Source organism: Gilliamella sp. ESL1225 (assembly GCF_058502635.1).
Window position 1 is genome coordinate 1384115 of record NZ_CP196358.1, and the last position, 115343, is coordinate 1499457.

Consider the following 115343-nt stretch of genomic DNA (forward strand, 5'->3'; position numbering starts at 1 on the left):
TTAAAGCGCTGCCGAAAAAAACACGCGATATTTTAGACAAACGTTATAGCTCACTTGTCACTCATCCGGAAGATTTTAAATTTATCGACCGCTTAGTAGCAGATAGCCGAGCGGTTGCTTTAAATCATACTGCCGGTCTTTCAACTGTTCAACAAGTACAAATGGTGTTATTTGCACTTTGTGAATTAATTGATGCGCAACAATCTTATAAAGCAACGTTAAAAACACTGATTAGACGTCGTGATGCGGCGCTTTATGAACATATTGGTCTTCCATTTAAAATTAATGAAGAAAGCGTCGATTATTATACATTATTAGATATTGAGGATATATGTACACAACTTTACGATAGTAAATTTACCGATTGGATGCTTAAAACTAAAAATCCAACCGAAATTTTATTTAAAATAGCCGATGAAGCCAGCGTAGTTGTTTTACCAGGTAAAGGTTTTGCTGTGCAACATCCTTCAGTACGTGTTTCATTAGCTAATTTAAATGAATATGAATATTCTCTTATCGGTAAAGCTGTGCGTAAGTTGATAGATGAATATTATATTGAATATAGTAAAAAACCGAAAAGTAAATAAATTCCTTTGTTTGCATTAATCCTATCTAACAAAAAAGACTGAAAGGCGTATTTTTCTTTCAGTCTTTTTTATTTTTTGTTTATTTTGTTTCTATTATTTCTTAATATGATTGTAATTTTACGTTTTATTTATTTTATATCATTAAAAAATAAATAATTAAGTAATCAATACCCTGTTATTTTCGTTAATTATTGAATTAATCAAAAAAGGAGGTGTTAGATTTGTTTGTTAACACAATTATAGGATTTAGTTATCCATAATATAACGCAAATTATTTGCTAAGATTATGATAAATGAATAGAAACATAACGAAATTAATATTCAGTTTATTATATTTTCTAATTAGTTTAGTGCTAATTGTAATTTTATGTTGATTAATTAAATAGACTGCTATATTGTACACGCCTTATGATTATATCCGTCGGTTAATAAGCTTTCATAGTAATAACCCTCAAAGGAAAACAAATATAATCATATTTTAGATAACTGTTAAATTTATTTAATTTAACGCGTTTTTTTGGGCTATTGAAAAGGGCTTGGAAAATGATTGAACAACATGCTTTTCAAATGAAAAGAGCACTTACAGTGCCAGCATTAATTTTTTTTGGTTTAGCATATATGATGCCTTTAGGCATTTTTACTACTTATGGTGAAGTTACCGTACAAAGCGAAGGTCACCTTTCTATCGCATATATGCTTACCTTAGCAACCATGCTATTTACCGGCTTAAGCTATTCTCGAATGTCTCAAAAATTGCCATTATCGGGCTCAGCTTATTCGTATGTACAAAAAACATTTGGCGGTAATGTGGGTTTCCTTGTTGGCTGGGCGTTGTTACTCGACTACCTTTTCTTACCGATCCTGAATTATTTAGCTTTTGGCATTTATGCCCATCAATTGCTTCCTATGATCCCTGAATGGGCACTCATTATTCCTATTATTATTTTAGTTTCAAGCTTGAATATATTAGGTATTCGATTAGTTAGCTCAATGAATATCTTGATAACAAGCTTACAATTGATTTTTTTAGCGGTATTTTTATTCTTTTGTTTTAATACGATTGAATCATTTAGTGCCGAAAAATTACTTGCCCCTTTTCTTTATCATGACAATCAATTGTCAAAAATTTTTAGTGGGGCATCTATTTTATGTTTAGCTTTTTTAGGATTTGATGCTATTTCAACAATGGCAGAAGAAACGCATAATGCGACAAAAAGTATTCCAAAAGCTATCATCTTAACAGTATTAATCGCCGGTACTTTATTTATCGTGATTTCATATGTTGCTGAACTTGCTTATCCAACTTGGCAGAATTTTATTAGTGATACAGATACGGCAAGTATAGTGGTTATGAACTATGTCGGTGAAAAGAATTTACCTTTCCCTTCTTTAGCGCGTGTTTTTTCATCAATATTTATTGCCATTTTTGTTACGGGTGTCTTTGCCTCTGCCATGACGTCGCAAGCAAGCATTGCTCGCATTTTATATGCCATGGGGCGTGAAGGGGTATTATCAAAAAGTATTTTCGCTAAATTACATAGCCGTTTTGGCACACCTTATTTAGCTATTTTATTTGTGGCCTTTTTTTCATTAATAACACTAATAATGTCGTTAAATTTAGTCGCGTCAATGATTAGTTTTGGTGCTTTAATTAGTTTTACCTTTGTTAATCTTTCGGTGATAAAACTCTATATTATCAATGGCAAAGCGCGTGATCTAAAAACAGTATTTAATTGCTTATTATTACCTTTTATTGGTGTATTATTAACGCTTTGGCTATGGACAAATCTTGACTCAACAGCATTGATTATTGGTCTGTCTTGGCTTGCAATTGGTACTGTTTATTTGCTTTATATGACACGATTTTTTAGCCGTTTATTACCCACCATTTCAGAACAAGAAATGTATGACATCATCAATCAGTAATTTTTATTCATCAATTTTATCATCGAGTCAATAAAGATTGACTCGATGATAAATATTTTATTAGGATTTTGAATAATGACACAACCTATCGCAGATTATCTTTATAGTAATGGCTATATTTATACCGCCGATAAAAATAATCGTATCGTTGATTCTATTGCGATTGCTAACGGATTTATTATTGGCGTTGGCACAAAAGACGAATTAGGTATTTATTGTAACGAAAAAACGCAGCATATTGATTTACAAGGCAAAATGATGATGCCAGGTATTATAGATGGTCATATGCACCCATTTTGGGGAGGTAATCAATTAAAAGGTTGTTCACTTAATTATGAATCGTTAACAGTCGAGCAAATTTTAACGCATGTCCAACGTTATTTAGATCAAGATCCTATAAAGGGTGAAAATGATTGGCTACGTGTAACGGCTTGGTTACGTCAAGGAATGCTGCCAGAAGGTGCTGATATGACGCGCTATGATTTAGATAAATTAAACACCAAGCGACCCGTTTTTCTTTTCTCGAACGATTGCCATACTTTAGTTGCAAATAGCCGTGCGCTTGAGTTATTTGGTATTGACGAAAATACTGCTGAACCAAAAGATGGCAAAATCGGTAAAGATAAACAAGGCAGACTAACGGGAATATTAGAAGATGCACCTGCAATGCGTGCCTCAGATAGCTTACCCGAACCAAGCGACGCGCAAAATGATCATGTTGCTGAATTGGTGCAACAAAAGCTAAATTCTCAAGGTGTAACAACCGTTATGGATGCGCGTGTTGGTGCTGTGCAACTTAATACTTTTAAACGTTTACAGCAACGTCAAATGCTACATTTACGCGTTTTAGGCAGTCATGAAATTACTCCCGCCGACGTACCTACACCACAAGATGCAAAAGCCGCCGTTGCGAATGTTGTTGCCTTTGCAAAAGCGCATAATCAAGTCGAGTGGACACCTAAGCCCGGTATTGCTGTTCACTCAGTGAAATTATTTATTGATGGCGTTTTGCAGCCCCCTATTCGTACAGCATTTTTATTAGAGCCATATCGTGAAAATAAAGGCTCGAACGAACACCCCAATTGGCAACCAGTCGATAGATTAGGTGATTTGTATTTTCCCCCTGAAGTGATTGATGCTTTGATGATTGAAATCGCAGCGAATGATTTAGATCCTCATTTGCATACCGTCGGTGAGGGTGCAATCTCTTTGTCGCTTGATGCTATTGAAAAAATGCGCCAAGCTTTTCCTAATAAAGATATTCGTCCGGGTTTAGCTCATAATGAATTAGTTGCAGCAAAAGATTTTGCTCGCTTTGCGAAGTTAAATGTATTACCTTTTTTATCTTTCCAATGGGCAGCCCCTTCGCCCGAGATCGCCGAAATTGAAAAAAATATGCTCGGAGAAGAACGTTTTCAAAATTTAGAACCGATTGCTAAATTTATCGATGCTGGCGCTAAAGTCGTTTTTGGTAGTGATTGGCCTATCGACAGTTTAGATGAGTGGTTTGCTCTTAAAGTCGCAACAACACGACGAGGGCGTGATATAAATGGCAAACCTCACCCACGCTTAGATAATGATCGCGATCTAACCGTTATAGAAGCACTACGAGCAATGACTATCGATTCAGCTTATGGTCAAAAATGTGAACACTATATTGGCTCACTTGAAGTGGGTAAATTTGCGGATTTTATTACCTTAGATCGTAATCTTTTCCAAATTCCGACTGATGAATTGGATCAAGTACAAGTACTTATGACAGTAATCGGTGGTAAAATAGTTTATAAACAGTAATGCCATCTCGTTATTTCTCCATTTAAAAACCCGTTAGTTATCAACTAACGGGTTTTATTATTTAGAATTAGTTAAAATCCTAATTTGACATACTTATTACTTTTTATGACTTGCGCCATGTGAATCATCTAATAATTTATAATGTTCACCTGGTTTTGATGTCGGTGGAAGATGTTCATCTTTTTTGATGGATTTTTCTTGTCCGGTGTAAGTTCCATTCGCATCATAAACTCCATATTTACCAGTTTTAGGAGCTTTATCTCCTGGTTTAAGTTTATCGGTCATTTTATCCTCCAATTACAGTTAAGTTAATTAATAACTCGTTAAATAAGTATAGTCAAATCAGATTGCATGTGACTACATGATTATTAATACTCTTGTCTTATCAATTTGTCAAAAATATTAATAAAAACAATTATTTCACAATTAAACATAATCTGTATTGAAGCGGAAAGTCCAGCAAAAGCTAGTTATAGAAATCATTAATTTCATCTAAAAAAAGATCACCATATTTGGCTAATTTTCTTTGACCAACGCCCGAAATAGATAATAATGCATTTTTATTTTCTGGTCTAAATTCGACCATTTCGAGCAACGTTGCATCACTAAATATAATATAAGGTGGTACATCTTCATCATCTGCCAGTTCTTTTCGTAATTGTTTTAACTTATTGAATAGCATTTTTTCTTCAAATGACAATATACCGGTTAAATTACTCGCTCGCGCATAGCGATTTAATTTATTCTTTTTGCCAAGTTCTAAACGAGGTTTTGCCAATTGTAATTTGATTTCTCCTTTTAAAATTTGCCTTGCCGATGGCGTTAAACTTAGCGTTACATAAGTCTGAATCGTTTGCTGAATATAACCTAGGTGGATTAATTGCTTTATGATGCTTAGCCAATATTCTGTTGATTGGTTTTTACCAATTCCAAAAACAGATAATTTGTGATGATCGTTTTCTTTTATTTGAATACGGCTCGACCCTCTCAGTACATCAACAATATAATGCGCTCCATAACGCTGCCCTACCCTGTAAATACATGATAAGACTTTTTGAGCTTCGATTAATCCATCATAATGCTCAGGTGGATATAAACAAATATCACAATTATTACAAGGCTCATGACGTTGCTCACCAAAATAATTCAATAAAACGATTCGTCGACAAGTTTGTGCCTCAGCAAACGATTCCATCTCTTTTAATTTATGTAACTCAATATCACGGCGTTCACTTGAAATATTTTCGTCAATCTTCTTTCTATACCAATTCATGTCATTACTTTGATAAAGTAATATCGCCTCGGCAGCAATGCCATCACGTCCAGCTCGCCCCGTTTCTTGATAATAGGATTCTATTGTCCTTGGTACATCTGCATGAATAACAAAACGCACATTAGGCTTATTAATTCCCATACCAAATGCTACTGTTGCAACAATAATTTGAATATCATCTTTTAAAAATCCTTCTTGCGCTTTATTACGTGCTTCATGACTTAATCCAGCATGATACGCAGCAACAGAATAATGCTTTGCCATAAGCCTTGTTGTGATGTCTTCTACCTTAGAACGGCTAGAACAATAAATAATGCCACTGTTACCCTTTTGATTATCAATAAAGGTGAGTAATTGATCAGTAAGGTTATATTTATCTACAACGGTATAACGAATGTTTGGGCGATCAAAACTTTGCACGACGATCATCGGATCATGTAAATGCAATTGATTTAAAATATCGTTTTGCGTAATTTTATCTGCCGTTGCCGTTAATGCAACAATTGAAACATGAGGAAAATAAGACGAAAACTGACCTAATTGACGATAATCCGGTCGAAAATCATGCCCCCACTGCGAAATACAATGCGCCTCATCAATCGCAATTAACGATGGCGGATATTGTCGAATAAGTGTAATAAAAGAAGCTATCGCTAAACGTTCTGGAGCGATATAGAGCAATTTAATTGATTGTGCCTGATATTGATTTAAAACGGCATGTTGCTCTTCACTCGATTGATTACCGTTAAGAAAAGCGGCTGTTATACCAATCGCAGTTAACTGATCGACTTGATCTTTCATTAATGAAATAAGAGGTGAAATAACCAAAGCTACCCCAGACATTAAAACTGCCGGGATTTGATAACAAAGTGATTTACCTCCTCCTGTTGGAATGATAGTTAAAATATCACGACCGTCAATGATGGATTCTATAATTTCTTTTTGCTGATTACGAAAATTTTTATAACCAAAAACGTTATGCAATACATCGTCTATTTGATCTTTAATTAACATGTCAGCAATATGACCTCATCTAAAATTAGCGACTAAGTATACCAAAATAAGTAAAATAAACTACCGTTAAACTCACATTAACAAGAATCTAATTTTTACTTTTCGACGCAGATCGCATTTAATCTATATGCTAAATAGAAATTTAATCAACTCTTGTCTAAGTTATGTGCAAAAAAAACTGAAAGCTTAAAAAATCAGCTATTTTAAATTTTTTTACTTGCGATAAATGAAATAGACAGCTAATATTTGCGTGTTTCAACAATACGCCCGTAGCTCAGTTGGTTAGAGCATCACCTTGACATGGTGGGGGTCAGTGGTTCGAGTCCACCCGGGCGTACCATTCTAAAGCCTTATATATCAATACATTACGCGAATTATAACCCTATCAATTTTAATCCTAGGGGTAGAACTGGGGTAAAATAGGGGTAAAACCAACAACATTTCGTAAAAATTATTCCGTTAAGCAGTAAGACCTCGTTGTTCAGAATGAGGAGAATATTAAGGTTTAACGGATAAGATAGTTACGGCTTAATTGGCAACTCAATTTCTAACTGATTTGAATCGATTCTGGATAACAATATCCTGTATTTCTTCCATGCTTTTAATTTTTCAGTATCACCTTCTTCTGACATATCTAAATCTATCGCATCTTGAAGTGTTGAGATCAGTTGATTGGCTTCTTGTATTAACTCTGCAATTTTGGAACGATTACTTTCTCGAATATAGTTTTCTTTTTCATCAGTATCTTCAATCCATTTTGACCCATTCCATTTATGAAATTTTGACGGTTTTGGCTCCGAATATGCTAAATCATCAAATATAATACAACCCGCATTTATGGCTTTATATAACTCATTGTGTAATTCCTGGGTAATTTCAGTAGCAGTGGCTGGGATTTGCTCATTTACAACATTAATAAAAAATGATTGTGTTTTTTTATCATAAAAATATTTCATAGTTATACTCCAATCGCTATATAGCCAAGTATGGTATCGGTATAACTGTTTCCATTATATTTACCCCAGAATTTAAATTGTGATTGACTTATAGGAAGTGCCCCGCAAGAATTAGCCCCTGCTCCACGGTCAGTACAAATAATAGATAAACATCCGTGTGGGAATGACGTATAAAATGACCCTATCCCTCCTTCATTCCCCCAACTCCCTTTGTAGTCAACACTTCCCCATTGAATTAATACGCCAATAGGCAATTTCACAAATCCCGCATAATCATTCCAGCCTTGTTGGAATAAATTATTAACACCTTGAGTAAAGTTTTTAATGTTATTAACATCAATCATCCCGTTAGTGAAGTTTTCATTAAGAAATGACCAAATCGCCTTCTCTGGATTAGTAGAGTAGACGCCCACTAATCCATCATTTCTAACGATAAATTGATATTTTTTATTAGGTGACATCATAACGGATTGTTGATTTTCATCAGACCATGAAAATTTATCAGTCAAATGATTAATCCTATTGTGTGCTTCATTTGCATTATCATTCGTTTTCTTTATAGCAATTGGTGTCGCGGCTTCGTTTTCAGACGTGCTATTAATATCGGAGCTAAGTTTTACAATCCCTTTTTGCGTCGTTGACGCATCGCTAATATGAACAATACTCGTTACATCTTCCGCGATAGTTTTTATTTCTTCAAGTGATTTTACGGCACGCGCTTCAGCTTGCTTGGCGTTAGTTTCTGATAACTTAGCATCATTCGCATTTTTTTCAGATTTTATTGCCTCTTGCTGCGCTGATTCTGCCAGGGTTTTGGCTTCCTCGGCGCTCTTTTTAGCCTGCTCTGTATTTTGCTTAGCGGATTGAGCCGACTTTTCAGCAATAGCCGCGTTAGATTGGGCGCTTTCGGCACTTTTTTGTGCCTCTTCTTTATTTTTAATCGCGGTGTCTGCTTCTTCTATCGCAATATTGGCATTCATTTCCGCTTCGTTGGCACAGTGGATAGCAACTGAAGCGGAATTTTCGGCATCGTTTCGGGCATCAATCACTTGTTGCACGATAGCCGGCATTAGTTCACTTTCGGTTGGATTCAGTAAAAAATCGTTTAGGCTACCCTCTTGTGAATTCGCAAAAACTTGAATCGTACCTAATCTTTTTCGTGGGAAACCATCAATAAGTAAACTTACTTCGTAATCACAAGGTAACACAACCATGTCATAGTGACCGTTTTCCGTAACATTAAATGATTGGGTTTGTGTGAGTACTGAGCGGGTTGTTTTCTTGGCGTGTAATTCGATAGTACAGTTATTAATTATTTTTCCTGTACCATCAGTTAAAGTGCCGATTATTCTTGTCATATCATACCTTTACATAGTCGTCTTCTATAAATCCAGAAGCGTTATTCATCAATAACATGAGGCTATTAAATCCAAAATGATATTTCACTGTTCCTGAACTTGGTTTATTGACAGTTAGTGTAATATCAATGCGTTCACCTTCTCTAAATGGCGGAATTTTTAAAATCATTTGCTGGATTAAATTCTTGTCTCTCCTTAAATCATTTACCCTTATTGGATAGTCGTTATTAAATAAAAACCGTAAATCACCGCGGATCAGTGTTGTCTGGTTAGTACTGTTAGAATCACCGCTACCAATATGACCGTTGTTAGAGCGAGTAAAGGTAACGTCATTGACAAATAATAAGGATTGCCATGCTCCACTTGCGATAACACTCATAACATAGACTGTTTGATTAGGATTCGTTTCTTCAATAACGATCGTTTTATTTATCACGGCTGCCGATAAAATATTTCCTTTGATTTGATTAACGTTTAACTTGCCTTTAATAAGACAATTTTCATTAATAGTGACATTTTCAAGCTCACCAGAGTTAGCCCGAATATTGCCAGTAATATTTGCTTTTCGTGCATTGACAGTACCATCGGGGTGTAATTCAAACGCCGGCGGATTGCCATCACTCATAACACTACCCGCAACAAGTTTGCCACCTGTGATTAAAGGCGCTTTGATTTCGCTTCCTGCAATTAATCTATCGCCACGAAGAGTACCTGTTGCGATTAAATCACCATCTAAAAACATCGCCGGCGACGTCCATTTTGTGCCGTTATACATTTTTGGCTCTGAATGGGCGATTTGTCCATTCAGAGCTAAGGAATAAATAATGAGCGTGGTATCCCGAGCTGGATAAAAACCAAATTCACGATAAAATAATTGAGTCGCGCTATCGCTATCAGGAAATACCCCGTCATTTGTTTGAATACGAAAAACTCCCCCTGCGCCGTTTTCTGCTATCAAGGTTTTTGTTTGCGCGATAGTCAGCTCAGATCGCCCCACTGAATTTACCGCATTTACCCCATACCAATAAATTGTATCTGGCTGGCAATCTACATCCGTTAACATCATCGATCGCCCTAAATAATTTGTTTTGGCTTCGACGTCTTGTTTAGTCAGACCTTTATAAAATTCATATTGGGTGCCGAGACTGGTAACCGATGCCATAACAGGGCGAATCGCAACGTTAAAGCTGCTTGGCGTTAATATTAATGTTTGGGGTTTTGCCGGGGGTAAAATTGAAAAGCTAATCATCGTTTCATCACCTAGCTTTTCATCTTCCGTAACGCCGCGCACTTTTGCGCTATATTTGCCTTGCTTCATATCACTAAGGTAGTATTCTGTATCGCTTAGCACATCACGATTAATTAATTTGTCATCCCGATAAATTTTTATTTCAAATTTTAAATTTTTTATCGTGCGTGGTGTCGACCATGACAACCTTGCTTGATATAAATCAGATTCGGGGATTAATTCGATTTGTAACTGTTCAACCGGGGGAATAGCTAAACTAAAAATCGGTTTATCGTCTTGTTCAAAAACAGCTCCGTTATCAACAATGGCTTCTTTATTTGGCTCATGTTGTAAGGCGGTTATAGAATAAGTACCCTCATCATTTTCACTGATTGTGATCGCTTTAAATAGCCTTGGTTTGACGTGATTATCATAAAGTCCCCATACGGAATAATAATCCAGATCAACCGATTGCATTAAAACCAGTTGATTTGGCGCGGATTGGGATTGTATTTTAATTTTAATTTTAATTAATGTCATCGTGGTATCGGTCACACTAATGTAAGCATCTTTGTAATTTTTTAGATCAACTTCCCGGTCTAATGTGATGATGTTATTCTTGGCATCAATCACGCGACCACCAACGACAACGCCGGCATAATCATTATCGGCGATGCCAATAATATCGCCGGGCAAATGACGGATCCCGTCACGTCCGACTGAAAAAGTGACGGTTTGCGTTTCTAATTTTTCAGTCTGAATTAACCATTTGCCAACACGGTGGGCTTGTCCCCGAGAGGTACAACCAAACGCGTCAATTTTAGCGACATTCAATCCAAAGCGTTTAATCAGTTCATCATCTGCAACATATTCGGTGGTTGTTTCCCAGTTATTATTTGGATCGACATAGCGAACATGTACGGCTGTATGACGTGTTTTTTGCGCGGATGAGGTATAACTAAATTGACCATTTACGACATTAGCATTGGTATAGATGGCAACCATATCACTCGGTCTATCCATAATCGCCGTGTATTGGCCGCCATCCCAAATTGGCATTGCACGAAAAACAGAGCATAAATCTTGAATAACATCATAAGCTTGACGTTGTTCCGTGATATAACTGTTAAACGTAAAACGAGGCTCTAGCTCACCATAACCATCGTCAACAAGCTGATCACAATATTGTGCAATGCTATATAACATAAACTTATTAATACCAAATTGTTTTAACCTGTTTCCTAATCCGTATCTTGTATTCGTTAATAGATCGTAAAAAATCCACGCGGGATTATTTGTCCAAGCTAATTTAAAATTCCCTGACCAAAATCCGTCATATATTCGCCGTTCGGGATCATAATTATCAGGTACTTTAACAATAATCCCTTTAATTAAATAATTGCGACGTGGCACGCCATTAAATTGTGATGAATCAAATTTAAGCCCGACAATTGCTGTATTCGGATAGGCGAGTTTAATATCATAAATTTCAGTGTATGAACTCCATAATGTCGAATTAACCAACGTGGATTGTGTACTGTCGTCTGTATGTCTAATGACGCGAATATTAAAAGGACGGGGCGGCAAATCGCTCAAGATAGTTGAGGTTAAATATTGGCTACGTGTTTTTCCTTCGATAGTAAAAGTATGGTAAGTTTTCCAGGAATTACCGCCGCCAATTTGTAATTCTAAAATCACGGAAGTGTTATTGATATTGCCGTTTTTATCTTGGGAATATAATGATGAGGTACCGACAGTCACGCGGACCCTATCTACATTCGGGTCAGTTATCGTCCTAACAATCGGTGTTGTTTTTTTAACTTCAAGATTGACCGGAATTTCATTTTCAGTTGCCGCAAATCCATCTAAAGGGGTTTGCGCTTGCGTGCCGGCTGTCCATTCTGCCTCAACCCCTGTAAAATTATAAGAGCCATCTTGCGCTTGTATCGGTGTGTCATTTAAAAAGATACTTTTAAGTCCCCCAATGGGTCCGTCTATTTGCCCCTCGCTGACTAAATCAATGATAGTTAATTGCTGATGTGATTTAAGATTGTCGGCAACCTCTTTAGGTGTCTTTGCTTTACCCGAACTTTTACCCATTTAATGTCTCCAATCCTTGCGATAGCACCTTAGAGCCCGTTTTCATTAATCCATAACAAAGTGGAACCGGTGCCCCTTGTGCTATCGTATTATCTAAACTCGAAAACGCTGTATTATTGTTTGTATCGCCACTCGATGATTTATCGGTCTTTGGTAATTTTGTTAGCATCTGCGCAACCCCACCAACCATCAGACCGATCCCTGCGCCGACAAGTGCCGCACCACCGGCCCATGATGTGTATAACCCGACAACGACCATGACAGCGCCAGCCACAAATTGTAATATCCCGCCATTTTTAGCCCCGGCTACTTTCGGGATGATATGAATAACCGCATTTTGTGGCAGTTTACTATGCAGCCCAAACTGTAAATTCTCTTCCGTCATATCTTGACCGTTAATACGAACGCGAAAATAACCGTCCATAATATTTTTTTTAAAGCCGGACAGTTGATAATATAAAGCACTTAAAGCCTCGGCTGCCGTACTAGCATTTAACTTATATTTATCGCCAAATTGTTTAAGATTGCCGTAAAATTTGATTGTTGCCATTTGTTATGTCTCCAAATTGAATGCGTGTATTTAAGCCAATACCCATCGTATAAATCGCGTTTTGATAAACGATCGGGGCAGTGATGTAAAATAAATTGATTACCGATATAAATCGCCGCATGATTAGGCACAGTCGCCCCAAGGCAGGTTAAAATAATATCGCCTTCTTGCAGGTCGTGTACTTCTTTAAACCCATTTTTAGGGAGTAAATCAAGGTACAGATTTTCACCGTTATGCCACCAGTCATTAGCGCGTGTATAATTTGGTAGTGTGATCCCAGCTAACATATAAGAATCAAGCACCAGTGATAAGCAATCCGTTTTGCCATGTTTAAATTCTCGCCCCAGTAATGGTGCAATATGCCTAAATTTATAAATCTCGTCATCGCAAACCAGCCACCAATCAACGCCGCTATGATATTGATAGATCTGATCTGCTTCGCTTAATATCGGTAAACCATTAGGATGAGAGTGAACAACGGCGGTTATCGTGCCGCAACTTTCCGCTTTTATTAAGTCTTCTGGGGCTATTTCAAATTGATTTTTAGGATCACTTGCGATGTTTTGACAAGGTAAATAAAAAGTATTATCAATAACAAAACCGCAGCACTCATTCTCACCGCAAGAAATCGCATGATGAAGTATCTTTTTTTTCATAATTAAGAACGTTAAGAAAGTTTTGAAGAAGACGGGAAACCGCCAAACGGCAAAATACTATTTTTACCAAATCGTAATTTACAGCCAGCTAAACAGCGACTGCATTTATCTTTAATCAGATCATCGGTTGGATTATCAAACTCATCAGCGACAGCTCCGCCCGTAAATCCACATTCCGACGAGCGATAAATCCATGTACAGGTCGCGGCAATAATTGTTCTTGCAGGTATTAAAGCGCCATCACTTTCACACGGTAAAGCAAGCTCAAACGTTGCCGTTGTCGCATCTAAAGATTTTAATTGCTCAATGACATAATTAGAGATAATTTCACAAAACGGATCGGCATGGTTATTGCCCTGTTCAAAATTAGTCGCATCAAGATATTTAACGAGCACCTCGTGCCGTGTGACAATCGCACCCAGTAAATCATCATAATTTTTTGCAAGCTCAGTAATAATCCCCGCGGCATTCATTACCGATAAAGTCGGGCGATTACTGGTACCTTGACCGCTTTTTTCAAAACCTTGCGCTTTAATAGGATGAGGCTCATAAATATTACCTTGCCAAACGACTGGGCGCCTTAATTCATTTAACCCGTTATGAAAACGAAATAGAGTTTTGCTGCCAACGATATGGGTTAAATCCACGTCATAGAGATTGATTATCGTGTCTTGCTCTATTTTGGTGATATCAAGTTGCATTTTTAAGGGGATCATGATTATCCTTAAGCAATGACTTGTTCAAATGTTGCATTTAATGTTTTTGACAAACCGTCTTGAGATATCGACCAAGATCGGCATACCACTTTGATGATATGGCTTGAATCAGGATCCCGCCATAAAAAGGCATGTAAAGCTCCTTGTTTTGTTAAGAAAGTATCGATTTGTTGAATTTCATCTATTGACCCGATAAACGTCAAACTATATTGTCTTAAATCATTATTTATATTTTTTTTAAACCGCTGTTCATAACCATCACCAAATTTAATAACGTTAATTTTAGGCTCGGCGGTAATCGATTTATTTTTCTGTGCGTTCCAATGAAATGTTTCCATTAATTTATTCCTCGTTTTCAGGCAATAAAATGCCCTCAATAGTTAAATTGCTAAGAAAAAAGGGCATTAAGCCCTTTAAATTGATTTGTCTATCTTTGTGTTATGCGTGTATTTTGAAAGTTAATCGTTTATATATTTTTTAGGCGTGAACTAATAGCAAAGGCTTAACATCTGATTTATGATGCTGTTTATATTCCCACAAGTCATAATCTAACTGTAAGGATAACCATAATCGAGCTGAACTTATCCCCGCATCTTCTAACCTATGAGCTAAATTTGCGGTAATTGGTTGTTTGCAATGAAGTACGCGTGATATAGTCTCTCGAGAAAAACCTAAATGTTCGGCAAAATCTTTTATGGATATATTAGTATCAGATAACATATCTGATAAAACTTCACCGGGGTGGGTCGGTTTTCTGTTTATCTTCATAAAATATCTCCATTAATGATAGTCTTCATAATTAACAATATAGACATCACCATCATCAAATTCAAAAGTAATTCTCCAGTTACCTGTTACCGTTATAGAAAAGAGATGTTTTTTATCACCTTTCAGTTGATGACAATTTAAATTTGGCGGTAATTCTGATACCTCTTTCATTCTATTCAATAAGTCTAATCTGATTAGCAATTTTTTAGTTTGGACAGTTGGAATGCCCTTAGACGTGCCATTAATAAATAATTGTTCAAGTCCTTTATGTTTGAAACTTTTAATCATATTATAATGCTAACGTCATTTTTTTGTGATGTAATTATATCACGGCACTAATCTCAGTCAATATTAAAAAAGGGCTGTTAAGCCCTTTAGATTAAGTTGTTACTTTTTATCGCGAATATAAGGGAGCACATAGCACCATGTGTTATTAAATTTTGGTGGATTAATGTGATTCGTTCCTTTCTCTATAATTTTTCGTGCAATTTCAAGTGTAAATTTATATTCTCGTGACATGGAGTGAAACGAACCTTTAAAACTTGAATCAATGATTCGTAATGCCGGCTCTATTAATTCAATTTGATTCCGCATTATATCTGCAGCTTTATACAGCCATGCCAAATCGTACCATTCTTCCTCGCTTAATCCTTGTTGTAAATGTATGCCACCTAAAAATTTAATGGCTTCCTCAAATTTATTTGAGGGTAAATCTTGATAGCGGGGGATTTTGAATTGCTGATGTAGTTTTACATAAATAGCTTGATGCTTTTCACCTACTCTAAAGGCTCGCTGATTCACTGCTTGTTGGATTTGCTGTTGTTGTTCTGTATTAATCGTTAGTGATGATTTATAACCGAGCATTTCATCATAAGCGCGAATAACTTTAAGCATAAAAGACGCACTTATCCACATTGCATAAGAATAAACGATCTCTTTGCAAGCAAATGTTCCTTGAAAATCTCCCCCACGCTTTGTAATAACAGCGTTCTGCATATTTGTAGATCGCTCTATTTCAGATATTAAATCTCTTGTTTGAGAATTTCTTAAAAATAAAGCTGGCTGATGTTTTTTATCTCCACCTGATGCCTGATGAAGATCATTTAATGAATAAAGATTATTAACTTGACGTACATTAGTTGAAGCGATTAATAGTTGATTTGACATAATTTTATACCTAGTTGTAATTTTCTAAGTTACCCACTATTAAAAATAATGGTGGTCGAGAGGTTAGAAAACCCACAACAAGGGTCGGATTTATTCCCATAAAGGTATTTTATTCATCGCCCTCTCGACCATAGTCGAAAATTAGGTATAAAAAAATCACGCTAACGGGGTGAATTTATCCGTGTTGTTAAGGTTTCTACGCCTCTTTTTAGAATCTAACTTAAAATCAGTTTACAGTCAAGTAGGTTGTATTAGTAGCTGTATTCTTTGGCGTTTTTGTTTTAACTGGATGTACCACTCACAAACAGGAAGTTTATTATATATTAACTCAAGAAGAAATTGATAATTCTCATCCTAAAGAATTGCCATCAAATTATAAATCACTAATACTCAATTATTTTGCTATCTCATTAAAAGATCCAGATTCAGCAAAATATATTTTTTATAAACCAGTAAGAGCATATAGAGCATCAACAAAAACTGTCTTTTGGATGGTTCAGGTTGACGTGAACGCTAAAAATTCTTATGGTGGATATAATGGATATAGACCTTTTATATTTGCAGAAAAAAGTGATGGTGGCATTATGGAAATAACATCTCTTTTTTCAATGACTAAAATTGTTGTTGTGGATAAATTTGTACTAGATAAATAAATTAAGCCCTCTTTAGGGCTTATTTCTATCAAATCAACATCTATTCAAATAATATTAAGTTGATTAAATGAGTAAGAGTAATGTATTTCATCAACTTTTAAATCGATTACAATGAGCAATGACTTTTTGTCTACTATTATTTTCGGTGCCATTGCTATCTACCGTTTCAAAAATAGTAATTATTTTGAACTCATTATTTGATATATATTCGATATTATTATGTTCTGTTTGTGTTTTGGTTCCATGTGAGGTAACTACTTCTATGGGATCGCCAGTAAACATTTTCGGATCAACTGGATTTAGCGTATCACCAACTTCCGAAAAAAGTTTACCATCTTTATTTACAAAGTTAATTACGACTTTCTCATCCTTAAAAAAAACAGAATCTTGAGATGCTTCTATGTCTTTAAAATCTTGAAAAGCACCATTTTCCCATTCTGCATATTGATTATGTATTACGCATGACCACTTACCAATAAGCATTTCTTCGGTTATTTTTTTGCCGCAACCGATTAAAGTTAATCCAATTAAACTAAGTAATATTAATTTTTTCATACCATTCTCTTTCGTATTTTTATCTTAGAAAGATAATAGTATGAAATTTCAGCTATCAAATCAACGTCTATTTAACAAACCACCTACACGTTGCTCTTTTTGAATTTGAAGTCTAACCGCTTGCTCGATATTTTTCATTAGCTGTTGCCCGTCTTGTTCCGATAAATTATCCTCCCCTAACTGAATCGAAGTGTTAAAGGTCATATTAACGCCCGAGCCACTCCCACCTTTTGCTGAAATTTCGCGATTACTTAATACTCGTCCATTTTCACCTGGAATTAAAAATTGCCGACCACCCTGCATTAATATTTCAGGTTTCCCACCTTCACCAACTCGATACATCGAATTACCATTAACGGGACCACCATGTTCACGTGCCCCGGCTATTAATGCGGCGCTCATCGTACCGATAGCATTAACGTAAGACTCCGCCCCAAGCGTAGCTGCGGCTCCTTCAGTTGCGATTGATGCCTGCATAGCTGCTGGTTGATAAGCTGCCGCTAAAGCCGTAGCTTGAGTTATTTGCGCTGCCGTTGTTGCTGCTGAAGTTGATTGTTCAATTATCGCATTTTTCGCGTATTGCAACCCCATTTGTACTAATGAACCAATGGCTTCATTTAAAATCACATTAGCGAAATTTTGAATGGCTTGTGTTGCTGTCATCGTACCAGAGGCTAAACCTGATATCGTACTTGTCGCGCTACTGGCTAAACCATCTAATGAGCTGGCTAAAAAATTATTTGCGTCGTTTTGATTCCGCCAAATCTCCCATTGGGCATTGATTCGATTTTGTTCATATTGATAATTAGCTGCTTCTCGAAGTGCTAGTGCGTTTTCCTCGGTTAACCCTTTTTGTGTTTCAAACTCTTTAATTAGGGCGAGTTTTCTATCATTTTCATTTTTAAGGGCTTGAATTGGATCAACCTGTGCAACGGCATTATCAATATCAGAAACTACCCCATCTGATTTAATTTTTGCCATCGCAAGCTGATGTTTAACTTCTAAATTTTGAAGTTTCGCGTAGTATTTTTCTTGATTCGCTATATCTTCTTTGCTTAATTGTTCAAGGGCTTTTTTTGACTCATTATAAGATTCATCTTCAAGCTCATTAGGATTTTTTAAGGATGCCAAATTTTTATAAGCTTGTGTTGTTTCTATTAATTTCTTCAATTCTGCATTTTGAGAGGACGTTGCTTTTGTCCCCATCTGTTGAGAGAGTGCTAATAATTCAGAATCAGTAGTTAACCCTTGTGCTTCAAGTTTAGCGATTTCTAACTTATCTTTAAGATTTTTAATTTCATCAGCATAATTTTTTGTTGATGATTCACCTTCTTTCTGCCCATTTGTTAATTTTTTATTATTTTCATACAACTTACTATAAGTATCAATTAGTGGTTGTAATTTTTGAATCGCATCTTCAGATAAATCGGCAAATTCAGCAGATCCCGTTATTAATCCTTTTAAAGCTGTTTTATATTTGTCCGAACCTTCACCTAAAGTGTTTAAAACATTTTCATAGATATAAGCTTCTTTATTGAGTTTATTTAATTTTAATTCTGAAATTTCTATTTCTTGTGAAAGTTTAGACATTTTTTTTGTGACATTGTCTATAGCTTCTTTTGAAAGACTAGCATTAAGTTTATTATTAGTATCAGCGAGGTTATTTGTCGCATCACTATCACTTTTGGTTAATTTAGTTTGAGTTTCTAATAATAGATTTTTGTTTTTTTGTAGTTTTTGTAGATCTAATTCTGCTTTTAAATATTTTTCCCTTTTTTCATTTAATCCTTCTTGTGAAGTAAGAAGACTAGAAATCCAACCTTCTGCTCTCCTTTTATAATCTTCATATTCTTTTTTTGCCACTTTTAGCTCAAGTGTTTGTCTTCTTATTGCTTTATTTTGATCATCTATATTAACCGCCAATTTTGAAAGCTCGTACTCTTTTTGTTGTTGATTTAATCCTGCAAATTTTTCTGTTAAATTTTTGATATCATCTTCTAAATTTAAAGCTTTTTCTTTTGCTGTTTCCATACTAGATGACCAACTTAAAAATGCTCCTGCAACCATTATCATGATTCCAGCAGGTCCACCTAGCATATTCATTACTGATTTTAAACCAGTGGTTGCCAAAGATGAGGCTTTCATTGCTGTTGTTAGTCTTGCCTGCGCCGCTGCTTCGGCATTGGTTGCGGTTGTTAAGGCAACGGTGTTAGCTTTAAGCTGCGTACGAATAGCTATTCTTGTTTGTTCTGTTTGCGCTAATTTTAATTGTGATACTAATGATTGCTGCGCCATTTTTGTGTTGGCAACTTCTGCCTGCGCTTGTGCTAATGCTGATTGGGCAGCTCTTGTTTCAGCCTGTGCTAATTTAATGTCGTTTATGGTTTTTTCGGCAGTTGTTTTTGTTGCAGCAGCGAGCGAAGTAATATATTTACCCGCGTAAATAGCCGCTAAAACACCTATCCCCGTGACTAACACATCAACATGCTCTGACATTAATATTAATGAGTCGACTAGAATTTTCGTCGCACCTGTCGAATTATTTAATTCGCCAAAATATTTTTTTAGATTGTTTGTAACGCGGTTAATTCCATCATTGACGTTATTACGCATATTATCAGCAAGGGATGCCGTTTCATTTTGTGCCGCTATCACGGCATCAATAAAATCTTGCATTGATAATTTACCATCGGCAGCATATTTACGCACATCCATTTCTGTAAAGGTTTTGCCGGTTTTACTTAATTGTGTTGCTAATGTTTTTAAAATACTCGGCATCGCATTAAATACCGTTAACGCTTCAAGACTGGATAATTTACCTTTCATCTGTGCTTTTGTTAACGCATTAGTCGCAGATTCAGCGCTCAGTGCGTTTGTTTTATTGATAGTAAACAAATTAGATAACGTATCAATATATGATAACGTATTTTGCGTGTTATAGCCCATCTCTTGCATAGAATTCGATAGGCGGATATACAATTCTGCTGATTCATCGATGGCTCGACCATTACGGTTTGAGGTGATTAATAATTCGTCTAAAATAGCCTTTGTTTGTAAAGCAGTTGCTCCCGTATTATTGATACGGTCTTCTAGCTCGTTCCAACTTTCCGCGTATGAAATAACTTTATTTCCGACTAATACAGCCGATACAGCTTTAGCAATTGTGGTTAACTTACCCATCGATTGACTTACTTTATCAACCGACATTTCCATTTTCTGGAATTCTTTATCGGCTTTTTCGGCATTCTTAACTAATTTTAATAGTTCACCTTGCACTTTTCCGCTATTCTCAAGTAAATTTTTTGTTTCTAATGAAACTTCATAAACAATATTACCTTCAGTAAAAGACGCCATTTAATCTTTCCTTTTCTAATCGTTTTTGCTTGCGCTTTTTATAATCATCCATCACATTTTGATATTCTTGAGCTGTCATGCTTTCATTATCGGGATATTTAGCACTCATTAAAAAAATATACTCAGTCATCGTTAACTTTTTCGCTTCGTCCAAAGTTAAGCCTAAATGAATTCTTGCGTGGTTTATATAGGTGTTAATGTCAAATTTAGATTCGTATTGTTTTACCTCATTCCTTTGTGAGATGCGAACCTTCGCATTACCACGAACGCCATAAATTAATAATGTTATTGCTACGTTAATAATCGTATCGCTGTCTTGTTTAATTTTGCTTATATCGTAATCACAACAACTTTGCAAAACTAACTCAGCCATTTGTATTTTATCTTTTAATTGTTGCTTAATTCTTTTAATTGTTACCTTAGCGCTCTCTACGTTTAACAATCCAAGTTGGTTTATATGATCGGCATTCAATAAAGATGTATAGATATTAATAATTTTTTCAGCATCCCCAATTTTGGCAATATTTTCAAAAGAAGGTGTTAATTTAAAAATCGTTGTTTTTTTATTAAATAATCCTTTTTTTTTGTACTTTATTAAAATCTCGCCAATTTCATGCCGTATCATGATTTGCTCACTATAAATAAGCCCTTAAATAAGGGCTTTATGTTAATAAAAATTTATTTTGCCACTTTAGTATTTCCATTTTCATTATCAGTAGAATTTAACAATTCAATTGATACTGTTTTACCTGCAGCAACTTTAAATTCAGATGAACACGTGTATAAATCTCGCGTGCCACCATCCGAGCTAAAAGAGGTAATAACCATATAAGCCGTTAATAAACTTCCCCCTTGATTTAATCTTACCCATAAAGTCGGTTGCCTTAATGCTTGCAATTCGTCATGAATGTATTTTAACGTTCGATGGAAACCCATTTCAGAATCAATATCAGATTTTCTAATTTCCCCATCGAATGAAATGGTTAAATCTGCGTTTGTCACAATATTTTCAGAATAAGAGCCCGAATCATCCGCATCACTCGTAACGGTGTTTAAACTTAAATCCATTCCTTTAGATGTTCCCGGCATGAATAATCGCCATTCTGATTCCTGTGGTTTTTTATCTGGGCAACCATTTGCTAATTCAAGCACAACCGCGCCGCCAAATAATTTACTGTTGTTTGTTTTACATTGAGCCATGTTTCCCCTCTGTTTCAAGCATAAAAAAACCGCAATTAAGCGGTTAATGATTAATTCCCATGTTTTATTGATATTTGTAACCGATAAACCAGCCGTCTATCTTCGGTCATAATGGGCGGTGGAATACCATTAATTACTTGAATTAAACCTAAGCAATCATCAAGTTGATGATTTGTTATATACATAACCAGATTTGAGACTAAGGTCTCGATTTTTTCAATTGCGTTATCAGGTGCGATAATATCAAGTAAAATAAAGTAATCATTAGATAATGTGTCACTTAAAGATGAACCACCATTAGGTCTAAATACTAAATACGTATTCTCCTTTCCATTGTCATTCCAAAATAAATACTGAATTATTTCCGAACCAATTAATCCTGATTTAGCAATATATTCTTGAAATAACTTATACATTTTCATAATTTCAATTCTCGTCTTACTACCTCATCTCGTAACGAAGCAGTATCTTTAAATCCTTTATTTAAAAAATCTTTTTGAGCTGTTGAGCGTCTAAACCTCATTTTTATATTAGGATCAGCTACGTATGTGGCATAATTTGCGGTATAACCTACACGCCCCGTTAATCGTGAGCCATTAATTACGACTTCCCTAAATTGACTATTAATAAGTGTCGACGTATCAATAGGTGTATACAAAGCAGCTTGTGTTGAGCCAATTAACATAGACGCCTGTATGGCTCTGACCGCTTTACGAGATTGAATGTCATTTACTCTTTTATTTAGATTAGTGATACATTTTTTAACACCTTTTACTTTAATTCCCATTTATACCGCCGTAATTAATACAAAATCATCTGCTAATCTTTCAAAGGTATCTGCATACTGTATTACATTAACAATCATATCAGCCCCCACCAAAACAGGATTAGGTTCAGAAAATTGCCCAATTACAATATAGTCCCCTTTATTGGCATTGGTATATTCTGTCCAAAACGTATTTTTTATTTTTATTCCTTGACCCATACCGCTTATTCCTGCAGTGGTTAAGCCCATTTTTTTAGAATCTAAACCATAATCGCAAAAGAGATATTCAGGAGGATGAAACGTTTTTGTACCATATTCATTTTCACCTAAAACGCGCCAAATTGTTGCTATTGCTGTATAGGACCAGTTAGCTACGTTACTCATTATGACCTCCTACAACTAAAAATAACGGCTTATTAGAACGAGAAATACCCAGACAATCAGTACAGCCGTGGACATCAAGGTTTTTTAGCAATGAATACATGGATTTAAAACCCTCATCATCATACTTAAAGGATCTTGATGCACCACTAGGGGCAGATTGTGACGCTATTTTTCTCGCACCTTGCATTTGAGCCAATAGGCAAGCAGAGTAAATTAATATTAAAAGCTGGTCTGCGTCTGAATAATCATGCGCTACCAAACAATCACTAATTGCATTTACTTTTTTAAGAATTGCGTCAATAACTAAGCTAGGTACAGAATAACCAAGCTCTGATAACATTTGATTAACATTTTCCGCTGATATCTGTACCGTCATAATTATTTCCCTTTTTTCTTTTTATCTTCTTCAGCTTCAACAGATTGTTGCTCTAAAATAATTACACGCCCAACAAAAGCAGGCGGAATATCTTTTGCAACAAATTCATGATCGACCGGTAGCTCTGCAACCTCACCATCAATGCGACCGTAACAGCCACGCTGTGTAACTCTTAATTTCATCATTACCCCCTTGCGTTAAAGACTTTGCTCTTGCCATTAAAATCTCGTTTGATTTGCAAACCAAACGCAGACCAAACAAGAGTTTGATAGTTATCATGAGGATTGACCCGTTGTTTCATGAATGAGCCAATTGGTGCAGCAATACGAGTTTTGATGTACTGAGCATTGCGAACATAGCTAATGAAATGGTTACCTTTTAATTCAAACGTTTTGGTAAATGAATCAATGTAAACGCAATAACGTAAGATGTAGTCTTTCAGTGTTCCTTCTTTGAATCCTTGTGAGTTTGAATAAGGCACATTCAATCGACGTTCAATTTCAGGAGAAATATAGAATTTTAATTTCTCGGAAACCAGGTTGGCATCTAGAACAACACTAAAATCCTTTGTGAAGAAATTGATAATATTGTCATTGCTGGTTGCCATAGAAGTTAAATCAATATTGAAACTTGATGCGCTTAAGTCAACTTGATTTGTATGAGGGTGGTTAGTAATCCCTTTGCCTTCATAGTTTTGAACCTTGATTTTGTCGTCACCAGTTAAAATATACTGCGCCATATCTCGGCGGAGAGCTGCAGTTGCCGCTTCTTGGTCATCTGACATAGCGTCAATATTCTCAGTTTGTAGCCCTAACCACTCACGCCATTCACGACTATAACCAGTTTTAAAGATTGGAACTGGATCACCGTAATGGTCATAAACAACTTTATCTAATGTTTCTGGCTCTTGTCCTGACATAGAGCGATTAACATAGCCTGCATCACTTGAAACACGATATAACGCTGCCGTCTTTCCAATTGAAATTGGTGTACCCAATGATAATAAATCATCAAGTAACGGAGCGCCTTCATCATCACGAATAACACGGGTAGTCACGTTATCTACTTCACGCCAGTAATCTTGAGTTAAAATTGCAGCTTGATTAACTTCAATAGCATTGCCATGCATTTCACTCATTTGTTTTTGGGCGTTGTTAAAAATTTGACGACTTGCTTTTAACTGATCCCAAGCCTGAGCAACTTGAGCTGAATTGGTGATCAGTTTCTTGTTAAATATAATTTTTTCGTTCTTCATTATTACTCCTTAAGCTTTACGAACTCGGACTTGTTCAGCGGTTGTACCAACGGTATAGGTTTCAAATGCATAGAACAGCACAGCATCAGTACCGCTTGCTTTTTTTAATGTGCCGTCACCGTTAGAAGCTAATTTATCGCCAACCTTTAAAGCCTCGCCAGCTTTTACTAAAACATGGTAAGTAACATCATCTTCACAAATAATTGCGATGCCTGATGTGTCACTAGGTACGTTGACACGGATATCATGCCCGCCTAGATAATCGTTTGTGATGACTAGGGCTTGGGTTTGCTCACCTGCTGTTGGATGTTTCATTAACTTATTGTTAACCACAGCAACCAAAGAGCACGGCGTAATCGCTTCACCGGTTTTTAAGTCAATTGTTTGCGGGTCGTTTTTGCGTGCAGGACCGCCAATCACAGTTTTAAATCTAAGCATTACTCTGGTGCCTCCATGTTTAATAGTGAATTATCTGAATTATTGGCGAAACCACCACTAATAGGCGCTGCTTTAACACACTGTGCATATAAAGCATCTAGTGGCTCACCAGATAGCGCATTTACTGCGGTCTGTGTCATGTTGAACTTAGCTTTTACTGCTTCTCGTTTAACTGATAGCTCTTTTTCTGTGCTTGCATTCACTGCCAATTCTAGATTGGCAACCTTGCTCATTAATGACTTTGCCCACGCTGGTGCATCTTCGACATTCGTTGCGTTTTTCTTCTCCTCTTCGTCTTTTTTCTTTTCTTCTACCTTGGAAGCTTTCTGTTTTTCAATCGCTTCCTTGGTTGTTTGCTCGTTATAAACCTTTAATAGTTGCTCATCTGATAAGCCATCGGTTTTAATACCTGCAGCATTTAGAGCCAGTAAGATTTTTTCTTTCATTAAGTCTTGTTCCTCTTTTTGATTAAATTTAAATAACTTTAATGATTCTTGAATGGTTTTTTTAATGACATCGCCGAGTGAATCTTGATGACTATCAAAAAGACTTACATTTTCAATTGGCGATTTTCCACCATCCGAGTTAACAAAAATACCAACGCCATCATCTGGTGTGGCTGCGCCTCTTTTATCGGGTAATATAGCGACATGGTCGAATTTCATATTTCGTGCAATTGACTTGTAGCGTTTGCCTTTTGATGTGCCTGATTGATTGTCGGGAGTGTAAGTTAGTCCTGTTGACACATGAATTGGTGTGGTGTTTTTACCGCTCATCATGTCATCAAGACGATTTACAAGCATTCGCCCTTTTTCGGTGCTTTCTGCAAATTTCCTATCGATATACGCATCCATAAGCACCCTGCCATTAGATTTGCGAACATTTCTACCCCATGCACCAATATAAAAGTTATTAATAGCTTGTGGGTTTAATGCAGAAACATGCTCGTTATTTATTCGTGGGTGGTCTAATGGCATTAAATTGTCATTCAGTGTCATGTAAGATTTATTAATTTCATCTGCCGGATAGAAAATTCCATTCATGACAATATCATCCACGATCGGAACCACATCATTGATAACAATGTGCTCTTTACCATCGATGAGTTGTGTTGATATTTTGGATTTACTATTAACGACAGATAAAACATTCACACTTTTAAGTGTCATGCTTTACCTCGTGTGGATTTTAGATATAAAAAAACCGCAGAAGCGGTTTAAAAGATTTGATTATGAATGTCTTTTAATAAAAAGCGACTCTGCATAGCGAGCTAACATAAATTTTTCAGTTTCATTATCCGCCTGCTTAATTATCGTTTCTAACTGCTCCTCAGCGTCATCGGGGAGCGGTACGGAATTAACAAGTTTTGACGCTTTATCAATTAGTATTTTTATTTTTTCCATTTGACGCCCTTATCTAATGACTCAAGAAATTTAAATAATTCTGGATATAGTCGCTTTTTAGCTTCCATGCGATTTTCAATGTAAAGCGAAAAGGACTCTGCAAGAAATTCACTTTTGCTATCCTGACCGTATTTACTAATAGCATATTGCCAACCCTGTTTCCAACCTGTAGAGATAATGTTATCAATCTCTACACGATGCTGATTATGTAATGCGTGACCCATCTCATGAGCAAAAACACCTCTAGGCGTTGGTACAGCGTTCCACGTAACATAATCCATTTCATTAATTATATTAGTTAATTGCTGATTCTTAAGCTTAATAACAGAATTTAACGACTCGTTCTTGAATCCTAATGTTTTACTATATAAATCAGCCAACAGCAATTCTTTTTTATCCACACTACCTGTTGTAATAATCAGGGCATTTGTGTTTGGAGCAAATGCTGCAAGCATGTTTTTATTTGGCTCGCCATAGTAATGAACATCCCCATTTATTGACCCTGCATATCTAAACTGGGGTAAATCGAACCGTTCCTGTATTTCTGATACCAATTTTAAGCATGGCGTCAGTTCTTTAGCGTCAATATCATTAGGTATATTAGAAATTTCAGTAATATTCTTTCTTGACCAGTCATTAAGCTCTTCTACTTCCGTTAATGCCTGCTGTTTCCGGTTATATTGATCTTCCCATTCGTCGGCTTCTTTTAATAATCTGTCGATGCTAGATTGGTTATACGGCTCGCCCTTTTCATTAAGTAATACCGCTATTTGAGCACAATAACAATTGAACCGGTTGCCATTTTCTTCATACCATTCCTCAACCTGCTCAACAGTATAGATTTTCCCGTGTCTAGCAACATGCGAGGCTCTAGAATTAGGCTTTAATGCAGACATATGTAATAAGCCTGTTTTTAGCCCTAAATCTTCTTGAGTGCGTTTAGTTTCATCCCTTGTAGCTTGGCGAAGCGCGCCTACTTGCTCAGTTTGCGCTATAGATTTAGCTCTACTTTGTGAGATATCAATGCGCTTACTAATAATATCAGCGGTTTCTCGTGGGTTAATTCCTCGTGCCACAGCGCTACTTAAAACGGAGCCCAAATCGCTCTTTAGATTATCCGCAAGTCCTTTCCAGTCGTTGAATGTTGCTGTATAGGCAAGTCCTATTCGACGAATGTAAACATCACTAAATAACAATGATTCCAGTGATGTGGCTTGCGAATACAACTGTGATTGTGTAGATAAGTTTTGAAATGTCCGATTAGTACCCATTTGATACATATCAGCAACATACTTGCCCGCCCAAAACTTCTCGATACCGCCATTAATCAGGTTTTCATCAACAATTTCTTGAATACGAGTCAATACCCTAGCAAGCTGGTTGCCATCAACCGTGTAATTAACACTGGCGTTTGTGACATAGAGTGTATTTTCAATAAATATCGCTGTTTTAGTCGACTCTTTAGCATAGTAGCCTAAACTTAATTCGATATACTCAATAACTGATTGCTTGATAGTTTTGTAGCGTTTTTGTATTTCGCTACGCATCTGAAGAATTTGTTTATTGGTGAGGGTTGGATTATTCTTGCTTCTCGGTAGAATTGGATTCTTCGGAATCGGTTTTATTATCTTCGGTTTCTTCAATATCGATGTCCTCTAAATCAGGATCGGGTTCATAACCGCCAGCTTCTCGTATTTCATTGGGAGTAAATACAGGAACCCCTATAGATTGTTGCGCTTTGACATTAACATCTGACATCTTAATCATGATATCGATTCGCTCGGCTTGGCTTGGCGCTAATAAATCTGACCATTTTAGAGTAAGCGTTTTGTTAACTAATGGTTTAATAACTTTCAACCGAATTAATTGATTAACAAACTCTTTTATTAATGTACTTAAAAATCCATTACGGCGTGACATTCCACGTTTTGCATAATCCGCCTTATCTTCATCTGATGCTAAACGCCCTGTTTGTTGACCAAAAATAATTGTAAATGGCATTCTGACAGATGCTGCTAAACTGTTTGCAGACACTGACCATCCAGCGCTTGGATCGGCAGGAGCAACCGATAAGATATTAGCTGTCGCACCTGCTGTAATTAATGCGCTGTCGGTACCTGAATTTAACAACGCAATTTGTCGGTTTAATGCATCAGCAGGCTTTTCAAATCCTCTATTTCTTAATTCTCGCTCAAGCTCCTCCATGTCAGTGTCAGTATCATAATTTAAGTGAACCTGTCTACTGGCATTTTTAAGAAAACCTTCTGCACTACCACCTGAATATTTCATCATATCGATTAGATCGTTATAGCCAACCTCAAGCTGTGACTCGCCATCATCTATGGAGTTAATAACGGATGTTTCATTGAGTATGACCACTCTATCTGGATTTATTTTTCGAGAAATATTTGGCTTACCTGATTTGTCACCTACCGCCATTTCATTAAATTGGTACATTGTGACTTGACCATAGTTTTCATCTGCTTCGTCACTATTCCATTCGCACGCGGTTAATTGAGCTTCCCATGCAGGAATTAACTTAACAATGGCGTCCTGTGGATTTAGTCGATTCAATACTGCGGTATCAACAGGCTCATCCCACCGCCTGCCGTCTCGAAGTTGGATAATGAGCCCTGCATATTTACCGACGATGCCGCGCTTATCAGCTTCGATGATCACCGGCCACAATTTATCGTTAAATAAATCAGTAACTATTTGCTCCCACGTTGTCAGCTTTGAATCTTGCTTCCGAATGTCGCCATCAATAAATTTAGGATAATCTAACCAACAAATATCACTTAATCGCTCAACAAAACCACGTGCCGCACCATTACGCTTATATAGCTTATAAAAATCTGTGAAAGTAAGGTTTTCTGGATAACCGAACTCGCGATCGATGTAAGCCCTTTTAGTGTTATTAACCAAGCCTTGTGACGCATACGCTAATCGTTGCCTGTTTATATCCTGATTACTATTAATTGCTATTTGAGCAGTATTTAATAACTGTTCATCAGTTAATTTTGAATAACTCATTGTTACCTCATAAATAATCCTGCCGAGCGTTTATGTTTAATATAACCATCCAGCGAGTAACGCACCGCATCCCAACAATGATTGTTTTTGTCTTCAATAATTGGTAAAACCTCATTTGTAACGCGGTCTGTTTTGTAGCTATATAATCGGGCTTCTTTAGCCGTATTTTTACATCGTGGGTGAATGATAATTTGTTTAAATCCGCGTAAGAATGCAATCCCATCTTCAACACTACCTTGCCATTTTTTAGCGGCTGAGATATTAATTCCTTTGCGTCTAAGGTGGCTAATAGTTTCAGGTCTTGAGCAGTCAGCTTTTATTGGCCATTTAAGAGCTTCAGGGATTGAATTGTAGAATTCAGGCATTTCATCCAGTTCGACATTAACACCGTATGCTTCATATTCGACATATAAACAATCATTAAGTATGAATGAGCGAATAAGAGTATTAGGATCGTTGGCAAACCCAAAGTCACCACCAAATAATAGCCTTTCTGCTTGTAAATACAGAGCATCATCAAATGGTTGAATAACGTATTTATCATGAAGGACTTGTTTTTCTGAATTTTCAAGATACTCTCCATCCCAAACCCATGAATAAGTTGCAAAATCTAATCGTGCTAAATCATTTTGTCTTTCTTGCTCTAACACTTCTGGAAAAAAAGGGTTGTCATTATAATTAAGTTGGACAATAGCTGAATTATTAGGAGGTTCTTTCCGGAATCTCTTATCTGTAGGGCTTCCTTCTTTTTCTGGGTTCCAAGTTAACCATATTTCAGAATTCGTCTCTCGAACCGTTGGGGTTAGTTTTTGCCATGCAATCTCTGAAACATTTTCAGCTTCATCTACCCATGCGAGTAATATTCTTGCTTTCGATTTAATGCTGTCTAGGTTATGCCTGAGTCCACAAAATACATAACTAATTAACTTATTTTTAGTTCTGATATAATTTTCACCGACATCATAATAATCTGAAAGCCAGTTAACTGACGTAATAGCTTGTTTAACTTCTTCCATGCTTGAATCAGCTAAGGAGTTCATAAACTCACGAGCACAAAGAATTACCCCACTTGTTCCAGCTTCTGCAAGTTGATAACCTTTTATAGCCGTCATTAATGCAAAGGATCTTGTTTTTCCGCTACCTCGTCCACCGTAAGCGCCTCTATATCTCTTATTTTCAGCAGTAAATACAGGCACCAACTTTTTAGGAATCTTTATTTCTGCTGTTGTCATACTACGTGCCTACTAATAATATTGTTGTTGGTTTTGGTGTCATAGTCCCACCTGATGATTGATGATCTATCTCTTGCTTTTCACTATAACCATGGTTAGCAAGCATTAGCTTTGTAATTATGGCGTTGAAAGAATTCGTTAACCCACCATTTACTAGTTTATTTTCTTGTAACGTTTTTATTGCTTCTAACGTGTCGGAAAATTCTTTACTTTGCTTTGAATATTCATACATTGATGACTTATGCTTACCAAGATAACAAGCTAATCCTGCAACACTAGGAACTACATCGCCAAATGTTTCGTAACCCCCAAGTAGATATTCCTTAGCTTTACTTAAACTTTCAGCTAATTCACTTGGGCGACCTACTTTTTTCTTTTCCCTTTTTGCCATATTCATTCCTTATGTTGGTAACTGATTAACGCGTAGTCCTGTACTAATCAATTCGTAATTAAATTTAAGTTGATATTTATCTTCCCACGCTTGAATGCGTGACTTGATATTCTTTTTAGCTGCTTTCCTTATATTCATTACTTTTCCTTTTAGAGATGAACCCTAGTCGCAAAGAAAATAGCCCACAACAGGAAAGTAATAACCTAACTATTTCCTATAGGGTTCATTTCTAACTGGGTTGTGTTTGTTAAAATTGCCTTGCGACAGGCATAAAAAAACCGCACTAGGCGGCTATACTGTTAATTGTAATTGTGATTTATTCATGAGTGAGTCGAGCTTATTCTCAATATTTGGTTTTATACGTTTCCAGTTAGATAGGATCCGACCTGCTTGGCTAGCTCCCTCTTTTTCATATTGAAACTCAAAAAGTAGTTTGTTTATTTCTTTCATGAAGTCAAATCGCTCTTTTGTCCAATATTGGTACAAAACGTTATAACATTCTCGTTTGTATTTAATTAGCTTGTCTTTTAATTCTGGTTTTATTTTCTTGGTACTAACACCAAACAGCCAACCATTTAGCATTGATAACGGTAAATAAACAACTTCACGTTTTTGTATATCACCATCTAGCTGCGTCTTCATTATGAAGACGGAGGTTTTAATTACTTCATCTCGCATGATAGGCAGCTTTTCACTTTCACACCGTCGTGCTATTCATGTGAGTTGGAATGTCTTTAAAAATACTGGACCACTTCTTGTTAATAAGTGACTTGCAATAGGCATAAAAAAACCGCAATTAAGCGGTTCGAGGATAAATATGCAGTTATTTTTTATATAACCGCGGAAAAATTTAGACTTTATGCAATCAAAACGATTAAATATTCATTTCATACACATGAACTCACTGCCATTTTTTGGCGCAATCACATCACAATAATAATGTTGCCATCCTTCAATCATGGCTTTGTTGTAAGTGATGGCGTCTGAGAGACGGTAATAATCTTGTTCAGAAGATTTTGCAAGTCGTAAGGCTCTGTTAGCAATAGTGCTGGTGGTGGTGTTATCTCGCATGACTGAATCGACTTTGACGCGCAATTCGACAAGACCATTATTAACAGCATCGCGTAAATTATTCGTTTTAGCTTGCCCATCTTTTAATGCCTCAATAATATTTTTCTCTAAATTCTTAACAAGGTGATTGTCTTCTTTGTAGCGATTGAATTCGTTTTCTACCTTACTTACTGCCGCTAATGCCTGCTGTTCACCTTTATAGCATTGGTACGCTAAATAAAAAGCAAACAAAGTCAGAAAGAGGCAAAAGACTGGTGAAATCTTGTAAAGCGTTTTTAATTTTTCAATCATGATTACTTAACACCTTCATGCTCAAGCGAAAAATGATTACCATCAGGTTTAGTAAAACGACCGCCCCATGTTCCACCTAAGCTTTCCCAATATTCGCCAAGGGTTCGATAAGCCTCGGTTGAGGTTTGATAAACACCTTTAATAAATAAATTAAAATCGACTGCTAGCCGCAGAGTGTGCAAACTGTTTTTAATTCCTTTTCCTGTTTTAGCGTTTAACTCCGCTTGTTCAGGTGTCCTGTAAGCTTCGCCATACGTTAATTGATATCCTTTCGAATCTGCAAATACGATTAATTTTGCCGTCATTACCGTAAATAGTGCTTGTTTTTCGGAGAGTTTCATTTTAGTCATTGTCCTTATTGTTACAATTACCTGTTTTTTTGTTAATGATTGAGTTAGATATTTGCCTTAATTTGTCAACACCAATAAAGCCAATCACACCGCCAAGAAAAGGGTTAAAACTCACCGGCAAACCAAAGTAATCAAGTCCACTACTTGCCGCTAGCGAAAGCGCACCACAAAGTAATGCTTCGACCCATTTACGGCGGCCACCCACACCGTCATACGTTAAACGACCATAGGCGATTAGGAAAGACAGGATAACCCCATAAATTAACGGGGCATTATCCTGTAACCAATTTAAAATTGTTGTTTTGTACATTTTGATAGTCTTCTTTTGAAAAAAATTAACATTTTTGTTTATTTTAATGTAGACAAAGTAAACATTTTTGTTTATTATTATCTTATCTTAAAACAACACGGATAAATAATGAAACAAAGTGAGTTTTTAAGATGGTTAGTTGCTCAAGGCGTTGAAGTAAAACAAGGAAGTAATCACTTGAAACTTTATTACAACGGAAAACAATCAACCATGCCAAGACATCCAAGTAAGGAGTTAAAAAACGGCACAATGATTGCAATCAAAAAGCAACTAAATCTCTAATTAAAGCCCTCGTAAGGGGGCTTGTTTTGAATGAGGTTAATATGTTTTATCCAGCAAAATTAGATAAAGAAGATAACGGTTATACCGTAACATTTAGAGATATTCCTGAAGCAATTACTTGTGGTGATGACTTGCAAGATGCATTAAAAATGGCTCAGGATGCATTAATAACAAGTATGGATTTTTATTTTGAAGATCATCGTAAAGTACCATTACCAAGCAAAGCCAAACGTGGTGAACATTTAATTGAATTACCAACAAGTATTTTTGCTAAAGTGTTACTACTTAATGAAATGATCGAACAAAATATGTCAAATGTTGAACTTGCAAAACGTATTAATGTAAAACCACAAGAGTTACAGCGTATTGTTAATTTAAATCATACAACAAAAATCGATACAATTAGTAAAGCGTTATCTGCTTTAGGTAAACATCTTGAATTAAGTATTGCCTAAAGTTTCAACCTAACTCTATTGACATCCTTGGCGGCCATTATGTTTTTTACTCTTGGAATTGAATCCCCGAAAAATGATAATGAAGCTTATGGAATTATTATTCCAGCTTTATGCAATAACGAATATAGCTGTTTTTCTGCTGCTGATAGCGAAGAAGATATCCCATCAATGGCAACAGAAGCTATTTTATTAACTATTCAAGATATGATTGAATCCGGTAAATACGACATTAGGGATATTCATAATCATCATATTTCATACCAAAATAACAAAGAATATGATCACTGTGATATATGGCTCATTATTGATGATAAAGATAGAAGTAATTTTTTAGCAGAAGCTGCGATTAATGAGTTATCTTCAATCAATAGAGCCTCTTAACTGAGGCTTTATTTTGCCAATAAAAAAGCCCGCATTTGCGAGCTTCTATATTTTATGCGTTAAAACCGCATCTTAGGCACATTATCCGTATAAACGTTTATACAGTCAAGTGTTTTTAAACTATTACGTGAATTAATTGCGTTATCTTTTTTTGTTCCGATTGATGTTCCACTTGCCACAAATCGTATTTAGATTGTAAGGCAAGCCATAATCTTGCCGTACTAATTCCTGATTGCTCTAATCGCCACGCTAACGTTGCTGATATTGGTGCTTTGCCATGTAATATTCGAGACATGGTCTCTCTTGCAAAACCTAAGTGAGTTGCGAAATCCTTAATTGTCATATTTAGCTCAGGCAATACCTCATCTAATAATATTTCACCGGGATGCGGTGGGTTGAACATTCTCATAACTCCCCCCTTTTAATGATAATCTTCATAGTCAAGTATATAAGCATTACCATTTTCAAATTCAAATGTCATTCGCCAATTACCCGAAACGTTTAGCGACCATGTATTCACTCGGTCGCCTTTCAATTTATGGCACTTCCAACGAAACTGTAGTTCCTCAATGTCGGTAATTTCATCTATCACAGCTAACATGTTTCTAAGTTTCTTTGCATGCTCAGCTCTAATACCACGAACCGATCCAGTTTCAAAAAATATTTGTAATCCTTTGTGGTTGAAACTTTTTATCATGTTAACCTCTTTGGTTTGTGACTAATTACATCACATTTATTTGATTATGTCAATAAGAGTATTAAAAAGGGCGGTTAGGCCCTTTAGGTGAGATTGTTAGTGATGTCTAATAATAGGCAATACATGATGCCATTTATCTGCGATGGTTTTCGTTGTAATATGCGCGGTTTCTCGCTCAATGATTAACTTAGCATTATTTAACGTTCGTTTGTATTCAAGTGCCATTGAGTAGAATGCCCCTTTAAAACCTGAGTCGATGATTCGTAATGCTGGCTCTATTAATTCAATTTGATTCCGCATTATATCTGCAGCTTTATACAGCCATGCCAAATCGTACCATTCTTCCTCGCTTAATCCTTGTTTTAAATTTATTCCACCTAAAAATTTAATGGCTTCCTCAAATTTACTTGCGGGTAAATCTTGATAGCGGGGGATTTTAAAATGTTCGTATAATTTGTGGTATACAGATTGATAGTGTTCGCCAGTTCTATATGCTCGCTCATTAACCGCTTGTTTGATTTGCTGTTGTTGTTCAAGTGATATTGTTTCTGTAATTCCAATTTCTTTATCTGCTAAATCAAGTAACCATTTTCTTACTTCTCTTGCTATTTCTGTATTAGCAAACATTGCAATTAAATGAGCACCACGGAGGGAAAAAATACGGACTGTTTTTTCCCGTAAACTATTGTTTATGCCATTGGTGGTCATTTTGACTACCATTGTCATTTTATTAGTAAATTCATCGGAATTACGATTATAAAGTCTTGTAACTGATTTAGAATCTGCATACTGTAATAAATTAGATAAATCGTTTGAAGTAATCCAAATTTGATTATTTTGTTTAATTGATTGAATGGTAGTGTTATGAAAAGATAATTGATTAGTCATTATTTGTACCTCCAGTGTAATTTAAAATTATCACCACCAACACGCCAATATTGGGCGGTGAACTAAGCAAGGTTGGCGTACTGGTCACTAAAGGCAAACCCAGCGAGCTTTTCAGCTCCCTTACCCAGTCCACCATAGACTAGGTACAAAAAAACCGCTTTCGCAGTTCATCTGCCAATAATGAAATCAGGACGCCAATCCCGACGCTAGATTTTGCTAACGTCTTTTCACTATACAATTTAATCATACTCATTGTCAACTAAGCTACTTTTGAAAACAATTCAATAATATGACCCCGAATAAAACACTCAGCAGCCAGTAATACTTTCGTTAACTCCGAGGTTTGTTTCCCGACATTTCTTGCCTGTTTGCTACAAGACATATTTTCTAAATAAAAAGAAGTTAAAACTATCCAATATTCCATATTATCAGCCTTTAGTTTTAGTACTGCTTTATCAACAATTTCCGCCTCTTCTTCGGTCAAATATTGTCTAAAATCAAAATCACGAAAAGCACCATTAATGCCAGCTGACTTAGATGGATATTCTGTTCCAATTCGTTTTAATATCCTTGTGTTTTTCCACGCCGTTAAAATGTCTTTAGTCTCTCTCATTACTCCCTCCATCTAACTCACTAATCAAAATATCAATCTTTCCACCCTTGATCACGTCTTTACGCTCACTATGGATGATATCTATCTGATCATCATCCAACATCACACCACCGTGCACTAGCGCGTCAAAAAGAGCTTTATTAATATTGTCTAAATCGCGTTTTCGTCTATCAGGCATATAGGCACTAATATCTACTTTAAGTCGACTCGTTAGCTTTTTATTTGCTTTATTCGCCAAAATGATGGCTATAACATTTTGCCGAAATAATTCACCAGCTGGTTTAATGAATCGCCGTTTGCCAGACGTACCCCAATAATGATTTACCGTTGGCGGATAAGGTAACGTGAGCTTAATCATGCAATAACCTTATACATGCGACTAAGCGTTTCATTAAGTAAATCAAGCTCTGTCTTTTTTAGGATTTTTAAATAGGTTTTATCGCCATGGATACCCAACGCGCCTTGATGGCAATCGAAACAAAGTGGAATAGTTAAATAATCACCCGCACGCTGCGCGAGTCCTTGACCTTCTCTAATATGGTGGAGACAAGTGCGTCCACTTTGTCTTTGTCCAAGCAACTCACAACAAATACACGGCATTGCTGCTAATATTTCCGCATGTTTTTTATTCATCTTTTATTGCCTTACCCGTTAATTCCAACCATGTTTAAATTTAATTCCATTCGCGTAAAACTTACCGCATGAGCCTTTAACTTCGCCATTTACGCCGACTAATGGACGGTCACACACAAATAAATCTTTATCAAGGTTATATAAACAGCTACCGCCACATTCAGGACATTTAAAAGTTGACTTTTTAAATTTGTGTTTTTTTGACATCATGCCGCCTTTGATAATTGGTCTTTGTATTGCTCGGCTAATTTAATGGTTTCTTGTGCTTCATAGCTAAAAATAACTTTATTTTCAGCGCCGAACTGCTCAGCGCAAGTGATTATGTCCGCGAACTCACGTTTATTCATTTTGCGGGTAGATAACCCCATAAACACAAGCCCACCCTGCAAACCCTTTACGCATTTCTGTCCGTGTAAATTAGCGGTTATTAGATGTTTCCATTCTTCAGCAGTCAGCTTTTCACCATCCCATTTAACTTGCTTAGCAATATCATTTAAAACGCTCCACATCATTCGATTTTGCGCTAAAGAGCGTTTGTCTTCATCAATAACAATTCGTAACGGATGAGTGTTATCAATCGGCAATTGTCTAATAAAATTAATTGCGTTATTACGTACTGATTCGTGAACTAATCGATATTCTTTAATCATTGCTCACCCTATTAATTAACTTCTACACATTCAAAATCACTTAGCTTTATGGGGTAATCTTTATGACCCCAACTATCTTTTTTTCTGCCACTTAGCTTTAATAAACACTGCTCAAGTGTTAATGCCTGCTTACAAAAATGAGTCCAACTAATGGGGGGGTGTCCGACTTTATTGATGCTTGCTGTTATTTTATACATTGTTTATGGTTTCCTTGTGCTTGCTCTGTTATTTAGGTACCGATTTATTTATTCACACTCGGTTAACATGTGAGCCTTGTCATACCCCTACAACAAGAACTGAGTTATAATTTAATCACCCCTACAATTTAAGGAATGATTATGAAACAAACTATTACGATTAAAATTACATGCCCCCATTGTGACGCCCCATTGCCTAATAAAATTGGTGATGTCAAAATCAAAAACACAGAGGAGTTGGTTGGCTTCATTTGTGAAAGATGTAGTCACAAAATCACGAATGAAGATATCGCTATTATTGACAGTAGAATCAAAAGTGCGACTAAATCTTTCGCGGAATCTCTCATCAAAGATGCTCTCAAAAACACTAATTTTAAATTCAAATAATAGTTTTAATTTTTCTTCTAGCGGTGTTGTATCAACCATAAATACCGCTTCAAGATTTTTACTTCCGTTTTTCGTGTTTAGCTTCATCACTCAATCCCTTTGCTTTTTGCTATTCTGTTTTTCTTACGACATTTCAGCATTCTATTTATTTCTTGCCTTACTTCTGCTTCATCACTTCTTAAGGCTATTTCCGCCTCTAATTCTGCGCGATTATCGCGGGTTAAACGTCTAACAACGCTTTGCGCATAACCATGCGTACTGGCATTAAGATGTGGTAATATTTTATTGTGACGCATATTTGCGCTCCTTACGTGGTGGCTCAGGGGTAGCTTTTATATGAGCTTCATTCTGATTTACCTCATAAATACGCCCATTTTTAATACCTGCATAAACTTTAAAATTAGCCGCGCCATGACGATTTAACGCGATATTAATTTCCATTAAATGTTTATCTGCATTTTCGTTATAAACCGCATCACGATAGAGACCTATCCAGTAATCACAATCTTGTTCAATTTGACCTGTATCTCGACTATCACTCGGTACGGGGCGTTTATCGGCTCTAGATTCAAGATTACGGTTTAATTGCGTTAACATTACAACAACACAATTAAGCTCTTTAGCGAGCGCTTTGAGCCCTTTCGTTATCGCGCCATAAACTAAATCATTACGCTGCTCATCTCCGCTTTTTTCTTTGCTCATTAGCGTTAAATAATCAACCATAATCATGCCAATTTGCCCTTTCTCTCTAGCCATTCGCCGAGATTCCGCTTGCACATGAGAAAGCGTAATTGCTGGAGTATCATCAATAAAAATATTATTCGAATCGATTAACCTTCCTAAGTGCGTCATTACAATCGATAATTGGTCATCTGAATTAAACCCACCATAAAAAACATCACTACTGACCAGGGATTCTTGTGCTAAAATATTCTCGAGCATTTGCTCATCTTGCATTTCTAACGAAAACATTAAGACAGGTAATTTTTCCTGTAATGCACAATGACGAGCCATATTAATTTCGAAAGTGGTTTTACCCATTTTAGGACGCGCACCTACCACAAATAACGCCCCCCTAACCAATCCTTTAGGCGATAATCTTTTATCTAACTCCTCAATTCCCGTTGATAATCCTCTTACGCTATCTGCTTGCGTAATTCGCTTCTCAAACGTATCAGTCCATTTTTCAGCAATATTCTGCAATGACTTCAACCCAACGATTTTTCCCGTTTTGTTATAATCATCAATATGAGTAAAAAGCGCTTGAATCGCCGATAATTTATCACTTGTTGATAACGATGATTTTTCAATAATCATCGCGCTACAATCTTGTAATTTTTTTAATGCATAACGTTCAATTGCTTTATCACGAACTATATTTGCATAAGCCCTAACATTAAGTGCAGAGGGTGTATTTTTTGCTAACTCTGCGACATAAGCTAATCCTCCGCAATTGCCTAACTCTCCTCGCGCTTCTAACCCGTCTGAGACAGTAAGTAAATCAATTGGTTGATTTTTACGATTTAATTCAACCATTTCTGTAAAAATCATCTGATGATGACGAGTGTAAAAGGAATTGCCAGATAAGAAATTCAGTACGTTTTGACAGCTTTCCGATTGTGAATTAATTAAAATTGAGCCTAGTACGGCTTGCTCTGCATTCAAATCTTGTGGTGGCAAATTCATAGCGAATCCTCCAAAACTTTTACGTATGTCGCAGGTCGCACGATGTAATCAAAATCTGCTTTCCACCCTCTGTCGTTTTCGCCAAAATAGAATGGTTTCGCTTTATCAACAAAATCATAAAAATAATTTGCCAAGGCTTGAAATGTTGGTACTTCAAACTCGTTGAGTAATTTTTTAACTGCGTTTTTTCGTGCGGTGGTCATTTTTTGAATTTGTGGCAATCTGTTTTCTACAGCATCGTTGAATGCATCCATGACCAAATTAAAATCAATTGAGTTTTTTTGGTTCAGATTGGTCATCATCAGATGACATATTATTTTTATTATTTAATGTATTGTTCTGTGTGACTTTAGGTGTGTCGCAAGATGTACTTTCAAGTGTGATTTTAGGTGTGTCAAAAAATCGCTCTGATATTGCACTTAATTTGTGATAGTAATAACAATCGAATTTCCTTGTCTAGCCTTGCTTAACATGCCTTTTTCACAAAATAAATTGATGATTCTGCGAACAGTCGCTTTGTCTGTATCTACACCATTCACTTTGGTCATTTTTCCTAAAATTGCATAGGTGCTAACTAATTGCCCTGTTTTAAGATCCCACAATCTACCGTCAAACAAATGAGTACGATTTTTGTAAGAAGCGATGCAAAGTAACTTAGCCCATAAAGTAAACGATACAGCATCGCTTGCTCAATCGGCGTTATTTACGCTTCTATGCAAAACAATACCTTGCCTTGTGTTGCTAATACGCTTGGTCTCACAGTCTAATTGAATTATTTTTGCTGTTGACATAAATTTTCCTTAGCTTTCATATAAGATTTTTTGAATTTCTTAAATCCCTCTTTTGTAAACCCATATTTGATAACTTCGTCAAGCTCTGTCTTGCTTAATAATTCATATCTTGATATTAATTTCATATGCTATTCCTAAATTATTATGCTCATTAGTTCGCACCTAATAAGCTGACTTGATCGACTTATTTGCATGAATATTTACGACATTTAAACAATCATCAAATATTTTTCCGTTTTGTGATGTGCAAGGTCGTCGTTTATATTCAATAACGGCTTTTTCTACCGAAATTGACACAACCTGTTCACTTAAACCATCTTGAATTAATAATTGATTTATATTTTTAAAAATAAATTCTGTAGGATTCATATTAATCAACCCTCTTGCTGTTATTTTGGATTAAGTCATTGCATGATTGCCTCACTAATTAGTGGCTTTTTTTCTCCTAATTTCATCAGCTATAAAGTATTTTGCAGCTTGAGTTTTTAGTGTTTGTATTTCGTCTTGTGATACTTCAACTGAGTCATCAGGTACTATCTTTAATCCTAGAACAGCTATAAAATCGCAAGCAAAAGCCAATTTATCTGATTTAAATTTTGAAATTACGTCTTCTCTAACTCCAAGTTCAATAACTACAGAAACTTGAGATACACGGGCAAGTCGTTGCAAGATAATTGATTGAATCTTGTTTGAACTTGCTTCTAACTCTTTCGATAATACGGTCATTGAGTTATCCCTATTGATATTCAGGAAACAGCTCACTTTTAGGTAAGCCTGTTTTAGTTGACCATTCATCAGCAGAAACTTTGCAAGTAGGTATACCCCCCTCCCGCTTTTTTATAATGCTAATATTCTTAGGTTTAACTCCTAATAGTTTTGCTAATTCTGATGTTCCACCAGCTGCAGCAATTGCTTTATACCATTCTTCTGCAACGGCGGCGAATAGGGTAAGCATGTCAGAATTGACATTTTGATTTTTAAGAGAGGTTGGATCTTTACATTGAGCCTGTAGGGATTTAGCCGAATTCCTTTTTTCTTGAGCATTTGCTAGCGAAATATAAGGATACTTTCCGAAGCTTAAAGTCTTACGTTTGCCGTTAAAGGCGTAATCAAAACGCCAAGATACTACCTGAGGTATAAAAGATATATAGCCCCGCGCCGTCGATGAGCTTATTCGGCTTATTTAAAGGTTTAGCGAAATCACTTATTTTACAGATAGCATTTTCAATAATCATCATTTAACAGTAAGGTAAATATACCGTAAGTAAACGAGGATTTTAGAGGGTTGGGGAAGGTCTGTAAAAAACTGTATAGACCAAAAAACTCTTTATTTCAAGGACTTTAAGGCTCTAATAAGCGCTAGACGGAAGGCGATTTATCATTAGGTATCCAAGTGTCTCTGAATCAATCAGTTTTTCTTGTAATACTTCATTAGATTCTTTAAACATTAATAGTTTAGGTAATGTTCTAGTTCTATCTGAAGATAATAATTCGATTGTTACTTTCTTTTTCTGTCATAGTGTTAATTCTCATAAATTAAAAAAATTAAACTAAAAATATATAAAAAATTCATGGAGAAAAAATTATAAATATATTGAAATATATATAAAAAATAATTTTAATTTTCAATGCTATATTAGAAAATGAGTTTAATATAGGTATCAACAAAACAAAAAAACGGTGAATATTTCACCGTTTTTTGTTTTGAAAGCATATTAGAAAAAGATTATTGACCTTTAACTTCTTTAATACCTCTAAAAGGAGCTTTAGAGCCAAGCGCTTCTTCAATACGGATTAATTGGTTATATTTTGCAATACGATCAGAACGGCTCATTGAACCTGTTTTAATTTGACCTGCAGCTAAACCAACCGCTAAATCAGCAATTGTTGAATCTTCGGTTTCGCCACTTCGATGAGAAATAACGGTTGTATAACCAGCTTCTTTGGCCATCTTCACAGCTGCAATTGATTCCGATAATGTACCAATTTGATTTACTTTAACTAAAATAGAGTTAGCGATACCCTTTTCAATACCTTCTTTAAAGATTTTAGTATTAGTAACAAATAAATCATCACCAACTAATTGAATTTTATTACCTAATTCTTTAGTTAAATATTCCCAACCTGCCCAATCGCTTTCATCTAAGCCATCTTCGATTGAAATGATTGGATATTCTTTGGTTAAACCTTCTAAATAATGAGTAAATTCTACTGCTGTGAATTCTTTACCGCCTTCACCTTTAAGAATATATTTACCTGTTTCTTTGTTGTAGAATTCAGATGCCGCACAGTCCATCGCTAATGTAATATCTTTACCTAAAACATACCCCGCTTTTTCAACCGCTTCTTTAATACACGCTAAAGCTTCGGCATTAGATGATAGATTAGGAGCAAAACCACCTTCATCACCCACTGCGGTATTCATTCCTTTTTCATGTAAAACTTTGGCTAAACTATGGAAAACTTCTGAGCCCATACGAATAGCTTCACGTTCAGTTTTTGCACCAACTGGTTGAATCATGAATTCTTGTAAATCAATATTATTATCGGCATGTTCACCACCATTAATGATGTTCATCATTGGTAATGGCATAGAATATTGACCTGGAGTACCATTTAAATCAGCAATATGATGATAAAGTGGAACACCTTTTGCCGCTGCAGCTGCTTTAGCATTAGCTAAAGATACTGCAAGAATTGAATTTGCACCTAAATTAGATTTAAAATCAGTACCATCTAAATCGATCATGATTTGGTCAATATTAGCTTGATCTAATGCATCTTTACCTAAAATTGCTTTCGCAATTGGACCATTTACATTTTCAACCGCTTTTAAAACACCTTTACCAGAAAAACGAGATTTATCACCATCACGTAATTCTAATGCTTCACGAGAACCTGTCGATGCTCCAGATGGAACCATTGCTAAACCAACAAATCCACCTTCTAAATGAACTTCTGCTTCAACTGTTGGGTTACCACGTGAATCAATAACTTCGCGACCATGTACTTTAACAATTTTAACCATATCATTTTCCTCTATATGATAAATATAAAACTAATATATCCTAATGTAAGAATTATAGCAGGCATATACATGATTGTTTATTCCTACTGAATTCAAGCAATTTTCTGCTTTTATAAAAATAATTAATAAAAGTAATTAAACATTACCAGCACTATTAAGATTGTTTTTGTTGCTGGTAATTATAAGCTGCTTTAATAAAACCACTAAATAAAGGATGCCCATCACGAGGTGTTGATGTAAATTCAGGATGAAATTGACAAGCAACAAACCAAGGATGATTAGGAATTTCAATAATTTCAACTAATTTCTTATCCGTTGAAAGACCGGTAATTTTTAAACCGGCTTTTGTTATTTGTGGTAATAAATTATTATTCACTTCATAACGGTGACGGTGGCGTTCAACAATTGATGGTTTTCTATACATAGTAGAAACCAAAGAATCTGCTTCAAGATGACAAACTTGAGCACCTAAACGCATGGTACCACCCAGATCACTTTGTTCATTTCGTTGTACAAGTTTACCTGATTCATCGCTCCATTCCGTAATCAAAGCAACCACAGGACTTTTACAATTTTTATCAAATTCTGTTGAGTTTGCATCAGTTATACCGGCAACATTGCGAGCATATTCAATTAATGCGACTTGCATACCAAGGCAAATACCTAAATAAGGTATATTATTTTCACGAGCATATTTAGCGGCAATAATTTTACCTTCAACACCTCGAGCGCCAAATCCACCAGGAACTAAAATAGCATCTAAACCAGTTAATAATTCAGTGCCTCGAGATTCAACCGCTTCTGAATCAATATATTTTATATGTAGTTTAAGATGATTTTTAAGCCCGCCGTGTTTTAATGCTTCGTTGACAGATTTATAGGCATCAGGCAATTCAATATACTTACCTACCATACCAATTGTGACTTCACCAATTGAATTAGCTTCTTCTGAAATAACTTGTTCCCATTCAGATAAATCAGCTTCTACACAATCAAGATGGAATCGACTACAAACAAAGCTATCAAGGTTTTGTGCTTTTAATAAAGCCGGAATTTTGTAAATAGAATCTACATCTTTTAGTGAAATTACTGCCTTTTCAGGCACATTACAAAATAATGCTATCTTAGCACGTTCACTTGCTGGAATAACACGATCAGAACGACATATAAGGACATCTGGTTGAATACCAATCGATAATAATTCTTTTACAGAATGCTGAGTTGGTTTGGTTTTAACTTCACCCGATGCACCTAAATAAGGGACAAGTGTTAAATGCATGAAAAGTGTGTGCTCACGCCCAACATCTGCCGCTAACTGGCGAATACCTTCTAAAAAAGGTAAAGATTCGATATCGCCCACTGTGCCACCTATTTCCACTATGGCAACGTCAAATCCTTTTGCCCCATCGATGATACGTTCTTTAATCGCGTTAGTAATATGAGGGATAACTTGAACCGTCGCGCCTAAATAATCCCCACGACGTTCTTTACGCAATACATCTGAATAAATACGACCTGTTGTAAAATTATTTTTACGCGTCATTTTAGTACGAATAAAACGTTCATAATGACCTAAATCAAGATCGGTTTCAGCACCATCTTCAGTCACAAAAACTTCACCATGTTGGATTGGGCTCATCGTACCCGGATCGACATTAATATAAGGATCAAGTTTTAACATAGTAACTTTTAAATTTCGGGCTTCTAAAATCGCTGCAAGCGATGCAGCGGCAATACCTTTACCCAAAGAAGAAACGACACCGCCCGTAACAAAAATATAATTAGTGACCATTAATTTCAGACCTTTAAACAATTCTTTAATAAATTTAGAGTGGCATTATGTTATTTAGATGAATAAAAAAAGACACAATACTCGTTGAATCAGACGGGAGTCTAGTTTAGCAGAATAGACAAAAGCCGACAATGGAATATTTCATTATTGATGGACTTCTTGTGTATAGTTTTTGTCAACTTTTTCCATTTTGTTAAAGCAAAATAAAAATAAAGTTAAATAAGAAAACTTTGCCATAAAAAATTTTTATGGCAAAGAAATAATATCCTTTCTTAAATTTATTCTTATTTTAAATTCATATAATCATCAAATTATGCTATCGCTTGATTATGATGAGTCGTCGGATTTTTAGATGATTTTTCGCTGCGTGATAATCCAATAATGCCAGAACGAACAATTTCGATAATATCACAACTTTCACGAATTGTAGCTAAAAATGAATCCAATTTATCACTGGTACCAACTAATTGAACAATATATTGTGTTGCCGTCACATCAACGATTGTACCACGAAATATATCTGAACAACGTTTAACTTCGTCACGTGCTTCTGAGCCTTTCGCTAAAATTTTTACTAACATAATTTCACGTTCAACATGTGGGCCATCTGTTAAATCATATACGCGAAATACATTAACTAATTTATGTAATTGTTTTTGAATTTGTTCAATTACCTTTTCATCGCCTGTTGTTTGAATAGTCATCCGATGCATTGTCGGATCATCGGTTGGTGCGGTTGTTATTGTTTCAATATTAAAACCACGTTGCGCAAAAAGACCAATAATGCGAGATAATGCGCCAGGTTCATTTTCCGTTAAAATTGATAATATATAACGCATTAGGTTCTCTCCGTCTTACTTAACCACATTTCGTTCATCCCACCACCCCGGATTTGCATCGGATAGACATGTTCAGTTGCATCTGTTTTTATATCAATAAAAACAAGTTTATTTTTAATTGCGAAAGCTTCCTTCAACTTCGGTAATAATTCATCAGGGTGATTAATTTCAATACCGACATGACCATACGCCTCAGCAATTTTAGCAAAATCAGGCAATGATTCCATATATGAACTTGAATGACGACCCGCATAAATCATATCTTGCCACTGTTTTACCATCCCTAAAAAACGGTTATTTAGATTAATAATAATAATCGGTAACCCATATTGCTGTGCGGTCGATAATTCTTGAATATTCATTTGAATACTACCATCACCTGTTACGCAAATAACTTGCTCATTAGGTAAGGCTAATTTAACGCCAAGTGCGGCTGGCAAACCAAATCCCATCGTTCCAAGTCCGCCAGAAGTAACAAAATGACGGGGTTTATCAAAACGATAATAAAGAGCTGCAAACATTTGATGTTGTCCAACATCTGTTGCAACATAAGCTTTCCCTAACGTTAACTCGTAAATAGCCTCGATTGCTTCTTGCGGTTTAATCACATTAGAATCTTTTTTATAATCTAAACAATGTGTTAAACGCCAATGATTAATTTGTTTCCACCAATCAACTGAGGCATCTAAATCACGTTCGACAGTTATTTCATCAAGTTGCGTTAACATATCTCTTAATACTAATTTAGCATCACCAACAACCGGAATCGAGGCAGGAATCGTTTTTGAAATTGATGTTGGATCGATATCTACATGAATAATTTTGGCATTTGGACAATATTTTGAAACATTATTAGTAGTTCTATCATCAAATCTAACGCCTACCGCCAAAATAACATCGGCATTATGCATTGCCATATTGGCTTCATAAACACCATGCATCCCGATCATTCCTAAATAATGTTGAGAGCTTGCAGGAAAGGCACCTAATCCCATTAAAGATAATGTGACGGGTAAATTTAATTTTTCGCTCAAAGTCAGAATTTCTTGACTTGCATTTGCGGTAATCACGCCACCACCAATATATAAAACTGGTTTTTTAGCATTAAGTAACGTTGATAACGCTTTCTTAATTTGTCCTTTATGTCCATGCACAGTTGGATTATAAGAGCGTAGATATACTGTTTTAGGATAAGTATAAGGATATTTTACCGCAGGATTCATAACATCCTTAGGAAGATCAATAACAACGGGACCGGGTCGACCCGTTGAGGCAATATAAAACGCTTTTTTTATTATCTCAGGAATATCTTTGGTTTCTTTAACTAAAAAACTATGTTTAACAATCGGTCTAGAAATACCGACCATATCGCACTCTTGAAAAGCGTCATTACCTATCAATTGAGTAGACACTTGTCCGGATATGATGACTAACGGAACAGAATCCATATAAGCAGTCGCGATGCCTGTTATTGTATTTGTTGCACCAGGACCCGATGTGACTAAAACTACCCCTACATCACCTGTAACTCGAGCAAATCCATCTGCCATATGTACTGCAGCTTGTTCGTGGCGTACTAAGATATGTTCGATTCCTCCAATTGTATGAATAGCATCATAAATATCTAAAACACTTCCACCAGGATAACCAAAAATCTGCTTTACTCCCTGATCAATCAATGATTGTATTACCATTTCTGCGCCTGACAATTTTAACATGTCTATTGTCTCCATCATTTATTTATAATTAATATCCCTCCATTTTGCATTAACTTGTTATCAAAATCAAATAAGTAATCATTGTTAAAATAAACAAAAATATTGTCAAATTCTATCAAGAAAACAACATTTAATTAGCCATATTATTAATCAATTATTAACAGTAATAAGTTATATGCTAAAATGTATTAAGTAAAAAATTAAGGAATAGTTATGATCACAACGACTTTAAAATCTATTTCGCTCGCTGATTGGCAACTTATTAAAGTTAGTGGGGACGATAATCTGAAATATCTTCAAGGGCAATTAACCATTGATATTAATTTACTTACGCCTGAAAACTTCTTATTTTCAGCACATTGTGATGCAAAAGGAAAAATGTGGAGTAATCTTTTATTATTTAAGCGTGATAACGATGTTTATTATATCGTACGTAAAAGTGTTGCTAATCAACAAATGGTTGAATTAAAAAAATATATGATTTTTTCTAAAGCCCAAATTGATTTCGTGACAGATTTAAATATGATTGGTCTTGTTGCAAAAGATGATGATCCAATAATACCCGCGGCGTTAATGAACCAATCTTGTTATCATGATGGTAAAATTACTTATCTAAAATTACCTTTACCATATAAGCGTTATATTAAGATTACGCCAGATCCTATAAAACCCGCGCTTTTACCTTCAAGTGAATGGTTACGCCTTGATTTAGAAGCGGGTTATCCCATTATTGATCAAGAAAACATACAGTCACTGCTACCTCAAGCATGTAATTTGCAACTTATCAATGCTATTAGTTTTAATAAAGGCTGTTATTGTGGACAAGAAATGGTTGCCAGAGCAGAATATCGTGGTATTAATAAACGTGGTTTATATTTACTTAAAGGACAAGCCAATAGCCTACCCAAAATTGGCGATACATTAGAATATCAAATTGGTGATAATTGGCGGGAAAGTGGACAAGTTCTTGCAGCAACTCCCATCGATAATTCAATGATTTATGTGCAAGTTGTTTTAAATAATGGCATTGATATTAAAACACCATTTAGGATAAAAAATGATCCGAACAGTCTTTTAAAATTATGTTAAAAATCGCCAATAATTAATCAATAGATACTTTTTTATCTATTGATTAATAAAAGGAATGAATAAAATTTATTTTTTTAAATAATAGTAACATCAACAAATAAACCTTGAATAATAAAAAAATAATTTAGATTAAATTTCGCTATTCCCTCAGTTCTTGCCGCACTAATTCGATAAAATATTTAACGCCAGTGAGCAATATGTCATCATTAAAATTAAAAGCGGGATTATGTAGATTAGCCCCTTTGCCCGCCCCTAACCAAACATAAGCACCAGGAATTTTTTGTAACATAAAAGCAAAATCTTCCGATCCCATAGAAGGTTTAGGATCAATGATAACTCTGTCTTGCCCGACGATACTTGTTGCCGCCTTAATAGCAATATCCGCTTGTTTTGGATGATTAATCGTTGCAGGATATCGTCGTTGATAATTCACATCAACTTTAGCCCCAAAAGCATAAGCAATTCCTTCAGCAATTTCAGTGATACGCTTTTCGGCTAGATTTTGGATCTGGGCATTAAATGTCCGTACTGTGCCTCGAATTACCGCTTCTTGCGGTAATACATTCCAAGTATCTCCACTATGAATTTGTGTAACACTAACGACTAAAGAGCTAATTGGATCGGTATTTCGACTTACAATAGTTTGTAAACCCATAACGATTTGACTTGCAATTACAATAGAATCTTTACCAAAATGAGGAGCTGCAGCATGCGCACCAAGTCCTTTTACTTTAATTTCAAACACATCATAAGAAGCCATCAATTCGCCATGCGAAACATAAAAATGGTCAAGTTCCATATTAGGCTGATTATGTAAGCCATATACTGCGTCGATCGGAAAACGTTTAAATAAACCATTTTCCACCATAATACGCCCACCACCTTCATTTTCTTCAGCTGGTTGAAAAATAACAACAACCGTTCCGGCAAAATTACGATTTTCAGCAAGATATTTGGCTACACCTAATAAAATAGCAGTATGACCATCATGACCACATGCATGCATTTTACCGGCAATTTTTGAACGATAATCAACATTTGTATCTTCTGTAATATCAAGAGCATCAATATCCGCTCTTAACCCTATCCAACGTCCCTCTTGGTTGCCATGAATAATACCAACAACGCCTGTCGGCGCAAAATCGGTATGTAATTCTGTAATTCCGAACGATTTAAGTTTATCTATAATAAACTTTGTTGTATTACGCTCTTCAAAAGCAGTTTCAGGATGAGCGTGAATATGATGACGCCATGATTTTATTAGATCGTTTAATTCAGAGATTTCATTCATTTTTAGATCCTTATCAATTAACTGAATATAATAATTACTCATTTAACTATGATTTTAGATAAATAATCTATAATTTAATCAAAGACTATAATATAAAATCGTTATTTTGCTAAATAGCTAATTTGACTATTTATATTTGATTTAGTTATAACTGTCAGTGAACGATAACGAGGATTTTTTGATAATATTTTAATTTGATCATTGTTTTGATCTATTAAAAATTTTATTTTGAATTATCAATATAATCCTAACCATGCGGCGATTAATAAAAAAGGACCAAATGGAATTCTTTTAATCCGCTGTTTTTGTAAAATCATCAATAAAATAAAATACCCTATTGCCAATAAACATGCCATCAATAATAACTTTGGTAACGAAAAATAAGGTACCCAAGCCCCTAATGCTGCGAATAATTTAATGTCACCCTCTCCCAATCCTCGTTTTTTAGTAATTATATAAAAAAAAGTTGCTGGTATTTTTAATAAACTATATCCCAATATTATTCCTATTAAAGCATCATAAAATGCTAATTGACTCATTTGTAAAAGGGCATTCATTAATCCAAACCCAAGCAAAGGATACGTTAAAAGATCGGGTAACAAAAAATGTTTAATATCCATTATTATTAATAATATAAACCAATCTAATAATAGCATTAAACTTAAACTTTGAAGATTTAAACCTCTATCTAAATAAATTAAATTGAAAGCTAAACCGTTGAGAAATTGACATAAAATATAAAATGATATACTTACTTTTTTATCAAAATTTGATGTTAATGAAAAAAGGGAAAGAGTTACAATTGAAAAACTGTCCCTTTTTCGATTCTTTTTATTTCTAGAATAAAAATAGGTTATATAAAAATAGTTATAGGCAATTTTTATGACTATTACCATTAAACAACCAACGATAAAGAAAATAAGTGACATCATTGCATTACATTACCCAATTCAAAAATAGGTAAATAAATGGCGATAATTAATGTACCGATAATTAAACCTATTATCATCATTAATAAAGGTTCCATTTTTTGCGATAAATTATCGGTTAATTCCATATTTTGTTGATGATAATATTGCGCCAAATTACCTAACATTGTATCTAATGTACCTGACTTTTCGCCTATTTGAATTAATTGACTGCATAAGTTTGGAAATAATTTTAATTGTTTAATTGCTTGATTAAATTCATGACCTTGTTCAATTGATATAATTATAATTTGGATACTTTGTCGAAAATAATCATTATCGACAATATTAAATATTGCTTGTAAGCCTTTAAGTAAGGGTATCCCCGATTTTTCAGTAATGCTCAATGTTAAAAAAATTTGACTTAAATATCCGCTACTTAAAATGGTTCCTATTAAGGGTACTTTTAACCAAAAGACATCAATATATCGTTTAATCTTTTTTTTAATGCAATAATGAAAAATTGAAAATAAAAAACTGATATATAACAATAAAAATAACCCATTTTGATAAAGATAATCCGACAGAAAAATAATTTGCTCCGTCAATATCGGTAAAGATTTATCAAAACTTTGATAGACTTCGGCAAATTTAGGGATAACTATTAATAAAATTATCAAGGTAATTACGCATGTCATGATTAACAAAAATAAGGGATAACGCATCGCTTTTTTTATTTGCTTTTTAATCGCAATTGTTTCTTCTAATTGCCTCGTTAATTGTTTAAAACAGTCATCTAATTGCCCAGTTAGCTCACCAATAGAGACTAATTCTTGATAAAAATGAGGGAATACATAATGATATTGTTTAATGCTTTGTGATAACGATTCGCCATTTTGTAGCTTTGATTTAAGATCATGTAATAAATATTGCCAATTCTTTTTAATTTGCTGCTTGGCGATGTGAGCAAGGCTTTCAACAATGGGTAAACCTGCTTGTAACATGGTCGCTAATTGTTGTGTAATAATTAATAAATCAGATTGAGAAAAAGCGTGTTGACTAATAAATTGACCTGTTTGAATTTTTATCGCAGTTTTATGATTTAATAACGCTTGTCGCATCACCTCACGTTTTGAATAGGCTAATGTGTAATGGGGTGATAAATCCTGATCCAGCCAACAATAAAGACGCTTCATTCAATATCACCTAAAACTCGATTAATTTCAGCAAGACTCGTTATTCCATTTTGGACTAGCTGTAAAGCAGCTGATTTTAAGGAATATCTATTTTTTGCTTCGATCGGTTGATGCAGTAAGATTTGCTTTTCAATTTCTGCTGTAACTGATAATAATTCATATACTCCTATTCGACCATAATATCCTCCCATACAAAATTGACAACCACGGGCGATAAAATGCGGAGTTAACGTATTTGTAATATTAATTAATTCATCCGCAACAACTTTACATTTACAGCACAATTTACGCACTAAGCGCTGTGCAATAATTAACTTTAAACAGCTTGCGACAAAATAGGATTTAATCCCCATTTGTTTTAAACGATTTATTGCTTCTATACTTGAATTAGTATGTAAAGTTGATAAAACAAGGTGTCCCGTTTGAGCTGCTTGTATGGCAATTTCAGCCGTTTCCTTATCGCGAATTTCTCCTATCATAATTACGTCAGGATCTTGCCGTAATAAAGCCCGTAAAATACAGGTAAAATTTAATCCTGCTTTTGTATTTATAGCGGTTTGATTAATTCCTTCAAGGGGAATTTCAATGGGATCTTCAACACTACAAATATTGCGATTTGGATGATTAAGTTGCTTAAGTGCACTATATAGCGTTACTGTCTTGCCGCTTCCTGTTGGTCCAGTAACCAAAATCAAACCTTGAGGTAAATGCAAAATCTTTTTAAATAATTCTAAATCATCAATAGATAATCCCAATTCTGAAAGTGATAACTGATGTTCATGGTTACCCATCACTCGCAAGACAATTTTTTCGCCTTGTATAACAGGCAAGGTTGCCATACGCAAAGTATCTTTTTCTAAAATTAATTGACCATCTTGAGGTAAACGTTGCTCGGCAATATTTAGCTGCGCCATAATCTTTAATCGTGCTGTAATTTGTTTTGCATAATTTAGCGGAAATCGGCAAATTTCTTCTAACACACCATCAATACGTAATCTGACGCGGTAATAATTTTGATAAGGTTCAAAATGGATGTCTGATGCTTTTTTCTGTAATGCATCGCAAATAAGTTGATCGATTTGTTCAACCACATATTCAGTATTCATTGTGCAAGATCCCATCATAAAAATTATGAAAAATTAAAATTTAAAAATATCTTCGCAAGCTTGAATTAAATCTGTATTTGATGGTGAAGCGCCACATTTACTTGACCAATCAAGGGTGGCGTAATTGTTATTTATCGCCGGGGTTAATTCAGCGGTTAAGCCTTCTAATGTTTTTTTACCGGACATTGTTATTACGCCATTTTTAACCTTAATCGCGGAGACATATTGACTGCTTTTTGACGAAGGAATTCCTTTTTTACCATTATTACAATTTGTTAAATTACCTTGTTCTAATGCACAAATTTCAATAGCTGTTTTATAGGGAGCCATTGCCTGCAACATATCTGTCAACGCTGCTTTTTGTATATACCCTTGATAAGAAGGCAAACTTATCGCAGCAAGTATTGCAATAATCACAATTGCAATCATTAACTCAAATAAGGTAAATCCTGTTTGTTTTGTCATGCATTTCACCTAAATTATTATGTTTGCTAAATGCCCTATTTATAGCAAAAAATTTTTTCTCTAAAAATATGAGATGAAGAAATGGGAAAAAGATAACAATCTTTTATAAATCAAAAAATTATTTGTTCAATTTTGAGAGGCATCGCACAATAAATAGCAAAATAATAAGACGTCGTTAATATCGACATTATCATTTAATGAACGATATAATAATTAAGGCAATATTAACTATAGCATTATCAAAATTTAAACGTTATAAAGGAAGGTTTTAAAATGGGCTTTAAAATTGTGAATGATTATTTAGAAGGAGCACGCCAAATACCCTCTCCTTTTTATAATGATAGACCTTGCAATAAACCGGTTTCTTTACTGGTTATTCATAATATTAGCCTCCCGCCTAAAGTATATGGCACCCCTTATGTAGAACAATTATTTACAGGTCAATTAGAAGCAAATCAACATCCTTATTTTGCGTCAATTGCTCATTTGCAAGTTTCTAGCCATCTTTTTATTCGCCGTGATGGTGAAGTCGTTCAGTTTGTACCGTTCAATAAACGTGCCTGGCACGCTGGTCAATCCGCATTTAATGACCAAGATAATTGTAATGATTTTTCAATTGGAATTGAACTTGAGGGATCAGATGAAGATGAATTTACTGATATTCAATACCAAAAATTGTCAGAGATCACAGCTTTACTTCAATCTCATTATCCAATTAACGATATCACAGGTCATAGTGATATCGCACCTACGCGCAAAACCGATCCAGGACCTTATTTTAACTGGTCTTATTATCGAGTCTTACTTAATGATATCGCTTTGGTAAATTCAGTGGATAAGTCTCTCAAACAAATTAAAAATGAAATGCAAAACATCAAACTATGGACAAATAATCCACCCAATAAAGATGCTTTGGCTAGTCAAGAGCCTTTTGCTATCGATAAATTAGAAGCATCAGAATGGCTACAATGGATATTTATCCCTCGTATGCAAGCAATTATTGACGCAAAATCACAATTACCGCTAGGCTTTAAGCTTTATCCTTATTTTGAGGAAGCCTTTAAAGATCAACAAGAAAAAAATAAGCTCCTTTCATTAATTAAACAATTAGATGATCTTGTCGCTATTGATGAAGCAAAAAAACACTAAATGCTATTAAGGAATTCGTGTTTTTTGTTTTAATTAAATTAAATTTAATTTTTATTTTTAATTATTTTTCGATAGTTATTTACAGCCCGGCGATGTTTATCATAACTTTCTGAAAAAGTATGTCCTCCATTGCCCGTTGCAACAAAATAAAGATAATCCGTTTTAGCTGGATGTGCTGCAGCTTCTAATGACTCTAAGCTTGGCATCGTAATCGGAGTCGGCGGTAATCCCTTTATTACATATGTATTATAAATATTAGTATTATCTGTCAAATCTGAACGGCGAATACTACCCGTATAATTATCACCTAATCCATAAATAATGGTGGGATCAGTTTGTAATTTCATATTTGCATTTAATCGATTGATAAAGACGGACGATACAACTGCTCGCTCCGAGGCTAACGACGTTTCTTTTTCAATAATAGAAGCCATAATTAATAATTCATATTCATTTTTATAAGGTAAATTTTCATCTCTTCCTTCCCATACACGTTTCAGATTACTACGCATGTTTTTATAAGCACGTTTTAAGATATCTTTATCGCTGGTATGTGCAGTATATAAATAGGTATTAGGAGATAACCATCCTTCGAGTGATCCTTGAATACCGAGATGTTTAGCTATCTCGTCGGCGGTAAGATGGGTTATTGATTGATTAATATATTTAGCATTTTGTAAAGCGGTTGACCAGTCTCGCCAAGTTTTACCTTCTAGCAATCGTATGGAAAATTGATTTTCTTTGCCTGATGCTAATAAACGTAAGAAATCCTTCACCGTCATATGCTGTTGTAATTGGTAAGTGCCAGCTTTAAGGGATCCCATATTAGGTGTAAATTTATATAAATAAGGTAATAAATAACTATTTTGCATCAGGTTTTCATTATTAACTTGTTTAGTCAATTGTTGAATCGTTGTGCCTTTTTCTAGCGTAAATATTTGTTTATTTCCATTTAGAATGAGTTCTTGTTTTGAAAATTTCTGTAAATAATAGTAACCGAAAGAAGAGCAGCTAACCAAAACAACCACAAATATAAGAAAAGAATATATAATTTTTTTAAGCATAATGTATTAATTAATATAATGAATTTTACTTCGATGCGTAAGACAAGTAATTAATTGATAAGCACTAATTCCTGTGTGCTTTGCGATCTCTTCAACAGGTAAACCTTTACCCCATAATATAACTTCGTCACCTAAACGATCTTGTGAATCTGCACCTAAATCAACAACTAACATATCCATTGATACTCGTCCAACAATTGGAACTTTACGTCCATTAATGAGAACCATCGTATTTGTTGTGATATGACGTGGATAACCATCACCATAGCCCATAGCTACAACGCCTAAAAGAGTATCTTGATTACTGGTCCAAATTTGTCCATAACCAACAGATTGTCCTTTCTGATGCGATCTAATGGCAATTAATTCAGATTTTAATGTCATGGCAGGTTTTAAATCCACAATAGGATCTAAAAAAGGCGATACGCCGTATATTCCTATACCTGGTCTAATCGTTTCAAAATGAGATTCTTGCCAGGCAATTGCTCCCCCTGAAGCAGCTATTGAACGGCGCCCAACTAATGTCGCATCGATAGATTTGATAAAATCATTAAATAATTTTAATTGCATTAATGTTTGGGAGGGATCTAGTTCATCAACTGAACTAAAGTGACTAATAAAATTAATTGGTTTACAAACCATTGAGCATTCGATTAAGCGTTGTAATTCAATTTTAGCATCTTTTAAACTAAATCCTAATCGATGCATGCCTGTATCAATTTTAAACCAGACTTGAATCTGATTAAGTAAAGCATTTTCTTTAAGCCGATCTATTTGCCAACCACTATGAATAACCGGCTCAAAATTATAATCAATTAAACAACCAATATCATCATGAGGGAAAAATCCCTCTAATAAAATAATGGGTTTGTGGATCCCTTTTTCGCGCAATTCAATAGCTTCAGCTAAACGCGCTACACCAAAACCATCAACTTTATTTTCAATAAGTCGCGCAACTTCTACCATACCATGACAATAAGCATCTGCCTTAACAATAGCAATTAATTGGCTATTGGCAGCGATTTTTCTAAAATAATCAATATTATGTAAAATTGCTTTTCGATCAATCTCTATAACAGCAATAGACATTTGATAAACCTTTACCTTTAAATTATTGCATTCACAAATCATTTCATTTGCAATTACAAATTAAAATTAACGTAAATTTGTAACGGATTATAGCTAAAAACACATTAAATTTAACCTTATTTTTTTATAACAGGCATTAATTGCTCATTCTTAATTTATGCATTATTCTCTCTATTACTTAAATAAAAAGTAAAGCAATATTAATTTAATGTTATTTTTAGGAAAAATTATATGTCGAAAATTTTAAATAAAGACACTACCTTTTGCATGTCGTTGTCAGGACGACCAAGTAATTTTGGTACACGTTTCCATAATTATTTATATGATAAATTAAATTTAAATTATGCTTATAAAGCCTTTACCACGAATAATTTAAAAGATGCAATCTATGGTATTAAAGCTTTGGGTATTCGAGGTTGTGCTATTTCAATGCCCTATAAACAAGAATGTATACAATATATGGATGAATTAGATCCTTCAGTAAAATCCATTCAAGCGGTTAATACTATTGTCAATACTGATCATTATCTTAAAGCCTACAATACAGATTATATAGCGGTAAGAACTCTTATTGAACGACACAATATTGATAAAAATATCCCCTTTATATTAAAAGGTAGCGGTGGCATGGCAAATGCCGTTTTAGGTGCTTTTTATGATGCAGGATTTAAATACGGGGTCATAGCTGCTCGTAATCAAACCAAAGGACAAGCCTTAGCTGGAAAATATGATTATAATTGGATAGGTGATGAAAATCATCTCCCACTTAAACAAGCAAAGCTGTTAATCAATGTCACGCCGTTAGGAATGCAAGGTGGAACAGAACACGATCAATTAGCCTTTTCAGAAACCATGGTAAAAGCGGCTGATATTGTTTTTGATGTGGTTGCTTTACCGGTCAATACCCCACTAATTAATTTAGCGCATCACTTAAATAAACAATTAATATCAGGCGCAGATGTCGCTACTTTGCAAGCTGTTGAGCAGTTTGTGTTATATACTGGCATAAGACCAAATGATAAATTAATTCAACAAGCAGCAGATTATGCAAGACAACTAATGTAAAGTTAAAAATTGGATTTATAATTATAATTTTGATCCATTTTCTAACGGTTTGTAGACATGCTAATTAATAGATAATAAAAAATATCATTTTTTATTATCTATTATCCATAAACATTCTTATTACCTTTTTCTTGACGGTTTTGGCTCCGAATATGCTAAATCATCAAATATAATGCAACCCGCATTTATGGCTTTATCAGTCGAACCGAAAAACCTCGTCCTTCAGTGCGAGGATGTAAGGCTTAAATGACGAAGTCGTTTTACTGTTTTAGGCTGAAGTTCGTTGTTGTTCTATATATTATCTAATAATGGCAATAGGGGCACCACCGCAACTTGCAGCAAAGTAAGATGGCATGTATTTTAAATACACAGTGTCTACCATGTCTAATTTCATTTTGTCTATTCATAAAGCAATAGTAAAATAGAGATATGATAATACGCAAAGGCTTCAAATTTGAATTAATACCAAATGGTGAAACTATCCGTAAACTTAAACCGTTTTGTGGATGCTCTCGTTTTGTTTTTAATCAGGTATTAGCGTGGCAAAAAAGCAATATGAACGAGATAAGACTATCAAGTTCAGTTATACCAAAATTGCTAATTTACTTCCGGAATGGAAGAAAGAATATAACTGGTTAAAAACGTGTCATAGCCAAGTCTTACAACAATCATTAAAAGACTTAGAAAGTGCTTACCGTAATTTTTTTCGTAAACAATCTGATTTTCCTAAATTTATGAAAAAAGGAGTCAAGGAAAGCATCCGTTTTCCGCAAGGAACAAAACTAGACGAAAATAATAAGCGTATATTCATTCCTAAAGTGGGTTATATCTGTTACAGAAAGAGCCAATTAATTGTTGGTACCATTAAAAATGTCACTGTCAGTTTAGTCTGTGGCAAATGGTTTGTATCTATTCAAACCGAATATGAGCAAGCAGAGCCGATACATAAATCTAATACTGAAATAGGTATTGATATGGGCATTTGCCGTTTTGCAACGTTAAGTAATGGTGCTTATTTTGAACCCTTGAATATATTCAAACAGAATCAATTAAAATTAAAAAAATTACAACAACAACTAAGTCATAAGAAAAAATTTAGCCAAAACTGGATCAAATCTAAGCGTAAAGTATCTAAACTACATCATCAAATAGCGAATGCTCGAAAAGATTACTTACACAAAATCTCGAATGAAATCAGCCAAAACCACGCCATGATATACACCGAAGATTTAAAAGTAAGTAATATGTCTAAATCAGCTAGAGGTAATCAAGTAGAGCATGGGAGAAACGTCAAAGCAAAATCAACTTTAAATAAATCCATACTTGACCAATCGTGGTAAGAATTTAGACGGCAACTTGACTATAAAAACTATTGGCGAGGAGGTTTTGTATACAGTGTCGATCCGAAGTATACAAGTCAAACCTGTCCTTGTTGTTATCATGTAGCAAAAGATAATCGAAAAACACAAGCTAAGTTTGAATGTGTCAGTTGTGGTTACAAAGAAAATGCTGATGTTGTTGGTGCATTAAATATACTCAGGGTAGGACATACCCGAAGCGTCTGTGAAGTGAACGATGCTGTAATGTCGTCAGCAGCAGAAACCCACCGAAGCGAGTTAGCCATAAACTAACCGCAGTAGGAATCCCCGTCCTTTAGGGCGGGGGGATATCAAGTAGTCGTCTTCTATAAATCCAGAAGCGTTATTCATCAATAACATGAGGCTATTAAATCCAAAATAATATTTCACTGTTCCTGAACTTGGTTTAGTGACAGTTAGTGTAATATCAATGCGTTCACCTTCTCTAAATGGTGGAATTTTTAAAATCATTTGCTGGATTAAATTCTTGTTTCTCCTTAAATTATTTACCCTTATTGGATAGTCGTTATTAAATAAAAACCGTAAATCACCACGAATCGGTGTTGTCTGGTTAGTACTGTTAGAATCACCGCTACTAATATGACTGTTGTTAGAGCGAGTAAAGGTAACGTCATTGACAAATAATATTGTCATGCTTCACTTGCGATAACACTCATAACACTACCCGCAACAAGTTTGCCACTTGTAATTAAAGGCGCTTTGATTTCGCTTCCTGCAATTAATCTATCGCCACGAAGGGTACCTGTTGCGATTAAATCGCCATCTAAAAACATCGCAGTGAAATCCATTTCGTGCCGTTATACATTTTTGGCTCTGAATGGGCGACTTGTCCATTCAGAGCTAAGGAATAAATAATGAGCGTCGTATCTCGAGCAGGATAAAAACCAAATTCACGATAAAATAATTGGGTCGCGCTATCGCTATCAGGAAATACCCCGTCATTTGTTTGAATACGAAAAACACCCCCTGCGCCGTTTTCTGCTATCAAGGTTTTTGTTTGCGCGATAGTCAGCTCAGATCGCCCCACTGAATTTACCGCATTCACCCCATGCCAATAAATTGTATCTGGCAGGCAATCTACATCTGTTAATGTCATCGATCGCCCTAAATAATTTGTTTTGGTTTCGACGGCTTGGCGTTAATATTAATGTTTGGGGTTTTGTCGGTGGTAAAATTGAAAAACTAATCATCGTTTCATCACCTAGCTTTTCATCTTCCGTAACGCCGCGCACTTTTGCGCTATATTTGCCTTGCTTCATATCACTAAGGTAGTATTCTGTATCGCTTAGCACATCACGATTAATTAATTTGTCATCCCGATAAAATGCTTTCAATAATTAAATTGCTAAGAAAAAAGGGCTTTTAAGCCCTTTAAATTAATTTGTCTATTTTAGTTTTATGCGTGAGAATGTTATAAAACTAATTGCTCAGGTTTACATTCATAAATTTTTGCTAATTGTTCTCTAGTTTTTAATTGTGGTTTTGATGATTTATTTTCTGCTTGTGCTATTGCTTATTGTGTCAACCCTGCCGCTTCTGCCATTTGATGTTGACTTAATTTTCGATAAATACGCCATGTAGCTAATAAACTGACAAATAGAATAAGGCCTAAATTAAAATTTAGGCCTTTTTAAATAAAAGTGAGACCAATCGTTAATCTATTTTTGCATGCTTCGATGTAATTTATGATACACAGCCAGTAATTTTTGATGCATAGAAAATTGGCTTAAATCGCCCTCGTTATCCGACGAAAACGGCGTTAAACCTAAAAAGGTTTTTTGCCCTGTGGCGTATTGCCACATCGCATTTACACGATCTTCACCATACATTTTGTAAAAGGCATTTTGATAATTAGCAAACTTCTCTTCGCCCCGTTCCAGAATAAAATTAACCAATGTTTGCAATGTTCGATAATCTTTATTACGTTCAGAAGTAAATATGGAATTATTCATTTCGATTGTCCAATCGATCCATAAAGCCGCTTGAGATAAATCTTGACCTGCTAGCGCAAGCATAGCTTTTAATTCACCGATGCGTAATGTTAACCACGCATTATCTTTACCTGTTGCTATGCCGAGTAATTCTCGCACACGGGCAGCATCATCTAATCCTTCATCATCTAATTGTTCAATAATGGTTAAGTAATTTTGCTTTGTTAATTTTTGCTTTGGTAGCGATAAAATGAGATCCCGTAAGTGAATTGCCATATTATTATTTGCCATCAGCAAATCTTCGGGAGGATAAATTTCGGACATGCCAACCGCTAAAATTCGACAAGCATAAACACCTAAATGCTCATAATCCATAATTAATACATCAACATGATGATCTTCAAAAATCGACATCAAATTATTAAATTCTTGTTCTGTCGTGCCAGAAAAATCCCAGTCGACAAAATCATAATCCGCTTGCTTGTTGAACATGTCCCATGAAATCAGACCACTTGAATCAATAAAATGCGTTTCAAGATTACTTAGATCGGCGACTTCATCATTATCAAAACTCGGCGGCGAAAAAACATCGAGATCCTTTAAACTGCGTCCTTGTAATAATTCTGTCACTGTACGTTCAAGCGCTACGCCAAAATTAGGATGTGCGCCAAATGAAGCATAATTGGTACCATTTTCAGGGTTAAAGAGGACGACACATATAACAGGAAACTCACCACCTAATGATGCATCAAAACAATAGATTGGAAAACCTTCGCTTTCAAGCTTAGTTATTGCTTCAACAACTGATGGATAACGCACTAAAATAGATTGAGGAATTTCGGGTAAGCTAATTGCTTCGCTAATAATCTTGTTTTTTGTATAACGTTCAAAAATTTCCGATAACGCCTGCACACGTGCTTCATTTTTAGTATTACCCGCTGACATACCGTTAGAAGCATATAAATTAGCAATTAAATTAACAGGTACATATACAATCTCTTGTGTTGATTGTTGCAAGAAAGGTAAAGCACAAATTCCACGCTCATTAGCACTTGATTGCAAATCAATTAAATCTGTTGCTTGTAATTCCTTTGCCGGATCATAAAATTGCCATAGTTTTTCATTTAATATTCCTTTTGGAATTTTATTATTTTCTGTAATTGGAAACCATTTTTCTGAGGGATAATGAATAAAATCGCTATTTGCTACCTCTCGACCTAAATAAAAATCTGAAAAGAAATAATTAGTCGAAAGTCGTTCAAAATATTCTCCTAATGCTGATGCAAGCGCCGCTTTTTTGCTGGCGCCTTTACCATTGGCAAAACATAATGGACACTCCGTATTTTGGATATGTACTGACCATACATTAGGAACAGGATTTAACCAAGAGGCTTCTTTAACATCAAGGTCATAGTTAGCTAATTGTTCATGAAAGTAATTAATCGAATCTTCAAGGGCGGCATCTTTGCCTGTAATATAGGTTTTCATAAGCTCTCTTAGTTTAAAATATAAATATAATAACGATTAATAATTAATGGTTAAGATAATAGTTCAATTTAATATATCTGTTGATTTATTAATAAAAATGTTCTCTAATGTATCAGCTTGTATACAGTAATCACATATTAATTAAGCAAAAAATTTATCTCAATAAGGAGAAAGGAATGAATAATAATTTTTCACCTAAAGATTTACTTTATTTCAATCGTTTAATTATGCCAACAATTATCACAATTATTTATTGGATCGTGTTAGCAATCGTGGTTTGTTATAATCTATATGTCATGATAAAATTTAGTTTTTTTGGCGGTTTAATGGGTTTGGTTTTCGGTTTGATTATAACGCGAATTAGTTTTGAGCTAATTTGTGTTTCATTTAGCATTAATCGCAATCTTGAAAAACTTGTTACATTACAATCAAAAAATGTAAATGATGATAAAACGGATAGCCAATAATCAATACGCAATCTTAATTTATCTCTCTGATAAAAAGAATTTTACGTCTATTTTAAAAGAGAGATAAGCGTTCATTTATTGTTTTAAGATGATATGATATCATGTAAATGCCAACGTGGTTTAACGTCAATTTTTAAATCCGTTTCATTTCCGAGTTTTAAGCGCATCATTCCTGCATAAGCAATCATTGCCCCGTTATCTGTACAAAATTCTGTTCTTGGATAATAAACTTGCCCTTTGCGTTTACTCATTAATTCCGTTAATTTTTGTCTTAATGTGTGATTAGCGCTAACACCACCTGCAATAACTAAACGAGTAAATCCTGTTTGTTCTAAAGCGCGTCTGGTTTTAATCACTAAGGTATCAACTAATGCATCCTCGAAGGCTCTTGCAATATCTGCTTTACTTTGCACATCTATCTCTGAATCATTGACAAGTGATTGATGAGTTTTTTGTGTTCCTGACTTAGTTGTATCCGGTTGCGCTACTTTAATATCATTATCTGCCAATTCTAATTTAATCTTATTTATGCAGTTAGCAGTCGCTGTTTTTAAGCCAGAAAAACTAAAATCAAGACCTTGTCTATCGGTCATTGGACGTGGAAAATGAAAACGATCTGGATATCCTTGTTTAGCCAGTACAGATAATTTAGCTCCACCAGGATAATCAATACCTAATAATTTCGCGGTTTTATCAAACGCTTCGCCAGCGGCATCATCGATTGACTCACCTAATAATTGATATTCACCCATGCCAGTAACACTAATCAATTGCGTATGACCACCCGACACAAGTAAAGCTACAAATGGAAATTGTGGAGCATTCTCTTCAAGCATCGGTGCTAATAAATGCCCTTCCATATGATGAACGCTAATAGCTGGAACATTCCAGGCGTATGCCAATGAACGACCAATAGATGCGCCAACCATCAACGCGCCAATTAATCCTGGGCCTGCCGTATAAGCAATAGCATCAATGTCGCTTGCAGTCAAATTTGCCTCTTTTAAGGCTGCTTGAATCAAGGGGATTGTTTTACGAATATGATCGCGTGAGGCTAATTCCGGTACAACGCCTCCATAATCTGCATGTAATTTTATTTGACTATATAGCTGGTTGGCAATTAAGCCTTGCTTATCATCATAAATGGCAATTCCCGTTTCATCACACGACGTTTCAATACCTAATACTTTCATTCGTTTTTTCCTGTAATATCAATTTCGTCACTTTCACTCCAGACATCTTCAAAGGGAATCGATTTATCGATAATACGGTGCTTTTCATCTGCCCATTCACCTAAATCAATCAATTGGCAACGTTTACTACAAAAAGGACGAAATGGATTTTTTTCTGACCACTCCACCGTTTTTTGGCAGGTTGGGCATTTAATCATTAATAAGTTAGATTTATTCATAATTTTCTTTTGAGTGAATGTAATAACCGGGATTATTAATAGTGTGTTAATAACATGATTTAAAATAGGGGTTAATAATAAAACTTTCATTCTAAATGGTAAAAAATAAATACCTTCATATTTGAATACATTTTTTTCATAAATTAACAACAAGCAAGTTCAAAATTTATCGCATCAATTTGTGAGTTTTCATCCACATTTAATTTTATAAAACGAATACTATAACGTGATGTATATCCTGACACTTGCGGATAAACCAATGAATCCTCATCCATACGAATGCGAATAAGATTAATCTCATTAGCCGTTTCTTGAAAAAAACTTGAGGTATATTGATAGACTTTAAATTCACCTAATTGACGAATCATTTGGATGCAAGCTAATAGAGCTTCTTCTAACGTTGTAATATGCGAAAACCATTCATTGATGTGCAGATCGCGCTTGATTTGTGGTTGTTCTAACCATAAATGTAACGAAGGTAAATCAAAACTACAACATCCTCCTGGTATCATCAAACGTTGGCGAATACTGGCAATAAAACGATCTTCTTTTAGAGGCTGACCTAAGCGTGAGATAAGAGTTAATTTCGTTAATAGCATATCAAAACGATTTATAAATGCATTTAAACGAATATGATCAACACCCGCATAATTGGACCAGCCCAACAATTTATGCTTTTGCGTTTCAATTTCTTTAATTAAATCACTTTTTATATCGTTTCGTTCAATAATTTCTAATAATTCCGAAAACGCATGAAAAAAAGGTAAAGCACTCATTCTATCGCATGTTCGATACATATTAAGCTGTTGTAAGATAAATTCAATTCGCAACCAAGTGCGCATCTTTTCAGTTAAAGGATGTTCAAAAATAATCTTATTCATAGTTACCGTTTCTTACCATCTGGTGGTTTGAAATGAGACTTTGCCATTTATCTTCATACTTAAAAAAATATTCATTTTTTCTTACTAATTTTTTTTATATTAATAGATAAAATTTATATTCAAAACTTATATCTAAAATTAATACTTAACACGCTTAACAACAAAGTAAAAAATAAAATCAAGCTTAATAATCATCAACAAAATAATCGCTATAAAATTGATGTAACTTCGTAACTTCAAATTTCAATAATGAATAATCGCCTGTATTACAAATAATATCGTGAGCAAAAGACAAGCGCTTTTCTCGCGAGGCTTGCGCCAATATCATTTTTTTTGCAAAGGATTCGGTTAGATTATCACGCAATATTAATCGTTGTAACTGTAGTGATTCCGGAATATCAACAATTAACACACGGTCAGCTAATTCTTGCAAATTATTCTCGATAAGTAAAGGGATCACCCATATTACATAAAGCCCTTTTTGTTGTTTGATTTGGTTGATAGTTTCTTTATGAATAAGGGGATGCAATAAATTGGATAACCATAATCTTTCATGATCATTATGAAAAATAATATCGCGTAATTGACTGCGATCTAACTCTCCGTTTGATAAAAGGATTTCTTGACTAAAATGTTTAACAATGGCTGTAAGTGCTTCACTATGCGGTTTTACGACCTGCTGAGCAATTTGATCAGCATCAATAATTGCAACGCCTAACTCGGCAAAAAGATTGGCAACTGTTGTTTTGCCACTTGCCACACCTCCGCTAAGGGCAATAACATTTGGCATAGCTATAGTCTCAAATAAAAAGGATAAATCAGTATATCACAGGAGATTTTGCATACACAATCTTAAGGCAATGATAGAAACGATAAATCTAAGCAAATATTAATAGAAATAATATAAAAACACTGGTAATCCCTTTGTAACTGTATATAATAACACTATATGTATAAAAAAACAGGGTGACCTATGAAACCTTTAACTTTACGACAACAACAAATTTATGACCTAATTAAAGATCACATCCAACTTACAGGCATGCCACCAACACGTGCCGAAATTGCGAGTCAATTTGGGTTTCGTTCTGCCAATGCTGCCGAAGAACATTTAAAAGCATTAGCTAAAAAAGGTGCGATTGAAATGATCGCCGGTTCATCTCGTGGCATTCGTTTACTATTAGAAAAGCCCCCAACCAATGATGAAGAAGGTTTACCACTAATAGGTCGAGTTGCTGGTGGATCCCCAATTCTTGCCGAGGAACATATTGAAAGCCACTACCAAATTGACGCATCTGTTTTTACGCCTAAGGCGGATTTTTTACTACGCGTTAATGGTATGTCAATGAAGGATATCGGTATTTTAGACGGTGATTTATTAGCCGTTCATAAAACACAAGATGTACAAAATGGTCAAATTGTTGTAGCTCGTATTGATAATGATGTGACCGTCAAACGCCTATCCCATAAAGGTAAATATGTATACTTGTTACCTGAAAATGAGGAATTTTCGCCAATCAAAGTCGATCTAGAACAGCAAGAATTTGTTATTGAAGGACTCGCCGTTGGAATTATACGTAATGGATCATGGATGTAATACAAAACTTTAGTTAAAATAAAATTACTTTATTTCCTTTACGGAGAATAACCATGTGGCTATTTTGGCTTTATGAATTTTTAAGTTTTTTAGCAATCATTGTGCTAATCATTGCTTATTGCAAATATAGCAAACATAAATTTTGGGCATTCATATGGCATAATTTAAAATGGATCGCATTAAGTATCGCTATTGTGTGGTTAGTTATTGCAATTTTATGTCGGCATCAATTATATAACGCGGCCCATTGCTATTTCAGAGGTGTTAGCATGCATGCCGAAACAAAATATTCCTTTTTTTTAAATGAATGTCAAATCAGAACAGCTAGCGGCGCTTATGTAACTATCGATAGAGCACGTGCATATCCTGATTCAAAAGAAGATGATCATGCAGATAACGGAATCGATCAAAACTTAAATTTTTAACGCCTACTCTGCTTTAAAAAGGACGTTTTAAGTCTTAATGGATAAAATTAGAATGATAATTAAACCTTCATGATATGAAGGCTTAATTATTAATGCGATTTTGGTTATAAGTCGTATATTTTAAACAGCGTTTTTCTATATATTTAAAACAATAAATTAATACGGCGCTAATGCACAAATAAATCACAGCGGCTATCGAATAGCCCTCAATTGTCATGTAATAATCTGAATTAATATCACGCACGACTTTTAATATATCAGGTACCGTCGCTGTAAATGCGATTGCCGTTGAATGTAATACAAAAATGACTTCATTACTGTAAGCCGGTAATGCAATTCTAAACGCGCGAGGAAAAATAATATTCAAATATAATTGGAAATTGTTAAAGCCTAATGCAATTGCCGCCTCTCTTTCACCTCTTGGAATATTTCGAATTGCACCTGCCAATATTTCGGTTGTATAAGCACTGGTATTTAATACGAAAGCAAGTACTGTACAATTAAAACCACTCGCAAAAAAATCCGCCAACACCATATTATTTTTGACAAACGACAATAAATAAATACCTGAATATACTATTAGTAATTGCACATAAAGCGGTGTACCACGTAATACATAAGTAAATAGCCAAATAGGTGCTTTAATAAAAAGATTTGATGAATTACGAGCAATTGATAATGGCAATGATAATAAACCACCTAACACAATCGATAAAATTAATATCCAAAGTGTCATCGCAATACCTGTTGTTTGAAAACCATCACTATATAAAAGAGGTTTCCAATATTCTTGCAAAATCTCTATTAATTGCTGAGGATATAAATCGATCATTTTTTGTTGCAAAAACGCTAACATTCTTATGATGGTCCTTAAAGTTTTGCTTTGTTGTTGTTGATACCGACGGAATAATGGCGTTCAAGCCACCAAAGTAGAATATTTGAGAGTGTTGTATAAAATAGGTAAATGCCGGCAGCAACAAGTAAAAAATATAAATCTTCGAGTGTTGCACCCGAGGCATTCTTAGCTGCTTTGAGTAAGTCAGATAGACCTAAAATAGAAACTAATGCCGTCGCTTTTAAGATAACAAGCCAGTTATTACCAATGCTTGGTAAGGCAAATCGCATCATCAATGGAAAACGTACATAACAAAATAGTTGTTTCTTCGTTAGCCCTAATGCGGTCGCAGCTAAAATAATATCGTGTGGAACGGATATAAATGCACCACGAAATGTTTCAGTAAAATAAGCACCGTAAATAAATCCTAAGGTAATTACACCCGCCCAAAATGGACTTATTTGGATAATTGACAAATCAAAATAATCACAAATATCATTGATCAGAAATTGTAAACCATAAAAAATTAAAAACATTAGAACAAGATCGGGTATACCTCGAATTAACGAGGTATATATCTGACATAAAAATTTTACAACTCGCGTGTGTGATAACTTTCCTAATGCGCAAATAATACCAAGCATAATAGCAATAATTAACGATAAAATTGCCATGCTAATCGTAATAAGGGCGCCCTGAAAAATAAGATGAAAATAACCGTGCATTAATTATTTTTAATACCATAAATATTAAAATCAAAATATTTGTCATTAATAGTTTGATATGTGCCATCTGCTAGAATTTCTGTCAATGCTTTGTTAAATGCTTCGCGCAATTCATTATCTTTTTTACGAAAACCAAGCCCAGCTCCAACACCAAAATATTCTTCATTAATTAAAGCAGGACCAGCAAACGCAAATCCTTTGCCTTGTTGCTGTTTTAAAAAGGCATAACTACCGGTTGCTTCAGCTTGTAAAGTAGCATCTAAACGACCGGCAACAAGATCAGCAAAAACTTGCATTTGATTTTGATAAGATACAACATTCACACCCTGCTTTCGCCAAAAATCATACGCATAATGTTCTTGCGTTGTGCCTTGTTCAACACCAATTTTTTTTCCTTTTAATGATTCGACTGTCGGTAATAAGCCGGAATTTTCTTTAGCAATTAATCGTGGTGATGCTAAGAAAATATGATCCGAAAACGCAATTTGTCTTTTACGTTTTTCTGTGATCATTAATGAAGATGAAATCATATCAATTTTACGAGATTGCAACGAAGGGATAAGTGCATCAAAATCGACTGTCGAAAAATGACATTCAATTTGGACTCGATCACAAAGTGCTTTAGTTAACTCAATATTAAAACCGGTAATATTACCTTCAGCATCTAAATAATCAAAAGGCGCATAAGAAGTATCCGAACCGATATTAATCGCTTTTGGTAAATCCGCTTGCCCAATACAAGGAAGGCAAATAAACCAAAGAGCAGCAAATACTGTACTTATTTTTTTCATCATTCATAATCTCGTTAATTTATAGAAACGCATAATATACAATTTTTTAGCAAATTTGATAATAAAAATCTTACTTTAACGCTTATCATTTATTCAAAAATCCTTTTTTTAAGAGTAAACGGTTAATTGTTTCTTTTATTGTGCTAAAAAAATGCATCATGCGAATAGTTTGCTTAATTACATTCTATTTATTAACTGTTACAAATCAATCAGAGTATTAGCTAGTCGAAAATGGTAAAAAATGGCATAATAAAAAGCCTTATTTACTAATTAGAAAACGATTTGTGCCAAACGCTAAATTATGTGAACGATTTCGAGGGTTTTACCCAGTCGTTATCGATATTGAAACTTCAGGCTTTGATCCTAAAAAAAATGCCCTGCTTGAAATTGCTGCTGTAACATTGAAAATGGATGATAATGGCTGGCTGTTACCTGATCAAACTATGCAATTTAATATTAATCCTTTCGAAGATGCTATATTAGATGCTTCCTCTTTAGCTTTTAATGGTATTGATCCGACAAATCCATTACGTAATGCTGTCGATGAAAAAGATGCACTTGAAGCTATTTTTAAAATGGTTAAAAGTGGTATGAAAAAGGAAGATTGTCATCGTGCTATTATGGTTGCACATAACGCACAATTTGATCACCATTTTTTAATGGCGGCAAGTGAGCGCGCAAGGATAAAACGTAATCCATTCCATCCTTTTGCTACATTCGATACAGCTGCCTTGAGTGGATTAGTTTTTGGTCATACGGTGCTTGCAAAAGCCTGTGAGCTTGCCAATATCTCTTTTAGCCAAAAAGAAGCCCATTCAGCCTTATATGATACAGAAAAAACCGCTATTTTATTTTGTGAGATTGTCAATCGATTTAAACGTTTAGGAGGTTGGCCACTTGCTGAAGATAATTCTAATTCATCAAAAGCGTGATCTTGCTTATCTTAAGGGTAACTCATCTACTCTCACCGAGAGAATGAAAAACTGACACATTAAATAAATAATTAAAACCTCGCCCATAAGGCGAGGAACAAGTTTAAACATCAATCGATTCTTTAATTTAATATATAACATATTGATGTTAATTAACGGATTTTTAATTAACGATTTTAACGTTAGGATGTTTAGTTAACAGATAAAAATAAAAATATATATTTAAAACTTTATATGATAGAGAACTAAATAATACATGATTTATGATTAAATGTAAGTTAATTAAAAAGGCGTTAATTAACAATTTTTAAATATAAATTTTTTAAATAAACATTATTATATGAAAAATTTTAAAGAAAACGTTTTACCTTCTCAAAAACGACCTTAACTATGAGAATGCTTTTCGGCAGTTTGTTTAATCAGTTGTTGTAGTTCACCTGTTTGAAACATTTCGATCATGATATCACAGCCACCTATTAGTTCACCTTCAACCCATAACTGTGGGAACGTTGGCCAATTAGCAAATTTCGGTAATTCTGAGCGAATATCAGGATTTTGTAAAATATCAACATAAGCAAAAGGAACACCGCATTGTGATAATGCTTGCACAGCTTGTGCTGAAAAACCACAACTTGGTAATTTAGGGGATCCTTTCATATATAAAATGATAGGATTATCGGCTATTTGTTTTTGGATTTTTTCAATCACGGTAAGTTCATTAATCATCTCATTAAGTTCCTTTCTTACATTTCTTTAAAAAGACATTAATATAGAAACAAAATTCTAAAAATAGAATAACTGAAGTTATATTTTTTTGTAAAGAAAAAGTAAATATTATTTAACAACAAATCTATTCTATCGCAGATTTAAATAGGTGGCGATTGGCTACTACTATTAATGTTATTGCTGATGTCTTTTAACTCTTAGCCTATTTGTATTGTAGTATGCTAATATTTATTAACTGTTCTTAAAGATAAGTTATACATTGTGCATTATTTATATTTAACTCTACGAAATGTTTTTTACCAAAGTAATGTTGTCTATAGTCTACGAATGCTCATTAGCCTCGCAGGAAGCACGATTATTCCTTATACTTGTGGAAATGTTAAATTAGTGATTCCTCTAACATTAGGTGTTGTAGCTGCAGGTTTAACAGATTTCGATGCTCGATTTCTAAATCGTATTTTAACGATTATTTTGACATTAATCTGTTTTGCTATTGCCAGTTTTTCGGTCGAATTTTTATTTGATTATCCCTACTTATTTATTTTAGGTTTAATCTCTTCGAGCTTTATGTTTATTTTATTAGGCGCAATTGGACAACGGTTTGCCACAATTGCCTTTGGTACACTTCTTATTGCCGCCTACACTATGCTTGGGCATGATAGTTTTAGCGACTGTTGGACATTATCCTGTTTCTTATTATTAGGTGCATTATGGTACTATTTTGTCTCAATCATTGAATCTATTATGCAACCTATTCGCCCAACACAACAAATGCTCGCGAATTGCTTTTATGAACTGGCACATTACTTAAATGCTAAAGCTGCAATGTTTGATCCTGATGAAACTGATAATTTTGTCAAACAATCAGAACAATTAACCCTAACTAATAATCAACTGATACAAGTCTTTAATGATGCAAAACGATCATTATTTAATTACTTAAAAAGCTTTCGTAGTCAATCTTATCTACAAAAATTAATGAGTGATTATTTTATCGCGCAAGATATCCATGAAAGAGCAAGCTCAGCTCATGTACAATACCAAGCACTTAGTAACCATTTTAAACATAGTGATATCTTATTTCGTTTTGCACGTATCCTTAATTTGCAAGCAAGCGCGTGTGCCAAATTCGCCAATGCCATCAAATTTAATCAAACTTATCATCATGATCTTTTATTTAAACGTTATTTTTCTTATTTAGAAGATGCTATTTTACAATACAAAATTAATCATAAATCGTCTTTATTACTATTAAAATCATTACAGAATCTTTATCAAAATTTATTATCTATTGATTTATTACTCAGTAATATCAATAACGCAAATACTTCAATTGAAAAACAAAATTATGCTTTATATATCAATGATGAATTTAGTGGATTTCGAAATATTTTTAATAGAATAAAACAAAATCTCAGTATTAAATCATCACTATTTCGGCATGCGATTCGTATGAGCATCGTCTTAGTTATAGGGTATTTAATTATTTCATTAACTCATCTACAACATGGTTATTGGATTATTTTAACAAGTCTTTTTGTCTGCCAACCTAATTATTCAACAACTAAATATCGTTTAAAATTAAGAGTAATAGGTACAATTTTAGGGATTATGCTCGGTATCCCTTTAACGTTTCTTTTTCCAACGGTATGGGCACAACTATTTTTAATTATCTTAGCTGGGTGGTTGTTTTTTCTCTTCAAAAATTCACAATATGCTTATGCAACAGCATTTATAACATTATTGGTTTTCTTTATTTTTGGCTTAGTCGGCGAAAATAGTATCAATGTCGCATTTGAACGACTTATTGCTACGTTAATAGGTTGTTTTATCGCCTGGATGGCAGTCAGTTTTATTTTTCCTGATTGGAAATTTCGTAATCTAAAAACATTAATAAATCGCATTACAAATGATAATAGCCATTATCTAGCCTTAATTGGTAGTCAATACATTAACGGGAAGCATGATGATTTACAGTATCGTATTGCTAGGCGAGCAGTGCATGATGATAATGCTGATTTATCGTCCTTTATTAATCTTATTAGTAAAGAGCCACATATCGATCGTCAATTAATTGATGATGGATTGCGGTTATTAACGCTTAATCAAACTTTAATTAGTTATTTTTCAACCCTTGGTGCACACCGTGGCAAAACGCTAACGGCAAAAACATTGGATTTATTTGATGATGTTACCGTCGATATTATTATCATGTTATGTGATGGTAAATTGTGTGATGATTATCAGGAAATTAAACATTTTCTAATTAATTATATCGATACCCTTTCAATCGATGAAATCACCACTAATAAAATAGAGAGTGAACAAATCGATAACGATTTATTAATTATGCAACAATTAATTTTAATTCTAGATATTTTACCGGAATTATTATCAATTAGTGTTACCTTAAGACAAAAATATTCATCGCGAATTAAATAAATTTTATCCCTCGCCCAATTAAGTGGTTTATTTAAATAATAGTTTAAATAATGGCTTAAATGGACGAAGGTTATTATGTCGCGTTGAAAAGAAAAAAAACAAATATCCAAGCAATTAAATTTATATTAACAAATTAAATAACAGCTTATTGTCCTGCTTGTTTTTTAAGCCATGCAATTTCCTTTGCCCATAATTCAGGCTCACTGGTTTCAAGAACAAATGGCAAACCATCACTACGAGGATCTTGCATGATAAATTTAAATGCGGTTTCACCAATGTTACCTTTACCAAGACTTGCATGACGATCAACGTGACTTGCAAATTCGCTTTTCGCATCATTAAGATGCATACCGCGTAAATATTTAAAACCTATTACTTTATCAAATTCGTCAAAGGTTTCTTTGCAGGCTTTTTCAGTACGCAAATCATAACCGGCCGCGAACGCATGGCAAGTATCAAAACATACACCGACTCGGCTCTTATCATGCACTTTATCAATAATGGCTGCCAAATGCTCAAATTTATACCCTAAATTAGATCCTTGACCAGCAACATTTTCGAGTACTACTACGACAGTTTTAGTTTTATCATGGGTGAGATTAATTGACTCCGCAATAACAGAAATACAATCATCTAACGAAATTTCACCTAAATCACTACCTGGATGCGTGGTTAATAATGATAATCCAAGCGCTTCGCAGCGTGTTGCTTCATCTAAAAATGCATCGCGTGATTTTTGTAACATATCCCCTTTAGGATGACCCAGATTAATCAAATATTTATCATGAGGTAATATATGTTTATCAGTATAGCCATATTGTTCGCACGCTTTTTTAAATTTATCAATAGTCGAAGATTCAAGGGGTTTGCTATACCATTGTTGTTGGCTACTAATAAAAAATGAAAAGGCGGTAGCACCAATTTTTTGCGCATTAATCGGTGCATGTTCAGCACCTCCAGCAGCACTAACATGAGAACCTATGTATTTCATTGTATTACCTCTTTAATTAACGAGAATCAAAAGATAAACACCGGAAAATTTAACGCTCTCCACTTTGGTAACGCTGAAGTTGATCACGTAAATTTGGTGGTATACCTTTAATAAAAAGTGTATCAGCTTGTGGATCCCATTTAATGCGATCACCGAGCAAATCGGAATCGAAACTTAACGTTAATCCCCCACCACTACCGGAAAATTTTTTAAGCTGACGCAATGCATTGCGATCAACAGGAAAAGCTTCTTCTAAATCATACTCACTATTTTTTATAAATTCGATAAAATTTTGATCTTCTTTGGCGGGTATTTCACTCGATAATGTTTTTAGTAGGATTTCTTCACCCGCTTCAAGTTGAGATTGGCAATATTCATAGACATTTTCTCGAATTTGGGTTTTCTCGTTAGGATCAAATTGCATTGAATTACAATAATCATCAACTGCTTTTACCAATGTTTTATTTTGATTTTTAGCATTTAAACCTTCGCTTGCACCTAAATAATCCATAAAAAAATCAGAGACTTTACGACCAACCCGCCCCTTCAAAAAAGTTAAATAACGATTTGATTCCGGCTCGGTTTGCCACTCAGTTAAATCAATTCGAGCAATAATATCAGCATGATCTAAATCTAAATACTGAGTTTCACTAATTTCAAGATCATCATTTACTAGCATACTTGGGCAGCTATTTAACATAGCGATAATTAAATATTGTGCCGATAAATATCGATATAAACAAAAAATTACCGTCCCCCCTTGTGCAAAGGGATATTTAGCTAATTCATTACGTAATTGTTTAGTAGATTCTTGACTAAAACTTAAAAAATCTTGCTGACCTTGTTCATATTCATTAAGTGATTCTTTAAATAAGCTTTGCTCATTAAAAAGCCCATAAGCTTTATTTTTATTATTATAAATACGATTGATGTCGGTAATTAGCTGTTCAATATTATGATGATTTTTTAGGGTTGAATCGCGTAATTGTAATTGCAAATCACTGTCATTTTGACGTATTAATTTATGTAAAATAACATGTTCGATTTGGAGGCTCATAAAAATCCTATTGAGTTAATATGAATTAAGAATAAACTATTCTAACAAAGCATTTTAAAAGCGCTACTAACAAAAACAATTTCAAATAAAATTAAACATCTCTAGCACTTAATTTTCAAGAAATAGTACATAAATTTTAACGTTAACTTTTTCACAATAAAATGACAACATCATGGTAACTAAAACGAACTCAATCGATAATAAATTTCAATATCAAAAAATAAGTTTACTCTTTTGGCGTTATGCGCTTCCTGCTATTATCGGCTCAACAATTAGTACATTATATAATATTATTGATGGAGTATTTATTGGTCATTGGGTAGGTCGTAATGCATTAAGTGCCAGCGGTTTAATTTTACCTATTATGAATATATCAACAGCAGTCGGTCTGCTAGTCGGAGTAGGCTCGGCGAGCCGAATTTCGATATTATTAGGGCAAAAAAACCATCAAAAAGCGGAAGAAATCGCAGGGACATCGTTTATGTTGACGCTTTTATTAAGTGGCATAACGATTGCCTTACTTGTCTATTTTATTGATCCTATATTGCATTTTGTCGGATCTAGCCCTGATAACCATGAATATGCAAAACAATTCTTAGTTATCTTTTTACCGGGAAGTTTATTTTTAACATTTACGTTTAATTTCAATAATATGATGCGATCATGTGGTTATCCAATTAAAGCCATGATAACCATGTTTATTAGTGTAATCGCTAATATTATTTTAGCTCCAATATTTATTATATTATTAAACTTAGGAATGCAAGGGGCTGCGATTGCAACCACATTATCAATGATAATTAGTTTTGTATTTGTCATGCATCATTTTACTAGTCCGAAAAGTTTTATTCGATTACGAATCAAAAATCTCAATCTTAATCTAACCATTGTAAAATCGATTATCTCTATCGGTCTATCCCCTTTCTTTCTACAAATAGCCACCTCTATTGTCGTTGTCTTTATTAATTGGCAATTAAATCATTATGCTCCGCTTTCAGGAATTTCAGGAGATGATGCCATTGCCGCTTTTTCGAATGCGAATCGATTGATTACTTTAATATTAATGATTGTAATCGGCATTAATCAAGGAATGCAGCCAATTATTGGCTATAATTATGGTGCTAAAAATTATAATCGGGTTAAACACACTTTTTTTTATGCCATTATCATTGCCACTCTGATTACCAGCTGCGGATTTATTTTGGGTTTTTTTATTCCAAACGTGTTTGTAAGTGCATTTAGTTCAGACACAGATATGATTGAATTGTCTGCAACCACATTGCGATATATGACACTTGCTTACGTTTTGGTCGTTTTCAAATGGTGACAACGAGCTTTTTCCAGTGTATTGGTAAAGCTAAAATATCGATTATTTTAAGTCTTTCGCGGCATATTTTAATCTTAATTCCAACTTTATATATTTTGCCGAGATTTTTCGGTTTGTATGGAGTTTGGTATTCTGCATCCGTTGGCGATGTTTTATCATCATTAATGGCATTTATGATTTTAAGTTATTATTTTGTTCATTATAAAAGGTATTATTTCCCAAAACACCCTTCTAAATGATTAAAATCTTTTAGAAGGGATCGATAAATAAAGGTAATAATGACTAAAATCAGTTCTGTTTATGAAAAACGATTACTTGTAAAAATAGAGTTATCCACAAAATCTGTGGATAAAAGTTTGGATTTAAAAAGAATTAACGCATTAACTATCAGAAAAATAACAACTAAATATAAATTGTTTATAATTGGTTCACTTGGTTTATTAAGTAAAATATATTATTAACATTGCGTTAAAAAATTGTAATTAAAACCCTTGCCATTTTGGCAAGAGTTAATAATTAAATAAACTCTCTTAGCTGAAGTTAATAATTACTATTAACACATATCCAAACCCTACCTGTAACTTGCAAATGATTATAATCAAAAATTTGACTATAGCCTGAATATGCAACATAACGGCTATCATTTGTTAAAAACCATTTACCACCATATGCTCGATAAAAAGTTTTCATCCATTCCGAGAATAAAGCGCCAGGTTTATAAACATCTCCTACAACTGACGCATTAACTTTATCAAGGGTAGTATGGGTTAAAACTTTAAGTGAAGGTACTTCATAACCATATTTACTACAAATTGATGATACTTCGTTCCAAGCTGTAGTTGTATAATCGGTTTTACTTGTATTTGTTATAAACCATTTTTGAATTTTAAAACTGTATGCCGGATTAATTGTATCGCCTGGAACAAAAATGTTAAACGTAGTTGGCGTCATTCTTCTAGCTTCATATGCCGTCGAATTACTATTAGGACCTTTAAGTGTCACTTTAAGACCATACCTTAATTTTGGTGGACGGCGATCATTATCATTAAAACTTTGTTCCCATGATAACGTAAGATCAAGTGGTGAATTTGCGGGTGATTTAGTATAAGTAAAATTTCCGCCTTTTATACCCCCGAACATTAAGAAGAAGCTTGCATCATTGAGTCCCATTGTTGGGAAATTCTTTGAAGGATCCGTTTTACTTATTATTTCATAGCCATAATCTGCATTCCAAAACGTTCCTGGGCTTGCAGCATATCGATCTTCTTGCGGGCTATATAATACTGGTTGTGCCCAGCATGCAGCAGGTTTTATTTTTTTGGGATTAATATAGTAGATTGCCGAACTTGCCTCAACAATAAGCGGTATGCGTGGTGTTCCATATTGAGTTACGACTGTTGTCCTTGGATGCGCTAATTTAATTGAATAAGGAGCGAGACATTCCGTTAAAATATCCGTTGAACCTAATCCCATTTTATCGCTATCTATCATCTCAAGCGTAAGATCACCATTTAAATATTGTACTATATCGCCAGCTGCATCTTGCCAAAACTGAGCAAAATTACTTAGTGGGACACTTGTTTTCCCCGGTGGTACATTCATTTTTATATCAGAAATTGTATATCCTTCACCTAAAATAAGAGGAGTTGTATGCGATTCATACGAATCTTGAATTCCATACACTCGTCCGTCTGGAAAAGTAATATCAAATAAGGCATTCATGTCTTCGGCTACAGTGACACCATTATCCATTGAAAAATAAGGTATAGATCCACCTTGTATTATTCCTTGAGTCGTGGCTGTAATTGGGCGTCCATAACCATCTAAAGCGGGTTGAACAGCATAAGCTGTTTGTGTAGTTAAACCTATCAATCCAAATGTAAAAGTTATACGACGAATAGGTAATAAATTAAATTGCTTATCAATCGATATAGACCGAAAAAAATTTTTAAAACACAACATTAAGTATCCTTAATTATGTAAATGATCGTTTTGAAATCCATTGTTTTCTTTTATTAGTATTCAAGTAATGGAATGTTTATTTTTTATAGTTACTGAATAAAACAAACTATTTCTTTACGTTATATAAATATAAGTTTACGCAGATCTTACACAAAAATAATAAATTTACAAATCTTTACAACTATTACAATGATAATTTTTATCTATTGAAATAATTTTTTAATTTCTTTTTTTAGCTTTTATTTTAATTAGATTATTTGCATCTATTTAAAAAAACATGTTTATTTTTAATAACTTATGAATTAAAAAAATCTATTTAAATAGTAAAAACATTTTTTTATCGACAATAAAAAACAATTTTCTATTTTTTATAATTAATTTGACTAAGGATAGTTAGATGTATATTTTTAAATTGTTTTTATTAGCTAATTAATGTTAATAAATTAGCTTTAAGGCTTATAAATAAAAGCTTTAACAAAAATAGTAATAGTAAAAAATAAAAAAAGAGGAATAAATAAGAAATTTTATTTATTGGTTTTGGAATTGTAAGGGAATCTATTTGACTGTTAACTTATTGTTAAGAAAATGATAACCAAAACGGGTTATATTTATTGATCCCTTTTTTAAGATTAACAGCCAAAATATGGTGTTATTTTATACAATTAAGTTCCTTAGCTAAATTTGTACTTAATAAAGTATAAAAATCACCCAAAAGGTTTTGTAAATTAAACTTATTGATAGAATGAATATTATCTATTCAATGTTTTGGACTTGTTCGCGAATTTGTTCAATTAATACTTTAAGTTCAATGGCACTTGCGGTAACAGCAGCATTAATCGATTTAGATGCGATAGTGTTTGATTCTCGATTGAATTCTTGCATCATAAAATCTAATCGTCGCCCGACCGCTTCGTTTTTCTTTAAAATAGCATAGGTTTCTTTTACATGCGTGACTAATCTATCTAACTCTTCGGCAACATCAATGCGTTGAGCTAATGCCACCACTTCTTGTTCAAGTCGACCCGAATCGAGTTCAATTTTAGCCTCCTCTAAACGTCCTTTTAAGCGTTCTTTTTGCCATTCTAAAATTTGAGGCATCCATTTACTGATTTTTTTAACTTCAAATGAGATAGCTTGTAACCTTTGCGTAATAAGAGATTCTAGCTCTTTACCTTCACGTTCACGAACACTAATAAATTCATCAAGTGCATTATCGAATAAAGATAAAATTTCTTGCGAAATTTCGTCAAGATTTTGCTCTTTAGCAGACATAACGCCTTGCCATTTTAAGACATCAATCGGATTAATATCCCCTGTTTGATACTCTTTACGTAACCATTGTGCCGCATTGATAAGTTGGAGAGCCAATTCTTTATTTAACGTTAAATCTTGGTTTTGAAAGGCGGCATCCATTTCGAAACGTAAATTACATTCGATTTTGCCTCGCGTTAAACGATTACGTAATTTTTCACGAATAATCGGCTCCAGTGAACGAAATTGTTCTGGCATACGAATATAAGTCTCAAGGTAACGCTGATTAACCGATCGAATTTCCCATGATGCTTTACCAAAGGATTTACTTACTTCTTTCCTAGCATAAGCTGTCATACTGCGAATCATATTAATATCCTAATTTTGTAAAATCTAACTGGGCATTGTAACATAAATTCTGTATAATGCGCTCTTAGCTTAAGCTAAGCATCGATTAATCGAATCGCTGCCCTCAATAAATCATTATTTTTTACACACTAAAATTTTAAACGATAAAATTTTTACGCATTAATTTAAATTATCATAGCTGGAGAATTGCATGCGCCCGTCTTGCCGAGCTGCGGAAGAAGTCCGCCCTATTACCATCACCCGTCATTATACAAAGCATGCAGAAGGTTCTGTATTAGTCGAATTTGGTGAAACAAAAGTACTTTGTAACGCCACAATTGCCGAAGGTGTTCCTCGCTTCCTTAAAGGGCAAAATAAAGGCTGGGTAACAGCCGAATATGCTATGTTGCCAAGAGCCACTCATTCGAGAACGCAACGTGAAGCGGTGCAAGGTAAACAAAGTGGTCGTACAATGGAAATTCAACGCCTTATAGGACGTTCCTTACGTGCTATGATTGATCTTAAATTATTAGGTGACTATACAATTACCCTTGATTGTGATGTGATCCAAGCCGATGGCGGTACACGTACAGCCGCAATAACGGGTGCTTGCATTGCGCTTCATGATGCAATTCAAGACATGTTACAAAAAGGGCAGATTAAACAAAATCCGATTAAAGGATTTATTGCCGCGGTCTCTGTAGGGATTGTGGATGGTCAAGCCATTTGTGATTTAGAATATAGCGAAGATTCAACTGCAGAAACGGATATGAATGTCGTCATGACAGAAGATGACAAACTGATCGAAATACAAGGTACTGCTGAAGGACAACCTTTTAATCATGATGAATTATTAACCCTTTTAAATTTAGCTCAAAATGGTATAAAAACAATTATTTCAGCTCAAAAACAGGCTTTGCAAAACTCATAATAGGAGATACCCATGAAATCTTACAAAAGTGAATTCATTCGGTTTGCATTAGATAGACAAGCACTAAAATTTGGCGAATTTACATTAAAATCGGGACGCAAGAGTCCCTATTTTTTTAATGCAGGATTATTTAATACAGGTAAAGATCTAGCTTTATTAGGGCGTTTTTATGCGGCTGCCTTAAATGACTCTAAATTAGATTACGATGTTATTTTTGGACCTGCTTATAAAGGTATCCCTATTGTTTCGTCAACCGTTGTCGCGATGTTTGAGCAATATAATGTTGATATTCCTTATTGTTTTAATCGTAAAGAGGCTAAAGATCACGGTGAAGGGGGTAATTTAGTTGGTAGCTCTATTTTTAAACAGCGTGTTATGCTCGTTGATGATGTAATAACAGCTGGTACTGCTATTCGAGAATCAATGCGAATATTAAAAGATAATCAATCTATTTTAGCCGGTGTTTTAATTTGCCTTGATAGGCAAGAAAAAGGACAAGGGGAATTATCAGCAATTCAAGAAATAAAACAAACCTATCATTGTGAGGTAATTTCAATTATAACTCTTGATGATCTTATTCATTATTTATATCAAGATAACGATCGAAAACACCAAATAAAGCAAGTTGAAGAGTATCGCGCCAATTATGGGGTTATTTAATTAGTAAAAGGATGACAAAACTGTAAATCTAATACTAATTGCCTTTCTAATTGCGGATCAATCAAAGTTACGTGTAAGCCAATAAGCCTTACACCGCGATCATTGCGTCTTTCCATCCAAACTTGATGGGCTTGTTGGATTAAATCTTGCTTATCTAGCTTTGTCCAAACATGCTCTTGAGTTGTTAGTTGGAAATCATTAAATTTAAATTTCACCCCTTGCCTTGCAATGGAAAGATCTTTTTTGACTTTACTTAAACGGTTTTCTAGTTCCTCGTAAAGTTCACTTATTACACTAAGACAATCTTGCCAATCATAAATATCTTCAATTAGGGTCTGCTCCACACCCACTGATTTACGTTGCCGATCATTTATTACTTCTCGCTCATCAATACCTTGACACCTTTCATATAAAATATGACCAAATTTCCCGAAATGACTAAGCAGTTTGCTAATATCATATTTTAGTACATCTTGACATTTAAACAGCCCTAAATCGGCTAGTTTTTTCTCGGTCACAGTCCCAACTCCAGGGATCTTTTTTAGCGGTAAATTGGCGATAAAACTGGTTACTTGTGAAGGGGTTATTACATATTGCCCATTGGGTTTATTCATATCCGAAGCAATTTTTGCTAAAAACTTAAGTGGCGCAACGCCAGCCGATGCCGTTAACTGTAATTCATTAAAAATGCTTTGCCTAATTTCTTTTGCTATCAAAGTCGCAGAACCATTATGTAAAGGACAATGACTCACATCTAAATAAGCTTCATCTAACGAAATCGCTTCAATTAATGGCGTATAACGTCGAAATATTTGATGAATTTGTTTAGAGACGTCTTTATAGGCAGCATAACGACAAGCAATCACTTTTAAATTAGGGCATAACTTAATCGCTTGAGCCATTGACATGGCACTATGAATACCAAATTGCCTTGCTGGATAATTAGCTGTCGCAACAACACCTCGTTTTTTAGGATCGCCACCTACCGCAATCGGAATATTGCGGTAGCGGGGATTGTCTCGCATTTCAACAGCTGCATAAAAGCAGTCCATATCCACATGAATAATTTTGCGCATATCGGTAATATAATAAACAAAAATCCGTCATCATTATGAATATTCAATAAAAAACATTCACAACAAATCACTGTATAAATATACAATATCATACTGCTTTTATACGCTTAGTCTAGTTTTTTATTTTAATAAATCATTTTTTAATAATTTATTATTCGTTTTTTAATTATTTATTGATAGTTAATCCGTTAAATTATCGAACTCCATTAAACCTTTTTTATCATGTGGATCCCCTATCCATCTTTTTGGTTGTTTGAAATCTTTATTAACAAGACTTTTTTGAGGCTCATACAAATCATAACTTAGACCTGCTAAATCTGACCAAGTATGAATCAAATACTGACTGCTATATTTACGATTAACATAATCTTGATAAGGGATAGGATGTATTTTTTGCCAACTATTAGATGTCCATAGCATAAAAGGAATAGTATACATCGTTTTGGTAGGTGCTTTTTCATTACGCCCTAAAATATTATGTGGCTTAGTTTGATAGACTTCTTCACCATGATCCGAGAAATATAATATAAATCCATTGTCACCCTTTTCCTTAAAAATCGAGAATAAGGATGATGTGACATAATCATTATATAAAACGGCATTATCATAACTATTATAATCTTCTAACTCTTGCGAATTAAGCGCAAAGGGTAAATTATTCTGGTCATTAAATTGTTGATATTTTGCCTCTTTAGGGTAACGATATTCATACTGCATGTGTGTACCTAACAAGTGAACAATAATAAATTTCTTCTCAAATGGATCGTTTAAAACTTGTTTAAATGGCTCTAAGACATTTTCATCGTATTGCCGTGCGCTTTGATTGCGATCATTGTTTAAATAAAATTGCTCATCTGCTTGTTTGGAAAATATCGTTAACATGGTATTGCGTTTTGTCATAGTTTGCTGATTTGTTATCCAATAAGTTTTATAACCTGCTTGCTTCATTAAATTAATAATTGATGGTTGTTTAATATATAAATCTGGTTTGGTTTCGTCCGCAAAGGTCAACGCTTGTTGTAATATTTCAATTGTGTAAGGTCTTGACGTCACAACGTCATTAAACACATAAAAATTAGGATTTTGCTTTTTAAATTGCTCAATTAATGGCGTCGTATTTCGTTCATAACCATAAATCCCCATACGCTGCCTTGTTGTCGATTCACCGATCACTAATACTAATGTTCGTGGCATTTTATCATCATTACTATCTTTTAAATGTTGTAAAGGGGGTAAGCTATCATAACGAGATAAAATATTTTCCATCGAACCTAATTGATTACGATAAGCAATATAATTAGAGATTAATTGCCAGGGGACTGTTGTTTCCATACGTGATAGTAAATGATTAGCAGCTCTTTCAAACGAATAATGTTTGACAATAAATGGGTAATAAAATGGTGCTGCAGCATATGCTAAAATAAAGAAAGATAAAACCCATTTAGTTAAATTGCTAACATAAATTGGTCTCACAAAAAACCATAAAATAATACCAATGACAGTAAAGCCGACAAGAAATAAAATAAGAGACATATTTAAGTATTGTTGAATATATTCTTGCCCTTCAGCAATATTGGATTCTGCCATAACAAAAAAAACACTTTGCGAAAACTCTTGCCGATAAATAGCAAAATACCCCACAACGATCAATGAGCTGGCACCTAAAATTAGACCAATTAAAGCTGAAATCCGGCGTGTATATTTAGGAAAAATAATGAGAGGAATTAACCAGATTAAACTATAAATAAAAGCATCTCGCAATCCATTTGCATTCGAATGTCCTGATAGGTAAATATATAATTGTAAGGCACATGAAAAATAAGCAAAAAAAATGAGGTCTAAAATAAAAGCCAGTAAGTTTGAACGTTTTTTTTGTTTTAAATTTGTCATAATCTCTTCGATCTATTTTATTAAAGACATTTAATTTATTAAATCTAACTGAATTAAATCGCAAACGATAATTAAAAAAGTTAGATAATAAAAAACATCAAATAAAACATTAATTAATGATAGGTGACTTGTAGACAAATAAATTAAAACTTAGTTCACTAATTGATTTTTAAAATGATTTTTATCAAAAAATAAATTTTAAACATTAGGGATTATTAGTAAAAAGTGTAATTACACTTAAAAATATCTTTAAAAATTTTTAATGTAAAATTTATTAGCAGCTCATTGATTTAGTTGTTTTAGGCCTAACAACCGTTGGATATCTTCAAATTTTGGTAGCATAAGCGATTGCGGTGATTTGTTATAAATGATTTTGCCTTTATCCATAACAATACAACGATTAAATTCCAATAAAGATTTATCCAGATAGTGAGAAACCATCAATAAAGTCATTGAATATTCACTACATATTTTATCGATAAGGGTTAGCATTTCAAAACGTAAAGCTTGATCTAATGCCGAAAAAGGTTCGTCTAATAATAAAATTGGCTTATGCTGAATAAGACAACGTGCTAAAGCAACTCGCTGCTTCTGCCCCCCCGACATTTCATCAGGATAACGATGACCAAATCCGGTTAATCCAACTTTAGCTAAAATGTCAGCAATTTGCCTTTTTTCTTGCGTTGAAAGAGTTAAAGAGGGTTTAATCCCTAAACCGATATTTTGCGTTACTGTTAAATGACTAAACAAATTATTATCTTGAAATAACATAGTTATCGGTCTTTTTGCCGGCGGCGCATCGGTCATATTTTGCTGATTAAGAATAATCTCACCCGCACAAGGAAAAATAAAACCTGCGATAAGACTAAATAAAGTACTTTTCCCGGCGCCGCTTGGTCCAATAATGACCGCTTTTTCACCTCTTTTTAAATTTAGATTTAATGCTAATAAAAAATCTTCATATTGATAGGTTATATTTTTAAGCTCAATCATCATCCATCATCACCATTAAAAATAAAGATAAAACTAATAAGCAAGATGCTGTAAATGCCCCTTCTTGAAAACGGTAATGAGAAAGCTGATCATATAAATAATAAGGTAATGTAATCACTGCCTCCCCACCTAAAAGGGCAATAATACCAAAATCTCCTAGCGATAAAATCGCCGCAAAAGCAAAGCTACGCCATATTAAGTGTTTTAAGGCATTATACTCAATTAAATAAAAATGTTTTATGCCTGTAATATTAAGCGATAAGCTTAATTTATAATATTTATTGGCAATATCATACATAGGATATTCAAGATTTTTTAATATAAACGGCAATGCCAATAACGCATTACAAAGGCTTAATAGCAAACAAACAATAAATGGGTTATCGATATAATCAATAAATAAAATATAAAAACCTGTTGCAAGCACCATACTCGGGATCGCTAAAATTAATGTGGCTATCAACATAAGGCGATGGCTCGTAGCCAAAGCCTGATGAATTAATAATTTATTATTCGTTGCAAGTAACAAACACGCCATGATAAGCGCTAATAGTGCCGATACGATTGAAATTGTGATCGAATAAAATAATGCCTGACAAAAGGTTTTATCTAATAATGAAAAATGAAAATAACGTAAGCCATCAAATAAAAGACAAGTAATCGGTAAAATAATAAATAACGTACCAATAACAATAATACAAAAACAGATTATTTTATAGAAGGTTGATATTTGCCATTGATATAAAACTTGTCGAAACTGGCTTTGCAGTTTCGACATAGCATTAAATTTTCGACTTAACCAAATAAACGTTACACAAAATAGTAATTGTAATAAAGCATAAAAAACGGCTTGAGTTAATTCAAAATCTCGAAATGATTGATAAATCGCCACTTCTAGCGTGGTATATTTTGGTCCACCGCCGAGCGATAGAACAATCGCAAAACTTGAAAAACACAGCATGAAAATCAAACTCGCCATCGGTAACATTTGCCTTCGTAATAATGCCCATTCGACTATTCTAAAATATGCCCATTGCGAAAAATTTAATTGCGCCGCAAGTTGTTTATGTTCGTTTGGAACGCTGATTAGCGTTTGATAAAATGATCGGCAAGCATAAGGAAAATTTAAAAATACGTGCGCTAATAAAATCCCGGTTAATCCATATATTTGCCCAACATAGGGCAAACCTATTGAATCAAATCCTGCTTTTATTATGCCATGCTGTCCATATACCGCTAACATTGCCATCACAACAACTAGTGAGGGTAAAATAAACGTTACAGGTAATAATTTCAACAACCATGATTTTCCTTTAAAATCAACCATAGCCAACGCTTTAGCAAGCATAATAGCCGCTGTAATTGAAATAATCGTTGATAAGATAGCTTGAAAAAACGTAATACCAATAACGTAAAATAAATAATTATCAATATATAGACTAATATTGCCATTTTGCCAAGCAAAATGGCATAAGCTAAACAGTGCTAAGCCTAAAAAAAGAACGATAAAGGCGGCAACAAAAAAGCCAGCCCCTAAGCTTTTGATATTTATTCGTGCTGAGCTTAAGGTTAATGAATTACTGCATTTTGCCATTCGCGAATCCACGTTTTTTGATTTTCACTAATTTCAAGTGGAGTAAATTCTAATGCTTTATTAACCTTGGGAATCTCATTAAAAGCGTCCGGTAATTCCGTTTTAATGATAGGATACATAATATTTTTAGTGGCAATTTCAAGCTGCACATCTGGTGTTAATAAATAAGTTAAAAAAGCACGACCTAATTCTTGCTGTTGACTATATTTAATCAATGACGCCACTTCGACTTGTCGATAATGTCCTTCGTTGAAGATAGCCGCATTATAAGGTGCATTATTATCATTTAGTTTATGAGCGACAGGCGATGTGGTATAACTTAATACAAAATCCGCTTCACCTTTTAAAAACATCCCGTAAGACTCACTCCAGCCTTTCGTAACTGTCACGGTATTTTTAGCGATTTTTTGCCATGCTTGGTTAGATTCATCACCATAAACTTTTTTAATCCAAAATAATAAGCCTAAACCTGGGGTACTGCTCCGCGGATCTTGATAAATAATTTTCCAATTTGCTTGATTATCTACTAGCTCATGAAGACTTTTCGGTGGCGTTTTAATTTTATTTTGATCATAAATAAATGCAAAATAACCATAATCATAAGGCATAAAATCGCTATTCCACCAATTAGTATTAAGATTTTCGGGTTTAGTGATATGATGAGGGGTGATAATATCGGCTTGTTTTGCTTGTTCAAGCAAATTATTATCAATACCGACAATAACATCCGCTTTAGTTTTATTACCTTCTAAACGTAGGCGATTGAGTAATGTAACGCCATCACCAGCTGTAACAAAATTAACGTCACAATCGCATTGAGCTTCAAATCCTTGTTTGATCTTGTTACCTGGCCCCCATTTTGAAACAAATGAGCTATAACTATAAACTGTTAATGTTGTTTTTGCGAAAATGATAGGACTCCAAAAAATTGATCCCATACATAAAATAGATAAAATAAGACGAAACATTTTGCCTCCAAGACAATTAATTAAAAGACAAAAGGTTTGAGTAAAAATAAACTTGTTTAACTCAAATCCCTCCGCTGGAATTAACCAGATCAGGTTCGACGAGTTATACCATTTTTATGATATTCTCAGCCATAATTAGGCACCCCGTTGAGAACGGCTTTAGTTTATTCGTAAGTGATGCACTTGTAAACGGGGTTATTTTGACAAATTATTGCGAATCTTGAAGGCGATAAGTGACTTTTTAAGACTTTATCGCTATCATATTCGCCATTTTCTAAATAAAAATTAGGTTTACTGTGAATATTCAACAATTATTAACATCACGTGTTTTAGAGGCAATGGAACAAGCTGGCGCGTTACCCGGCAGTGATGCACAAATTAGGCAATCAGCTAAAGCACAATTTGGTGATTATCAAGCTAATGGTATTATGGCGGCTGCCAAAAAATTATCCATTCCACCTAGGCAACTTGCTGAGCAAGTCATTAGCCATCTAAAACTTGATGATATTGCGGAAAAAATCGAAATTGCCGGACCTGGTTTTATTAATATTTTTCTAAATAAAGACTGGGTTGCCGCGCAAAACGAACTTGCTCTTGCCAGTGATAAACTCAATATTACTTTACCGAATACACCACAAACAATTGTTGTCGATTATTCTGCACCTAATGTTGCTAAAGAAATGCATGTTGGTCACCTTCGTTCTACCATCATTGGTGATGCAAGTGTGCGTGTTTTAAGCTATTTAGGTCATAATGTTATTCGTGCTAATCATATCGGCGATTGGGGTACACAATTCGGCATGCTAATTGCGTATCTTGAAAAAATGCAAAATGAACATGCTAGTAATATGGAGCTAGCTGATCTTGAGGAGTTTTATCGAGCAGCTAAAAAACATTATGATGACGATCCTATTTTTGCCGAAAAAGCTCGTAACTATGTTGTTAAATTACAAGGTGGCGATGAATATTGTTTGACTATGTGGCATAAACTAATCGACATTACCATGTCACAAAATATCGCCACATACAAAAGACTCAATGTTACCTTATCGTTAGAAGACACTATGGGCGAGAGTCGTTACAATGCAATGCTTCCAAAAATTGTTGACGATCTTAAACAAAAAGGCCTTGCAACCGAAAGCCAAGGCGCAACCGTTGTTTTTTTAGATGAATTTAAAAATAAAGACGGCGAACCTATGGGCGTTATCATTCAAAAAAGCGATGGTGGCTATCTTTATGCGACAACGGATATTGCCTGTTTAAAATATCGATATCATGACCTTAACGCTGACCGCATTTTATATTATACCGATTCAAGACAACACCAGCATTTGGAACAAGTTTGGTTAATTAGCCAAAAAGCAGGCTATATTCCATTTAACTTTCCACTTGAACATCATATGTTTGGTATGATGCTTGGCAAAGACGGTAAACCATTTAAAACTCGTTCAGGCGATACCGTTAAATTAAATGATTTACTCGATGAAGCAAGTGAACGAGCCTCTCGATTAATTCGTCAAAAAAATCCTGATCTTAATGAGATAGAATTAGCAGAAATTACTGATGCTGTGGCAATTGGTGCCGTTAAATATGCCGATCTTTCTAAAAATAGAACCACCGATTATGTTTTTGATTGGGATAATATGCTTTCATTCGAAGGTAATACGGCACCTTATTTACAATATGCCTATACGCGAATTTTATCCATCTTCAAAAAAGCGCAATTATCGCCTTTAGATCATAATGGAATAATTCAATTAAATGAAGATAAAGAACGTGCCTTAGCCGTGCGCTTACTTCAATTTGATGAAGCAATTAATATGGTTGCTAACGAAGGTACGCCACATGTCCTTTGTAATTATCTATATGATATTGCCACCTTATTTTCAAGTTTCTATGAAAATTGTCCGATTTTATCAGCAAAAAGTGATGAAATTAAATTTAGCCGCCTTAAATTAGCGGCTTTAACTGCCAATACTCTAAAAACAGGCTTAGATATGCTCGGCATCAAAACAGTCGAAAAAATGTAATTTATCATTGTTAATTACGGTCATTGTCTTAATATTGATTAGGACTATGATCGTTTTATTTTGACTCTATTCTTCTCTTCTTTATTTCTCCACATTCATTCTAACTTAGCCGCTTATTTTTAATGGCAAATTATTATTAATCTCATTTTTGCGATAACAATTTATCAATAAAATTAAGATATTAACTTTATTAAGGATTTAATATAGTCGTTTTTCTAAAATTAAGTGTCAATTTTATAAAAAAATTCTCAAAAATTAAACATTAACACTATAATTTATATGAATATTTTTAAAAAATCAGCTTGCCTTTCCATTAATATCCGTTAGAATTAAATTCATTAATTTATGGCAACTAAGCGCTTTATCAATAAAATGACACGTCATAAACCTCTTACCTTTTTACATTATGATATTCGTTTTCTTCCCCCTATTTATGGGGGATTTTTTTGCATTAAATTCCCCTTTATAAACTTTTTTGAGGCAAATTATGATAAATAGCAATAAAGAAATATTACTCGCCCACCGCAATCAAAGTTTAAAAAGCTTTATTATGAATAATATTCAACAAAATGGGGGCTGGGTTAACAGCCATTGCCATGCAGATCGTGCTTTTACCATTACAACTGATAGTTTTGAAGTCTATCAAAAACAATCTCTTATTCAAAAGTGGGATACCTTAGACAAAATAAAAGCCGCAATGAGCGAAGATGATTATTACCGACATTTTAGTATGGCAGTCGAATCAATGATAGAGCAAGGCGTGTACGCCATAGGATCATTTATTGACATTGATCCCATTGCACAAGAGCGTGCCATCAATGCGGCTTTAAAAGCGCGTGAACATTATAAAAACGATATTACCATAAAATTGATTAATCAAACTTTAAAAGGAGTTATCGATAAAGAAGCCAGATATTGGTTTGATAAAGGAGCCGATCTCGTTGATATCATTGGTGGTTTACCTCGCCGTGACGAACGGGATCATGGCGAAGGCATGGGATTAAAGCATCTTGATATCTTACTTCAAACTGGCAAATCGCAAGGCAAAATGGTACATGTACATGTTGATCAATTTAATTCACCTGATGAAAAAGAAACTGAACAATTAACCGATAAAACACTTGAACATAATATGCATGGGCGAGTAGTTGCAATACATAGTATTTCAATTACCGCGCACAGCCTTGAATATCGACAAAAACTTTACGAGAAAATGAAACAAGCACAAATGATGGTGATTGCATGCCCATTTGCATGGATTGATAGCCCTAGGCGCGAAGATCATGGACCAACACGGAATTCGTTAACACCTGTTGATGAACTTGCTGCCGCAGGCATTCCTGTTGCTATCGGAACTGATAATATTAGTGATTATATGCTACCCTTTTCTACCGGCAATATGTGGGAAGAGTTAAAATTATTGGTTACGGGTTGCCGATATACAAATCTAGATAATATTATTAATGTAGCAACCCACAATGGTCGAAAAGTATTAGGAATTGACTAGATCTTAATCTAGTCAATTTTTGATATTTAAAAACAGCTAATTAATCTTTAAAACGTAAATGAATTAAAGAGTGACATACTGATTGGCATAATGAGTGTTAATAAAAATCCTTGCACAATCGCAGCAGGAACAATACTCATCCCTCCGCCTTTTTGAAGCATGGGTAATGTAAAATCAAGTGATGTTGCACCCGATACACCTAAAGCCGTCAATCGAAAACGATTAATTAAGGTTGGAATCAGTATAATAGCGCAAATTTCACGCAGAACATCATTTAATAATGTTACGCCGCCAATAATATTTCCGGCGGCTTCTGTCATTAGAATACTCGACAAGGAATACCAACCAAATCCCGATGCCATCGCCATACCTTGATGCACTTTTATGCCAACAATTAACGCAAATACAATACCACCCAATAAAGCTGTTAATGTAACAATTACTGTTGTCAGTATGCCAATTTTACTTAACAAAATTTGCTGAACCGATATATTATTACTGCGTAATTGTATACCGACTAAAAAAAGCAAAAAGACTAAAATAATTTGTACTGTTATTTCATGATAATGCCATATCGATAATGGCACTAGACCACATAAAAACCCAGCCAGTAAAAGTAAAATGGCTCGCAATGATTCTAAAATCATCTTAAAACGAGAATCAAAATCTTTTTTACCGTTTCCTTTTTCCGATGGAAAAAACCAATCAATAACCGCAAGGGAAATAAAATTAAAACCAAACGTACAAATAAATAATACAATCGTATATTGCGCAATTGTTTGAATATGAGAAGCGAGATTATCAATCTGAGCGAGACCAATTCCCATAATAAAAAGAATTAAATACACAATCATACTTAACGTCTTATTAATACCATTTAGCCAATATTGATTTTGACACTTAATCAAATAACCGAAAAATAACGGCGTTAGTGCAAAAATAATCCCTTCATACATTTTTTTATTCCTATGTTATTAATTCTATTATCAAGCCATTTATTGATAATAAATGGCATTGTATCTAAATTGACTATTTAATAAGAAATCTTCATTGAATGAATCAAAATATCAATGATTAACCATTAATATTTAACATTCAATTTATCTTTTTACGTTAATTTTATTCTAGTTACCATTTTAGTTATTATTTTAATTTTTATGGTTGAGATGTCATTAATGTATTGAGCTGATTGATAATATTTGATTCAAGTTGATCTAAGGTCGCGTAACGGTTTCGATATTCGGATCGTTTTTTACTGGCAATATCTTCGATCGCTTTACGTTGAATTTGGTTAGGTAAAATAAATAAACCATTGCTTTGCTTTTTGCCATCTAAACTAAGCCAAAAATCATCATAGTCAGAGTGCACCCGCTCGTTTCGACTCGTATAGCGCCAATTATTATAAATATGCGTTTTATTACCAACCGCAACAATTTGTTGTAATCCTAAATATTTAGCCATAATTAACATGGCTTCGACCACCATTCTTTTAGGAAACATGCCATAACAATCTTTAGTTGCTTTTTGGATTTGAGCGCGTATATCATTGCCACTTGTACCTTGCAAGCCAGCAATAAACAAAGTCGGTTTTTTATCATAACAAATGATAGAAAACGTTAAAGTTGCCAAATTGACACCTTCATTATCATTAAAATACAGGCTGATTTCACCTTCTCGTCCAAATTTATTGCGCGCTTGTGCAGCAATTTGGAATTTAGCCTCATTTTTAACGTACATGTCCGAAAGTAAACAGGCTAAATCAGGGTTATAAAAGGCTTTTGTCAAACCATCAGGATGGCTTGCTAAAAAATTATAATGATAAACCAATGCATCATAACGTGTTTTTTGATTAAAACATGACGCTAAATATGGACGTTGCAGTTTACAGGGTAAATTGGTTTGACACGAAAAAAAATAACCTAATAGCGGGTATTGACTTAAATTACCTAACCACTTTAAAGTAATTGGGCTAAAAAATAGTGTTCTAAAAAAAAATTTTACTCGATAAATTGGCTTTGCCCATAATTCATTAAGCTGTAATTTACCTTTACACAGCCAATTAAAAAGTTGCCATTTATTTTTAGGACGAGATATCTCCAACATATTATTCATAATCTTTTAAATTTAGGTTAATAATAAAAAAATGCGTATGATAACTAACTAATTACCATTATAGAGCAGAAAGTATGAGTCACCAGCAAATAGCTACTAAGAGTACAACACAAAATCAGATTGAGCAACCACCTAAGTATGCCGTTATCTTACATAATGACGATTATACTACTATGGATTTTGTTATTGATGTTTTAATGACATTTTTTAATTATGATTCTAACGCAGCAACAGAACTAATGTTAACTATTCATACGCAAGGACAGGGAATTTGTGGCATATATCCCGCCGAAATTGCTGAAACAAAAGTAGCACAAGTATTACACTATGCGAGCCAGCATCATTTTCCTTTACGTTGCACGATGGAGATACAATCATCATGATGGATCCACAATTAGAAATTATCATTAATGATACCTTTAACGATGCGCAAGCTAATGGTTATGAATATGTCACAACCGAACATCTTTTATTAGCATTTCTCCATGATTTTGCTATCCAACGTATTTTTATCGGCCTTGATATCGATATGCCAGCTATCTATGATGAACTACAATTTTATCTTGAAAATCATACCAGTTTTTTAGCTGATGATAATCAAATTGGTACAACACCGACTTTGTCTTTTCAACGTGTTATTGAACGAGCAATTAGTGAAGCTGAGCAAGCTAAAAAAACAGTGAGTATTTTTGATGTATTTGCCTCTATTTTACATGAAAAAGAATCTTATTCTGCCTATATATTAAATCGCTATGGGCTTGATCTACCAAAATTAAAAAAATATATCGACCATAAAGAGCAAATAAACACTGAAAAAAATCAGATTGCTGAAATAAACGATGTTACTCCTCTTAATCTATATACTATTAATCTTAATCAACGTGCAAAAACAGGCAAAATCGATCCATTAATCGGCCGGCAAGAAGATATTGACCGCCTATTACAAACCTTAAGCCGTCGACGTAAAAATAATCCCATTTTAGTGGGTGAAGCCGGAGTCGGTAAAACAGCGATCATTGAAGGTTTAGCCTGGTTGATAGAACAAAAAGCCGTTCCAGATGTCATTGCGCAAAGTGAGATTTATGCACTCGACATTTCTTCATTAATAGCGGGCACTACATTTCGTGGTGATTTTGAAAAACGATTCAAAGAATTAACCCAAGCTTTAGAAGATAAAGCAAATTGCATTTTATTTATTGATGAAATTCATATGATCATCGGTGCCGGCACAGCTGGCGAGGGTAAGTTAGATGCGGCCAATCTATTAAAACCGCTTTTAACATCAAATCGCATAAGAGTTATTGGTTCAACGACCTATCAAGAATATAGTCGTATCTTTGCTAAAGATAACGCCCTTGCTAGACGATTTCTTAAAATTGACATTAGCGAACCCTCACCAAAAGATTGTTATAAAATCTTACAAGGACTTAAAAATTATTATGAACAATTTCATGGCATAAGATATACCCAAGACGCCTTGCAAGCAGCTATCGATTTATCGATAAAATATCTTCCTGAACGTTTTTTGCCAGATAAGGCAATTGATTTAATCGATGAGGCTGGTGCGAAAAATGCCCTTTTATCACCTAAATTACGTAAAAAAATCATTAATACTGCAGATATTGAAAAAATTATTGCTAAAATAGCAAGAGTGCCCGAACAATCAATCACTCTTTCTGACAAAACACGATTACAACATTTATCCCCTCATTTAAAAAATGCTATATTTGGGCAAGACAATGCTATTACTGCGTTATGTGATGCCATCATGATCAACCGTTCGGGACTTAAACAAGATAACAAACCCATTGGATCTTTTTTATTTGCCGGACCCACTGGCGTTGGAAAAACTGAAATCGCCATTCAATTAGCAAAAGAACTTAATATTGAGTTTTTGCGTTATGATATGTCGGAATATAAAGAATCCCATACTATTAGCCGTTTAATTGGTTCACCGCCCGGATATGTGGGATATGAACAAGGTGGATTATTAACTGATGCAGTCAGTAAACATCCCTACTCACTTGTATTATTAGATGAAATCGAAAAGGCGCATCCTGATATTTATAATCTGCTCTTACAGATTATGGATAATGGCATTTTGACAGACTCGAATGGACGTAAAGTCAATTTTAAAAATACAATCTTAATTATGACAAGTAATGCAGGCGTGCAAGAAACCATCAAAAAAACCATTGGTTTTAATCCACAAGATACGAGCCAAGAAGGCATGAAAGAAATTAATCGCTTATTTACGCCTGAATTTCGTAATCGGTTAGATAATATTATATGGTTTAACCATCTTTCAAAAGAAACGATTTTACTTATTATCGAAAAGTTTTTAACCGAACTCAAACAACAATTAACAGCTAAAAATGTCAAAATGACAATTACACAAGATGCTAAAGAGTGGCTTGCAAACCAAGGCTATGATAAAGCCATGGGTGCAAGACCAATGGCTCGCACAATTCAAGAAAATATTAAAAAGCCCCTTGCTGAGCAACTATTATTTGGTAAATTACAACATGGTGGTCAGGTAAATATTGGTTTACACAAAGATAATTTTAAGTTTGATTATAGTTGATCTTAACTTAACCTTTTATATCAAAAAATCACGAATTTTGCGAATAGACAAATTTCGTGAAAAAAGTTTAGGTCTATTTTTATGTTTTTTGATATTTTGCTTATTATCGTTATCAAGTCTTTTAAAGATTTACTTCTTGTTAAATATTATTGACTTCGATTAACGCACATAGGATAATTTGAGTTCGTTAAATTATTAATTTTACCTTCGCTTTCCACTATATAATAATTATTGTTATACCTTGCATAATAAACTCCTCCTAACCCTCGTTGCCCCCATTCAGGATATATGCCCCCACCAATTTGAGGAACCATCATGCCATCTTTAGAGAGAGGATTAGCTGTTGGAATAGTTGGAATATTAGTCTGCCCTGAGCGGGGTTTTGCATTAGTCATATCGGTTAAATCAGCTAGTTTATAACCAAACTGGTTACATGCGTCATCTACCTTTGCCATATCGGTTGATACATAAGAAATTTGTAATGGTAGGAACCACTTGCTAATAACAAAACTATACAAAACATTTGTTCTATCTCCTTTTGAGTATAACTTAAAAGTCGTCGGCACAAATGATGATGTTTGTTCATAGTTTGAATTTTGATCTGGTCCTGTTAATATTAATTTATAGCCCCAAAATTCTTTTATAGTGGCTGAATAACCCTGTTCTGATACCCCCCATCGGCCTAATGTTATGTTTATAGGGGATGTATTAGGTATTTTTTCAATCTCAAGTTCGCCTGAATTTAATCCACTACTAAAATTAATATAAAAACTAGCTCCATTATATCCTGTTGTTGGAAAGTTCTTACTTGGGTTATTTACGTTTTGAGTCAGAAACCCAGAATTCATCAGATAATCAGACGTATTGGTATAAAGAATATAAGCACTAATATTTGGTTGTATAAGACAAACTACATCTTGTTTATTAATAACGTAATAGTCTATATTATTTGATGTTATAGGCTGAATAAGTAATTTATGGGGATAACCTCTTGGAGTTATTGTTATATTATTATCAGCCTGAAAAGAAATACGGTAGGGAGCATCACATGGAACTAATATTGAAGAATTTTGTAGGGTTGTCCCGTTTTTATTTGTAATTGACATATGAAGATAACCATTCATATCGATTGTATCCCCATCATCATCAAACCAATATTGTTTAAATTGATTGAATGAAATATCATAACGGCCTCGACTGTAAATGATATCGTTGGGTATTTGTTTAAAAACATCTTTAATTGTGCTTTCTTTTTCTGTTAATCTGATCGGATTATCCTTACTTGCTTTTGCATCTTGTAAGCGATAAATTCGACCATCTGAAAATGTTATTGTTAATAATTCATCCATATTTTGCTTTTTTGTTATCTTATCATCGACTGAAAAATAGGGCAAAGTACCTTGAATTTTGCCACTCGTTGTTGCACTTAAGTTTTTCGGTGCACCATAAGCATTAATTGAATTAAAAAAATACCAACAATACCAAACGATAATAAAGTTCTCCATGCTATTTTAATTAACTTCAATAAAGAGGGCAAATTAAACATAATAAACAATTTGATTAACCCATGCATAATAGACTGATTTTCATTAATATTTTTAGAATCAACAAAATATGGTAGGTGTTTAATCAATTCGCCATAAAAGATTATCTTTTCAATGTAAACCATTTTATCCTCTTCCTATTTCCTTTCAATGTTTAAATACAAACATTTATCATAATTGGATCGATAAATCTAATTTTGCCATTTTTTATTGCGTATTCGAATAGGGATTAACACAGGCAATATAACCAATATTCGTATAAGTTAAATTATAAATGTCGGCACCCGAACTGCCTATCCAATAAAAATTATTTTCGTATTGAGCTAAATACGTATGAGAAAATGTTGTCATAGTCATACCTGGGTTAGGATAATAATCTTTGATAAAAGATTGCCATTCAGTGATCAATCCCGCTCCAATTTGTGGAACATAATAAACATCTGCTTTTGGATTTGCATCAGGTATATTCCACCCTAAATAACGCGATTTTGAATTTGTAATATCTCGAACTTTTGGTACATTATAACCATATAAGTTACAATCATTAATTGCTTTAGAAGTTTCATTTCTTGAATAACCTGTTGGTAGTGGAATAAACCACTTACTGATCGTAAAACTATAAACAGGTGAAGAACGATCACCTTTTAAGTATAATTTGAATGTTGTCGGAATAAATGATAATGCCTGCGTCGCTGTTGAACTATTATTAGGTCCATTTAGTACAAGTTTATAGCCCCATCGTTTTTTTGGATTCGAAAAATTCTTTTCGCGATCCGATTTACTCCAACCGCCTAAAGACACATTTATGGGTGATGTGCTTGGTTCTTTGGTTATTTCAAACTCGCTTGAATCAGTATTAGCAAAAATTAAATAAAAATAGGCTTGGTCAAATCCCGTTGTCGGGAAGTTATCGCTTGGAATATTAACATTTTTTAATAAAAAACCATTGTCCTTATCATAATCGGAAGTTTTAATATTTGTATTGCTGAAGTTAAATATGACAGCTTGTGCCCAACAAACATAGGGGTTCCCTTGATTTTCAGGATAAGGTTTCATATAAAAAATTGTTCTTGCATTTGGTACAATTCTTGTTTTTGGCAAACCATAACGCGTATTAATTGCTGCTTCATCGTGCGTTAAAATGATTTTATAAGGGGACTGACAAGTTTTTAAAGTTTCGGTAGTAGGTATTATATTATCATTAGTATCTCTAATATCCATTTTGAAGTATGCCGAGTTTAGTAATGGATTGACAATATCTCCATCGTCATCCTGCCAATATTGAGTGAAATCTCTTAATGATAATTTAATCGTATTTTCTGGTAACCATTGGCTAATTGTTGAAAACGTCCGTTCACCATCCGGTAATACTATCGGATTTGATTGGGTAAAATTTGCTAAATCTGCTTTTTTATATAACCGCCCATCCGATAGTTTTATCGTAAATAGTTCATTCATGTTTTCAGATTTAGTTACCCCACCATCAACAGAAAAAAGAGGAAGTGAACCTTGTATATTACCTTTCGTTGTTGCCTCAATGTTCAATGGCAATATTTGATTTAATTTGATTTTATTAGTATCAATAGTTATATTAGTTTCATTTAGTTTCAAAGAATCTAAAATCTCCGCTAATACTTGCTTGCTGCTCATTAAAGTGAAAAATACAATTATTAAACAAATCGTTTTAATAGAATATATCGATTTGAATATTTTCATATTTAATATTATATTAATTAAGATTATTTTATGAATACACATTTTATTTCTTTTCCATTTTATGTTATAGACATTAAATTTTTTATATTTAGTTTTTTATCGTTTGTTCTTTTTTAATAAAATACGATTGATTTTCAAATTTAATAATATATTTGTAGGTTAGTTTGTAAATATTAATCGATAATTGTTTTCGATATTATTAGATACAGCATTGATACTATAATAAATCTATTTTAGATATTGCTTTGGCGAGTTATTTAGATATAAATTTTACTCACTTGATGGTGCTTGCATAAAAAAAGAAAAAGCCTTTTAAACAATAAAGGCTTAAGTTAAAAACTTTCAGTGATTACTCCTGAGCTAATTCATTCACTCTTTCACGTAATACCTTACCTGGCTTAAAATGTGGAATATATTTATGTTTAACTTCAACATTTCCGCCTGTTCGTGGGTTTCTTGCCTTTCGTGGGGCACGATAGTTCAATCCAAAGCTACCAAAACCACGAACTTCAACGCGTCCATTATTTTCCATCGTTATAGCGATCTGCTCAATAATATCTCTCACAGCATCATCCACTAACTTCACCGGTAAATGAGGTCGAGAGCTTACTATTTTCTCTGTTAAATCTGATCTATTCATGAATATGTCCCTTTATAATTTATGCATTATATTTCTTACTCTTCCTAGTATAATGCAAAAGACGAGAGGTTACCCTCTCATCTTTTGGACTAAAAACTATTATTCAGTTTTAGACGCGGCTTTAAACGCTTCTGCCATTGCATTAGTAAATGACGCATCTTCTTGATTTGTCGTATTATTAACAGCTGCTAAAGCTTCTTTTTCGTCAGCTTCGTCTTTAGCGCGAACAGATAACGAAATTGCACGAGTTTTGCGATCTATATTAACAATTTTCGCTTCAACTTCATCACCTACTTTTAACGCAGAGGTAGCATCTTCAATACGTTCACGAGCAATATCTTGGGCTTTTAAGTATCCTTCAATACCGTCAGCCATATCAATTGTTGCACCTTTAGCATCGACAGCAATCACTTTACCTTTAATAATTGCACCTTTTTTGAAGTTTGCAGCAAAACTATTAAATGGATCTTCTTCAAGTTGTTTGATACCTAAAGAAATACGTTCGCGCTCTGGATCAACTTGTAATACGATAGCTGAAATATCGTCGCCTTTCTTATAAGCTTTAACCGCTTCTTCACCTGGTAAATTCCAAGAGATATCAGAAAGGTGAACTAAACCATCAATATTGCCATCTAAACCAATAAAGATACCGAAATCTGTAATTGATTTGATCTTACCGCTAACTTTATCGCCTTTATTATGAGATTCAGCAAATTGTAACCATGGATTTGCTTTACATTGTTTAAGACCAAGTGAAATACGGCGACGTTCTTCATCAATTTCAAGAACAACAACTTCAACCACATCACCAAGACTAACAACTTTAGATGGGTGAATATTTTTGTTTGTCCAATCCATTTCAGAAACATGAACAAGGCCTTCAACGCCTGTTTCGATTTCAACAAAACAACCGTAATCCGTTAAGTTAGTTACTTTACCTGTTACTTTAGTACCTTCTGGGTAACGTTTAGCAATAGAAACCCATGGATCTTCGCCTAATTGTTTAAGACCTAGTGATACACGTGAACGATCTTTATCAAATTTAAGGACTTTAACTAAAAGTTCTTGACCGACTTCAACCACTTCACTTGGATGTTTAACACGTTTCCATGCCATATCAGTGATATGAAGTAAACCATCAACGCCACCAAGATCAACGAATGCACCGTAATCTGTAAGATTTTTGATGATACCTTTAACTTCTGATCCTTCTTGTAGATTTTCAAGAAGTTGTTCTCTTTCAGCACTATTTTCAGATTCGATCACTGCACGACGTGATACAACAACGTTATTACGTTTTTGATCTAATTTAATGACTTTTAATTCAATTTCGCGATTTTCAATGTGAGATGTATCACGTAGAGGACGAACATCAACAAGTGAACCAGGAAGGAATGCGCGTACGCCATTTAGATCAACTGTAAAGCCACCTTTAACTTTACCATTGATAACACCTAATACAGTTGCAGCATCTTCAACCGCTTTTTCTAATGTTAACCATGCTTCATGACGTTTTGCTTTTTCACGAGATAAAATGGTTTCACCAAATCCATCTTCAATTGAATCAAGCACAACATCAACAACATCACCAACTTGAACTTCTAATTCGCCTTGGGCATTTTTAAACTGTTCGACAGGAATTGCTGATTCAGATTTTAAACCTGCATCAACTAAAACAACGTCTTTGTCGATTGCAACGACAGTACCGCGGATCATATTACCAGAACGAGTGTCTAGTTGATTTAAAGACTCTTCAAAGAGTTGAGCAAAAGATTCAGTCATATTTAATTTACTTTTAGTTAAAATTTAACGTCCACATTACATCGTGTTTAGTGGGGTTGTTTATCATACTCTGTACATCCTTGTCGCAGAGCTACGGTCACCAAAATAGATTTCATAACGCTATTTCTGGTTAGAGTGTATATTTTACTACTTACAATAATTTTTAGTTTCATTTTTATAACTATTTTTTAATCAATAAGATTTTCTTAATCGAGAATTTCTTATTCAAGAAGAGCAAAAAACAGTTTTAAAATTAAGAAACTATCAAAATTATAGTTTTTGCGCTAATTTTTGATTCACATATGCAATTGATTGGTTAAAAACATCTTGAATGGATAATGATGTGGTATCAATTATAAGTGCATCGTTTGCTGGTTTAAGAGGAGCAATAGTGCGATTTCGATCCCGCTCATCACGTTCCGCTATCTCCTGCAAAATATCGCCGAATTTAGCATAAATATTTTTTTCTTGCAACTGTTTAAATCGCCTTTCCGCACGCGATTGCGCACTCGCATCTAAAAACAATTTTACTTGAGCATCAGGAAATACGACGGTGCCCATATCACGACCATCTGCTACTAATCCTGCAGATTGCCTAAAATCACGTTGCCTCTCTAATAAAGCCTGTCTAACTTCAATTAATGCCGCAACTTTTGACGCTGCACCGCCGATTTCTTCAGTGCGAATTTGCCTTGTAACATTCTGACCGTTTAATAACACCTGTGTTTCACTATGTGAACTATCAAACGTCAAGGGCAATTTACGTGCTAATTCTGCTAATGTTTTTTCATCATTCAATGGAACATGATCAGCTAAAGCTGCAAAAGCCAGTACACGATAAATTGCACCTGAATCTAAAAGATGCCAATTGTAATGGTTTGCTAGCGCTTGGCATAACGTGCCTTTACCTACGCCACTTGGTCCGTCAACGGCTATTACTGGAATGGTCTTATTCATCATATTGGCTCATTTGTTTAAACTTTTCAAAATAATCTGGGAACGTTTTTGATGTGCAATTTGGATCCAAAATAGTCACACCGGCATCAGAAAGCGCAACTAATGAAAAACACATAGCAATACGATGATCATTATAGGTTTCAATCTCAGCATGTTTAAGTTCTCTTGGAGGTATAATCGTTAAATAGTCTTGTCCTTCATCAACTATCGCACCTACTTTTTTTAACTCGCAAGCCATAGCAGCTAAGCGATCCGTTTCTTTTACGCGCCAGTTATAAATATTGCGTATTGTTGTTGAGCCATTTGCAAATAAAGCTGTCGTTGCGATTGTCATCGCCGCATCAGGTATATGATTCATATCCATATCTATTCCCTTTAACTCAGCACCTGTACATTCAATATAATTATCTGCAAAGGTGATTTTAGCCCCCATTTGTTCAAGTACTTTGGCGAATTGAATATCACCTTGTAAACTATTTTTACCAATACCTGTTACGCGGACTGTTCCACCTGTTATCGCTGCTGCAGCTAAAAAATACGAGGCAGAAGATGCATCACCTTCAACTAAATATTCTGTTGGCGACTTATATGTTTGCCGACCTTTAACTATAAAGGTTTGGTAATTTTGATGATAAACCATTACACCAAACGTTGCCATCATGTTAAGGGTGATATCAATATAAGGTTTAGAGACCAAATCTCCTTTTATGGTAATTTTTGTATCATTATCAGCAAGTGGAGATGCCATCAATAATGCTGTTAAAAACTGGCTAGATACAGAACCATCTACCTCAATATTTCCACCTTTAAACCCTCCAGAAAGGCGTAATGGTGGATACCCTTCATTCTCAAGATATTCAATTTTAGCGCCGCCTTGCCTTAAAGCATCAACTAGATGAGCAATGGGTCTTTCTTTCATTCGAGGCTCACCCGTTAATATGATATTAGTCATATTCTCGTTATTAGACACACTTAATGCAGCTGTGAGTGGTCGCATTGCCGTGCCTGCATTTCCTAAAAATAATTCTAATGGATGAGCGTTCGATAATTTACCGCAAACTCCTTCTATCTCGCAAAGGGTATTATTATTTGATAACTGAAAATGAACATCAAGCGCTTTTAGTGCGTCTAACATATAACGCACATCATCACTATCTAATAAGTTGATTAATCGCGTTTTACCTTGGCTTAAAGCTGCCAATAATAATGCCCGATTAGACACACTTTTAGAGCCTGCTAAATTGATCGTGCCTTGTATTTTTTTTATCGGTTTAAGTGTAAGTGATATCATAACTCTCTCATTCATCTCACTAATTTAAAATTTATCTAATGTTGCCTTTAATAAACTAATGGCATCTTGTTCTTTTGCACTATTTTGCCACAATTTATCAAATAAGTATCGATAACGTTTAATGGCATTTTCTGATGAAGTAATCGAAGCTATGCCAGTTGTGACATTAGGTAATTCTCCTAATCGAAAGGGACTCATCGCTAAGGCAAGTGATTGCCCACCGTCATAAAAAATCTGAAACGTGATAGATGGAATAGCTTCTTGTGTAATGCCAACGATAGGTGCAGAATCAGGATGTGATAGTAATTCAATTAAATGATTAATCTCTTGGCGTGCTAAAAGTACTCTTTCTGATTTTTTGCCAAGTGGCAAAGTTAAATTACCCACTAACCCTAAATGTAAAAAACGCTCAATATTTCGTAAACTTATCAGATTAATCACTTTAGGGGATGCTTTTTCAAACTGTGCTTTACGTTCTTTTAAAATTGATAAAGTAATAGAATATTTTTGCTGTTCTCTTGCCGATGTAGATTCAGTTAGCATAACGGTAAGAAGGTCTAAATAATTGGGAGAAGTTAATAAAAAAGAAAAAGGATCAAAGTGGGAATATATATCAGATGAACGCTCCTCTAACTGTCTCATCCTTTCAAAAAAGCCTTCGCCACTTGAATAATATTCCGTATCAATTCCTAATAAACTGGCGAACGAGGTATCTAATAAATAAGCTAAACGTTCTAAGGTCTCAATTTTGATAATTTCGCCCTTTTCTAATCGGTAAACGGCAGCCCTAGAAATTTTTAAACTCTTTGCAATATCTTCAGCTTTTAAAGATGCGGCAATCCGATAAGCTCTTAATCTCTGTCCAATAGCATAATAATCAATAAATCCACTATTCATAATTATCTCAAATGATTAGAGTGGGCAAAGTGTAGCATAAGATAGAAGTAAAACCAATTATAGACACTTTTAATTAACGTTGATTTACTAAAATTACATAAATATAACTGTTGTTGATAACAATATATTTTAAATCAAAATTAAATGGTTAAATAAAATAGCTCTACAATCTTGATTATATCTACTAAAGAATTCGTTATTAACCTATCTAACTATTGTTATTAATCGCTTAAGTATTTTCATTTTGTGCTTAAAAAAACAACGATAAGAAAAAACTTCATTTTACCAATGATTCGATTAGAATAGTTTTTATTCTTAAATATAAGATGTTTAATCTAAATTAATTAAAAAGGATTTAATATGGTCGTTCTATCTGCATTTCAGCAATTATGCGAACAAGCAAGGCAACAGGTAAAAGAAATCAATTTTTCAGATGTTAAAAATTTAATGGATGAAAAGAAACTACCTTATTTAATCGATGTGCGAGAAGACCATGAGTGGCAAAATGGACATTTACCTTATGCTATCCATTTAAGTCGAGGTATCATCGAAAGTCATATTGAAACAATGATCCCAAACAAAAATACTCCCATTATCGCTTATTGTGCAGCTGGTTATCGCTCATTATTAGTCGCTGAGAGTTTAGCTAAAATGGGATACAGCGAAGTTTATTCAATGGCAGGTGGTTTTTATGCTTGGCATGCTTTGCAATTTCCTATTAGCCAAGATTAAACCATTTTAGGATCTTATATCATAAAACCGTCTGTTTTTATTTTATTAATTCTATGATTTTAACTTAACTTTATGGAGATATTTAAAATCTTTTGTTTTATTGATACAAGTGATAGCATGTAACCAAATGATTAATAATCATAATTTGTTAATCATAAATAGTATTACTCGTTAATAAGGTGAATCGCTATGAATAAAAAAACTATATATCTTGCTGGGGGATGTTTTTGGGGATTAGAAGCCTATTTTAAACGAATTAACGGTGTAATTAGTGCAGAATCTGGTTATGCTAATGGTAAAACTGAGCATCCTAGCTATGAAGACGTTTGTTACCACAATACAGGACATGCTGAAACAATAAAACTTTCTTTTGATGCCGATACTATTTCGCTTGTTGATATTTTACGGCACTTTTTTAGAGTGATTGATCCGACGACTTTAAATCGTCAAGGCAATGATATAGGTACTCAATATCGTACTGGAATTTACTATACGGATTTAAAAGATCATGAAATTATCGATAAAGTGATTCATGCCATGCAAAAGCTTTATAGTAAGCCTATTCAAGTTGAAGTATTACCTTTGCAACATTTTTTCCGCGCTGAAGAACACCATCAAAGCTATTTAGACAAACACCCTAATGGTTATTGTCATATCAATTTACAAAAAGCCTCGGAACCATTGCCGGATTTACCTGGATTAACTATTTAGTTGATATAACAAAATAGCAAGCAATAATGGAAATTATTGCTTGCATCAAACATATTTATTATCCAAAAAGAAATAACATATAATCCTAGACAATATTCAAACCCATTAAATTAAAAAGCAATAGCATTGCTTAGCTGTGAACCCTTTTGGGGATTGATACTATTCAACAAATTTAGTTTTTTAAGAATAAGTAACCCTATTTGCAGATAAAAAAAGACATCCCTTGCTTGATAGGTTACTACACAACTACAGTCAGTAGTTTATAGTGACGATAAAATAAAGTTGTTAAGTTTAGTCAGTACGTTTTTGGGCCCTAATTCAATATAAATACCTAATCCTTGTTTGGCGATTCCCTTGATACTTTCTTCCCAACGCACCGGATTTACCATCTGAAAAGTCATATTTTCTTTGATAAAGCCATCAAGATAGACTTCTTTTGTGAAATTTGATACTACTTTAATCTTTGGCGGATTAAAAGTATAATTTGATAAAAAATCACTAAACTCCTCAGACGCATTTTGCATCAGTGGGCAATGAAAAGCTCCCGAAATATTCAGTGGAATAGTACTTCCTCCAACTAATTCAATTTGATTTTTAAATAACTCAAGTTGATCTATTTCGCCTGACACAGTTATTTGTTTTGCTGAATTAAAATTGGCTATAAATACTTTGTTATAACTTTTTAATGTGTCTTCAATGATATCTTGACTGACGCCAATGACTGCTAACATGCCACCATTTGTATGTGCGCTCTCCATTAACTTCCCTCGTTTACATACAATCTCAACTCCAGTAATAAAATCATAAACACCTGATGCATATAAAGCATTAAATTCACCCAGTGAATGTCCCAATAAAAAATCAGGTTGTATTCCAATACTTTTAGCCTCTTCATAATACATTGAATTTATCGTAAATAGTGCAATTTGAGTTATGCTTGTTCTATTCAGCTCTTTTCCTCCATGCTCACATATTTCACGAATAGGAAAGCCTGAAATTTTACTCGCTATTTGAAATAAATTATTGTATTTGTCATAAAGATGAACCCCCATACCTTTAAATTGAGTCCCTTGCCCTGGAAACATTATCGTTAACATATTTATTCTCCTCGTATATTCAAAAAATTTTTATATAAGGGGGCGAGAATTTTTACCTCTTCCAAGTAGTTCGATAATACTAATCGATACTTCATTTTTAAAAGGAAAGTCCTTTATCCATCTATAAAAAGAAGATGCAATCCCCCCAACAAATGGAAAAATGACTAACCTGACCCTATTTAAAGGAGATTTTCTTACTATATTAGTTTCAGAATTTTCACTTATGCTTACTATGATGATATCTTTATATTCTGGTTTCTATTATTGTTTAAGTAACAGTGTTTAATTAAACTCTATTTTTTACTTTATTTTTTCCTAGAAAAATAATAAAAATTTTACGATGATAATAAATCAAGACAATATCTAACAGGCAAGCTATAACAATTAATAAAATGGTTTCTTTTGTTAAAACAGAATGAAATAAAAGATAATAGAACAACAAAAATAATCCGTATAAAAGAGCGACAGGAACAAAACTGTTTGCGACCAGTAAGGCCCCAATAAAAATCATCAATAATGAAAAAAATTGACTTACATTTTCGGTTTCTAATGATGTGTCAAGACTCAAATACCCGTTAGGTATTATATGAAACATTTTATTAAGCCCCAGAAATAGCATGATTACACCGAGAAAAATTCTTATATATGTCATCGTTTAACCTTTTCGTTTAGTTATTTTAAAACTGAACTAATGTAAATGCTGGTTATTCGCTACTTGCCATTTACCGGAAAGCCATCGGCTATTATAAACTGCAGCTCGAACCGTTTCATCGACTAATAGGACAATCCAAATACCAGGCAAGCCTATAGCAAGTTTTATACTTAGAAAGTAACCTAAGGGAATAGTTATACACCATGTAGTAAATACACTAAAAAATGCAGGAAACTTAGCATCTCCAGTTGCTGTTAGACTATAAGATAACATGGTAACCTGACTACGTATTGGTTCAATTACTATTCCAAGGCTGAGCAAAATAAGACCAGTTGAAATAACAAATGGATCATTTGTAAATATCATTAATAGCTTATCACCAAATGAAAACAATATTATTGCTATTATCAGGCTACCAAACATAGCTAATCGCATGTGTATGGAAATTATCTTATTGATAAGAATATACTTTTTTGCTCCATATAAATGAGATACCATAATTTGATTCCCAATTGATATCGACGATGCCCACGAAATACAGACAGTCAGAAAACTTAAGACAAACACTCTTGTTGCCATCGCGACTTCACCAATAATAATAGTAAATAGTGAAAGAACAAACATACCTATTTCTGTAGAAACAGGTTGAATAGCAGCAGGAATACCTATTGCTAGAATCGGATGGACTACTTTCTTGAAATTTTTAAAAACTTTACTAAAATCATATTGGTGATGCATTTTCTTAATTACAACATAAAGATAGTATAAACAGATAATACATTGAGAAAGGATTGTTGCTAATGCGACACCATATATACCCATATTGGAATAGTAGAGAAATAAATAGTTAAAAACGATATTAAGAATATTAACAATAACACCTGCATAAATATTATACTGTGTTTTACCTTGAGACATACATACTACACTCATTGAAAACTTAAGAGCCATAAAAAACAAGGCGACAGACATACATGAAAGGTATTTGCTTGCGAAATTCTCTGAATCGTTTGTCATTCCAAATAAGCTAACTAGCGTTGAAGATCCGAAAATTAATACAATACATAATATAAGTCCAAGCATTGCATTAATGATCAATGTTCCAGTGTATGTTAACTTTGCATTTTCAAGCTGTTGAGCACCCAGAAAGTGCCCTGAAACACTTATACCACCTTGTGCTATCATCATAAATAGCATTATAGATATTATTATTATTGGTAAAACAGCACCAACTGCTGCAGCGGCTGTAAGTGATATTTTGCTTAGAAAAATATTATCAATAAAAAACATAGAAAACGACAGTATCATATCGATGAATATTGGTATGCTTAGAGACCATATAGTAAAAGGCAGTTTATAATTCATTTATAGTCCTTGTATTATATAACGATAATATAATGGCTTCTATTTAGTGCTTTCTAAAAAACAGCCTTGCTAGAGAGCCATCTAAAGAAAATGTGGCAAAATTAATATAAGTAATAAAGCCACTAGCTTTGTTTTTACGATTTATTCATGATCGTCAATAAATTTTTCAAAAATAGGGATAAATAATTTTTCATGTGTTAAATATGGGAAATGGGCCGCACCCGGTATCAAGCTTAGCTGAGACCTTTTTACTCCATCACTAATTTCTTTTGAATGGCGAGGAGATATAATTCTATCTACATCACCATAAATGCAATGGGTAGGGATATTCAATTCAGGTAGCCACGGTAGAATAGACATATTTGTCACCTCATGTAAATATCTCAAGGCGACAAGAAAATTAACGCATTGAGAATTTAATAAGAGTTCACAACGTTCTTTTATTATATCTGCTTGCCATTGGTCTTGTTCACTAAAATTATTAATAATAGCGTTAAAGTCTTCTCTTAGTAATTCAGTAGAAGAATTTGCTAACTGTTCAAATTGATCACCCGATAAGTTATTTGAATCTGTAATATTAAGATCCGACGTATCATAGAATGCACCAATGAGCGTTAAAGATGACACTCTTTCTGGATATTGTTTAGCTATGTACATCGATGCAATACACCCTAAACAGGAACCAACTAGATGAAATGGTCTCTTAATTTCTAAGGCATCAATTGTTCGCATAACTGCTGTTGCAATACCCTTAGTATTACAGTCAGATACAGGATCACTTAAACCATAGCCGGGTGGGTTTATTACGATGAATTGATATTTTGTACGTAATGACGAATTTAATAAATAAAGCCACGTGGGTGCCGTCAATGCAACCGCAGGCATTAGTATCACAGGGATTCCTTGTCCGCTAATTACCACTTCCATTTTCCCGTAGTCTGTATCGACTAAACCATGCATGATACATTCTGTAGGATCAAATTTATTTATTGAATTTTTTTGTAAAGAAGGAATTAATGTCTTACTTTTATAATATTGGTAATATTCCTTTAAAAATTTTTCTCCTTCATTTAAATCCATTGTTCTTAGTATTTCTAGTTTTTCGGGTTCATTAAATTCAACCACTTTCGACTTTTCTTTAAAAGAAGGTTCTTCTTGCTCTAAAGTATCTTTTAGGTTAGAGACAATATTTTGAACTGATTTTATTCCTAGAGATGTTGCATTATTTAGAAATGATATAGCTTGCTCGCTATATTCATTAAACATGGATATAGCTACATCATTGATAGTTTGGTTATCTAATAAAACATTAATACTAATTTGACCAGCTCGTTCCTCAAGTGCCTTATGAATACTTAACAAAATCAATGAATCAACGCCAAAAACTAACATGTCATCATTTGCTCCGATGTCACTCTCATCAATTTTTAAGACTTCAGAAAATAGACTAACTAATTTAGCTTGTAAATTCTCAATACTGAGATCGGAAGTAGTAATTAAATCATTTTTTTCTAATGATGCTGTCTGTATAGTAGACATAACTGCATGTTGTTCCATTTGGTTAGCTACTCCTTTCTCAGTTTTGTCTGATACTAAAATAGCCGTTTCATTTTTTATCGTCTTTTTAAATCCCATTTGATTTATAACATTGTCTTCTGCTTTGAGCGCAATTAATTGATGGCACTTATTACTAATAACATATTCAATAATCCTAATACCCTCATTAATATTAATAAATCCTATTCCTTTATTTTTTAACATTTTTGATGCATTATCATCTATACCTTCCCAAAACCCCCAATTAATAGAATAAGCAGTAATTCCTTTCTGTGAAATAGATTTTGAAATCTGATTTTGATATGAACATCCCGAGGTGTATGAACTCCATCCAATGCTACCGACATACGCTTCGGCAGATGAAAATAAAATAATGAAGTCTGGTTGTCTATTTTTAAATAGAGTTGAGAGGTTTTCAGTACCTGTTATTTTTGAAGAAATAGCCTGACTTAATTTTGAATCAGACAAATTATTTATTCGACAAATTTCTTTATCCATTGCCAGATGTAATACTCCATTTATCTTACCAAATCTATGCTCAATATCCTCTACAGTTTCTGTCAATTTTGTTATATCTTGAATATTAAGGGAATAATAGAGACACTCACCTCCTAATTGGTTTATAAACGCTATTTTCTCTTTGCGAGACTCATTTAGTGGTGATCGGTTTATCCAGACAATTTTTGCCTGTTGACTTGATGCTAAATATTTACTGAGTTGATATCCAACCGTTCCTCCCCCTCCAATTAATAAATAAACTCCATTTTTTTTGAACACCTCTTGATAGTGATTTTTTTGCTCAGGAATATACTCAACTATTTGACGAGTTAGCAATTCATCACGTCTGATAAAATGTTCCATTTCATAACTGCTGTTTAATTGTCCATAAAGAATAGCTAAAGAATTATCAGGGACAGAACTAAGCCAGTCTACATCAGTTAACTTAATATTAATTTTAGGGTATTCTCTTGCAAAACTCCTCAAATACCCCGACAACCCGCCAGCTAAAGTAGATATTTCATCAACATCCCTAACTGCTTCACAAAAGCGAGTAAACACATATATCCTAAATTTGTTATCATTGTTGTCATTATTATCTTTAATATTTAGGAGACACTTCATTAGTTTATGAAAAAAGGTGACTTCTTGTACGGGATCAATACTCATATCATTTTGACAAAACGAGTCACCAAAAAACATGATTTGATTAATGTTTTTATTTTCTTTTAAAATTTGCTCTATAAAATTTAATTGACTTATGTTTTCTACCCAATGGGTAGCATCTATATTTTTTGCTTCACAATTAACGTCATAAAATACAGTGTAAACATTTTTAAAGTGACAAGCGTTTACTAGTTTTTCAATATTTAAATCTTCTTTATTAGGTAAAAGGACCAAACATTCAATATTATTTCTATCGATGCTTTCTGTATTTATTATATTTGCTACTCCGAATTTTGGACTAAAAAACCGATAACTAGTATTTTCCCTCGGAAATATATTATTAGTATTACTTGAGAAGTAGAGTGAAGGTTGTTTTTTATTATTGAAAATAATCGCATCAACACTTCCATTTTCATTTCTATCTAACACAATCCATCCATCTTCCGATATGCGATCTAATAGGAGTATATCGTTATTAAATATATCGCTTATATCTTCATCTTTAACACCGATAAAGTCGGCTAACAGCTGATGTAAAATTGATATAGCTATAATTGGAGCTGAAACTTTGGGTATCTCTATATAGCTGGCTACAATGGTATTTTCTGTCATAAAAATACCTTCTAAACCAAGTAGATCTAGTTTCTTTTTATTATTTATAGCTGTATTTTTTTGTAATAAAAAGTGAGCATTATTACTAACAAATTCACTTTTTATTAGATCTGATGCTGTTACATATCCACTAGCAATAGGCGCTTCATTATCAGAGTAAAAAAGACTTATTTTCATTGCCGTCGAGTCTTGTATAGCATCAACGGTAATTGAAGATAAATCAATCAATTTAGCTGGTAAAGATATATCATTTATATGAAAAGATCCTTTAGTCAAATGTTCATAAGAATTTTGAATTAATCTTCCAAGGAGAAAACTTTTTTTTAGCCCTGAGCTTGATAAAAAATATAAATCATTTGCTTCGTTTTTATTTGAATCAACGTTTGAAATACTTTTTTCGGTTTCTATGATAGGTGAGGAATCAATATCCTTAATATTGGGTAAAACCGCTGTTGGAGCCCAACAAATTATTTTAGCAAAAGGATATAGGGGTAATGAAACAGTTATAGGCTTTTCTTTTCCATAGAATGTATCCCAATCGATATCGACACCTTTACACCAGAGTTCAGCTACCCTTATATGATTTTTTTGCGCTATCAGCTGTTTAATAAATGTTTTATCTTTTTCTCCAACTTGTGGAGTTATTGCAGGATTAGTTTTAAGATTACCCGTAAAAATTTTTGTATTTTGTTTTTCTGATA

122 protein-coding genes, 1 tRNA gene, 4 pseudogenes and 1 riboswitch (2 of these 128 running past the window's edge) are annotated in these 115343 nt (G+C 34.1%); of the genes and pseudogenes, 28 read left to right on the forward strand and 99 right to left on the reverse strand.

The genetic code is table 11. The features are described 5' to 3' along the window. From ACSYSW_RS06295 to ACSYSW_RS06305, 3 genes are all read left to right on the forward strand, one after another. Positions 1-587, forward strand: partial view of a bifunctional aspartate transaminase/aspartate 4-decarboxylase gene (locus tag ACSYSW_RS06295; protein ID WP_491705827.1) — the final stretch only. Its footprint begins 1015 nt before the window's first position; the window shows 587 of its 1602 coding nt (coding positions 1016-1602); the start codon falls outside the window, past its left edge; the stop codon is at positions 585-587. Between the two features lie 543 nt (positions 588-1130). Continuing rightward, positions 1131-2513, forward strand: coding sequence for an APC family permease (locus ACSYSW_RS06300; RefSeq protein ID WP_491705826.1), 1383 nt, complete (start codon positions 1131-1133; stop codon positions 2511-2513). Positions 2514-2588: 75 nt separating this feature from the next. Next, entirely contained in the window at positions 2589-4307 is a 1719-nt protein-coding gene (locus ACSYSW_RS06305) for an amidohydrolase (protein WP_491705825.1), read from the forward strand. 96 nt (positions 4308-4403) lie between these two features. Here the strand turns inward: ACSYSW_RS06305 and ACSYSW_RS06310 are convergent, their stop codons facing one another. After that, positions 4404-4592 (reverse strand): hypothetical protein, encoded by a 189-nt coding sequence (locus ACSYSW_RS06310; protein ID WP_491705824.1) that lies wholly within the window; start codon positions 4590-4592, stop codon positions 4404-4406. Between the two features lie 181 nt (positions 4593-4773). Then, positions 4774-6594, reverse strand: coding sequence for a DNA helicase RecQ (gene recQ / locus ACSYSW_RS06315; protein ID WP_491705823.1), 1821 nt, complete (start codon positions 6592-6594; stop codon positions 4774-4776). Between the two features lie 263 nt (positions 6595-6857). Here recQ and ACSYSW_RS06320 point away from each other — a divergent pair. After that, positions 6858-6934 (forward strand) — tRNA-Val (locus tag ACSYSW_RS06320). Between the two features lie 181 nt (positions 6935-7115). On the opposite strand, the gene ACSYSW_RS06325 is transcribed toward ACSYSW_RS06320, so the two are convergent. From ACSYSW_RS06325 to ACSYSW_RS06370, 10 genes are all read right to left on the reverse strand, one after another. Next, entirely contained in the window at positions 7116-7550 is a 435-nt protein-coding gene (locus tag ACSYSW_RS06325; RefSeq protein ID WP_491706185.1) for a tail fiber assembly protein, read from the reverse strand. Positions 7551-7552: 2 nt separating this feature from the next. After that, positions 7553-8908, reverse strand: a complete 1356-nt coding sequence (locus ACSYSW_RS06330; RefSeq protein WP_491706186.1) for a prophage tail fiber N-terminal domain-containing protein — start codon at positions 8906-8908, stop codon at positions 7553-7555. Between the two features lies 1 nt (position 8909). Next, positions 8910-12236 (reverse strand): TipJ family phage tail tip protein, encoded by a 3327-nt coding sequence (locus ACSYSW_RS06335; RefSeq protein ID WP_491706187.1) that lies wholly within the window; start codon positions 12234-12236, stop codon positions 8910-8912. Continuing rightward, positions 12229-12786, reverse strand: coding sequence for a tail assembly protein (locus ACSYSW_RS06340; protein ID WP_491706188.1), 558 nt, complete (start codon positions 12784-12786; stop codon positions 12229-12231). Before ACSYSW_RS06340 ends, ACSYSW_RS06335 begins: the two co-directional genes overlap by 8 nt. Further along, positions 12729-13442: a C40 family peptidase gene (locus ACSYSW_RS06345; RefSeq protein ID WP_491706189.1), complete on the reverse strand. Its 714-nt coding sequence runs from the start codon at positions 13440-13442 to the stop codon at positions 12729-12731. Before ACSYSW_RS06345 ends, ACSYSW_RS06340 begins: the two co-directional genes overlap by 58 nt. 11 nt (positions 13443-13453) lie before the next feature. Next, the gene (locus ACSYSW_RS06350) at positions 13454-14158 is read right to left on the reverse strand and encodes a phage minor tail protein L (RefSeq protein WP_491706190.1); all 705 of its coding nucleotides are present in this window, start codon (positions 14156-14158) and stop codon (positions 13454-13456) included. Between the two features lie 8 nt (positions 14159-14166). Further along, the gene (locus ACSYSW_RS06355) at positions 14167-14496 is read right to left on the reverse strand and encodes a phage tail protein (protein WP_491706191.1); all 330 of its coding nucleotides are present in this window, start codon (positions 14494-14496) and stop codon (positions 14167-14169) included. 139 nt (positions 14497-14635) lie between these two features. Beyond that, entirely contained in the window at positions 14636-14926 is a 291-nt protein-coding gene (locus tag ACSYSW_RS06360; RefSeq protein WP_491706192.1) for a HigA family addiction module antitoxin, read from the reverse strand. A 12-nt stretch (positions 14927-14938) separates the two neighbouring features. Continuing rightward, on the reverse strand, positions 14939-15214 hold the full coding sequence (locus ACSYSW_RS06365) for a type II toxin-antitoxin system RelE/ParE family toxin (RefSeq protein ID WP_491706193.1): 276 nt from the start codon (positions 15212-15214) through the stop codon (positions 14939-14941). A gap of 99 nt (positions 15215-15313) precedes the next feature. After that, positions 15314-16093 (reverse strand): P22AR C-terminal domain-containing protein, encoded by a 780-nt coding sequence (locus tag ACSYSW_RS06370; RefSeq protein WP_491706194.1) that lies wholly within the window; start codon positions 16091-16093, stop codon positions 15314-15316. A 362-nt stretch (positions 16094-16455) separates the two neighbouring features. Here ACSYSW_RS06370 and ACSYSW_RS06375 point away from each other — a divergent pair, with 362 nt between their 5' ends. Continuing rightward, the gene (locus tag ACSYSW_RS06375; protein WP_491706195.1) at positions 16456-16746 is read left to right on the forward strand and encodes a hypothetical protein; all 291 of its coding nucleotides are present in this window, start codon (positions 16456-16458) and stop codon (positions 16744-16746) included. 90 nt (positions 16747-16836) lie between these two features. On the opposite strand, the gene ACSYSW_RS06380 is transcribed toward ACSYSW_RS06375, so the two are convergent. The 19 genes from ACSYSW_RS06380 to ACSYSW_RS06470 form a co-directional block, all read right to left on the reverse strand. Next, positions 16837-17301 (reverse strand): hypothetical protein, encoded by a 465-nt coding sequence (locus ACSYSW_RS06380; protein ID WP_491706196.1) that lies wholly within the window; start codon positions 17299-17301, stop codon positions 16837-16839. Between the two features lie 60 nt (positions 17302-17361). After that, positions 17362-20655, reverse strand: a complete 3294-nt coding sequence (locus ACSYSW_RS06385) for a tape measure protein (protein ID WP_491706197.1) — start codon at positions 20653-20655, stop codon at positions 17362-17364. Then, positions 20639-21280: a DUF6246 family protein gene (locus tag ACSYSW_RS06390; RefSeq protein WP_491706198.1), complete on the reverse strand. Its 642-nt coding sequence runs from the start codon at positions 21278-21280 to the stop codon at positions 20639-20641. Before ACSYSW_RS06390 ends, ACSYSW_RS06385 begins: the two co-directional genes overlap by 17 nt. Positions 21281-21333: 53 nt before the next feature. Continuing rightward, positions 21334-21855: a phage tail protein gene (locus ACSYSW_RS06395; protein WP_491706199.1), complete on the reverse strand. Its 522-nt coding sequence runs from the start codon at positions 21853-21855 to the stop codon at positions 21334-21336. Positions 21856-21905: 50 nt separating this feature from the next. Beyond that, a complete protein-coding gene (locus ACSYSW_RS06400; protein ID WP_491706200.1) occupies positions 21906-22277 on the reverse strand; it encodes a phage tail termination protein in 372 nt (123 codons plus the stop codon). Next, on the reverse strand, positions 22274-22642 hold the full coding sequence (locus ACSYSW_RS06405) for an HK97 gp10 family phage protein (RefSeq protein WP_491706201.1): 369 nt from the start codon (positions 22640-22642) through the stop codon (positions 22274-22276). Before ACSYSW_RS06405 ends, ACSYSW_RS06400 begins: the two co-directional genes overlap by 4 nt. Next, complete coding sequence (locus ACSYSW_RS06410; protein WP_491706202.1) at positions 22643-23005, reverse strand: hypothetical protein; 363 nt, start codon at positions 23003-23005, stop codon at positions 22643-22645. Continuing rightward, complete coding sequence (locus ACSYSW_RS06415; RefSeq protein ID WP_491706203.1) at positions 22998-23381, reverse strand: DUF7370 family protein; 384 nt, start codon at positions 23379-23381, stop codon at positions 22998-23000. Before ACSYSW_RS06415 ends, ACSYSW_RS06410 begins: the two co-directional genes overlap by 8 nt. A 2-nt stretch (positions 23382-23383) precedes the next feature. Beyond that, positions 23384-23566: a hypothetical protein gene (locus tag ACSYSW_RS06420; protein ID WP_491706204.1), complete on the reverse strand. Its 183-nt coding sequence runs from the start codon at positions 23564-23566 to the stop codon at positions 23384-23386. Then, positions 23566-24636 carry a major capsid protein gene (locus ACSYSW_RS06425; RefSeq protein ID WP_491706205.1) on the reverse strand — a complete coding sequence of 357 codons (1071 nt, stop codon included), beginning with the start codon at positions 24634-24636 and terminating at the stop codon, positions 23566-23568. The genes ACSYSW_RS06420 and ACSYSW_RS06425 overlap by 1 nt, the downstream gene beginning before the upstream one ends. A 9-nt stretch (positions 24637-24645) precedes the next feature. Further along, positions 24646-25074, reverse strand: a complete 429-nt coding sequence (locus tag ACSYSW_RS06430; protein WP_491706206.1) for a hypothetical protein — start codon at positions 25072-25074, stop codon at positions 24646-24648. After that, positions 25074-26243: a DUF2213 domain-containing protein gene (locus ACSYSW_RS06435; RefSeq protein WP_491706207.1), complete on the reverse strand. Its 1170-nt coding sequence runs from the start codon at positions 26241-26243 to the stop codon at positions 25074-25076. The genes ACSYSW_RS06430 and ACSYSW_RS06435 overlap by 1 nt, the downstream gene beginning before the upstream one ends. 60 nt (positions 26244-26303) lie before the next feature. Beyond that, positions 26304-26477, reverse strand: coding sequence for a hypothetical protein (locus ACSYSW_RS06440; protein WP_491706208.1), 174 nt, complete (start codon positions 26475-26477; stop codon positions 26304-26306). Then, on the reverse strand, positions 26465-28120 hold the full coding sequence (locus ACSYSW_RS06445; RefSeq protein WP_491706209.1) for a phage minor head protein: 1656 nt from the start codon (positions 28118-28120) through the stop codon (positions 26465-26467). The genes ACSYSW_RS06440 and ACSYSW_RS06445 overlap by 13 nt, the downstream gene beginning before the upstream one ends. Continuing rightward, positions 28056-29510, reverse strand: a complete 1455-nt coding sequence (locus ACSYSW_RS06450) for an anti-CBASS protein Acb1 family protein (RefSeq protein ID WP_491706210.1) — start codon at positions 29508-29510, stop codon at positions 28056-28058. The genes ACSYSW_RS06445 and ACSYSW_RS06450 overlap by 65 nt, the downstream gene beginning before the upstream one ends. 2 nt (positions 29511-29512) lie before the next feature. Continuing rightward, entirely contained in the window at positions 29513-30742 is a 1230-nt protein-coding gene (locus ACSYSW_RS06455; protein WP_491706211.1) for a PBSX family phage terminase large subunit, read from the reverse strand. A gap of 1 nt (position 30743) precedes the next feature. Beyond that, positions 30744-31133, reverse strand: a complete 390-nt coding sequence (locus tag ACSYSW_RS06460) for a DNA-packaging protein (RefSeq protein ID WP_491706212.1) — start codon at positions 31131-31133, stop codon at positions 30744-30746. 9 nt (positions 31134-31142) lie between these two features. Continuing rightward, positions 31143-31271, reverse strand: a complete 129-nt coding sequence (locus tag ACSYSW_RS06465; protein ID WP_491704412.1) for a hypothetical protein — start codon at positions 31269-31271, stop codon at positions 31143-31145. A 153-nt stretch (positions 31272-31424) separates the two neighbouring features. Then, complete coding sequence (locus tag ACSYSW_RS06470) at positions 31425-31775, reverse strand: phage antirepressor N-terminal domain-containing protein (RefSeq protein ID WP_491706159.1); 351 nt, start codon at positions 31773-31775, stop codon at positions 31425-31427. A gap of 1 nt (position 31776) precedes the next feature. Here ACSYSW_RS06470 and ACSYSW_RS06475 point away from each other — a divergent pair, with 1 nt between their 5' ends. After that, entirely contained in the window at positions 31777-31902 is a 126-nt protein-coding gene (locus ACSYSW_RS06475) for a hypothetical protein (protein ID WP_491706160.1), read from the forward strand. Positions 31903-32015: 113 nt separating this feature from the next. On the opposite strand, the gene ACSYSW_RS06480 is transcribed toward ACSYSW_RS06475, so the two are convergent. The 3 genes from ACSYSW_RS06480 to ACSYSW_RS06490 are packed head-to-tail and all read right to left on the reverse strand — an operon-like array spanning position 32016 to position 33155. Continuing rightward, positions 32016-32495, reverse strand: coding sequence for a lysis system i-spanin subunit Rz (locus ACSYSW_RS06480; RefSeq protein WP_491706161.1), 480 nt, complete (start codon positions 32493-32495; stop codon positions 32016-32018). A gap of 2 nt (positions 32496-32497) precedes the next feature. Continuing rightward, positions 32498-32836, reverse strand: coding sequence for a M15 family metallopeptidase (locus tag ACSYSW_RS06485; RefSeq protein WP_491704409.1), 339 nt, complete (start codon positions 32834-32836; stop codon positions 32498-32500). A gap of 1 nt (position 32837) precedes the next feature. After that, positions 32838-33155, reverse strand: coding sequence for a phage holin, lambda family (locus tag ACSYSW_RS06490; RefSeq protein ID WP_491704408.1), 318 nt, complete (start codon positions 33153-33155; stop codon positions 32838-32840). A 108-nt stretch (positions 33156-33263) separates the two neighbouring features. Between ACSYSW_RS06490 and ACSYSW_RS06495 the strand changes: the two genes are divergently transcribed. Genes ACSYSW_RS06495 through ACSYSW_RS06505 form a run of 3 tightly spaced genes read left to right on the forward strand, consistent with a single transcriptional unit; the run spans position 33264 to position 34273 of the window. Further along, entirely contained in the window at positions 33264-33437 is a 174-nt protein-coding gene (locus tag ACSYSW_RS06495; protein WP_491704407.1) for a type II toxin-antitoxin system HicA family toxin, read from the forward strand. A gap of 41 nt (positions 33438-33478) precedes the next feature. Then, positions 33479-33892: a type II toxin-antitoxin system HicB family antitoxin gene (locus ACSYSW_RS06500; RefSeq protein WP_491706213.1), complete on the forward strand. Its 414-nt coding sequence runs from the start codon at positions 33479-33481 to the stop codon at positions 33890-33892. A 39-nt stretch (positions 33893-33931) separates the two neighbouring features. Continuing rightward, positions 33932-34273 carry a type II toxin-antitoxin system HicB family antitoxin gene (locus ACSYSW_RS06505; RefSeq protein ID WP_491706214.1) on the forward strand — a complete coding sequence of 114 codons (342 nt, stop codon included), beginning with the start codon at positions 33932-33934 and terminating at the stop codon, positions 34271-34273. A gap of 115 nt (positions 34274-34388) precedes the next feature. Here the strand turns inward: ACSYSW_RS06505 and ACSYSW_RS06510 are convergent, their stop codons facing one another. The 23 genes and pseudogenes from ACSYSW_RS06510 to ACSYSW_RS06620 all read right to left on the reverse strand — a co-directional run bounded on the left by ACSYSW_RS06510 (position 34389) and on the right by ACSYSW_RS06620 (position 48192). Then, on the reverse strand, positions 34389-34682 hold the full coding sequence (locus tag ACSYSW_RS06510) for a HigA family addiction module antitoxin (protein WP_491706215.1): 294 nt from the start codon (positions 34680-34682) through the stop codon (positions 34389-34391). Positions 34683-34694: 12 nt separating this feature from the next. Next, positions 34695-34970, reverse strand: coding sequence for a type II toxin-antitoxin system RelE/ParE family toxin (locus tag ACSYSW_RS06515; RefSeq protein WP_491706216.1), 276 nt, complete (start codon positions 34968-34970; stop codon positions 34695-34697). 96 nt (positions 34971-35066) lie between these two features. After that, entirely contained in the window at positions 35067-35858 is a 792-nt protein-coding gene (locus ACSYSW_RS06520; RefSeq protein WP_491706217.1) for a P22AR C-terminal domain-containing protein, read from the reverse strand. Positions 35859-36117: 259 nt separating this feature from the next. Beyond that, positions 36118-36471 carry an antiterminator Q family protein gene (locus ACSYSW_RS06525; RefSeq protein WP_491706218.1) on the reverse strand — a complete coding sequence of 118 codons (354 nt, stop codon included), beginning with the start codon at positions 36469-36471 and terminating at the stop codon, positions 36118-36120. Next, complete coding sequence (locus tag ACSYSW_RS06530; protein WP_491704403.1) at positions 36458-36829, reverse strand: RusA family crossover junction endodeoxyribonuclease; 372 nt, start codon at positions 36827-36829, stop codon at positions 36458-36460. The genes ACSYSW_RS06525 and ACSYSW_RS06530 overlap by 14 nt, the downstream gene beginning before the upstream one ends. Further along, on the reverse strand, positions 36826-37104 hold the full coding sequence (locus ACSYSW_RS06535) for a Ref family recombination enhancement nuclease (RefSeq protein WP_491706219.1): 279 nt from the start codon (positions 37102-37104) through the stop codon (positions 36826-36828). Before ACSYSW_RS06535 ends, ACSYSW_RS06530 begins: the two co-directional genes overlap by 4 nt. A gap of 18 nt (positions 37105-37122) precedes the next feature. Next, positions 37123-37311 (reverse strand): hypothetical protein, encoded by a 189-nt coding sequence (locus tag ACSYSW_RS06540; RefSeq protein WP_491706220.1) that lies wholly within the window; start codon positions 37309-37311, stop codon positions 37123-37125. Next, on the reverse strand, positions 37311-37754 hold the full coding sequence (locus tag ACSYSW_RS06545; protein ID WP_491706221.1) for a recombination protein NinB: 444 nt from the start codon (positions 37752-37754) through the stop codon (positions 37311-37313). Before ACSYSW_RS06545 ends, ACSYSW_RS06540 begins: the two co-directional genes overlap by 1 nt. A gap of 11 nt (positions 37755-37765) precedes the next feature. Continuing rightward, a complete protein-coding gene (locus ACSYSW_RS06550) occupies positions 37766-37951 on the reverse strand; it encodes a DUF1187 family protein (RefSeq protein WP_491706222.1) in 186 nt (61 codons plus the stop codon). Positions 37952-38062: 111 nt separating this feature from the next. Beyond that, positions 38063-38425 carry a hypothetical protein gene (locus tag ACSYSW_RS06555; protein WP_491706223.1) on the reverse strand — a complete coding sequence of 121 codons (363 nt, stop codon included), beginning with the start codon at positions 38423-38425 and terminating at the stop codon, positions 38063-38065. Then, a complete protein-coding gene (locus ACSYSW_RS06560; RefSeq protein ID WP_491706224.1) occupies positions 38425-38634 on the reverse strand; it encodes a hypothetical protein in 210 nt (69 codons plus the stop codon). The genes ACSYSW_RS06555 and ACSYSW_RS06560 overlap by 1 nt, the downstream gene beginning before the upstream one ends. After that, on the reverse strand, positions 38621-40024 hold the full coding sequence (locus ACSYSW_RS06565; RefSeq protein ID WP_491706225.1) for a replicative DNA helicase: 1404 nt from the start codon (positions 40022-40024) through the stop codon (positions 38621-38623). The genes ACSYSW_RS06560 and ACSYSW_RS06565 overlap by 14 nt, the downstream gene beginning before the upstream one ends. Continuing rightward, on the reverse strand, positions 40021-40326 hold the full coding sequence (locus ACSYSW_RS06570) for a hypothetical protein (RefSeq protein ID WP_491706226.1): 306 nt from the start codon (positions 40324-40326) through the stop codon (positions 40021-40023). The genes ACSYSW_RS06565 and ACSYSW_RS06570 overlap by 4 nt, the downstream gene beginning before the upstream one ends. Before the next feature lie 117 nt (positions 40327-40443). After that, positions 40444-40641 (reverse strand): hypothetical protein, encoded by a 198-nt coding sequence (locus ACSYSW_RS06575; RefSeq protein ID WP_491705817.1) that lies wholly within the window; start codon positions 40639-40641, stop codon positions 40444-40446. Positions 40642-40796: 155 nt separating this feature from the next. After that, positions 40797-40940, reverse strand: coding sequence for a hypothetical protein (locus ACSYSW_RS06580; RefSeq protein WP_491705816.1), 144 nt, complete (start codon positions 40938-40940; stop codon positions 40797-40799). A 37-nt stretch (positions 40941-40977) separates the two neighbouring features. After that, positions 40978-41184: a hypothetical protein gene (locus ACSYSW_RS06585; protein ID WP_491705815.1), complete on the reverse strand. Its 207-nt coding sequence runs from the start codon at positions 41182-41184 to the stop codon at positions 40978-40980. A 54-nt stretch (positions 41185-41238) separates the two neighbouring features. Further along, a complete protein-coding gene (locus tag ACSYSW_RS06590; protein WP_491705814.1) occupies positions 41239-41541 on the reverse strand; it encodes a CII family transcriptional regulator in 303 nt (100 codons plus the stop codon). Positions 41542-41551: 10 nt separating this feature from the next. Next, positions 41552-41770, reverse strand: coding sequence for a hypothetical protein (locus tag ACSYSW_RS06595; RefSeq protein WP_491705813.1), 219 nt, complete (start codon positions 41768-41770; stop codon positions 41552-41554). 78 nt (positions 41771-41848) lie between these two features. Then, a pseudogene (locus tag ACSYSW_RS06600) lies at positions 41849-41998 on the reverse strand (Arm DNA-binding domain-containing protein); the annotation flags it as partial. Between the two features lie 543 nt (positions 41999-42541). Beyond that, the gene (gene eno / locus ACSYSW_RS06605; RefSeq protein ID WP_491705812.1) at positions 42542-43843 is read right to left on the reverse strand and encodes a phosphopyruvate hydratase; all 1302 of its coding nucleotides are present in this window, start codon (positions 43841-43843) and stop codon (positions 42542-42544) included. A gap of 154 nt (positions 43844-43997) precedes the next feature. After that, on the reverse strand, positions 43998-45635 hold the full coding sequence (gene pyrG, locus ACSYSW_RS06610) for a glutamine hydrolyzing CTP synthase (protein WP_491705811.1): 1638 nt from the start codon (positions 45633-45635) through the stop codon (positions 43998-44000). A 311-nt stretch (positions 45636-45946) separates the two neighbouring features. Further along, positions 45947-46474, reverse strand: coding sequence for an acetolactate synthase small subunit (gene ilvN / locus ACSYSW_RS06615; protein ID WP_491705810.1), 528 nt, complete (start codon positions 46472-46474; stop codon positions 45947-45949). Then, complete coding sequence (locus ACSYSW_RS06620) at positions 46474-48192, reverse strand: acetolactate synthase 3 large subunit (protein ID WP_491705809.1); 1719 nt, start codon at positions 48190-48192, stop codon at positions 46474-46476. Before ACSYSW_RS06620 ends, ilvN begins: the two co-directional genes overlap by 1 nt. A gap of 213 nt (positions 48193-48405) precedes the next feature. Between ACSYSW_RS06620 and ygfZ the strand changes: the two genes are divergently transcribed. After that, positions 48406-49281, forward strand: a complete 876-nt coding sequence (ygfZ, locus tag ACSYSW_RS06625; protein WP_491706227.1) for a tRNA-modifying protein YgfZ — start codon at positions 48406-48408, stop codon at positions 49279-49281. Between the two features lie 139 nt (positions 49282-49420). Here ygfZ and ACSYSW_RS06630 read toward each other — a convergent pair whose 3' ends face one another. The 5 genes from ACSYSW_RS06630 to ppdD all read right to left on the reverse strand — a co-directional run bounded on the left by ACSYSW_RS06630 (position 49421) and on the right by ppdD (position 54247). After that, positions 49421-50572 (reverse strand): M20 aminoacylase family protein, encoded by a 1152-nt coding sequence (locus ACSYSW_RS06630; protein WP_491705807.1) that lies wholly within the window; start codon positions 50570-50572, stop codon positions 49421-49423. 236 nt (positions 50573-50808) lie between these two features. Next, a complete protein-coding gene (locus ACSYSW_RS06635; protein ID WP_491706228.1) occupies positions 50809-51192 on the reverse strand; it encodes a prepilin peptidase in 384 nt (127 codons plus the stop codon). Between the two features lie 308 nt (positions 51193-51500). Next, positions 51501-52676: a type II secretion system F family protein gene (locus tag ACSYSW_RS06640; protein ID WP_491705805.1), complete on the reverse strand. Its 1176-nt coding sequence runs from the start codon at positions 52674-52676 to the stop codon at positions 51501-51503. Continuing rightward, entirely contained in the window at positions 52673-53782 is a 1110-nt protein-coding gene (locus tag ACSYSW_RS06645) for an ATPase, T2SS/T4P/T4SS family (RefSeq protein WP_491705804.1), read from the reverse strand. Before ACSYSW_RS06645 ends, ACSYSW_RS06640 begins: the two co-directional genes overlap by 4 nt. A 33-nt stretch (positions 53783-53815) precedes the next feature. Continuing rightward, positions 53816-54247: a prepilin peptidase-dependent pilin gene (ppdD, locus tag ACSYSW_RS06650; RefSeq protein ID WP_491705803.1), complete on the reverse strand. Its 432-nt coding sequence runs from the start codon at positions 54245-54247 to the stop codon at positions 53816-53818. Between the two features lie 273 nt (positions 54248-54520). Between ppdD and ampD the strand changes: the two are divergent. Together ampD and ACSYSW_RS06660 are read left to right on the forward strand one after the other, a co-directional pair. Beyond that, positions 54521-55054, forward strand: a pseudogene (gene ampD, locus ACSYSW_RS06655) (1,6-anhydro-N-acetylmuramyl-L-alanine amidase AmpD); the annotation flags it as partial. Between the two features lie 57 nt (positions 55055-55111). Further along, complete coding sequence (locus tag ACSYSW_RS06660) at positions 55112-55396, forward strand: YqcC family protein (protein ID WP_491706331.1); 285 nt, start codon at positions 55112-55114, stop codon at positions 55394-55396. 44 nt (positions 55397-55440) lie between these two features. Here ACSYSW_RS06660 and mltG read toward each other — a convergent pair whose 3' ends face one another. Both mltG and alr read right to left on the reverse strand, forming a co-directional pair. Next, positions 55441-56424: an endolytic transglycosylase MltG gene (gene mltG, locus ACSYSW_RS06665; protein WP_491706332.1), complete on the reverse strand. Its 984-nt coding sequence runs from the start codon at positions 56422-56424 to the stop codon at positions 55441-55443. 42 nt (positions 56425-56466) lie between these two features. Further along, positions 56467-57549 (reverse strand): alanine racemase, encoded by a 1083-nt coding sequence (gene alr / locus ACSYSW_RS06670; RefSeq protein ID WP_491705801.1) that lies wholly within the window; start codon positions 57547-57549, stop codon positions 56467-56469. Between the two features lie 240 nt (positions 57550-57789). Between alr and ACSYSW_RS06675 the strand changes: the two genes are divergently transcribed. After that, a complete protein-coding gene (locus ACSYSW_RS06675) occupies positions 57790-58614 on the forward strand; it encodes a shikimate 5-dehydrogenase (protein ID WP_491706070.1) in 825 nt (274 codons plus the stop codon). Between the two features lie 429 nt (positions 58615-59043). Beyond that, positions 59044-60245 (forward strand): annotated as a pseudogene (locus ACSYSW_RS06680) (RNA-guided endonuclease InsQ/TnpB family protein). Here ACSYSW_RS06680 and ACSYSW_RS06685 read toward each other — a convergent pair. The 5 genes from ACSYSW_RS06685 to ycaO form a co-directional block, all read right to left on the reverse strand. After that, the gene (locus ACSYSW_RS06685; RefSeq protein ID WP_491705800.1) at positions 60231-60626 is read right to left on the reverse strand and encodes a hypothetical protein; all 396 of its coding nucleotides are present in this window, start codon (positions 60624-60626) and stop codon (positions 60231-60233) included. The pseudogene ACSYSW_RS06680 and the gene ACSYSW_RS06685 sit on opposite strands and share 15 nt — an antisense overlap. Further along, positions 60623-60781 carry a hypothetical protein gene (locus ACSYSW_RS06690; protein ID WP_491705799.1) on the reverse strand — a complete coding sequence of 53 codons (159 nt, stop codon included), beginning with the start codon at positions 60779-60781 and terminating at the stop codon, positions 60623-60625. The genes ACSYSW_RS06685 and ACSYSW_RS06690 overlap by 4 nt, the downstream gene beginning before the upstream one ends. After that, entirely contained in the window at positions 60757-61089 is a 333-nt protein-coding gene (locus tag ACSYSW_RS06695; RefSeq protein WP_491705798.1) for a hypothetical protein, read from the reverse strand. Before ACSYSW_RS06695 ends, ACSYSW_RS06690 begins: the two co-directional genes overlap by 25 nt. After that, positions 61007-61252: a hypothetical protein gene (locus ACSYSW_RS06700; RefSeq protein WP_491706333.1), complete on the reverse strand. Its 246-nt coding sequence runs from the start codon at positions 61250-61252 to the stop codon at positions 61007-61009. The genes ACSYSW_RS06695 and ACSYSW_RS06700 overlap by 83 nt, the downstream gene beginning before the upstream one ends. A 399-nt stretch (positions 61253-61651) precedes the next feature. Beyond that, positions 61652-63412, reverse strand: a complete 1761-nt coding sequence (gene ycaO / locus ACSYSW_RS06705) for a 30S ribosomal protein S12 methylthiotransferase accessory factor YcaO (protein WP_491705796.1) — start codon at positions 63410-63412, stop codon at positions 61652-61654. A gap of 176 nt (positions 63413-63588) precedes the next feature. Here ycaO and ACSYSW_RS06710 point away from each other — a divergent pair, with 176 nt between their 5' ends. After that, the gene (locus ACSYSW_RS06710) at positions 63589-63879 is read left to right on the forward strand and encodes a DUF4282 domain-containing protein (RefSeq protein WP_491705795.1); all 291 of its coding nucleotides are present in this window, start codon (positions 63589-63591) and stop codon (positions 63877-63879) included. An 83-nt stretch (positions 63880-63962) separates the two neighbouring features. Here the strand turns inward: ACSYSW_RS06710 and tsaD are convergent, their stop codons facing one another. The 4 genes from tsaD to coaE form a co-directional block, all read right to left on the reverse strand. Next, on the reverse strand, positions 63963-65072 hold the full coding sequence (tsaD, locus tag ACSYSW_RS06715) for a tRNA (adenosine(37)-N6)-threonylcarbamoyltransferase complex transferase subunit TsaD (RefSeq protein WP_491705794.1): 1110 nt from the start codon (positions 65070-65072) through the stop codon (positions 63963-63965). Next, positions 65069-65290 carry a DNA gyrase inhibitor YacG gene (gene yacG / locus ACSYSW_RS06720; RefSeq protein WP_491705793.1) on the reverse strand — a complete coding sequence of 74 codons (222 nt, stop codon included), beginning with the start codon at positions 65288-65290 and terminating at the stop codon, positions 65069-65071. Before yacG ends, tsaD begins: the two co-directional genes overlap by 4 nt. A gap of 143 nt (positions 65291-65433) precedes the next feature. Next, positions 65434-66171, reverse strand: coding sequence for a cell division protein ZapD (locus tag ACSYSW_RS06725; RefSeq protein WP_491705792.1), 738 nt, complete (start codon positions 66169-66171; stop codon positions 65434-65436). A gap of 184 nt (positions 66172-66355) precedes the next feature. Then, positions 66356-66961, reverse strand: coding sequence for a dephospho-CoA kinase (gene coaE, locus ACSYSW_RS06730; RefSeq protein WP_491705791.1), 606 nt, complete (start codon positions 66959-66961; stop codon positions 66356-66358). A gap of 183 nt (positions 66962-67144) precedes the next feature. Between coaE and lexA the strand changes: the two genes are divergently transcribed. Next, positions 67145-67768: a transcriptional repressor LexA gene (gene lexA, locus ACSYSW_RS06735; protein ID WP_491705790.1), complete on the forward strand. Its 624-nt coding sequence runs from the start codon at positions 67145-67147 to the stop codon at positions 67766-67768. 53 nt (positions 67769-67821) lie between these two features. Beyond that, entirely contained in the window at positions 67822-68193 is a 372-nt protein-coding gene (locus tag ACSYSW_RS06740; protein ID WP_491705789.1) for a hypothetical protein, read from the forward strand. Positions 68194-68275: 82 nt separating this feature from the next. On the opposite strand, the gene hisM is transcribed toward ACSYSW_RS06740, so the two are convergent. The 3 genes from hisM to ACSYSW_RS06755 are packed head-to-tail and all read right to left on the reverse strand — an operon-like array spanning position 68276 to position 70544. After that, positions 68276-69025, reverse strand: a complete 750-nt coding sequence (gene hisM, locus ACSYSW_RS06745; protein ID WP_491706069.1) for a histidine ABC transporter permease HisM — start codon at positions 69023-69025, stop codon at positions 68276-68278. A 38-nt stretch (positions 69026-69063) separates the two neighbouring features. Then, positions 69064-69753 (reverse strand): ABC transporter permease, encoded by a 690-nt coding sequence (locus ACSYSW_RS06750; RefSeq protein ID WP_491705788.1) that lies wholly within the window; start codon positions 69751-69753, stop codon positions 69064-69066. After that, positions 69753-70544 (reverse strand): lysine/arginine/ornithine ABC transporter substrate-binding protein, encoded by a 792-nt coding sequence (locus tag ACSYSW_RS06755; RefSeq protein WP_491706068.1) that lies wholly within the window; start codon positions 70542-70544, stop codon positions 69753-69755. Before ACSYSW_RS06755 ends, ACSYSW_RS06750 begins: the two co-directional genes overlap by 1 nt. A gap of 284 nt (positions 70545-70828) precedes the next feature. Here ACSYSW_RS06755 and rnt point away from each other — a divergent pair, with 284 nt between their 5' ends. Continuing rightward, the gene (gene rnt, locus ACSYSW_RS06760; protein ID WP_491705787.1) at positions 70829-71476 is read left to right on the forward strand and encodes a ribonuclease T; all 648 of its coding nucleotides are present in this window, start codon (positions 70829-70831) and stop codon (positions 71474-71476) included. A 384-nt stretch (positions 71477-71860) separates the two neighbouring features. Here the strand turns inward: rnt and ACSYSW_RS06765 are convergent, their stop codons facing one another. Further along, complete coding sequence (locus ACSYSW_RS06765) at positions 71861-72202, reverse strand: Grx4 family monothiol glutaredoxin (protein WP_491705786.1); 342 nt, start codon at positions 72200-72202, stop codon at positions 71861-71863. 327 nt (positions 72203-72529) lie between these two features. Between ACSYSW_RS06765 and yccS the strand changes: the two genes are divergently transcribed. Then, positions 72530-74644, forward strand: a complete 2115-nt coding sequence (yccS, locus tag ACSYSW_RS06770; RefSeq protein WP_491706229.1) for a YccS family putative transporter — start codon at positions 72530-72532, stop codon at positions 74642-74644. A 145-nt stretch (positions 74645-74789) separates the two neighbouring features. On the opposite strand, the gene nfo is transcribed toward yccS, so the two are convergent. After that, positions 74790-75635, reverse strand: coding sequence for a deoxyribonuclease IV (nfo, locus tag ACSYSW_RS06775; protein ID WP_491705784.1), 846 nt, complete (start codon positions 75633-75635; stop codon positions 74790-74792). 49 nt (positions 75636-75684) lie between these two features. Next, positions 75685-76692 (reverse strand): nucleoid-associated protein YejK, encoded by a 1008-nt coding sequence (gene yejK / locus ACSYSW_RS06780; protein ID WP_491705783.1) that lies wholly within the window; start codon positions 76690-76692, stop codon positions 75685-75687. A gap of 172 nt (positions 76693-76864) precedes the next feature. Here yejK and ACSYSW_RS06785 point away from each other — a divergent pair, with 172 nt between their 5' ends. Next, entirely contained in the window at positions 76865-78019 is a 1155-nt protein-coding gene (locus tag ACSYSW_RS06785) for an MATE family efflux transporter (protein WP_491706230.1), read from the forward strand. A gap of 540 nt (positions 78020-78559) precedes the next feature. Here the strand turns inward: ACSYSW_RS06785 and ACSYSW_RS06790 are convergent. Continuing rightward, the gene (locus tag ACSYSW_RS06790; RefSeq protein ID WP_491705781.1) at positions 78560-79981 is read right to left on the reverse strand and encodes a hypothetical protein; all 1422 of its coding nucleotides are present in this window, start codon (positions 79979-79981) and stop codon (positions 78560-78562) included. A 753-nt stretch (positions 79982-80734) separates the two neighbouring features. Then, positions 80735-81601 carry a YicC/YloC family endoribonuclease gene (locus ACSYSW_RS06795; protein WP_491705780.1) on the reverse strand — a complete coding sequence of 289 codons (867 nt, stop codon included), beginning with the start codon at positions 81599-81601 and terminating at the stop codon, positions 80735-80737. A 190-nt stretch (positions 81602-81791) separates the two neighbouring features. On the opposite strand from ACSYSW_RS06795, the gene rph reads away from it, so the two are divergent. After that, a complete protein-coding gene (gene rph / locus ACSYSW_RS06800) occupies positions 81792-82511 on the forward strand; it encodes a ribonuclease PH (RefSeq protein ID WP_491705779.1) in 720 nt (239 codons plus the stop codon). 12 nt (positions 82512-82523) lie between these two features. Then, on the forward strand, positions 82524-83171 hold the full coding sequence (gene pyrE, locus ACSYSW_RS06805) for an orotate phosphoribosyltransferase (protein ID WP_491705778.1): 648 nt from the start codon (positions 82524-82526) through the stop codon (positions 83169-83171). On the opposite strand, the gene dinB is transcribed toward pyrE, so the two are convergent. The 5 genes from dinB to thiB all read right to left on the reverse strand — a co-directional run bounded on the left by dinB (position 83168) and on the right by thiB (position 89692). Further along, positions 83168-84247 carry a DNA polymerase IV gene (dinB, locus tag ACSYSW_RS06810; RefSeq protein WP_491705777.1) on the reverse strand — a complete coding sequence of 360 codons (1080 nt, stop codon included), beginning with the start codon at positions 84245-84247 and terminating at the stop codon, positions 83168-83170. The genes pyrE and dinB overlap by 4 nt on opposite strands. A gap of 180 nt (positions 84248-84427) precedes the next feature. After that, positions 84428-86137: a phosphoethanolamine transferase CptA gene (cptA, locus tag ACSYSW_RS06815; protein WP_491705776.1), complete on the reverse strand. Its 1710-nt coding sequence runs from the start codon at positions 86135-86137 to the stop codon at positions 84428-84430. 282 nt (positions 86138-86419) lie between these two features. Further along, a complete protein-coding gene (thiQ, locus tag ACSYSW_RS06820; RefSeq protein WP_491705775.1) occupies positions 86420-87133 on the reverse strand; it encodes a thiamine ABC transporter ATP-binding protein ThiQ in 714 nt (237 codons plus the stop codon). Then, positions 87123-88724: a thiamine/thiamine pyrophosphate ABC transporter permease gene (gene thiP / locus ACSYSW_RS06825; RefSeq protein WP_491705774.1), complete on the reverse strand. Its 1602-nt coding sequence runs from the start codon at positions 88722-88724 to the stop codon at positions 87123-87125. Before thiP ends, thiQ begins: the two co-directional genes overlap by 11 nt. Continuing rightward, the gene (gene thiB, locus ACSYSW_RS06830; protein ID WP_491705773.1) at positions 88700-89692 is read right to left on the reverse strand and encodes a thiamine ABC transporter substrate binding subunit; all 993 of its coding nucleotides are present in this window, start codon (positions 89690-89692) and stop codon (positions 88700-88702) included. Before thiB ends, thiP begins: the two co-directional genes overlap by 25 nt. Positions 89693-89740: 48 nt before the next feature. Further along, positions 89741-89849: riboswitch (TPP riboswitch) on the reverse strand. 139 nt (positions 89850-89988) lie between these two features. Between thiB and argS the strand changes: the two genes are divergently transcribed. After that, positions 89989-91722 carry an arginine--tRNA ligase gene (gene argS, locus ACSYSW_RS06835; protein WP_491705772.1) on the forward strand — a complete coding sequence of 578 codons (1734 nt, stop codon included), beginning with the start codon at positions 89989-89991 and terminating at the stop codon, positions 91720-91722. A gap of 487 nt (positions 91723-92209) precedes the next feature. Then, the gene (locus tag ACSYSW_RS06840; protein ID WP_491705771.1) at positions 92210-93229 is read left to right on the forward strand and encodes an amidohydrolase family protein; all 1020 of its coding nucleotides are present in this window, start codon (positions 92210-92212) and stop codon (positions 93227-93229) included. A 47-nt stretch (positions 93230-93276) separates the two neighbouring features. Here ACSYSW_RS06840 and ACSYSW_RS06845 read toward each other — a convergent pair whose 3' ends face one another. Next, positions 93277-94185, reverse strand: coding sequence for a LysO family transporter (locus tag ACSYSW_RS06845; RefSeq protein WP_491705770.1), 909 nt, complete (start codon positions 94183-94185; stop codon positions 93277-93279). Between the two features lie 199 nt (positions 94186-94384). Continuing rightward, on the reverse strand, positions 94385-95341 hold the full coding sequence (locus tag ACSYSW_RS06850; RefSeq protein ID WP_491705769.1) for a VirK/YbjX family protein: 957 nt from the start codon (positions 95339-95341) through the stop codon (positions 94385-94387). A gap of 74 nt (positions 95342-95415) precedes the next feature. Here ACSYSW_RS06850 and clpS point away from each other — a divergent pair, with 74 nt between their 5' ends. Both clpS and ACSYSW_RS06860 read left to right on the forward strand, forming a co-directional pair. Continuing rightward, on the forward strand, positions 95416-95724 hold the full coding sequence (clpS, locus tag ACSYSW_RS06855) for an ATP-dependent Clp protease adapter ClpS (protein ID WP_491705768.1): 309 nt from the start codon (positions 95416-95418) through the stop codon (positions 95722-95724). Further along, entirely contained in the window at positions 95721-97925 is a 2205-nt protein-coding gene (locus ACSYSW_RS06860) for an AAA family ATPase (RefSeq protein ID WP_491705767.1), read from the forward strand. The genes clpS and ACSYSW_RS06860 overlap by 4 nt, the downstream gene beginning before the upstream one ends. A gap of 146 nt (positions 97926-98071) precedes the next feature. Here ACSYSW_RS06860 and ACSYSW_RS06865 read toward each other — a convergent pair whose 3' ends face one another. The 7 genes from ACSYSW_RS06865 to ACSYSW_RS06895 form a co-directional block, all read right to left on the reverse strand. Next, positions 98072-99430, reverse strand: coding sequence for a hypothetical protein (locus ACSYSW_RS06865; protein ID WP_491705766.1), 1359 nt, complete (start codon positions 99428-99430; stop codon positions 98072-98074). A 246-nt stretch (positions 99431-99676) separates the two neighbouring features. Next, on the reverse strand, positions 99677-101080 hold the full coding sequence (locus tag ACSYSW_RS06870) for a hypothetical protein (RefSeq protein WP_491705765.1): 1404 nt from the start codon (positions 101078-101080) through the stop codon (positions 99677-99679). Positions 101081-101534: 454 nt separating this feature from the next. Then, complete coding sequence (locus ACSYSW_RS06875) at positions 101535-101825, reverse strand: integration host factor subunit beta (protein ID WP_491705764.1); 291 nt, start codon at positions 101823-101825, stop codon at positions 101535-101537. 99 nt (positions 101826-101924) lie between these two features. Beyond that, positions 101925-103607 (reverse strand): 30S ribosomal protein S1, encoded by a 1683-nt coding sequence (rpsA, locus tag ACSYSW_RS06880; protein ID WP_491705763.1) that lies wholly within the window; start codon positions 103605-103607, stop codon positions 101925-101927. Between the two features lie 270 nt (positions 103608-103877). Further along, positions 103878-104567 (reverse strand): (d)CMP kinase, encoded by a 690-nt coding sequence (gene cmk / locus ACSYSW_RS06885; protein ID WP_491705762.1) that lies wholly within the window; start codon positions 104565-104567, stop codon positions 103878-103880. Next, entirely contained in the window at positions 104557-105855 is a 1299-nt protein-coding gene (gene aroA / locus ACSYSW_RS06890) for a 3-phosphoshikimate 1-carboxyvinyltransferase (RefSeq protein WP_491705761.1), read from the reverse strand. Before aroA ends, cmk begins: the two co-directional genes overlap by 11 nt. Before the next feature lie 24 nt (positions 105856-105879). Then, positions 105880-106752: a helix-turn-helix domain-containing protein gene (locus ACSYSW_RS06895; RefSeq protein WP_491705760.1), complete on the reverse strand. Its 873-nt coding sequence runs from the start codon at positions 106750-106752 to the stop codon at positions 105880-105882. 360 nt (positions 106753-107112) lie between these two features. On the opposite strand from ACSYSW_RS06895, the gene ACSYSW_RS06900 reads away from it, so the two are divergent. Next, positions 107113-107484, forward strand: a complete 372-nt coding sequence (locus ACSYSW_RS06900; protein ID WP_491705759.1) for a rhodanese-like domain-containing protein — start codon at positions 107113-107115, stop codon at positions 107482-107484. 189 nt (positions 107485-107673) lie between these two features. Next, positions 107674-108171 (forward strand): annotated as a pseudogene (msrA, locus tag ACSYSW_RS06905) (peptide-methionine (S)-S-oxide reductase MsrA); the annotation flags it as partial. A 284-nt stretch (positions 108172-108455) separates the two neighbouring features. Here msrA and fabD read toward each other — a convergent pair. From fabD to ACSYSW_RS06925, 4 genes are all read right to left on the reverse strand, one after another. After that, a complete protein-coding gene (gene fabD / locus ACSYSW_RS06910; protein ID WP_491705758.1) occupies positions 108456-109292 on the reverse strand; it encodes an ACP S-malonyltransferase in 837 nt (278 codons plus the stop codon). A gap of 286 nt (positions 109293-109578) precedes the next feature. Beyond that, the gene (locus ACSYSW_RS06915) at positions 109579-109944 is read right to left on the reverse strand and encodes a hypothetical protein (protein ID WP_491706231.1); all 366 of its coding nucleotides are present in this window, start codon (positions 109942-109944) and stop codon (positions 109579-109581) included. Positions 109945-109980: 36 nt separating this feature from the next. Further along, positions 109981-111309, reverse strand: a complete 1329-nt coding sequence (locus ACSYSW_RS06920; RefSeq protein ID WP_491705756.1) for an MATE family efflux transporter — start codon at positions 111307-111309, stop codon at positions 109981-109983. A 141-nt stretch (positions 111310-111450) separates the two neighbouring features. Beyond that, a protein-coding gene (locus ACSYSW_RS06925) for an alpha/beta fold hydrolase (RefSeq protein ID WP_491705755.1) crosses the window boundary here: on the reverse strand, positions 111451-115343 show its 3' portion. It continues 2353 nt past the right edge of the window; 3893 of the gene's 6246 nt are visible here — the last part of the coding sequence; its start codon lies off the right edge, out of view; it ends in the stop codon at positions 111451-111453.

What these genes read in the sequence shown, in the direction of transcription:
- ACSYSW_RS06840 (WP_491705771.1), top strand. Translation starts at nt 92,210, where the DNA reads ATGATAAATAGCAATAAAGAAATATTACTCGCCCACCGCAATCAAAGT.
- ACSYSW_RS06695 (WP_491705798.1), bottom strand. Translation starts at nt 61,089, where the DNA reads ATGACATTAACAGATGTAGATTGCCTGCCAGATACAATTTATTGGCAT.
- ACSYSW_RS06410 (WP_491706202.1), bottom strand. Translation starts at nt 23,005, where the DNA reads ATGAGTAACGTAGCTAACTGGTCCTATACAGCAATAGCAACAATTTGG.
- ACSYSW_RS06795 (WP_491705780.1), bottom strand. Translation starts at nt 81,601, where the DNA reads ATGATTCGCAGTATGACAGCTTATGCTAGGAAAGAAGTAAGTAAATCC.
- ACSYSW_RS06465 (WP_491704412.1), bottom strand. Translation starts at nt 31,271, where the DNA reads ATGAATATAAGGAAAGCAGCTAAAAAGAATATCAAGTCACGCATTCAA.
- dinB (WP_491705777.1), bottom strand. Translation starts at nt 84,247, where the DNA reads ATGCGCAAAATTATTCATGTGGATATGGACTGCTTTTATGCAGCTGTT.
- thiP (WP_491705774.1), bottom strand. Translation starts at nt 88,724, where the DNA reads ATGGCAAAATGCAGTAATTCATTAACCTTAAGCTCAGCACGAATAAAT.
- ACSYSW_RS06470 (WP_491706159.1), bottom strand. Translation starts at nt 31,775, where the DNA reads ATGAAGACGCAGCTAGATGGTGATATACAAAAACGTGAAGTTGTTTAT.
- tsaD (WP_491705794.1), bottom strand. Translation starts at nt 65,072, where the DNA reads ATGAAAGTATTAGGTATTGAAACGTCGTGTGATGAAACGGGAATTGCC.
- yacG (WP_491705793.1), bottom strand. Translation starts at nt 65,290, where the DNA reads ATGAATAAATCTAACTTATTAATGATTAAATGCCCAACCTGCCAAAAA.
- rph (WP_491705779.1), top strand. Translation starts at nt 81,792, where the DNA reads ATGCGCCCGTCTTGCCGAGCTGCGGAAGAAGTCCGCCCTATTACCATC.
- ACSYSW_RS06395 (WP_491706199.1), bottom strand. Translation starts at nt 21,855, where the DNA reads ATGGCTCAATGTAAAACAAACAACAGTAAATTATTTGGCGGCGCGGTT.
- ilvN (WP_491705810.1), bottom strand. Translation starts at nt 46,474, where the DNA reads ATGCGTTATATATTATCAATTTTAACGGAAAATGAACCTGGCGCATTA.
- ACSYSW_RS06545 (WP_491706221.1), bottom strand. Translation starts at nt 37,754, where the DNA reads ATGATTAAAGAATATCGATTAGTTCACGAATCAGTACGTAATAACGCA.
- ACSYSW_RS06555 (WP_491706223.1), bottom strand. Translation starts at nt 38,425, where the DNA reads ATGAAGCTAAACACGAAAAACGGAAGTAAAAATCTTGAAGCGGTATTT.
- ACSYSW_RS06525 (WP_491706218.1), bottom strand. Translation starts at nt 36,471, where the DNA reads ATGAGAGAGACTAAAGACATTTTAACGGCGTGGAAAAACACAAGGATA.
- ACSYSW_RS06790 (WP_491705781.1), bottom strand. Translation starts at nt 79,981, where the DNA reads ATGTTGTGTTTTAAAAATTTTTTTCGGTCTATATCGATTGATAAGCAA.
- ACSYSW_RS06495 (WP_491704407.1), top strand. Translation starts at nt 33,264, where the DNA reads ATGAAACAAAGTGAGTTTTTAAGATGGTTAGTTGCTCAAGGCGTTGAA.
- ACSYSW_RS06355 (WP_491706191.1), bottom strand. Translation starts at nt 14,496, where the DNA reads ATGGAAACATTTCATTGGAACGCACAGAAAAATAAATCGATTACCGCC.
- ACSYSW_RS06700 (WP_491706333.1), bottom strand. Translation starts at nt 61,252, where the DNA reads ATGAAGCAAGGCAAATATAGCGCAAAAGTGCGCGGCGTTACGGAAGAT.
- ACSYSW_RS06915 (WP_491706231.1), bottom strand. Translation starts at nt 109,944, where the DNA reads ATGACATATATAAGAATTTTTCTCGGTGTAATCATGCTATTTCTGGGG.
- ACSYSW_RS06875 (WP_491705764.1), bottom strand. Translation starts at nt 101,825, where the DNA reads ATGAATAGATCAGATTTAACAGAGAAAATAGTAAGCTCTCGACCTCAT.
- ACSYSW_RS06385 (WP_491706197.1), bottom strand. Translation starts at nt 20,655, where the DNA reads ATGGCGTCTTTTACTGAAGGTAATATTGTTTATGAAGTTTCATTAGAA.
- ACSYSW_RS06900 (WP_491705759.1), top strand. Translation starts at nt 107,113, where the DNA reads ATGGTCGTTCTATCTGCATTTCAGCAATTATGCGAACAAGCAAGGCAA.
- ACSYSW_RS06300 (WP_491705826.1), top strand. Translation starts at nt 1,131, where the DNA reads ATGATTGAACAACATGCTTTTCAAATGAAAAGAGCACTTACAGTGCCA.
- ppdD (WP_491705803.1), bottom strand. Translation starts at nt 54,247, where the DNA reads ATGACAAAACAAACAGGATTTACCTTATTTGAGTTAATGATTGCAATT.
- yccS (WP_491706229.1), top strand. Translation starts at nt 72,530, where the DNA reads ATGCTCATTAGCCTCGCAGGAAGCACGATTATTCCTTATACTTGTGGA.
- ACSYSW_RS06370 (WP_491706194.1), bottom strand. Translation starts at nt 16,093, where the DNA reads ATGTCAAATCAACTATTAATCGCTTCAACTAATGTACGTCAAGTTAAT.
- nfo (WP_491705784.1), bottom strand. Translation starts at nt 75,635, where the DNA reads ATGAAATACATAGGTTCTCATGTTAGTGCTGCTGGAGGTGCTGAACAT.
- ygfZ (WP_491706227.1), top strand. Translation starts at nt 48,406, where the DNA reads ATGATCACAACGACTTTAAAATCTATTTCGCTCGCTGATTGGCAACTT.
- cptA (WP_491705776.1), bottom strand. Translation starts at nt 86,137, where the DNA reads ATGACAAATTTAAAACAAAAAAAACGTTCAAACTTACTGGCTTTTATT.
- ACSYSW_RS06330 (WP_491706186.1), bottom strand. Translation starts at nt 8,908, where the DNA reads ATGACAAGAATAATCGGCACTTTAACTGATGGTACAGGAAAAATAATT.
- ACSYSW_RS06345 (WP_491706189.1), bottom strand. Translation starts at nt 13,442, where the DNA reads ATGAAAAAAAAGATACTTCATCATGCGATTTCTTGCGGTGAGAATGAG.
- ACSYSW_RS06515 (WP_491706216.1), bottom strand. Translation starts at nt 34,970, where the DNA reads ATGATAAAAAGTTTCAACCACAAAGGATTACAAATATTTTTTGAAACT.
- ACSYSW_RS06390 (WP_491706198.1), bottom strand. Translation starts at nt 21,280, where the DNA reads ATGATACGGCATGAAATTGGCGAGATTTTAATAAAGTACAAAAAAAAA.
- ACSYSW_RS06365 (WP_491706193.1), bottom strand. Translation starts at nt 15,214, where the DNA reads ATGATTAAAAGTTTCAAACATAAAGGACTTGAACAATTATTTATTAAT.
- ACSYSW_RS06755 (WP_491706068.1), bottom strand. Translation starts at nt 70,544, where the DNA reads ATGAAAAAAATAAGTACAGTATTTGCTGCTCTTTGGTTTATTTGCCTT.
- ACSYSW_RS06460 (WP_491706212.1), bottom strand. Translation starts at nt 31,133, where the DNA reads ATGGCAAAAAGGGAAAAGAAAAAAGTAGGTCGCCCAAGTGAATTAGCT.
- ACSYSW_RS06685 (WP_491705800.1), bottom strand. Translation starts at nt 60,626, where the DNA reads ATGACAATATTATTTGTCAATGACGTTACCTTTACTCGCTCTAACAAC.
- ACSYSW_RS06585 (WP_491705815.1), bottom strand. Translation starts at nt 41,184, where the DNA reads ATGAATCCTACAGAATTTATTTTTAAAAATATAAATCAATTATTAATT.
- ACSYSW_RS06485 (WP_491704409.1), bottom strand. Translation starts at nt 32,836, where the DNA reads ATGAAACTCTCCGAAAAACAAGCACTATTTACGGTAATGACGGCAAAA.
- ACSYSW_RS06435 (WP_491706207.1), bottom strand. Translation starts at nt 26,243, where the DNA reads ATGACACTTAAAAGTGTGAATGTTTTATCTGTCGTTAATAGTAAATCC.
- cmk (WP_491705762.1), bottom strand. Translation starts at nt 104,567, where the DNA reads ATGATGAATAAGACCATTCCAGTAATAGCCGTTGACGGACCAAGTGGC.
- ACSYSW_RS06305 (WP_491705825.1), top strand. Translation starts at nt 2,589, where the DNA reads ATGACACAACCTATCGCAGATTATCTTTATAGTAATGGCTATATTTAT.
- aroA (WP_491705761.1), bottom strand. Translation starts at nt 105,855, where the DNA reads ATGATATCACTTACACTTAAACCGATAAAAAAAATACAAGGCACGATC.
- ACSYSW_RS06860 (WP_491705767.1), top strand. Translation starts at nt 95,721, where the DNA reads ATGATGGATCCACAATTAGAAATTATCATTAATGATACCTTTAACGAT.
- ACSYSW_RS06595 (WP_491705813.1), bottom strand. Translation starts at nt 41,770, where the DNA reads ATGCTTACCCTATTCGCCGCCGTTGCAGAAGAATGGTATAAAGCAATT.
- ACSYSW_RS06570 (WP_491706226.1), bottom strand. Translation starts at nt 40,326, where the DNA reads ATGATGACCAATCTGAACCAAAAAAACTCAATTGATTTTAATTTGGTC.
- ACSYSW_RS06455 (WP_491706211.1), bottom strand. Translation starts at nt 30,742, where the DNA reads ATGACAACAGCAGAAATAAAGATTCCTAAAAAGTTGGTGCCTGTATTT.
- ACSYSW_RS06520 (WP_491706217.1), bottom strand. Translation starts at nt 35,858, where the DNA reads ATGACTAATCAATTATCTTTTCATAACACTACCATTCAATCAATTAAA.
- ACSYSW_RS06620 (WP_491705809.1), bottom strand. Translation starts at nt 48,192, where the DNA reads ATGTTAAAATTGTCAGGCGCAGAAATGGTAATACAATCATTGATTGAT.
- ACSYSW_RS06380 (WP_491706196.1), bottom strand. Translation starts at nt 17,301, where the DNA reads ATGAAAAAATTAATATTACTTAGTTTAATTGGATTAACTTTAATCGGT.
- ACSYSW_RS06845 (WP_491705770.1), bottom strand. Translation starts at nt 94,185, where the DNA reads ATGTATGAAGGGATTATTTTTGCACTAACGCCGTTATTTTTCGGTTAT.
- ACSYSW_RS06895 (WP_491705760.1), bottom strand. Translation starts at nt 106,752, where the DNA reads ATGAATAGTGGATTTATTGATTATTATGCTATTGGACAGAGATTAAGA.
- ACSYSW_RS06350 (WP_491706190.1), bottom strand. Translation starts at nt 14,158, where the DNA reads ATGATCCCCTTAAAAATGCAACTTGATATCACCAAAATAGAGCAAGAC.
- ACSYSW_RS06510 (WP_491706215.1), bottom strand. Translation starts at nt 34,682, where the DNA reads ATGAGAATGTTCAACCCACCGCATCCCGGTGAAATATTATTAGATGAG.
- ACSYSW_RS06425 (WP_491706205.1), bottom strand. Translation starts at nt 24,636, where the DNA reads ATGAAGAACGAAAAAATTATATTTAACAAGAAACTGATCACCAATTCA.
- ACSYSW_RS06400 (WP_491706200.1), bottom strand. Translation starts at nt 22,277, where the DNA reads ATGAAAATGTATAAGTTATTTCAAGAATATATTGCTAAATCAGGATTA.
- ACSYSW_RS06415 (WP_491706203.1), bottom strand. Translation starts at nt 23,381, where the DNA reads ATGACGGTACAGATATCAGCGGAAAATGTTAATCAAATGTTATCAGAG.
- ACSYSW_RS06765 (WP_491705786.1), bottom strand. Translation starts at nt 72,202, where the DNA reads ATGATTAATGAACTTACCGTGATTGAAAAAATCCAAAAACAAATAGCC.
- ycaO (WP_491705796.1), bottom strand. Translation starts at nt 63,412, where the DNA reads ATGAAAACCTATATTACAGGCAAAGATGCCGCCCTTGAAGATTCGATT.
- ACSYSW_RS06500 (WP_491706213.1), top strand. Translation starts at nt 33,479, where the DNA reads ATGTTTTATCCAGCAAAATTAGATAAAGAAGATAACGGTTATACCGTA.
- ACSYSW_RS06325 (WP_491706185.1), bottom strand. Translation starts at nt 7,550, where the DNA reads ATGAAATATTTTTATGATAAAAAAACACAATCATTTTTTATTAATGTT.
- ACSYSW_RS06360 (WP_491706192.1), bottom strand. Translation starts at nt 14,926, where the DNA reads ATGAAGATAAACAGAAAACCGACCCACCCCGGTGAAGTTTTATCAGAT.
- ACSYSW_RS06475 (WP_491706160.1), top strand. Translation starts at nt 31,777, where the DNA reads ATGAAGACGGAGGTTTTAATTACTTCATCTCGCATGATAGGCAGCTTT.
- ACSYSW_RS06630 (WP_491705807.1), bottom strand. Translation starts at nt 50,572, where the DNA reads ATGAATGAAATCTCTGAATTAAACGATCTAATAAAATCATGGCGTCAT.
- ACSYSW_RS06740 (WP_491705789.1), top strand. Translation starts at nt 67,822, where the DNA reads ATGTGGCTATTTTGGCTTTATGAATTTTTAAGTTTTTTAGCAATCATT.
- ACSYSW_RS06865 (WP_491705766.1), bottom strand. Translation starts at nt 99,430, where the DNA reads ATGGAGAACTTTATTATCGTTTGGTATTGTTGGTATTTTTTTAATTCA.
- thiQ (WP_491705775.1), bottom strand. Translation starts at nt 87,133, where the DNA reads ATGATGATTGAGCTTAAAAATATAACCTATCAATATGAAGATTTTTTA.
- ACSYSW_RS06785 (WP_491706230.1), top strand. Translation starts at nt 76,865, where the DNA reads ATGGTAACTAAAACGAACTCAATCGATAATAAATTTCAATATCAAAAA.
- yejK (WP_491705783.1), bottom strand. Translation starts at nt 76,692, where the DNA reads ATGAGCCTCCAAATCGAACATGTTATTTTACATAAATTAATACGTCAA.
- recQ (WP_491705823.1), bottom strand. Translation starts at nt 6,594, where the DNA reads ATGTTAATTAAAGATCAAATAGACGATGTATTGCATAACGTTTTTGGT.
- ACSYSW_RS06530 (WP_491704403.1), bottom strand. Translation starts at nt 36,829, where the DNA reads ATGATTAAGCTCACGTTACCTTATCCGCCAACGGTAAATCATTATTGG.
- ACSYSW_RS06335 (WP_491706187.1), bottom strand. Translation starts at nt 12,236, where the DNA reads ATGGGTAAAAGTTCGGGTAAAGCAAAGACACCTAAAGAGGTTGCCGAC.
- alr (WP_491705801.1), bottom strand. Translation starts at nt 57,549, where the DNA reads ATGTCTATTGCTGTTATAGAGATTGATCGAAAAGCAATTTTACATAAT.
- ACSYSW_RS06540 (WP_491706220.1), bottom strand. Translation starts at nt 37,311, where the DNA reads ATGTCAAAAAAACACAAATTTAAAAAGTCAACTTTTAAATGTCCTGAA.
- ACSYSW_RS06480 (WP_491706161.1), bottom strand. Translation starts at nt 32,495, where the DNA reads ATGATTGAAAAATTAAAAACGCTTTACAAGATTTCACCAGTCTTTTGC.
- ACSYSW_RS06430 (WP_491706206.1), bottom strand. Translation starts at nt 25,074, where the DNA reads ATGCTTAGATTTAAAACTGTGATTGGCGGTCCTGCACGCAAAAACGAC.
- lexA (WP_491705790.1), top strand. Translation starts at nt 67,145, where the DNA reads ATGAAACCTTTAACTTTACGACAACAACAAATTTATGACCTAATTAAA.
- ACSYSW_RS06635 (WP_491706228.1), bottom strand. Translation starts at nt 51,192, where the DNA reads ATGGATATTAAACATTTTTTGTTACCCGATCTTTTAACGTATCCTTTG.
- ACSYSW_RS06450 (WP_491706210.1), bottom strand. Translation starts at nt 29,510, where the DNA reads ATGAGTTATTCAAAATTAACTGATGAACAGTTATTAAATACTGCTCAA.
- ACSYSW_RS06565 (WP_491706225.1), bottom strand. Translation starts at nt 40,024, where the DNA reads ATGAATTTGCCACCACAAGATTTGAATGCAGAGCAAGCCGTACTAGGC.
- ACSYSW_RS06560 (WP_491706224.1), bottom strand. Translation starts at nt 38,634, where the DNA reads ATGCGTCACAATAAAATATTACCACATCTTAATGCCAGTACGCATGGT.
- ACSYSW_RS06440 (WP_491706208.1), bottom strand. Translation starts at nt 26,477, where the DNA reads ATGGAAAAAATAAAAATACTAATTGATAAAGCGTCAAAACTTGTTAAT.
- ACSYSW_RS06645 (WP_491705804.1), bottom strand. Translation starts at nt 53,782, where the DNA reads ATGAATACTGAATATGTGGTTGAACAAATCGATCAACTTATTTGCGAT.
- ACSYSW_RS06490 (WP_491704408.1), bottom strand. Translation starts at nt 33,155, where the DNA reads ATGTACAAAACAACAATTTTAAATTGGTTACAGGATAATGCCCCGTTA.
- ACSYSW_RS06340 (WP_491706188.1), bottom strand. Translation starts at nt 12,786, where the DNA reads ATGGCAACAATCAAATTTTACGGCAATCTTAAACAATTTGGCGATAAA.
- pyrG (WP_491705811.1), bottom strand. Translation starts at nt 45,635, where the DNA reads ATGGTCACTAATTATATTTTTGTTACGGGCGGTGTCGTTTCTTCTTTG.
- ACSYSW_RS06420 (WP_491706204.1), bottom strand. Translation starts at nt 23,566, where the DNA reads ATGATGAAATTAAGAGTTACACAGCGTGGCTGTTACGGTCGCATTGAT.
- pyrE (WP_491705778.1), top strand. Translation starts at nt 82,524, where the DNA reads ATGAAATCTTACAAAAGTGAATTCATTCGGTTTGCATTAGATAGACAA.
- ACSYSW_RS06535 (WP_491706219.1), bottom strand. Translation starts at nt 37,104, where the DNA reads ATGAATAAAAAACATGCGGAAATATTAGCAGCAATGCCGTGTATTTGT.
- ACSYSW_RS06725 (WP_491705792.1), bottom strand. Translation starts at nt 66,171, where the DNA reads ATGAATAAGATTATTTTTGAACATCCTTTAACTGAAAAGATGCGCACT.
- ACSYSW_RS06590 (WP_491705814.1), bottom strand. Translation starts at nt 41,541, where the DNA reads ATGACCGTATTATCGAAAGAGTTAGAAGCAAGTTCAAACAAGATTCAA.
- ACSYSW_RS06405 (WP_491706201.1), bottom strand. Translation starts at nt 22,642, where the DNA reads ATGGGAATTAAAGTAAAAGGTGTTAAAAAATGTATCACTAATCTAAAT.
- ACSYSW_RS06750 (WP_491705788.1), bottom strand. Translation starts at nt 69,753, where the DNA reads ATGCACGGTTATTTTCATCTTATTTTTCAGGGCGCCCTTATTACGATT.
- fabD (WP_491705758.1), bottom strand. Translation starts at nt 109,292, where the DNA reads ATGTTAACGATAATGTTTCCAGGGCAAGGGACTCAATTTAAAGGTATG.
- ACSYSW_RS06710 (WP_491705795.1), top strand. Translation starts at nt 63,589, where the DNA reads ATGAATAATAATTTTTCACCTAAAGATTTACTTTATTTCAATCGTTTA.
- ACSYSW_RS06920 (WP_491705756.1), bottom strand. Translation starts at nt 111,309, where the DNA reads ATGAATTATAAACTGCCTTTTACTATATGGTCTCTAAGCATACCAATA.
- ACSYSW_RS06550 (WP_491706222.1), bottom strand. Translation starts at nt 37,951, where the DNA reads ATGTATAAAATAACAGCAAGCATCAATAAAGTCGGACACCCCCCCATT.
- hisM (WP_491706069.1), bottom strand. Translation starts at nt 69,025, where the DNA reads ATGATCGATTTATATCCTCAGCAATTAATAGAGATTTTGCAAGAATAT.
- ACSYSW_RS06505 (WP_491706214.1), top strand. Translation starts at nt 33,932, where the DNA reads ATGTTTTTTACTCTTGGAATTGAATCCCCGAAAAATGATAATGAAGCT.
- ACSYSW_RS06640 (WP_491705805.1), bottom strand. Translation starts at nt 52,676, where the DNA reads ATGAAGCGTCTTTATTGTTGGCTGGATCAGGATTTATCACCCCATTAC.
- ACSYSW_RS06850 (WP_491705769.1), bottom strand. Translation starts at nt 95,341, where the DNA reads ATGAATAATATGTTGGAGATATCTCGTCCTAAAAATAAATGGCAACTT.
- clpS (WP_491705768.1), top strand. Translation starts at nt 95,416, where the DNA reads ATGAGTCACCAGCAAATAGCTACTAAGAGTACAACACAAAATCAGATT.
- ACSYSW_RS06690 (WP_491705799.1), bottom strand. Translation starts at nt 60,781, where the DNA reads ATGGATTTCACTGCGATGTTTTTAGATGGCGATTTAATCGCAACAGGT.
- eno (WP_491705812.1), bottom strand. Translation starts at nt 43,843, where the DNA reads ATGGTTAAAATTGTTAAAGTACATGGTCGCGAAGTTATTGATTCACGT.
- rpsA (WP_491705763.1), bottom strand. Translation starts at nt 103,607, where the DNA reads ATGACTGAATCTTTTGCTCAACTCTTTGAAGAGTCTTTAAATCAACTA.
- ACSYSW_RS06660 (WP_491706331.1), top strand. Translation starts at nt 55,112, where the DNA reads ATGCAAAACATCAAACTATGGACAAATAATCCACCCAATAAAGATGCT.
- ACSYSW_RS06310 (WP_491705824.1), bottom strand. Translation starts at nt 4,592, where the DNA reads ATGACCGATAAACTTAAACCAGGAGATAAAGCTCCTAAAACTGGTAAA.
- thiB (WP_491705773.1), bottom strand. Translation starts at nt 89,692, where the DNA reads ATGTTTCGTCTTATTTTATCTATTTTATGTATGGGATCAATTTTTTGG.
- ACSYSW_RS06580 (WP_491705816.1), bottom strand. Translation starts at nt 40,940, where the DNA reads ATGAAATTAATATCAAGATATGAATTATTAAGCAAGACAGAGCTTGAC.
- coaE (WP_491705791.1), bottom strand. Translation starts at nt 66,961, where the DNA reads ATGCCAAATGTTATTGCCCTTAGCGGAGGTGTGGCAAGTGGCAAAACA.